This is a genomic window from Nostoc sp., from assembly GCF_036916975.1.
GTDB lineage: Bacteria > Cyanobacteriota > Cyanobacteriia > Cyanobacteriales > Nostocaceae > Nostoc.
This window is the reverse complement of the sequence record NZ_JBALFF010000014.1, coordinates 1-115343: the sequence shown is the minus strand read 5'-3', so window position 1 is coordinate 115343 and position 115343 is coordinate 1. Positions and strand designations below refer to the sequence as shown.

The following is a 115343-nucleotide window of genomic DNA, read 5'->3' as shown; positions in this document are numbered from 1 at the left end:
TGGATGGGTGGGGCAACTATGCTGGCTTTTGGCTTGGGAACTCTACCCACGATGCTAGGTGTGGGCGTTTCCACATCGTTGGTAAGTAAAGACAAGCGCAGTCAGTTGTTTCGATTAGGCGGTTGGGTGACACTGATTATTGGCGTGATTACCTTATTGCGGACTGGTGACACAATGGTAGATTACACCGGACACGCCGCCTTAATCTGCTTAATCTTGGCTTTAATTGCGCGTCCTATTAGTGGCTTGTGGGCATCACCACTGCGTTACCGCCGGGGCTTGGGGGTAGGATCTTTTGTGCTTTCTGTGGTTCACACCGCCCACATGATAGAACACTCATTGCAATGGAATTTTGCCGCCTTTTCTTTCATGCCGCTAGAATTTCAATGGGGTATGGCTGCGGGTGCTGTAGCATTGATATTAATGTCCCCCGCCGCTTTAACGAGTTGGGAATCGTTGCAGAAATCTTTGGGCAAGCGTTGGCGACAGATTCATCTATTGGGTGTGCCAGCCTTGCTCTTGAGTGCCATTCATACTGTGTTGATTGGTTCCCATTACCTGGGTTCCTTGCAATCAACTTGGGGAAATAAATTAGCGGTAGTACTGATGGTAATTATTACCCTCGGTGTCTTGCTAGTGCGTTCGCGCTTTTTTTGGTCAAAGTTAGCCGTAGAAAAGTTTTATGTTCCCCCAACAAAATCACGGTAAATCATCTTTGTTCTCTAGCTCCACAACGAGTCAAAAACAGAGGCTTTACCCGCTCAAAGGCATTTCTTGGAATCAAGGAACAATAAAGTATTTATTATTCCTGAGTTGCTTAGTTATACCAATAACTAATATTTACCCTGCTTTTGCTCATAAAGTGGAAGTAGCTGGAGATGTCGGTGGCACCCTCCACATTGAACCAAATGATAATCCTCGGGCTGGAGAATCAAGCCAAGCCTGGTTTGCACTTACCCGCAGAGGTGGAAGGGTGATTCCCTTGTCACAGTGTAATTGTCAGTTGGCTGTTTATGCCGAACCCTATGCCGAAGGAGAGCCACCACTGTTAGAGCCACAGTTACAACCTGTGGCAGCTGAACGTTATCAAGGTATTCCAGGTGCGGAAGTTGTCTTTCCTAAGCCAGGTATTTATCAGTTGCAACTGAATGGTAAACCAGCCTCTGGAGCAAGATTCAAACCCTTTAAGTTCAAATTTGAAGTTACTGTGGCAGGCGGTTCTACACAAGACACACAAAACACGCGAGATGTCAATGGTAATTTAGTAGAGGGTGAATCTCAGCAATTACCAATTTGGGCGATCGCGCTTCCAATAGTAGGATTTACCGCCATCTTATTTGTTGTACTGCGAAGTATGAGAGGGAATGGGGAGTAGGGAGATATTTTTTTTGTGTCTCCCTTTCTGTGAGTCAGTTCACCAGATCGTTTGCACATGAGGGTAGTTGAGAATTTTCGCATCACAAGTTAGCAAAGGAATTCTATATCGCCTGGCGATCGCAACTAGAATTCTGTCTGCCGGATCTTTATGAAAATTATCCGGTAGCTGTGTACTGGCGATCGCATCTAGAGGATTTAAATGCTCTATGACAATGCCTGAGTGTGTTTGCGCCAACGCATACTATTCATTAATCGGCAAGGGTAACGTTAGTTTTCCAATGCTGAACTTGATTGCAATCTCCCATGCTGAAATAGCAGACACCAGCAAGCCACTTTGTGATTCTTCTGAATCAATTGCGGCTTGCGCCTGACTTGATAGCTGACTTGGATCATGCAGTAACCAAAGCCAAACATGAGTATCTAACAAAATCATTCGCCCAAGGTTTCCCAAAGTTCCGGCATAGGTTCGTCAAAATCTTCTGCAATCACAATCGGCATTCCCCGCAATGGGTAGTCATCGGTAGAAGTTCGTTTTGCTTGCCAAGGCACAATGCGAGCAACTGGAATGCCATCACGAGTAACCACAACTTCAGTTTGAGTCGCTGCCACCTCATCAAGTAGCGCTGTGAGGGTAGTGTCTGTATCTTGAATATTGAGGTACTTCATCCCGCAAATTTGGTGCGATCGCTTTTACGTCTTAATTCTAGGCGATTCTTGGTGAAACTGCCTTGAGACATTTTCCTGTCTACCCTTTCTGCCTGCCTTGTAATCTGGTTAATAATATACAAGTGTTGGTGGCAGCAATTCCCCCAACACTTGTAGTTTTTTACTTTTAATTTCTTTTATTTGTGTCGCTTTTGATGCCACTGCCACGCATGAGCAACAATATCTTTGATGGATGGATATTGAGGTTGCCAGCCTAAAATTGTTCTGGCTTTCTCGCTAGCGCCAATCAGAATTGGAGGATCGCCAGGACGGCGATCGCGTTCTTCTACTGGTATAGAAATTCCTGTCACCTCTTCGGTAGCTGCAATTACTTCTCTGACAGAGAAACCGCTACCATTACCTAAATTAAAAACTTCGCTATCGTTACCTTTTAATAAATATTCCAATCCCAAAATATGGGCATCTGCTAAATCGTTAACATGAATATAATCACGAATACAAGTACCATCGGGCGTAGGGTAATCAGTGCCGAAAATTGAGATAGATTCTCGTTTGCCTAAAGCTGTCATCAACACCAAGGGAATCAAATGGGTTTCTGGGTTGTGATCCTCGCCAAGTAAGCCACTGGGATTAGCTCCAGCAGCATTAAAATAGCGGAAACGCACTGATTTAAAACCGTAAGCAACATCAAAATCAGAAAGAATCCGCTCTACCATCAGCTTTGTAGCGCCATAAGGATTAATCGGATTTTGGGGATGGTTTTCTGGAATGGGTATAAATTCTGGTACCCCATAGGTGGCACAGGTAGAAGAAAAGACAAATTTCTTCACAGATGCCGTCAGCATTGCTTCTAAGAGGGTCAAAGTACCAACAACGTTATTGCGGTAATATTTAGCTGGGTCAGTCACCGATTCTCCGACGTAGGCATAAGCAGAAAAGTGCATTACAGCAGCAATATCGTGGGTTTTAAATAGCTGATCTAGCAAGGCGCGATCGCCTGTATCCCCTACTATCAGTTCTACCTCTAAAACCTTTTCTACCAGGTCACGATGCCCATAAACCAGATTATCAAGTATGACAACGTTATAACCCGCTTGCTTCAGAGCAAGCACCGCATGAGAACCAATATATCCAGCTCCCCCCGTTACCAAAATGCTAGGCTTTCCAGACGACATAGTTTTTCCTTTTGAGTGGATTATTTAATTAATTTAGTTTACCGGTACTATATTACTCTTCTGGAAAAATATAAATAATAGACGCAGTGTTAAAAAATTGCACTAAAATCACTACGACGGTAGTCTTTGGGTGTGAGGTTTGAGGTATTTTAAGTCAAACAGTGCGATTACAATTTGGCAATAAAATAAATTCATTTCCCGAAACCTCTAGGTTGACCCTTACAAGTGACGCTCGTAGCGTCGCTACTAAGAAGTCGCTAGTTGTTTTATGCAGGGAAACCATGCACGACAGTTCCTCTTGGGGAGCCAGTTTTTCTCCTGTTCAGAAGAAGTGGCGTAAAAATCCCAAGCAAGGCAGACTGTCTTACCACCACATTGGCTCACTGCACCAGAAAATTTGAGAGTTAATCTATGTTTCTATTGTTAAGCCGAGTACTGCTGTGGCTGCTGATTGGCACTATCGTATATTCTCTGTTCCAGCGATTTTATCCTTCTGGAAGTTTTGTCGGGCGATTAATCCTGGTTGTTATCTTGATAGTTGTAGCCCTATCATTTCTTAACCCCAGTGAACCAGCTGTAGCCTCCTTGTGGAAAGTGCTGTCTTTTCCACTCAGACCTCTAGGAGCCTCTGTTTTACTGATGATTTTTGCAGCTCAGAGAATCAAAGGAGGCGGAATAGAGAAACCAGGAGGATACATGATAGGTTGGGCGCTGACAATTTTGCTGTTGGCAAGTACACCAGCAGTCGCCTATTTCCTTTATCGGGCACCTCTAGCTATGACAGGTAAAACCTACGTAGCAACTGCTACACCAATATCTGGCACACTGGTGGCATTAGGGCAACAAACCATCCCCCAGAACATCTCAGATGTGCCGGGGGATGGCATTCTTTCTTATAATTTGAGAGTGCCTCCCTACCTATTACAAGGAAATCCCCAAGATATTCGCGCACGCGGTTTACGACTTGAAGACTTTGTACCGAATGCGGAAACGTTGCAATTGACAACAAGAATTTGGGAAAGTTATCTCGCTGAAGTTTACAGGTTCATGCGTGTTCAGCGGTAATAAAGTAAAAAAATAAATACTAAAAAGACCGCAATGCCACGCTTTAGTAACGCTGCCCGGAGGAATTACGAATTTGCAAGGGTTTCATTGAATTAAAGACTCGGGATTGGGAAAATTTAAATAGGGATTCAGACCCCATTCTTTCCCAGTCCCCAATCCCCAGCCCCCAATGCTCTACATAGCTGTCTTCTTGGACTAGCAGTTAATCTAAGATGATAAAGTTGCAAAATTGCTTTAATGGCAAAATCCCGACGAATCGCTAAACTCATTGCTTACCTACGTCCCCATTGGCGGGAGGCGTCTTTAGGCATTCTCGCTTTGTTGTCTGTTAATGCACTGGGCGTTTATATCCCCTTGTTGATTCGCGCTGGTGTTGACAAACTCTCCACAAGCTTCGTCTTGAACCAAATAGTACATGATGTAGTAATTATTTTCTTACTCAGTTCCGCGATGTGGCTAATGCGGATGGCATCCCGTATTTGGCTATTTGGGGTGGGGCGGCAGGTGGAATTTGACCTGAAACAACGGATTTTTGAACACTTACTCAAGCTGGAGCCGGCTTATTTTGCTAGTAATACTGCTGGCGATTTGATTAATCGGGCTACCAGTGATGTAGATAATATCAAGCGGTTATTGGGTTTTGCAGTTTTGAGTTTGGCAAATACTGTGTTTGCCTACGCCCTGACACTGCCAGTAATGCTGGCGATTAGTGTTGATATCACAGTAGCTTCACTGGCAGTGTACCCTTTTATGCTGTTCTTAGTGAGTCTGTTTAGCGATCGCTTACGCAAACAACAAGCAGCAGTTCAAGAGCAACTCTCTGACATCAGCGAACTCATCCAAGAAGATATCAGTGGCATTGCCTTAATTAAAATCTATGCCCAAGAAGCAAACGAGCGTCGAGCCTTCGCCAACAAAAATCAGCAGCTATTGACTGCTAACTTGGAACTGGCAAAACTCCGAAATACACTGTTTCCGCTAATTGGCGGGCTAGCTAATGTCAGTTCGCTAGTAATCATCTGGCTAGGGGCAGCGCGGATGTCTTCTGGGACGCTTCAGGTTGGCGATTTTTTAGCACTGTTAATTTATGTAGAGCGTCTAGTTTTCCCCACAGCCCTTTTAGGATTCACAATTACGGCCTACCAACGGGGTGAAGTTAGTATCGATAGGCTTGAATCTATTCTCTCTGTCACACCAAAAATTCAAGACACAGCCGATGCCATACATTTAACAGTGGCTGAACTTAAAGGAGAAGTGACAGCTAAAAATCTTACCTATACTTACCCTGGTTCCACTACTCCAGCTCTAAAAAATGTTAACTTTACCATTGCCCCCGGAGAAACGGTATCCATTGTTGGGGCAATTGGTTCGGGAAAATCCACTCTGGCCAATGCTTTGCCGCGCTTATTAGATATTGAATCAGGACAATTGTTTTTAGATGGGGTGGATATTACTAAGATAGCGTTGGCAGATTTACGAGGTGCGATCGCCTACGTTCCTCAAGATAGTTTTCTATTTAGCACTACAATCAAAAATAATATCCGCTACGGCGATCCACTTAGCGAACAAGAAGAGATCGAATCTGTCGCTAAACTTGCCCAAATTCAATCAGAAATTAACAATTTTCCCCAGCAATATGAAACTATTGTTGGTGAACGCGGTATAACTCTTTCTGGCGGTCAACGACAACGTACTGCCTTAGCTAGGGCTATGCTGGTCAATGCTCCAGTGTTAATTTTGGATGATGCCCTCTCTAGTGTAGATAATCAAACAGCCACGCAAATCCTCAAAAATCTCTCTGGTGGTACTGTACGCAAAACAGTAATTTTCATTACGCATCAATTATCGGCGGCGGCGGCGGCTGACCGAATTTTTGTCATGGAAAAAGGAATAATTGTTCAGACAGGCAATCACTTACAACTGTTGCAACAAGAGGGTTTATACAGAACTTTGTGGAGCCAGCATCAGGTTGAGGAATTACTGCACTAGTACAACATTTAATATTAAAGACAATTCCTTATCCAGCCTGTATAATTTTTGATTAAAATATCTGACAAATAACCTCTGTTCAAAATTTTTTTAACGAATCAAGATTTTCAACCCGCGCAGGCGGGTAAAGCCTCGTGTAGCCGCGACTTCTAGTCGCCTGGTGCAACATTCCAGCAGATTTTAAGGAAAGTGAAGTACACAACGATTCGTCTGTTACAAAGCGTGTTTTAGGGGCTGATATCATGTCCGCATAATTAGTTATGATTCCCACAGTCATTGCACCCCACCCCTTAATCCCCTCCCCGCAAGCGGGGAGGGGAGACAAAGCGTAGCTTTGGCGGGGTGGGGTTCTTCGGATTTAGTAAGTAATCAAGCGGACATGATATGACAAGAAATAAATTACTCAAATAAACGAACCACTCCAGACACAGAGAACACAGAGAAATAAGGAGGAGAGAGTTTTTTGGATAGTTTTTATTTGTCAGTCCCTTACTCCTTAATTCTGCTATATAAGTTGTGCGGACGACGGCGCGAGAAGCGTCATAAATAAACTAAATGTAAAAATTAGGATATTATCTTATGGAATCTTTCGGTCTTTATACACTTGCAAATGATGCCGTTTACGATCAGTTAGTAGCATTATTGAATAGTATTGAGGTGAATGTTAGCCCAGATATTCCTGTTTGTATTATTCCTTATGATCAGAGATTAAACTTAGTTGAAAAAGAAGTAAAGTCTAGAAAAAACGTCAGCATTTTTGATAATTGGGAAGCAATACAGTCTTGGGAAGACTTTGCTCACCAAGTTTGGGCAGTTCATCCAGGTACTAAAAGTTCCAAAATCTCACGTAATTGGTGGTCATCAGGTCACTTGCAAAGAAAAATGTGTGTTTTTGACGGACATTTTGATAGGTTTATATTTTGTGATGCTGACAGCCTTCTAATGAAGCCAGTTGATGATATTTTGGAAAAATTAAACGCATACGATTTTGTGTTTGATGACTGGATACACACTAAAGAACGCACTAAAGTACCATTAAATATTCCCCTTTTAGAAAAAGCCAAGATTGTTTCTGAAAAAGACATACGTCCTAGACTTCATTGCTCTGATTTTTTTGGTTCAAAATTAGGGTTATTTCCCAAAAAAGATTTAGATTTATATAAAAAATTATTAATTGAAGATAGAGAGGTTGAATGGCTAACTGCATGGTGGGATGATGCACATTTATTTAATTATTTGACATGGAAATCAAATCTGCCTTTATTTAATTTTACCCTCAGTCCTAATGGTCAAGACAGAACAGGTAACTGTGCTAACTCAGACTCCTTTGTAAATATTGATAATGTCCTGTACAACCAAGATGAATTAAAACCAATTCATCGCATTCACTATATGAATTATTCTTATAGTGATTTCGCCCGTTTATGTCAAGGTGAAGATGTCAAAATCTGTTACAGAGATGAGTTTTTATACTATCGTTTTCTTAAGGAACCGCAGAAAAGACCGCAACAGCTAAAACAGCCGAGTATTGTGACCAAAAGTAATCGATTAATTCAAAAAGCAGTGAAAAAACTTCAAATAGCTTTTACTTAACTCAAAACTGAAATAGTTGTGGTCAGTGAAGCTGGGAGCATCCCAATTTTGGCTTAAATCTTTTCCCTCACCCCCAGCCCCTCTCCCAAACATGGGAGAGGGGAGACATAATTCTAGTTCCCCGAATCTCGTCATATGGGATTCGGGATTTAGGGTGAGGGCGAAAACTACGGTTCTCAACTTAGATAAGGTTTAACTCGAAACTGAAATGGTTGCGATGGGTGGAACTACCCTCTTCAGGTTAGTTTTTTTAGCTATGTGGGTAGTATAAATTACCGAAAAAACTAATTTGGCAGATAGTAATGTTCAAAACTAAATTATCAAAATCCCATGCTTTGGGGGAATTTTCCACCTTGAGTTTAATTCAGCCCCATATTGGAGCGATCGCAGTTCTAATTTTAATTAGCTTACTGAGTTCATTGAGTGGAACACCTGTTGAGCATACCATCTCTAACTGCTGGGAAGGCTTTATCTGGGGATTGGCAGATCCAGTACTTGGCTTGAATTGTTTAGTTGGTATTATTGCTATTGGCTTACTCTCATCTGTATTTGTTCGTGGCGCTGCGATCGCTGGATGTTTTGTCATAGCATCAATCTTGGGGATTATAATTCATTTATTTCAGCTAAATTTACCAGGTACAGAAATAGCGATGCCAACGGCGGGCGCAGCCATCGCCATTTCTACCATCGTTTTTGGTACCATGCTGATGATGCCAAATCAACCAAACTTTATCGTACTTGCTCTGGTGGGCGTCAGCGCTGGTTTATTTCAGGGTTACGCTGATGCTGAATCTATCATCGGGGCAGGAATGATGCCATTGATTGCCTATATACTAGGCATGACCTTAACTCTGTTTGCAGTTGCCATGAGTGCCAGAGAAATTGGTAGTGCGATGGGTATGGGAGAAATAAACCGAATTTTACCTTGGAAAATTAGCATTGCTGGCTTCGCTTTCTGTGCGATCGGTATTGTGTTTTTGAGCAATTCGATAATCTAATAAAATATTTCAAGTCAGTCGAATACATTCATTTGTGGGGGCGTACAGCTAAGTGTACGCCCCCACTATGTCTTCAGACTGAAAATTGTCCAGCAAGCAAGTAGCACAGGGCTTTAGTGAATAAGCTGATGCACCTCTGCGCTAATCTAGAGGCTATATCTCAAAAAAAGCTTATGACACCTGAAGAAATTGCGGGTACGCTAACAGAATTATTTGGCACATCGGCTGTTGGTATGAGCGCTCCTGGATCCTGGCAAGTAGACACTTTAGCTTTCCGGCTGTTGGTGCTGCTTTCCGAAGATAATACTTGGTTGCGAGTTTTACTACCTATTGTGCCTATCCAAGAAGCCCAACCATTTTTAGAACACTTCCTAGAAGCTAACTTTGATGACACTCAAGAAGTACGTTACGCTTTGTATGAAGGGGTGATTTGGGGAGTATTTCAACATAACAGTAGCACTTTAGTGGGTGCAGATTTGTCTAATGCAATTAATCGACTTGTATCTCTCCATCAGGCTAGATTAGATAATGTCTTTAATCAACTAATTGAAAGCCGTATCCGGCAAATTATTCAAGCAGCAAAACAGCAAGGACAATCTCTTCAAGCTACTATGCAAACCTTGGAACGCTTTTATGCTGAAGGATTGATGGGTGAAATCAATCAAAGCTCAGAGGCGCGAGAAGAAGTTATAGCTGCTTGGCGGCGTCAGTTAGAACGTTTATGGAATGAGAGTTGATTTCAATTTTTCATAACGATTTATATCCGCGCCACGTTTCCATATAACCAATTTACACATATATTTATTTATCATGGATATCATTGAAATCCTCAAAGAAGACTATCAAAGGTTCCCAGTAAATCAAACTTACAGCATTTACGCTCCAGACGTTTATTTTCAAGATCCGCTAAATAAATTTCGTGGCGTTAAACGTTACAAACAGATGATTAATTTCATCGAGACTGCATTTTTAAATCCTAAAATGGACTTACATAACATTCAACGTTTAGGAGACACCATAAAAACTGAGTGGACACTCAGTTGGAATACTCCTCTTCCCTGGAAGCCACGAATCTCTATTCCTGGTTGGAGTGAATTAGGTATTAACTCTGATGGTTTGATTGTCTCCCATATCGATTATTGGAATTGTTCACGCTTAGACGTGGTGAAGCAGCATTTTTTTGCTGCAAAAATCTAAACAATTAAGGGGTGTTGTTCAAGTATAGACCTCTTGCAAAAGTCCCTAACACCCCACCCCCACCCCCAACCCCTCTCCTTAGTAAGGGGAGGGGAGCGTTTGCGCCAGCAAATGCGGGGTGAGGTTCTTTATTTTTGATTTATGCAAGAGGTCTTAAGAATCTGGATGTAGAGACGTAGCACTTCCATCAGAAGCCATGATGATGAATATCGCAACATTCATCATCAACATCACGATATTCATCATCAACATCACGATATTCATCATCAACATCGCAACATTCATCATCAACATCGTGACATTCATCATCAACATCACGATATTCATCATCAACATCGTGATATTCATCATCAACATCACGATATTCATCATTAACGTTAAAGCAATCGTCCAAAAAACCAGGTGCAATATCGTAATTAAGAGAAATTACTTATATTTAAATAAGTAGATAAGCATAATTAAATATAAGAAAAAACCTCACCCTCAATCCCTCTCCTTACTAAGGAGAGGGAAGCCGGAGGCAGGGTGAGGTTTTATATTTAATTTGATCCACTTAAGTAGTAATTTTATAAAAAATAAAATAATTCACGAATTTTACTGAACCAGAAAACAGCTTTACTAAGTCAAACTAGCTCTAGAACCCTCTGTAACGAATATATATATGTCCCGTCCAAAACGTACATCCCGTATTCTAGAAAAAGCTGAATTGAGATCCACTGGACTTAAAGCAATAGATTCAAAGATGGATTTTGGCGATAATTGCGATTTGCAAAATATGACTAAATCAATTGAGCAGTTACGCACTATGCTTGATGCTTATAACATTGCTTTAGCTATGATTGACTCTTCCAAAACTAAAATTGATGATATGGAAAAAACCTTGAGCAATCTTACAGATAAGATGGTGAGGGGCGTTGCTTTTAAGTATGGCAAAAACAGCAGCGAATATGAAATGGCGGGTGGTATTCGTGATAGCGAACGTGTCCGCAAAAGCAGGTTAACCCGCCTGAAAGCTGTTGCAGGACAAGTATCAGATGAGAATGCTAAAACCGCCTAGTACCGCAAGGCGGAAATCACGCATTCACGCATTCAAAAAGCTTTAATTTTGGGCTTTCTGGCTGTTTGGAATGGTAGGTTTATTTCCGCACACTACGGCGCAACGCAAAAAGCAGAGGCGAAGTAAATTTTTAGCAAGGGAAATGGAGATAGAACTTACGCTACTTGTTCATTAAAACCATTTCTTGTTGACTGCTGCAATACAATGATCAATGACCAATGACCAATGACCAATGACTAATTTTTCCCATTCGGACGCTGAATAATCGTCTCCACCACCCGCCGTTTAGCGTTTGGATCAATACCTACCAAGCGCACGTACTCACCGCTATATTCTGTCAGTGTTGATTCCAAATTTGAGATTGCATCAGACTCTGCATCGATGTGGCTATGAACACAAGTTTGCCAAGCACCTGTGCGGAAGCGACGTTCATCTACGTGTTCAATGCTAATTTTGTAACCTTGAGATAATAATTCCCTAATTTGAGCTTGTGTATCTAGGGTTAAATGGGTACTTGATGCTTGCTGTTTCTGGAATCCATTAATTTTTGCTTCTTGAGTTCCACCATTGCTTGATGGCTGATTGATTGGTGTTACAGCAGGTGGTGCAGATTGAGAATTTCTACCTCGATTGAGTCGGTTGTAATCATCAACCAAATGGGAATTTTCCACCCGTTTTTGTTCACCAACGAGGAAGTTACCAGACTCGATTAAGTGAGACAGCCTGAAATCTGGCTTTTTAAATTCTGGTGGGCCTCCAACGCTGTTAACCACATTCAAGGATACCTGCTCAAAACCTACTTGATGGATGTAGTTGCGGATTTGTTCATCATAAATGCGCGATCGCAAAGCGCTAAAAAAGTCAATGGACTGATTGACAAAAGTATCAACTAGCTGTTCAACTTCCTTCTGTGAAAGTCCATCCGCTTCAAAAATCCCCTTGATAATTCCCACCTTATCGTCTCTGTCTGGTTCCCAGTAAAATTTCTCCATCCGCCCATCCCGAATTAACGGTGCATAGAGAGTGGAAAAATCATTACCTGTAACAATAATCGGCACACGATGTAAAGGTGTGGAATCATAGCTTCCAGGCAACTGCACATCTGTGGGATTATCAGCAATATTCATCAGTGTGGCATTCACCAACTGCGTATTTACAGTATATTGAGTGCCTTCATCAAAGCGTCCAGCACCGGCATCTAAATCGTTAATCATCAGTACGCACATTTTGCCGCGTACTTTGATGAGTTCTGCTGTTTCCCGATAGCGCAGCCGAATCAACCGCGCTGGATCTCCTGCATCTGGACTTTCCAATTCGCCGCCAGATATGTTAGTCACTTCGATACCCATTTTCTCGAAGACTAATTGACATTGAAATGTTTTGCCTTCTCCTTTGCGTCCGTGAATACCTAAAATCACTGGGACTCGGACGCCAGGAAGCTTTAGAAAGTTTTTGGTGATGTGGACAGCCAGTTTGTCCAGAAAGCGGGGAGCGATGTAGTAACCCATAAAATTATTTTTGCCTAGCAGTGCTTAAAGTAATGTTAAGTTTTTTTGGCGATCGCTGTTTATTTATCTTTTGGTAGAAAAGCAAGGCTAGCTACCACACACGTCTTATTGGATATGCATCAAAAATTTTATCGGCACTCAGTATAGGTATATTTTCCACTACCGATTGTGCAATTAAAATTCGGTCGAATGGGTCACGATGATGTAAGGGTAGTGTGGCAACAACAGTAACATGGCTAATTTTGATATCGAGTAACCTAAAATCGTTCAGATTGAGTTGCTGTGTGATGAATATCTCAAATGGCTGATTGAAACTAAGCTTGCCTAAATTCTGCTTAATAGCTATTTCCCATAGACTAGCGATACTTAGTAAAATTTCATTATTCTCATCATTGATTAATTCTACTACTTGATTACTAAATCTTGAATTATCCGTCACATACCAAATAAAAGTATGTGTATCCAGCAGTAATCTCATTCCATATATTCCTTAAACTCTTCGAGTGGTGCATCAAAGTCATCAGATATTGTAATTAAACCCTTTGCGCTTCCAGGTTGACGGCGGTGTTTAAGTGGCGACACAGGAGTTAACTTCACCAAAGGTTGATTATCTTTGATGATGATAATTTCCTCACCTTTGAGTGCTGCTTCAATTAAGTCAGGTAAGTTTTGAGATGCTTCAGCTAAAGTAATTTGTTGCATAATTACCACCTTTGGATATAAAAATTAGGTGCTACCACTATCCTAACTTTGAATCCTCGCTCAAGTCAGAAAAAACCAATTTAACCAAGCGTCCCAATTTTCCACTATTTGAGCAAATTCTGCATAACCACCTGCTCTAGGATGAACACCATCATTAGCTCTTGCTTCATCTTTCCAGATATTTGATTTTTCTAATATTGGAAAAACGTCTAAATAAGGTACATTTAATTCTTTACAAATCAAAGCATATTGGTTGGATAAATCTATAGTTCTCTGCTTTCTTTGACTATCTTCTTGTTCTGCATAGGGTGCAGGGCCAATCATCAAAACAGGATATAACTTTTGAGCTTTACTTAAAATTTCACGGGCGTTTTTGATAGAATCTGCAAAGTCTACACGAGTTTTACCATTTTCTAATGTTGTATCATTCAATCCAAAAGAAAACACAACTCTGCCATCATATTCTTTGAGCGATCGCAGTGATACTTCCTGAAACCAACGCTTTGCTATATCACTACTCGTATCACGCCTAATCCCTAAATTATAGTAAGTAATTTCATAACCTTTTTTATTAGCATTAGCACATATTCTCCCTGTCCAACCAAGACATTCTGAGTCGCCAGTACCATTAACAAAAGAGTCACCAACAAAGCAAATTCTTACTTCCGGCAGATGCTTTAATTTCATGTATTAATCTCTTAAAAAACGCAAAGGCACGCTAAGGAAAGCGCAGAGTAACGCAGAGAATAACTCCGCGCCCCTTTGCGTTTTCCTTTGCGTCCCTCTGCGTTTCAAAACAAATCTACTAAATAGGAGAGGCAGATAATTCTACCTCTCCTATGCAGATAAACTAATTACTTAGAGCAACGCTTGCTTTAGTATCTGTTAGTGTTACCTTTGTTGGGTTTGTGAACAAGAAAGCTGAGAATTTGGCACTGCTTGATGTTGTCAAAACCCACAACACGGATATAGCTGGTGCTGAATTGAGAACGGCATCCTTGAACTTCGCTCAATACTTCTTGAGTGGATTTAGCACCAAACAAAGGCAGCTTCCACATTGTCCAATATAATTCTGTTGGCTCAGAAGTTTCGTTAAACTCGATCGCTGGAATGTAACCTTGATTCAAAATGTACTGAATCTGCTTGGCAATTTGAGCGTCAGTCAGGGGTGGCAGATAAGAAAGGGTTTCGTAACGACGCTCTTTTGGTAAAGTTTGCATATCTTTTGATAATGGGTTGCGATTTTTGACTACTAGGTTGACCGAACTAATTAGATAAGTTATCCAAATTCGGATCTGAAGTTGCTTGCTGTTCTGGTTGCAGACTGGGGTTAGATGTGTCTATTCGTGTGATGCGTTCTAAATGCTGACGACGCTGTTCCATATTGGCTTGCTGAATGCCAGTGCGAACCATTTCCGGTAAAAATTCTGCGATTTCTTCGGCAATGTGTTCTCTGACAGTCATAATTCGCAAAGCCAAATCTGGTTTTTCTCGCAACAGTTGATCAATGTATGATTCACCATTCTGAATTTTGCCAGACGAAAAGTTATGCAACCAAAGTTCTAATGGAGGATTCGTTTCGCCTAGCTGTGCCAATACTGTCCTTAGAGCCTGATAAGTCAGGTAACTTTGGAGAGTTTTGGCTGTGTCCTTGGCAATTTGCTTAAGATTCATGCTTGACCCCAGCCGTCAACAGTTATGAGTTATGAGTTATGAGTTATGAGTTATGAATTAATGTAACTCTTAACTCCTAACTTCTAACTCTTAACTTTTGATCAGACGGTATCCATTGCTTCAAACTCGAACTTGATTTCTTTCCATAGTTCGCAAGCAACAGCCAGTTCAGGAGACCATTTGGCAGCTTCGCGGATGATATCGTTACCTTCACGAGCCAAGTTACGGCCTTCGTTACGAGCTTGAACAACGGCTTCCAAGGCGACGCGGTTAGCGGTTGCACCAGGAGCGTTACCCCAAGGATGTCCTAGAGTACCACCACCGAATTGTAGTACGGAGTCATCACCAAAGATTTCTACCAGGGCGGGCATGTGCCATACGTGGATACCACCAGAAGCAACTGCCATTACACCAGGTAGAGAAGCCCAGTCTTGGGTAAAGTAAATACCACGAGACTTGTCTTGCTCAATGTAGTTTTCACGCAACAGGTCAACGAAGCCCATTGTGATGCCGCGCTCACCTTCCAACTTACCAACTACGGTGCCGGTGTGGATGTGGTCGCCACCAGACAAACGTAGAGCTTTAGCCAATACACGGAAGTGGATACCGTGGTTCTTTTGACGGTCGATTACAGCGTGCATAGCACGGTGAATGTGCAAGAGGATACCGTTATCACGGCACCAACGAGACAATGTGGTGTTGGCGGTGAAACCTGCGGTGAGGTAGTCATGCATGATGATGGGCATTTTGAGTTCTTTAGCGTACTCAGCCCGCTTCAGCATTTCTTCACAGGTAGGAGCGGTGACGTTTAGGTAGTGACCTTTAATTTCACCGGTTTCTGCTTGAGCTTTGTTGATCGCTTCAGCTACGAACAAGAAGCGATCGCGCCATCTTTGGAATGGTGCGGAGTTGATGTTTTCGTCGTCTTTGGTGAAGTCCAAACCACCGCGTAAGCACTCGTATACAGCGCGTCCGTAGTTCTTAGCAGAAAGACCCAATTTAGGCTTAATGGTACAACCCAGCAAAGGACGACCGTATTTGTTTAACTTGTCGCGCTCAACTTGGATACCGTGAGGAGGCCCTTGGAAGGTCTTGATGTAAGCTACTGGAAAGCGAATATCTTCTAGACGCAGCGCCCGTAAAGCTTTGAAACCAAATACGTTACCTACAATTGAGGTCAACACGTTGGTTACAGAACCTTCTTCAAACAAGTCTAGAGGATAGGCAACGTAGCAAATATACTGGTTGTCTTCACCCGGAACTGGTTCGATATCGTAGCAACGACCTTTGTAGCGATCGAGGTCGGTGAGCAAGTCTGTCCATACAGTTGTCCAAGTACCTGTGGAAGACTCAGCCGCTACAGCCGCACCTGCTTCTTCGGGAGGAACACCAGGCTGGGGTGTCATGCGGAACGCAGCAAGAAGATCGGTATCTTTTGGTGTGTAATCGGGTGTGTAATAAGTTAGTCTGTAATCTTTAACCCCGGCTTGATACCCAGACTTGCTCTGAGTCTTCGTTTGAGCGTAAGACATATTTTATCCTTCCCTGAAATCACTCTTGTTAATTATCAAATCACGTTTTGTGCAACTTCCCCTCACCCGATTTTTTCCCCCTTCATCGGGGAAAAGAACGGTAAAAATTTTTGTTAAGGGTTGTTTTTGGTAAAAAGTAGCAGTTTTTTTGCGGCTGACACTTTGGTAGCGGTGGTAGCCCTCCTCACCAGTGTTATCCCCTTCTAGGGGTACACGACCTAGCGCTTCTACTGTTTCCTCTTCCTACGAATCAAAATTCTTTTTTACCTCTTTTTCGCACCTAACTAAACCTTCTCAATTTGACCAAACTTCCGCTTTTGCGGCTTGATTTAGATAATTTCCCTACAAATCGGGGTATTCAGGGGATTGGGCTGGCTGGCACACATTCCCGCCTCTACACTCCCTATATCTTCTCCGTTGATGGAAAAGATACCAGAAAAGAATTTACTTGACAGAGATTTAGCAGAGTCGTGAGCGTAAAGATAAAAAATTGCACACCACGTAATTTGTAACTTATTCCACAATATATCAATAATTCGATAAGTTATTCTTTGAAAGTTTTTAACTTATATATTTAATTTTGTTATTACATAAATATTTAACATTTTGTTACAGATGCTTTACAAGGTGTCATCAATAACTGTAAAGAAGCTATTTGGGAGTGGGGAGTTAGGAGTTAGGAGTTAGGAGTTAGGAGTTAGGAGTTAGGAGTTAGGAGTTGGGAATTTGGAGTTTGGAGTTATAAGAATTTAGGACTTACGCTTTCAAGGCACTGAAAGCCTTGATTTGTCGTAGGGGCAATTCATGAATTGCCCCTACATTTCGTACTTGATGCGTAAGTCCTAGAATTATTTCCCCAATGCCCAATTCCATTAAAATTGAGGAAAATTCCAGATGACGTTTAAAAAATCCCGGCTAGGGGAACACTGGAACTAACCCAAAGCCAGTTTAGGTAACGGCTATTGGGTACTGTCTCCAAAGGAAATGTCACCGTGGTATTGTTTTGCAAGCGTACTAGTTTATTGATTACTTCTATGTTGCTGGGGTTGATAGTGCCAAGTATAGGATGGGCGCAAAAAACCCCTGATATTAATTCATCTGATGTAACCCCTGCTTATCCACCTTCTGCACCGCCACCGCGAGTAAAACCTTTGCCCGATGAGCGGGGAGTGCAAGAAAATTCGCCAGAAACTGATTATCGGGTGGGTAACTTACTGGGAGATGTTACTGGCAATCTTTGGGTAGGTTCTTGGCGGGGACTATCGCAGATTGATCCTAAAACCGGCAAGATTATTTCTCGTGTTAGTTTACCGAATGTTGCCATTGGTGCTTTAGCCCAAGACAAAGTAGGACGTTTGTGGGTAGGAAGTTATGATGGACTGTTCCGAGTTGACCCCCGTACTAGCGAAATCACCGCGCAGAATTTATTTTTGCCTTCTAAACGGGTGTTGTCATTGTTAGTTGACAAACGCGGTTATTTATGGACTGGAACTGATAGCGGTTTAGCCCTAATTAGTCCTGACCAAGGCTTGATTATGACAACATTAAAAAATCTGCCTGGTGTCAGCGCTAACACCCTGACTTTAGATGCTGAAGGTCAACTGTGGGTTGGTACACTTGATGGATTGGTGCGGGTAAATACTGCTAGTGCTGCGGTTATGAAGCGGATAGCCGATTTACCAGGGACGACTGTCCAAGCTTTAGCTATTAGTCCAGAAGGATTAATTTGGGCAGGAATGCCAAATAATTTGCTAGTTATTAACCCAAAAACTGGTGCAGTGTTACGGTCTGTAACTCGTCTGCGTGGGCGTGATGTGACGGCGGTACGTTTTGCTAAAGATCGTAGTGTCTGGATCGGGACTAACAATGGTTTGTTACGATTAAATCCAAATACAGGAGCTCTGTTAGATGCAGAAGTTGCTGGACTTCCTTCTAGTCGGGTTCTTGCCCTTGCACCTGACATCGCCAATAAATTATGGATAGGCACTAGTGAAGGTCTAGCTTGGTTAATGCCCAAAACTGACAGTGCAAAATCCCATATTGCTTTCAGTCGCGCCGTTAAATGAAAAGTTAGGAGTTAGGAGTTAGAAGTTATAAGTTAAAGAATTTTTTAAATTCCCAACTCCTCACTCCCAACTCCCAACTCCAAACTCCAAACTCCCAACTCCTCACTCCCAACTCCCAACTCCTCACTCCCAACTCCCAACTCCTCACTCCCAACTCCCAACTCCCAACTCCAAACTCCAAACTCCAAACTCCAAACTCCAAACTCCAAACTCCAAACTCCAAACTCCCAACTCCAAACTCCAAACTCCTAACTCCTAACTCCTAACTCCTAACTCCTAACTCCTCACTCCTAACTCCTAACTCCTAACCCCTAACTCCAAACTCCTAACTCCCCACCTAAAAAAATGGCAATCACTACCCAGCAATTAATTCAATGGAAACAACAGGGACGTTCAATTGTGGCGTTGACTGCCTGGGATTATGCGATCGCTCAACTCATTGATGCAGCTGGTGTAGACTTAATCCTGGTGGGCGACTCTATGGCAGTAGTTCTAGGGTATGAAACAACACTGCCGATAACTTTAGATGAGATGATATACCACGCCAAATCTGTGCGCCGAGGAGTTAAACGGGCTTTGGTGGTGGTAGATTTACCATTTTTGACGTATCAAGAAAGTCTCCAGCAAGCGATGCACTCAGCTGGGCGGGTACTGAAGGAAACGGGCGCTCAAGCGGTAAAATTGGAAGGTGGCTATCCAGCGATCGCAGAAACTATTGCTCGTTTGGTTGAAGCTGGAATTCCGGTAATGGGTCATGTCGGTTTGACACCGCAATCTGTACATCAACTCGGTTTGCGACAACAAGGAAAAACCCAAGAAGCGAGTGAGAGAATTTTACTTGAAGCGATCGCTCTGGAACAAGCTGGTGTATTTTCTCTAGTGTTAGAGCATATCCCCGCAGATTTGGCAATGCAGATTACACAAAAATTGAGCATTCCGACAATCGGTATCGGTGCAGGAACTCACTGTGATGGACAAGTTTTAGTTACCTCAGATATCCTCGGACTTGCCGAAAAGCATCCACCATTCGCCAAAGTTTATACAAACTTGCGAGAAACGATTACCAAAGCCGTGCAAGATTATGCCGTGGAAGTGCGCGATCGGAAATTTCCATAATAGTAGAATCTGAGTTGAGTCAAAATTTCTATGGCCACTAAACCCCATACTTGGAGGTGCAGCAATGGTACAACAAGTTACACCAGAAACCACCATCGAAGTCATCTACCCAGAAAGCGACGGACAGCCAATGGCGGATAATACAGAACAATTTACATGGATTGTCAAAATTAAAGAAAATTTAGAAATCCTATTTCCATCGCCAGCTGATGTATTTATCGCCGGAGATTTGTTTTGGTATCCAGTTAAAGGAAGCCCGAATATTAAACAAGCGCCGGATACAATGGTGGTCTTTGGCAGACCAAAAGGAAAACGGGGTTCGTATTTACAATGGCATGAAGATAATATCCCCCCACAGGTAGTATTTGAAATTCTATCGCCAGGTAACACCCTCAAAGAAATGACCAAAAAATTGCAGTTTTACCAGCGTTACGGCGTGGAAGAATATTATATTTACGATCCAGACAAGAATGATTTAAATGGCTTGCTCCGTTCTGGAGATAGTTTTGAAGTTATCGAAGAGATGAATGATTGGGTAAGTCCGCGTTTGGGAATCCGGTTTACATTAACACCGGAGACTCTAGAAATTTTTTCTCCCACTGGACAAAAGTTTTTGACACCCGTAGAAATTGACCAGTTACGGGAACAAGAACGCCAACGTGCAGAACGGGAATGTCAAGCAAAGGAAGCGGCTTTAGAAGAATTAGAAAAAGAGCGCGATCGCTATCAAGAATTGTTAGCTAAACTCAAAGAAAAGGGAATTGATACAGATAATTTATAATTCAGGACTTACATAAAAAGGCAGTGAAACCCCTGATTGACCGTAGGGGCAATTCATGAATTGCCCCTACATTTCGTACCTAATGCGTAAGTCCTATAATTGTTGACTCCAAATCAGTTATTTTTTGAAATTTACAGAAAATACAGGCATAGCAGAGATTATCTGGTGTTCTTGCTGCACCATGTTTTACCGCTGATTATATAGTCAGCATGACTTTTTATTTAACGAGTTACCTGGGTTTAAGTCCCCCGGTTCAAAAATCGGCAAGTAATGCGATTGGGGTTAAATCGCACGTTGTAATGCGAGTCGGAAACCGTCCCCACAACAGCACTCTTCATTACAAAACAAAATTGACGAACGCACAAAGCGTGCCGGAGGCTCTATTACGAATTACGAATTACGAATTACGAATTACGAATTACGAATTAATTTGACTTCTGTGATGCTGATGGATACTTATAATATAGGAACTAAAAATATAACTATGGAACAACAACCGATACAAGTAATTGGAGGTGGACTAGCTGGGACAGAAGCAGCTTGGCAAATAGCCCAAGCTGGAGTGCCGGTAATTCTCCATGAAATGCGTCCAAAACGCTTCAGCCCTGCTCATCATACAGAACATTTGGCAGAATTAGTGTGTAGTAATTCCTTTGGGGCAATGGCAAGCGATCGCGCAGCTGGATTATTGCACGAAGAACTACGCCAACTGGGTTCTATCGTCATTTCTAAAGCTGATGAACACGCCGTACCTGCGGGTGGGGCGCTAGCGGTAGATAGGGGACAATTTGGGCAAGATTTAACTCAAACTTTAGCCAGCCATCCTTTAATTGAATTTCGCCGGGGTGAAGTGTCTGCAATTCCCGAAGGAATTGTGGTTTTGGCAACTGGCCCTTTAACCAGTCCCGACTTAGCCGAAGATTTGCGCCGCTTTACCGGGATGGAATATCTCAGCTTTTTTGATGCCGCTAGTCCGATTATTGTGGGAGAATCGATTAACCGTGACGTTGCCTTTATGGCATCACGTTATGACAAAGGTGAAGCCGCTTATCTCAACTGCCCAATGAATAAAGAGCAGTATTTAAGGTTTCGAGAAGAACTTTGTCAAGCAGAACAAACAGAACTCAAGGGTTTTGAACGGGAAACGGCGAAATTTTTTGAAGCTTGTTTACCCATTGAAGAACTAGCACAGCGCGGGGAAGATACCATGCGCTACGGCCCCCTAAAGCCAGTGGGATTGTCAGATACTCGCACAGGGGAACGGTGTTATGCTGTGGTGCAGTTACGACAAGAAGATAAAGCCGGTCAGCTGTGGAATATGGTAGGATTCCAAACTAACCTACGCTGGGGTGAGCAAAAGCGAATATTTCAGCTAATTCCCAGTTTGGAAAAGGCAGAGTTTGTCCGGCTGGGAGTGATGCACCGCAACACTTTTATTAATGCTCCTCAACTAATGCATCCGACTCTGCAATTTAAAGAGCGTCCCACATTGTTAGCTGCTGGACAGTTGATTGGTACTGAAGGCTATACTGCGGCGGCTGCGGGTGGCTGTTTGGCGGGAATTAATGCAGCACGGCTAGCTTTGGGTAAAGAAGCTTTGGTTTTACCCCCAACAACAATGATGGGTGCGTTATTGGAATTTATTAGTTCCGCTTCGCCGAAGCATTTCCAGCCAATGCCGCCCAACTTTGGGATTTTTCCCGAACTGGGTGCGAAAATCAAAAGTAAGCAGGAGCGTTATGGACGTTACCGCGATCGCTCCTTAACTGATTTAGCAAACTGGAAGGCTAATCATAATTAATCAGCATTGGACAAACAGGAGAGCATCCCGTCAGGTGCCATTCCCTTGATAGCCCCATCCCCTAACCCCGAATCCCATGATTTGGGATTCGGAGAACTAGAATTATGTCTCCCCTCTCCCATTTTTGGGATTCGGAGAACTAGAATTATGTCTCCCCTCTCCCATTTTTGGGAGAGGGGCTGGGGGTGAGGGAAAAGATTTAAGCCAAAATTGCGATGCTCCCGACAAACAGAGCATTGGGCATTATTTATTCAATGCCTGATTTTAAATTTATTTTGTTTAATAAAACTTAAAATAGGTTGATTATCCTTTAAAATCTTTTGCAGAGATTCTAGGTAAGATATATGGCTGATATTGTTGATATTGCTGTTACGGCTGAGTCTTTTAAAACACTGGTGGCAGCTGTACAAGCTGCTGGTTTAGTAGAAACATTAAAAAGTCCTGGCCCGTTCACTGTCTTTGCACCAAATGACGATGCTTTTGCCAAGTTACCACCGGGAACTATCCAAACTCTGTTACAGAATATTCCCCAGCTAACGCGGATTTTAAAATATCATGTCGTTCCAGGAAAGCTGCTAGAGGCTGATTTAGCAGAACTCGGTACGGTTAATTCTGTGGAAGGTTCACCCATTAAAATTAATTCTTCTGATGGTTTTGAAGTTAAAAATGCCACAGTTTTAGCAGCAGATATCGAAGCTGATAATGGTGTGGTACACGTTATCGATACGGTAATTTTACCGGGTTAATTCTACTAGGGTGGAAAATATCCACCCTACTTATCCAAAATCTTTATAATTAACTAACTATTGGGAGTATCAAAACGTAACTCAATAGTTTAAATTATGTTATATTTGCAATGTGATTACTCACTCCGATGTTAATATATATTTAGTTACTTTAAAATACAATAAATTAAATTCCTAAAAAGCTAACACTATCCCAACAAATTAATGCTCGATTTAAACACCTTAGCTGAGTTCTCTCGTGGCAATTGCGTAAGTATTTGTACATTTCTCGTACCAGCAAACTTGCTTGTCACAATTTTAACGATGAGCCTGGTAGCGTTACGTCGCCCATCCTATCAAGTGTGGCAATCTGCTGGAATTGCCAGCTTTTTCGCTTCTGTAATGATACTGCACGTATATACTTGGTTCATGATTGGCGTGGTGATGGCTCCTACTTATATCTTGCTGTGGTTAGCAATCACCTGTTTAGTGACTAATTTGGCAGCAATTATTTTTCAAAGACGCTACAGCAATAATCCTAGTCTTTCTAACAACGCTTGAAATCTACATATAGTCTGCGATCGCACTATTTCTTCAAATCGTTAGTGCGTAGACGGTTCTTCAGTTGTCGTTAGACATCACTCTTTACAATTCTCTGATAGCACCCAATACGGCAATTTTGCCTTCTTTGGGTGGTGTCTGCCAATAATTGTAATGCTGCCACCTGGCACCGTTGCAAGTCTAAATGGCTTCCAGCCGCCATTACTGTGCAACTTGCTTGCTCGGTCGAAGTAAGCGATCGCAAATTCTAGCCGCGACGGAGCAATAGAGATGCTCAGTCGCACCTGCCGAAACCCTTATAAATATATTTACTAAGCAAGTTAGAAAACTCTCCTGCTTAATTTTTTCTTACTTGCACTATTAAGATTGGCTAAATTCTTTGATGAAGGCTTTTGCACCAAGTTCTGTCAATTTTTGGCAGATATCTTCAGCCTGCTGTTTTGATATATTTCTTGTAACTGAATGGGGTAAATATTCAAGCGCATCCTTGCCCCCAAAATTGCTTAGTAAAACAGTATCCAATAGAGTCTATTTTGTTGGCAGTATCTTTAACGGATATACGACAAATACCAATTAAATGCTTTTGGTCTTTTAAAGTCACTGCCAAGGGAAAATGCTGACGGGGTTCTTTCCCCTGCAATGAAATCTCTCTTTGCAAAAAATTTTTGGTATCTTCTTCAGTATTTAGGCCAAAAGTCAAATAACGCACAACTTCACGATCGCTAGCGTATTCATGAACCTCTGGCCAATCTGATTCTACAAAGTCTCGCAATATGAGACGTTGGGTTTCGAGTGGTATCATTTGGGAAATTCTGCACGTAATTGATTAACAACCCGATCTAGTCCCACGGAATGGGCGGCTTTAAACAATAAACGATCGCCTGTTTGCACAAATGTCTTTAACCTAGCCACCAAATCAGCATGAGTTGCAAAGCACTCCGATGGGATACCTTCAGCACTTTGAACGATCGCTTCGGCATCTTGTCCATCTACCAAAACCAACAAGCCGTCTAAATTCAACTTTTTCACTGTTTCTCCCACTCGCTGGTGCAACTGCTGCGATCGCTCTCCCAATTCTTTCATTGCACCCAACACGGCAATTTTACGTTTTCCTGGTGTCTCTGCCAATAATTGCAACGCTGCCATCATAGCTTCTGGTGCAGCATTATAAGTCTCATCTAAGATTACCACATCGTTGGGTAAGGTAAATCGTTGCGATCGCCCTGTGGGCATATCCACCATCACACCTGCTTTGAGAGATGCCCAATCGATCCCCAACACCTTTGCTACCGCTAAAGCTGCCAAGAAATTAGTCGCATTGTGACGACCAGGTAAAGGTAGAGGTAGTTGGATTCCTGCAACTTCCACCTGGTCGTTATCAATTAATTGCCCTTGGATATCCCCACCAGAAAAGCCGTAAGTTAAAACTTCTCCGTGCCAAAATTTTGCTGCTGTGGCCATTAATAAAGGATTGTCGTGGTTGAGAATTGCCACACTATCAGCAGACATTTCGGCTAATAACTCACATTTTGCCTCAGCGATCGCTTCTTCCGAACCGAGTAATTCAATATGTGCCGTCCCCACATTGGTAATCACTCCAATTGTTGGACGCGCTATTTGCGTTAGTTCGGCAATTTGTCCCCTACCCCGCATCGCCATTTCAATCACGGCGTAGTCATCTTCTTTGCCAAGTTCTAGGAGAGTTTTCGGGACACCGATTTCGTTGTTGTAATTTTCATAAGTTTTGTGAACTCGTCCCTTTGTCCCTAAAACTGCTGCAATTAATTCTTTAGTTGTAGTTTTGCCTACAGAACCTGTGACACCAATTACAGGAATGTTAAAGCGATCGCGCCACCATCTGCCAATTTTCTGATAAGCTTTGAGCGTGTCTTTTACTTGTAATATAGGAAGTCCCGGATTTTCGTATTCAAAATCCACAATTGCCACTATTGCACCCTTTGCGATCGCAGTTTGCACAAATTCATGTCCATCAAACTTATCGCCTCGTAAAGCTAGAAATACTTCACCCGGCTTTAGGGTACGGCTATCTGTTTGTATACCGCAAGTTACTTGTGTTAAAGCAGTTTCAGATAAGTTTATCGGATTGGCCAAAAGAACTTCAACCAGTTGGCTTAGGGTGGTAGAGCAACGCATAAGTAATTTAAAATTTAAATTTCAAAATTAGAAACTCGAATTATCACACAATACTGCATTGAACAACAAGATTTACAACTTCTTGAAAAAGGCACAAATCTAAGTCTAGTTACAATAACACCAAAAATAGTGCCAAAGAAGGTTAACTCCTTTGGCACGCTTTGTTTATAAGCTATTTATATAGATTAATTAAGCATATATTTTATCGCCCTATCCCTGGTTTTTAATTAAGATTACTTGCATAATTTGTACTGCTATCTCCCTAGAAACACCTAAAGCTTGATATAAATCATTTAAGAAGTTTTTTTCTTCTTCAGCGACGATACCTTCAGCTAGAACTAGATCGGTAGCTACTGCAAAGGCTGCTTCCCGCAAGTCTTGAGATAGACAATCTTTAGCTGCATTAAATAAATTATTAAAGCCATCCCCTTGGAAAAGTCCCAAGATTTTCTCAAACAGCTTGTTCATCATCTCATGGGGATAACTTTTAAAAAGTTTCATCCGAGACAACACAAAAGTGATAGAATTTGCTTGCTCAACAGAAAGATAACCGTCTGAAGCTGTTGCCGCCAAAACAATAACAGCAAAAGCCTCTGCTGGATTGAGTGCTGTTTGGGTTTGGCTTTCTGTACCCAATACAGCGTCGAATAGACCCATTCTAGTAACTCCTTGGTTAGAGCCTCAATAGCGCTACAGTTACCTGTGTATTTGGTAGATTTACAGCTAAGACTGCAACGCTATAAGACTTTTATGCTTTAGTATTCCCAAGATTTGTTCATGGCGAACACTTGCACCCAATGGTTTTTGGCAAGAAATATACTGCCATTTGTAAACTTAGCGTTCTTCTGCCTTTTCTATTGTTTCAATTACCGCCAAACCTATACCAGAAGCTGCTATTAACAGTACTACTGATATTAAATAAGCGTTTGTCAGCATCCGTAGGGCTTCATCGAAAAAAATGTAGGTGGTCATTGCTTCACCTTTGAAAATTTGTGCTGCTAGTACTTTTTATTTCTCCACACACCGATAGGTGAATTTCGCCGAGAAAATGCTAGCAATTGCATCTTAACAAAACTTTAGCTGTTTCAGAACAACATTCAAACTTTTTATTGCTAAAGATTTGATGAATATTAGAAAGCCTTGGTAAAAGAAATTACTTAGGTTGGTTGAGAGCAAAAGTTGTGTCACCCTAATTTTACCTAAAGCTAGTTGTTAAATTAGTCAACCAACTCACAAATAATCATGACAATAAGTATGCACAAATAGTCATTAGTCATTAGTCATTAGTCATTAGTCATTAGTCATTAGTTCAAGAGATACCACAGCCACTCTTTAACGTGGTTTGAATTAGTCCGATGAAAGACAAAGTTTTTTTGCCTAACCTTCTCTTCTTAGGCTGCGTCAAGGGCATCGCAATGGGCGGAGTATGCACCAATGACCAATACTTCTCTTCTTAGGCTGCGCCAACGGCTACGCTCAGTACAAGTGACCAATGACTAATGACTACTTAATCAATAAGTAGTTAGGCAAGATAAAACCAAACTATGTAACGAAAAGTAAAATCTCTATATTTAGCTCGTAGTTGCGCTTTAGCGCTAAAGCGCAACTACGAGCCAGTGATGATTATTTGCGCCCACTTACTTATCAATAGGATTATTATCATCTCAGTGCATATACGAAAGTCAATCAATTAGGAATTCCGAGGTTTTACCTAAAAAAAAGAAATTACCTAAAGTAAACAATGTTCAATTGTCGCTACAACTGATTGAGAAAGAGAGTCAAAGTCGTAACCACCTTCTAAGCCAAACAAAATTTTACGAGTTATCCCAAGACAATAATCAGTAAATAAAGCGTAGTCTTCTGGCTGCAAATTGATACTTGCCAAAGGATCTGCGGCATTGGCATCATAACCAGCACTGACAATCAGCAAATCTGCTTGAAAGTTAGCTAAAAAGGGTATAACCTGTGTTTCAAATAGTGGCTGATATACTGCAATATCACTACCAGGGGGTACAGGTAAATTTAATACATTATTATGAAAGCCGCGTTCTGTCGATCTTCCAGTACCGGGATAGCAGGGATACTGATGTAGGGAACAGTAGGCGATCGCTGCTTGGGTTTCGACGATCGCTTGAGTACCATTACCGTGATGTACATCCCAATCGAGGATGGCGACGCGGTTAATTCCGGGTTGTTCGAGGGCAAATAAAGCGGCGATCGCAGCATTAGAAAATAGGCAAAAGCCCATCCCCGCATCACTTTCTGCATGATGTCCTGGGGGACGCGCCAGTACAAAAGCTGGATTAGCCGACTTTAATACAGCCTCAACACCATCTAACCATGCACTGACTGCTAACAATGCCACATCATAACTACGTGGAGAAACTGGTGTATCTCCATCCATTGGCCCGCCGCCACTAGAAGCGATTTGCCAAACTTTTTTGATGTAGGCTGGGCTATGTGCTTTAACTAACACAGACATCAGCGATCGCTGTTCTGATGTTGGTGTAGGCGATCGCCAGTCAATTTTATCTGCGAATGTAGCTGCTTTTAGGGCAGTGGCGATCGCACTTAAACGTTCTGGTTTTTCAGGATGGTATTTTCCAGTCTTGTGATCTAAAAATTCGTCAGAATAGATGACTGGCAGCATAGGACGAAAAAGCTTGGCAGCAAGACAATCAATGCTATTGTATCGTTACTAGTACAAATAGTTTTTGGGAGCATCCCGTCAGGTGCAAAAACTTTGTGTTTGCCCTCATCCCCTAACCCCAAATCCCAAGTTGCGATTCAGGTAACTAGAGAAAGAATTTGCTCCCCTCTCCCAAAATTGGGAGAGGGGCTGGGGGTGAGGGAAAAGATTTAAGCACTCAATTGAGATGCTCCCCAGTTTTTCCTTAGTAGTAGTACTCGACCAAGGCAAAAATGAGCGATTAACGCAGCCAGAGGGAGAAAATAATGCCCTCATCCCCTAACTCCGAATCCCAACTTGGGATTCGCGGAACTAGAGAATTTGCTCCCCTCTCCCAATTTTGGGAGAGGGGTTGGGGCTGAGGGTCAAACCTGGAAAGTTCGCCACGCCAAATCTAGCTTATACGTTAAGTTGACACCAATGGGCAGTGTTATGCCCCTACACTTGGCAATATAATCTTGTACGGCATCTGAATGGAAACCGCTATAAATAAAGTAAAAATCTCAGCAGTTAGGGCTGACTCCAACTTTGTACTTTGGTCATCAAATCAACAAATTTGATTGCTCTCTGATGATTGATAGATAAATTAGTAAATTAAGAAAACAAGTTCTGCTATATTGATTTAGATGTGTCTAATTTTACAATTAACTCAATATTTCCCTGTTCAATAGGGTCTGAAGACTTGAGTAAGGCATAGGATTTGCTTTACCTAGTTTTTCCTTTATAGCTACACTTCATAGTTATGTGAGTTGAGCAACATGAACGTGGATAGATTTAACCAGCAGATAGAGAAATTGTACTCACAGATACAGGTACTATTGCAATGCTATGCAACTAAGCCAAACTCACAAGAAGAGATAATAACAGAGACTTTCGAGGAACTCCATACAGCAATGGAAGAACTATTGACAGTCTCCGAAGAGTTACAGGTAACACGAACCGCAGTAGAGAAAGAACGCCAGCGTTACCAAGATTTGTTTGAGTTCGCTCCAGATGGTTACTTGGTAACTAATGCCATAGGGACAATCCAAGAGGCTAACCAAGCAGCAGCAACCTTGCTCGGTGTTCGTCAAAAATATTTAGTAGGTAAACCATTAATTATCTTTATTGATCAACAAGACCGCCACTCCTTTAGTCTTCAAATAAACAATTTCCAGGAGCTACTAAACTGGGAAATTAAGGTACAACCACGGCAAGGAGAGCCTTTCCCTACCATGATTAAGGCGTCGGCGGTGTACGACTTACAGGGGAAGCAACTTGGCTGGCGTTGGCTTTTGTCTAACATCAGTGAACGTAAACAAGCTGAAGAAATGTTGCAGCAATCTTACGAGAAGTTAGAAATACGAGTAACACAACGGACGGCAGAGTTGGTAAAAGCAAATCAGAAATTGCAAACTGAAATTACAGAGCGTAAACGAGTCGAATCACAACTGCTGTACCTGGCGTTTCACGATGCACTGACGGGTTTGCCGAACCGCGCTGCATTTATGAAGCGCGTAAGAGATGCAATCGATTATTCAAAACGGTATTCAGATTATCTATTTGCTGTACTATTTATCGACCTAGATCGATTTAAGCTGATCAATGACAGTCTGGGACACATAAAAGGAGACCAATTTCTGCTTGCTATTGCAAATAAGCTAAAACTATGTGTACGTTCCATAGATATAGCTGCACGGCTTGGGGGAGACGAATTTACAATCCTGCTGGAGGGAATCCAAGATGTGTCAGACGCCATCAAAGCGGTTGAGCGGATTCAACAGGAACTGGGGTTACCCTTTGAGCTTGACGGACAAGAAATGTTTACAACTGCAAGTATTGGTATTGCGTTGAGTTCGACAGTAAACTATGAACACCCAGAAGAACTGTTGAGGGATGCTGATACAGCAATGTACCGAGCCAAGTTGCTGGGCAGAGCGCGTTATGAGCTATTCAACTCAGATATGTATGCTGATGTTCTGGCGAAATTGCAGTTAGAGGCCGAGTTGCGTCGAGCAATTGAACGCAAAGAATTTCGAGTTTATTACCAACCGATGGTTTCCCTCACTAAAGGTTCTATTTTAGGTTTTGAGGCTCTGTTGCGCTGGCAGCATCCAGAGCGTGGTTTGCTTAATCCAGCAGATTTTATTTCCCTAGCAGAAGAAACTGGACTAATTTTTTCTATTGGCAAGCGGGTGTTGCATGAAGCCTGTAGCCAGATGCAAGCTTGGCGGATGTGCCATAATTCCAACTTCCTAGAGAAAATCAGTGTCAATCTCTCCCTCAAGCAATTTTCCCAGGCGGATTTGATTGAGCAGATTGGGCAAATTTTGCACTCAACTGGTCTTGATGCTGCTAATCTAGTGCTAGAGATTACTGAAGCCGTAATTGTGGAAAATGGCGATAAAGCAACTGCCGCAATTTTACAACTTCGAGAGATGGGCATTGATTTATCAATTGATGACTTTGGTACGGGCTACTGCTCATTAGGTCGTCTTTATAAGTTTCCGATTAGTGTGTTGAAGATTGACCGTTCTTTCATTAGTCTGATGTCCACTAATAGTAATTTAGAAATTATTGAGATAATTATCACATTGGCACACAAACTGGGTGTAGATGTGCTAGCCGAAGGAGTCGAGACAAAAGAACAATTAGCACTTCTAAGAAAGTTGAACTGTGAATATGCTCAGGGAAATTTTTTCTCTGTTCCATTAAATAGTTCAGCAGCAGAGGCATTAATTATGACAAATCCTCGGTGGTAACGCTTATTTAAAAATAAATTGGAATTCGTAATAAAAGCAGGGCTATTTGATTCTATTTTTATGGCAGTTTTTACGAATCTTTTTCAGAAAAATAAGAATTTAAACCGAATCTAAGTTTAAAACCGTAGTTTTTGCCCTCACCCTAAATCCCTCTCCCAAATGGTTGAGAGGGACTTTGAAATTCTGGCTCATCTTCTGGCATATATGGGGGATAGGTTGGGGGATGAGGGCAAATCCTTTTGAGATTAACAAGCAATCGGTTTTTCCTTTATCCCTTTTGTTCAATGCCTGTCAACTTTCGCTAAATTGGAAAAAGGTAAACTTAAGGGAATTTTAAATGTCAGCACAATTGTTACTGGTGGATGATGAACCAGGGATACGGGAAGCCGTGAAAGACTATTTGCAAGAGAGCGGTTTCAGCGTTCAAGTCGCCAGTAACGCCCTTGAAGGTTGGGAATGGATGCAGATGAATACACCTGACTTAGTGATTTCTGATGTCATGATGCCTCAGGTGGATGGCTATCAGTTCCTGAAGCAACTCCGAGAAGACCCCCGCTTCCAAGCACTCCCGGTAGTATTTTTAACTGCTAAAGGCATGACAGGGGATCGCATCCAAGGATATCATGCTGGTGTCGATGCCTATCTACCCAAACCCTTCGATCCAGATGAGTTAGTCGCTATAGTCGAAAATTTGCTAGCCCGCCGCGCCGCTAAAGCTTCAACTACCGGAGATGACGTTGAAACCCCCGATCTTGCTGAACTAGCCAATCAGATTGCCCAAATTAAGGCATTGTTAACTCAAAGAAATGCCATTTCTCAATCGCCAGCCCCTTTCAAAATTGATTTGACTCCTAGAGAACAAAGTGTTTTAAACTTGGTCGCTGAAGGGTTGATGAACAAAGAAATCGCCCGTCGCTTGGAAACCAGCGTCCGCAATGTAGAAAAATACGTCAGCCGTTTGTTTAGTAAAACTGGCACCAATAGCCGTACAGAGTTAGTTCGTTTCGCCCTAGAACACGGTCTTGCTAAATAGACAGTTTTTTAATTGGGCATTGGGAATAGGGAATTGAGCATTAATTATTTCTCCCTCATCTCCCTCATCTCCCTCATCCCCCTCATCCCCCAACCCCGAATCCCAGATTTGCGATTCGGGGAATTTCAAACTCCCTCTCCCAGATTTGGGAGAGGGATTTAGGGAGAGGATAAAAACTACGGTTCTTAACTTAGATAAGGTTTAAGCTAATCAGCATTTAAGTTGCATAATCAGGGCGGGCAAATCGCCCCACCCCACAAGATATTGATAAAATTTTGATATGCAAATTAGATGTATTTTAGCTTAGTTAAAGTAAAAAGCTAAAAGGAAAGTTATTTATTTTCACTTTGGCCTTTTAGGTTTTCATGGAATTCGCGCCTGTTGTCCAATTCCCCATCTGTAAAGACACAGAATTTTCTTGTTCCTGCAATGTTTTTATAAAAACTCGGTAAAATGCACCCGGCTGAATTTGCTCTTAGATTCTACCAGTACCCTTTGCTACAAAGTTTTTTATAGAGAAACTGTTCCTGGGACTCTGTGCTGCTAAATAAGACTTTCACAAAGGAGAAATCACAATATTTTATGAATTCTACTTGCTGCTTAGTTTTTATTGCAACCGAACCACGCAATCAACATTTGATTTGATGCCCAATTCATGTTTCTTCCTACTTAAATTACACCTTTAAGTTGGGGGATTTTCAGCAACATTACGCAAGCGCATCAACTGGCGTCGCATTTGAGGTGACGCTTTAAACTCCGACACTTCTTGCGCTTTAACGGACGCTTGCAGTGTCTCTAGAAAGTCGTCAGAACCCTCGGTCAAGGCATCAAGTAATACCTGTAACAGTTGTTCGCGATCGCCCAATAGACTCTTTTCCTCAATCAACCGGAATTTGAGATGGATTTCGCACTCATAAACACCTACTTCGAGATTATTTATCTGGCGTGGTAATGCTTTGGAGTTCATAGCTATTGAGATTCCTTTACTTGGTGGTCATGAGGGTAAGGAGGTAGATGCCCAGCAAAATTCTTTATATCTTCTTTGAATCCAAAGTGCTTGAATTAAGAATTTTTCTTCATCAATCACCTTTGTATTCCATTTCAGTCTCCTGTGTTTTATTTTCAAGCTAAATTTTGATGTGGCTGTGCCAGATATAACTTATGGTAAGCCATAACTATTATTCAGTTTTTAAGATTCTACACAATAAAGTTTCTGTAAGAAGTTGTCGGGTCTTTTTAAAGCTTTTTACCTCAACTTTATGTTAACGTCAATCACAGTTTGACTTGTTACTTGAATTTTGGTGTTTATACGTAAGTAAAATCGCTTAACTTTTGGGAAATTATTAAAGCCAGAGGTCGATCTAGCCCTCTTCAGTAAAATTACTTGATGTACGTTTTTTGCAATAGAAAATTCCCAATAAATTGATCAGCAGAATTATTCAGGTAAAAACTTTTGTTCTCTATAAAAAAATGTACACAGATCAAAATATTCCTGTTGAGTGCCTCACCCCACTAGCTTTTAGGCTTTATGAGTAGGGAAATTTTAGCAGTAGATAAGATTAGCACATCGCTTTGACTTGTTTGTATACGCCAAATAAAAATACTTTCCCCAGTAATTTTTACAAAAAAATAATTGGAGTACTGTCAGTACTAGCTGCTAATTGTGTCTTCAACTCCTAACAGAAGTAGTAAGTTAATCAGTACAGGTGATATTTTTACTTATGCTCATTCAATATACCCTTTTGAAACTGCGTTCAAACCTTGTAAATTGAGAGCATTCAAGCTTGAATATAGCGTTTACAATAATTTCAGTGTAATCCACCCAAATCTTACACCCTTTTATGGATAACCCGATGCTGCTCAAGTCCACAACCCGGCATGTCCGCATTTTTGCAGGCGAAATTGACCGGGATGGCGAACTGATTCCCAGTCAACAGGTCTTAACGTTAGATATTGACCCAGATAACGAATTTAACTGGAATGAAGATGCGCTGCAAAAAGTTTATCGAAAATTTGATGAACTAGTAGAAGCATCTAGTGGCGCAGACCTCACAGACTACAACTTGCGCCGTGTTGGGTCAGACTTAGAGCATTATCTGCGATCGCTCCTGCAAATCGGCGAAATCAGCTATAATCTATCTGCCCGCGTTACCAACTACAGTATGGGAGTCCCCCAAGTCGCAATCGACGACAAAAAATAAGCGAATGAGTTGGCGGCGATCTGGGTGAACTTTTCTGACAATTCAGATTCATCTGGAAAAGCTAACGATTAACCTAACCCCCTAACCCCTTTCCCGACGTGGGAAGGGGGAAGATTTATCTGTGATCCGTTGCGACCTCCCCAAAAAGAACCCGGAAACGAGATTAGCAGATTTTTAGAGCCACTTCATTAGTCAGGTATTTTGAATAGTTCACTTATCTTAATTCTTAATTAAAGTTAATTATTGCTATCCTACTTATAAACTAAATAAATACCTTGATTATCTCCCTCTTGATGATGGGGTAATTCAGCAAAAGCTTGGGGCGCACTTATGCTTGGGTTATGCTTTGGGAACAGGGTTTTTTGTTAGTTGCTTCTTGATGGATCGCAGAGCAATAGAAGCTATGATGAGGCTGTATGGTTGACTTAGGAGCGTATTTTTTGGATAAATAAGTATTAGCACCTGCTGATATCCCCCAGCTAAAATCATCAAATCATCATCTATCTGGGTATGTCAAGTTTAAGAAAGATGAGCGGTCTAGATTGTCCCTAATAATGCTGTTAAAGAAATTGCCAATCGCTTCCCGGTGCGAAAACTATGGAAAATGACGCGGCAACGCTCTACTGTACAAATGAAAGTTGTCAGGCTGCCAACCCCCTGACTCACAAGTTTTGCCTGCGATGTTCCACGCCCCTAACCAAAAATTACCTCTGGGCTGTGGTAGATGGCCCGAGTGTGGGTAGCCCTGGAGAAATATTAGCCGATCGCTATTTAGTTCTTGATAAATTTGTTCTTTTAGATACGAAACCTGGTTTATTAGCGCTAACGCCTGAATTAGATCACTTACAGCCTCTAAAAGCTTATCTGAGACTGATTCCCTACCGTTTACACATACCGCAGGTATATGGAGTGCTTTTTCTCGGTGATGGACCTTCGCATCGAGAAATATTACTTTTAGAAAAACCTCCATTATTAGTAGATGACAAAATCCAACAAGTGCATTTGTGCAGCGAGTTAACCTTGGCTTGGCGTGATGCTACATCAATGCGCCAACTCAATTGGTTATGGCAAATAGCTCATCTGTGGCAACCTCTTGCGAGTGAAGGTGTCGTCTCTAGCTTGCTTGACTCAAATGTATTACGGGTAGAAGGATCGTTAGTGCGTTTGTTAGAATTGCGCTTCGATGCCGCACCATCACCAGAATTGCCCCAACTAGGTCAATTTTGGCAGCAATTAGTTAATAGTGCCAAACCAGCCATAAGTGAATTTGTTGATCAGGTTAGCCTTTCCTTAATTCAGGGAAAAATTAATTCAACCGATCAATTAATCGGAGTTTTAGATAGCGGGCTGGCTGGGTTAGGGCGATCGCAAACACCCTCAATCAAAATTATCACCAAAACCGAGACAGGGCCAAGCCGCCAACGCAACGAAGATTCCTGTAGCCCACCCAGTGGAACTCTAGTGAGCAAACCACCCCAGCCAACTGCCTTAGCAATTGTCTGTGATGGCATCGGTGGGCATGAGGGGGGCAATGTCGCATCAAATTTAGCCATCGAAACGATCCAGCAACAAGTACACCAACTAACAAAAGTTCCTTATGACCACATAGACCCCTCAGTGCTACTTAATGACCTAGAAAAGGCAGTGGCAATTGCTAATGACAAAATTAGTCAGCGCAATGACAATGAAAATCGCCAAGGTCGTCAGAGGATGGGTACGACTTTAGTAATGGCATTGCCTGTTGCTCATGAAATGTACATTACCCACGTCGGTGATAGTCGTGCTTACTGGATTACCCGCCACGGCTGTTATCAAGTTACCCTCGACGATGATGTTGCCTCCCGCGAGGTGCGGCTAGGCTATACCATTTACCGCGAGGCTGTACAACAGAGTGCTGCTGGCTCTCTGGTTCAGGCTTTGGGTATGGGGCCTAGCACTTCATTGCATCCCACATCGACACGGTTTATGCTCGACGAAGATGCTGTTTTTCTGCTCACATCCGATGGTTTGAGTGATTTTGATCGGGTGGAGGAGTACTGGGAAACAGAAATCTTGCCGATTCTAGTTGGGGAAGTCCCCATAGCAAATGTTGCGGATAGATTAGTAGAAATCGCTAATACTAAGAATGGACACGATAATGTCACGATCGCTTTAGTCCATTATCAAGTCCAATACTGGGAACCAGAAATTACGATCAAAGCCGTCATTCCAGAGAGTTATTCTACCAAAACTATTGATTTTACATCCAGGGCGACAGATCCGACACTTTTAGGTAGCCCAAACCATAAAACTCAGGTGATTCCAGACACTGAGCCTGCTAAAAGTTCTCTACCGCTACAGTGGATTGTTCCATTAATATTTGTGGTAGCAGCAGGTGGTTTAGGATTGTTCGTGAAGCAACTGCGATCGCCATTAGTCCCGTTTATTTCATCCACTCCGATCCCAACTTCAAATCCTACCATAGAAGCGACACCCACAGTGCGATCGCTAGCCAACCTTTCTGCTGGGTGGGTAATTAAAACTAACAATCCAATACCCTTGGGAAACAACCAATCGCTTCCCCCTGGAGCTTTTTTACAAGTTATCAACACAAAACCAAATCCTAAACCTGCTTCTGGCAATCTTTCGGTGTCTATGCGAGTCTGTGCCAATAAAAACACACAAACCCCAGCTAACACTAATAATCCCGCCGTAACTCCCTCAGTGCCATCAAATTCAAAAGCTTTGCCAGCAACAGTATTACTGAACTTCTCCGAACTCAAACGCTTTGGTGTCTCTGTTTTACCAGAAGATGCACCAAGTCCATGTACACCTGTCACACAACCGCCAGTTAATCAACCACCCGACGACGACACCAGTCAAACTTAGTGAAATAATCGATAAACTGGTAAAAACCTGGAATAATAACAGGTAACAATCAGTGTAAAAAACTTACAAGGTAAAAAAGTAGAAAGTTTTCACCTTGGAGAATTGTTATTTGAAATTATTTATTTTAGTTTTTATTTTAATGAATCCATGCCATCCCTGAATTTGGCGATCGCCCGTCTCCTTAACACTGGCACTGACAACTTCGCCATTTGGGTGGTCAAAGCTCCCTATCCCAGTGGCTACGTTTTACGTGACTGTGTATGGCCTGATGAACTCAATCACGTCTGGCAAGAATGGCAGCAAATGTTTGCTGGTCATAGTCACTTAAATATTTCCCCAAACTCAACATCCCAAAAGTCCAACCCATTCCCCATAGATTTCATTTCACCCCCTTCAGGTCAACCCATTGGCCCCTACAGCAGTCGTCTGATGCAAAACTTGGGAATGAATTTATGGCGCTGGGTATTTGAGGGGCAAATTCTTGGTAGTCTAGAACGCAGTCGCGGTATTGCTATGGGTCTGGATACACGTTTGCGCTTCCGCCTAGAAATCCGTGACCCGGATTTGATTGCTCTGCCTTGGGAAATTATGCAGCGTGAACCTGGTCAATCAGCTATGTCTCTCTCCCAAGATTTGCTATTTAGTCGCACCAGCAGTGAAGTTGACCCCTTACCACATTTGCGAACTGACCAGGCTTTAAATATCCTGCTGGTTTTAGGTCATGATGACAAGCTGCAACTAGAACAAGAAGCTGCTATTTTACAGCAAACTCTTGCAGATACCATTGTGGGTGGTAATTCCCAAAAATGTGCACCTTGTATAGTGAATCAACTCCTACAACCAACTCCCCAGGAGTTGATTCAAGAATTAGAAACCAGAGCATACAATGTTTTGTTTTACGCTGGACATGGTTTGCCAGGGCCAGACGGGGGGTTACTGTTTTTGCGACCAGACATGCCCCTAAATGGGATAGAATTGGCGCAAGTATTGACCCGTACAGGTGTGAAATTAGCAGTTTTTAACGCCTGTTGGGGCGCACAACCAGCTGCTATCAATCATCAAGCTATCCCTACCAGCAGTTTAGCCGAAGTGTTGATTCGTCATGGTGTGCCTGCGGTTTTGGGGATGCGCGATGAAATCGCCGACCATGAAAGCCACAGTTTTATTCAAGCCTTTACCGAAGCTTTGCGATCGCACAAGCCAATTGATGAAGCCGTAGCCCAAGCTAGGCAAGAGTTGTTAACACTGTATAAATTTAATCAACCTGCTTGGACTTTGCCTGTTCTCTATCTGCATCCAGATTTCAATGGCGAACTGATTAAAAATCTGGATGAAGGTATTACCGAACTACCAGACACAGCCATTCCTGATATCGGTTCCCCGGTTCCTTCTGCTTCGTTGCGATCGCAAAGCCCAAAAGGTAAAATCTGGTCACTGCGTTATGGAGTCACCCGCATCGGCCGCACGAAAGACAATGATATTGTCATCCCCGAACCATCTGTATCCAAACGCCACGCCGAAATCTTTTGCCGCAATACTCTTACTGATGCTACATTGGTGCAAAGTTATTACTTGCAAGATTTTTCCACCTACGGGACAACCTGGTTTTTAGGCCCTAATGGTTGGCAACAAATCCTCCGAGAGGAAGTCCCATTGAAATCGGGAATGCAGTTAAAGTTTGGAAGTGCTAGAGCCGAAACCTGGGAGTTTATTATTGAAGACTGCTAGCAGAGCTATTTTAAAAATAAATTTGAGTCTTTAGCATCAATCTTTAAAATTTGTTTTTTTGTAGAAAAATCCAACTGCTTTTGCGGAAATCTCTTCTGAGGAGTTGTAGCTGTAAATACCACTAAGTAATATGTGAGGTAATGAAAAATGGCTAATAAAATTAACGGCTCAGATACTTTCTCTTCTTTGCCATATAATGTAAATTTAGAATTATTAGAAGCCTTACTCGAACCAGACGATGCTATCTATCCGTGCAATCCAGGTGATGAAGAGTCAGAAGCTTATTTTAACGAATTAGAACAACACTTTGGAATGCAAGATTTGCTTGAGGAAGAACTGACAAAGCGATCGCAAGATTTTTATAGCCATCTAGACACACTTTGGTCTGGCATCTCTCAAGCGTCAGACTCTGATCACAATCCTCAACAAGCATTAGTGCTGAATCTTCAACAAACATTATCTAGTACTTTTGCTGCCTGTGTCCCCCAAGCATTGCTCAACACCATCGCCACCAAAGCTGCTGAAATTCTTGCTGCTCAACAATCAATTAGTGAACAACTGGTTGAGTGTGTTCAGACAGTACTACCAAATTGGGGAACAGAGGATCTTTTAGTTTTGGCTCGTCCTTTTGCTTATGCTATGCGTTGCACCGAATCGCAAAATGCGGCATCTGCACTCAGTAATCTTCAAAATAGCGAGTGGACAGCTTTATCCGAAGTAGAGAAAGCAAAGGTCAGTTTAGCGATCGCTTCTTATGCTTTTAATCAACTCAACAAGTCTGAATATGAAGCATAAGTTGAATCAACTGTCTCTTTTTTCTACTTAAATTTTTGGTGCAGATAGATTTATCTGTTGATATTTATGCTGCAAGTTTAAGCATCCACTAATTTTTACTATTTGTCTATTATCTATAGTGAGCCTAAACTAACCTCACAATAAGCTGATTAAAACATTAGGTCATCTATCCCAAGATATAAATATTCAAAAGTAATTGGGCATTGATTATTAATTCTTCTGCCCCATCTCTTATTTTGGCCCAAGAAATCGGGTAGCAAAATTTTGCGATCGCGTCGGTGATAGCGCCCGGGCCTTGAGAATTGCTGCCATCAAAAAGGCGTAAGATAATACCCCAACAACCACCAACAGCAAGGCATTGATTGATCCTGTAGCATTCCACAAAGCATGGAGCGCCGCAGCACTAAGATAACCAATAGAGAGAATTTGCCAACTTCTACTGGGTTTGAGGACAGCCAACCCAATAAAATAACCCAGATAGCCACTATAAGCCATGTGTCCAGCTACAGAGCCTAAAATTCGCGGAATTAGCAGTTGCAAACCCGCCAGTTGACCAGCAGCGCCTGTACCCACCTGTTGCGTCACATTTTGAGTAATATCTGGCACATATTGTCCGAGAGTTTCCAAAAGAGTGAAGCCCACAGCAGAAGCTGTTCCCAGGAGAATACCATCTAGTGGTTCCCAGATGCCTATGCGTTCCCGCCAAGGTGAAGACAATATTCTCCCGATGGCAAAAGCCCCTAGTACAGGCAATGCCTTGAGTAATTCCTCCATCAAGCCAGCGCCAAAAAACATCCGCACCAGCAACTCTGTAAAGGTGGTAGATTCTTGCGATGAGGGCAAATTTCCAGGTAGGACGGTGCGAAATACGAAGATAAATAAATCCAACAGCGGACTTAGCAAAATCAGCATTGTACCTAGTGCCGCAGCCATTAGTACCCACCAAGGCTTCTGTTTACCGCAAAGTTGGTAAACAAAATAGTAGGCAGCGAAGGCGATGTAAGTAGCTACAATCACTTGATTAGCTTGGGGCTGACCGACTGTAGCAAACATTAACACTACAAAGATTACAGTCAGTACTCCCGGTATAAGGTAAGCTTTACGAGTTAAATCTTTACCAGTGGAAATAATCGGAAAAAGCTGGGTGAAGCTAACAGAATCTGGTTGCTTTAATTGGGTATGGCTGTGGTGATTTGTCGCTGAAGGTAATGGTGTAACTTGGTTAACTGTGGTGGCGGGGGTGAGTGAGGTAAACTCGTACTCAAAAACGTATTGCGGGCCATCAGCACCTAGAGAAATGCGATCGCCTGGGTGCAATTCTTGACATTCATACAAGCGTTGTCCATTCAAATAAGTGCCATTAGCACTATTTAAATCACAAAGCACCCAGCTGAATTTGCTATCTGGCGATAGAGAGAGGGGACGAACCACTGCATGACGACGAGATACCATTCGGTACATCATGGCATCCAACACAACTTGGCAGCTGGGGTCGCGTCCAATTACCATCTCTTTACTGGGGGGCAGGGAATAGCGGGATTCTGATCCAAAAGCTGCCCCATTACCAGACACTAGCCGCAGAAATGCATTATGTCTTGCGTGTTTGCCTGTCATGGATAAGAAGTGCGTTTTTAAACTAATTATTATTCAACATAATTTTGCAGCAGGACTAACCTTAGCCACATTAACAGCAGCATTGCTAAATCCACTATAGCTTCACTTCCTGCTAAGAAATTTAAATTTATAGAAGCAAAATTTCAAATTGTTTTACTTAACGTAAATAAGTATTCCATTTACTCTTGAGTTTATCCTGAAACTGGCTTGTTAGGCGGATAAATCAGATTGTATCGGCTGTGTACTCAAGACATCCTAACTGCAAAACCCACGGCAATTTATTAAAGAATAGTATTTTTTATTGCATTTTGTTCTATTCCAAAAATATATAATTTTCAGTGGTCTTTTATGAGTTAGTACCGCAAGGCAAAAGTCAATGAAGAGGAAAAGGGGCAGTTATTGCTGTTCTTGCTGGGGGAAAACCCCCTAACCCGCAACTCGTCGCTCTAAGGGGGAAAATTCAAAGTGTCTGACGCTACGTGCTTGGTTGTTGGGCAAAGCCCGAAGGGCGAAGTGGCTCCTCGTTAAAGGAAGAGAGAAATAGAAGTGAGGTTTTCTAGATGACCTGAATTGTCAGGCAAGTTAACAAACTTTAATGCACCCTACACATTTGTTGTGTTAATGACTATTGACTAATTAAAGCAGATGGAATTCTGCGATCGCTCTTTTAAAATTTTGATTTTCATGTCCTGGGCGGCTGAGTTTAATCAAGGCAAAACGCTGTAAGGGCGTTAAACCTGCCCAATGTTGCGGTGTCAAGGTTACACCTATTTCTTGAGCTTTTTCCTGGAGGCTAGGTGGTACAGTGGCATCTAGCCATGCGGGATGAGGCTCGATGGGCAATTTTGTAGGTGGTATACCCGTGCGTTGTAAAATTAATTGCTGGATATGCTGGCGGTAAGACTGAATTTCTATTTCTGTAGTGCAAGGTAATTCGACTAAAGCTTGACGCTCGGCTGTAGTCATTTGATTCCAATCAGACAATTTTAGCTTGATGCCACAAGTATCTAATTTGCAACGCACCTGCATGGGGATGCAGCGTAGAGAATCAACAAAGTCTGCTTCAAATTCAAAGAAATCTGTCATAAGAAAGTATTCAAAATTAAAGATTTTTAACCATCAATGGACGGTGCATTACGCAACGCTTTCACACCCTACATATACCTAGATTTTTTCTTTTCATAAATAAAATCGAATTGCTATATATTGGGGAGCATCCCGTCAGGTGCAAAAACTTTGTGTTTGCCCTCATCTCCTAACCCCGAATCCCATTGGAATTTGGGGAACTAGAATTATCTCTCCCCTCTCCCAAAAATGGGAGAGGGGCTGGGGGTGAGGGAAAAGATTTAAGCCAAAATTGGGATGCTCCCATATATTGTCTGCTAAAAGTTGAGACTAATTTAATAAGTAAGTGGGTCAAATTAAATATAAAACCTCACCCTCAATCCCTCTCCTTAGTATTGTCGGGGGAAGCCGGAGGCAGGGTGAGGTTTTTTCTTATTTTTAACTGGCATTTTTGGAATTACTGAGACGAATTATCAAATAACTAATTGACAGGGCGAGAATAGCAATTCCTAAACCAATTATATCAAGACCTCCAACTTTTTCTAAGTCAAGAATAATAATTTTTCTGGCAACAGCAATTAAAGATGTGACAATAACTAATTCAACTTGAAAAACGTGTTTTCGTAAATATGCTGTGATATTTTCTAAAATTTCTAAAGCAATTAAAACATTTAAAAATAGCCCAAAAATTTTATACAATGTTGTGTAAAACTTTGCATAAGGCGCTGTAAATAACTCTTTAAAAATAAATACCCCCAAATCCGCGATCGCTACCAAAATTACGATCACCATAAAAATAGATAGAACCTTAGAAACTAGCACCTCTATGTTTTCAATGATGTGCATGAAGTTCTCATCTTTGGTAGCCCCTACAATTTTCCTCAGTAACTTTTTCATCTGCTGCACCCGATTTTTAAATAAAAGAAAATCCCATAGATAAATCTAGAGGATTAAAATAAGATGATTTGTAATAATGTAGGTAGGCGTAATTAAGCATAACATCAAACCTCACCCTCAATCCCTCTCCAAATCATCGGAGAGGGAAGCCGGAGGCAGGGTGAGGTTTTATATTTAATTTGACCCACTTACTATCTGATGTTGATTCTTTCCCATAACTTAACTCGAAACTAGTAAAACCTCTGCTTACTAGAAATTTAGCCTCTTTAGATATGGTAATTGGTATGGGTTAATAGTAGAGAGCCATAAAAAATTATAATCACTATTGGCTATTAATTATTGACTAAATTACCTATTGGTGATTAGGTTTTAAGCCCAATTTTTTGATAACCTTTATTTTTGGCTGTTTCTACAGGGATTGGTATCATCTGCACAGCACAGGCTTTTAATTCTGGTTGGAGCGAATCGGGGCAAGATTCTGGATGGGTGAGGGCGTTGGCTTCAGCATTATCTGCCCACAGTGAACCCCAGTGCATGGGGACAAAAACTGTACCAGGCGCGATCGCTTTTGTGACTTTAGCAGGAAACTTCGCTTTACCGCGACGCGATCGCACTTCCACACACTGATTATCTACAATACCTAATTTAGCAGCATCACGGGGATGAATTTCGATAAACGGTTCGGGATGCATTTTACAAATTTTTTCAATTCGCCCGGTACGCGTCTGGGTATGCCAGTGTCCGTAAAGTCGTCCGTTAGTTAGCACAAAAGGATAATCTGGGTCTGGTGGTTCTGCCAATCCCTTTGAGTAATATGCCCCAAATCGGGCGCGTCCATCGGGGGTGTGGAAGCGTAAATCAGTGTAAAGGCGTTTGGAGTTTGGAGTTAGAAGTGAGGAGTTAGGAGTTAGAAGTGAGGAGTTAGGAGTTAGAAGTGAGGAGTTAGGAGTTGAAGATTCTAATTCATAACTCCTAACTCTTAACTCATCACTTTTTTCTGGGTGAGGCCATTGAGTCGGGCCTTCTGATTGTAGTTGCGCGTGAGTGATACCCGTCATATCGCAGGGGCGAGTTTTAGTTAGTTTGACAAACTCAGCATAAACTTCAGCAGAGTTAGCAAAGGCAAACTCTTTCTCAAAACCTAATCTCCGTCCTACTTCGGCGAAAATTTCCCAATCGGCTTTCGCTTCTCTTGGCGGTTGGCGAAATTGTGAACATAAAGTTATCACCCGTTCGGAGTTTGTCATCACACCAGTTTTTTCACCCCACTGGGCTGCGGGTAGCAGAACATGAGCATAAGCAGAGGTTTCTGTGGGATAATATGCGTCTTGGTAGATAGTGAAAGGCGATCGCAATAATGCCTTCTTCGTCCGCTCCAAATCTGGCATACTCACAGCTGGGTTGGTAGCCGCAATCCACAGTAACTCTACAGCGCCATCTTCCAAACCAGTAATCATATCCCAAGCAGTCAAACCGGGATTTGGCGAAATCTGTCCTGGCTGAAATCCCCAAAACTCTTCAACTTCTGCTCGGTGCTGAGGATTTTTCACCGTCCGATAACCCGGTAATAAATGGGACAAACCTCCGGCTTCTCGTCCTCCCATTGCGTTTGGTTGACCGGTGAGGGAAAAAGGGCCAGCCCCAGGTTTGCCAATCTGTCCAGTCATCAGGTGCAGGTTAATGATAGTTCTTACCTTAGCCGTCCCTTCTGAGGATTGATTTACACCCATTGACCACAAAGACAATACTCGCTCTGATTTACCCCAATAGCGAGCTGCTGTTTCTAAATCTTCAATGCTGATTCCACATTGACGAGCTACTATTTCTGGGGGATAGTGGCGAATTACTTCAGCATAAGCCGGAAAGTTACTGGTACACTCGTCCATGAACATCGGATCAATATAGTTCCAGCGCATCAACAAGTGAGCGATGCCGTTTAACAAGTCGATATCTGTACCGGGACGAATCGCTAAATGTAAATCAGCTGCTTCTGCGGTTGGCGTGCGCCGGGGATCAACCACAATCATTTTGACTTTGCGGTTCTTTTTGTGATACTTTTCCAGCCGATTGAAAACGATGGGGTGACATTCGGCTGTATTAGTACCAATTAAAAATGCACAGTCAGTTAACTCCAAGTCATCGTAACAACAGGGCGGCCCATCTGAGCCAAAGCTTTGAATGTAGCCAGCCACTGCACTAGACATACATAAGCGAGAGTTGGCATCAAAATTATTACTACCCAGACAGCCTTTCATCAGTTTTTGGGCGATGTAATAATCTTCAGTTTGAAACTGGCCAGAACCATACATACATAAGGCTTCTGTCCCTTGGGCGGAGCGTACTGTTTGAATGCGCTGCGTGATAATATTAAAAGCTTCATCCCAACTAACGCGGTGAAACTCTTGATCTAAAGAGTCTCGCACCATTGGGTAATGTAATCTATTTTTATCTAAAGATTCTGCGATCGTTGCGCCTTTGACACAAACCATTCCTTGACTAGATGGATGGGCTTTATCACCGCGCACCCGCCAAGTTGGATTTCCTTGACTATCTCGATTAGTTGCTTTGCCAAGTTGGGCTGGGGGTGAAACTTCTAAACCACAGCCGACACCACAGTAAGGACAAAGGGTTTTGGTAAATTCACTCATGGCAGTTGTACCATTTTGTTATTTTGATTGTGCAACCTCAGATTTAGCAACTGTTTGAGGGTTTGTAGTAATCACTGAGAGGCTCATATCCCCGACTTCTTCAAGAAGTCGGGGATCTTTTTGTTTAAGTAAGTGGGCGCAAATAATCATCACAAGCTCGTAGTTGCGCTTTAGCGCATCTTTATCCGGATGCGCTAAAGCGCAACTACGAGCCAAATACAGAGATTTTACTTTTCGTTACATAGTTTGGTTTTATTTTGTCTACCTACTTACTGCAAAGATTGCTATAGTGAGTTTCCGATTTCATCGTTGAGTTAATTATTCTTCAGTTAACAAAATAGGTGCTGGGGTTTCTGATGCTTGATTTTCATAAGCGGCGGCAAAGGAACCTTTTGGTTCTTTGAGGAAGAAGGCGCACATGAAAGCACAGACTAAAGCAGCTATTCCCATTGTGGAAAACAGTGTTGGAGCGTCGGTTAAGCTAAAAATTGTTAGGTAAACTACGCCGCCAAAATTACCGTAAGCTCCCACATTACCAGCAATTTGTCCCGTGGCTTCTTTTTTAATTAGAGGTACGATGCTGTAGGTTGCACCGCAGCCAGCTTGGGCAAAGTAGGCAGCCAACATTGTAACTGCGATCGCTAGCGGAATTGGCCAGCTACTATTAATAAAATGTGCAATCAAATAACTAACACCAATGCCGGCACTGATAATTGTCATTGTCCATTTACGTGAGCTAAATTTATCAGAAATTAAGCCACCACTGGGACGAGAAAACAAATTTAAGAATGGATAGCTAGCAGCAATCATCCCAGCTATAACATGCTCTAAAGCAAAAGTTTTTTCAAAGAATGCCGGCAGCATCGAAACAACTGCTAATTCGCTGCCAAAGCTAGTTATGTAAGTGAATTCGAGTAAAGCTACTTGACCAAATTGAAAGCGTTCAGATGGAGCGTAAGTTTTTTTACCAGTTAGAATTTCTCGGTTTACCTGCCAAGCTTTATAACTTTGGAAAGCAAATAATCCTGCTAATACGAACCAAGTCAGATACATTTGGCTCAAAGTCAAAAAGTGAATCTTCTTTTGTTCTAAGCGCCAAGCTAATAAACCTAGAGCGAAAATCAAACCAAAATTCGAGACTATCATCGCCCAGAAGCTTTTAATACTGGTGACTTCTAGAGAACCATTTTTCTTAGGTTTCTTGTAAACTTTGCCTGGGGGCGTATCTTGGACGTTGTTGTAATAAATTACGCCGTAAATAGCTGTAATAATCCCTGTAAGTGCGATCGCAAATCGCCAGTTAGAAGCACCACCAGCCAAAAAGCTAGTACCAACTGCAATCATCGGTAAGGCAAACTCTGCGCCAAAAGCCCCAAAGTTACCCCAACCGCCATAAATACCTTGAGCAATTCCCATCTCCTTGGGCTGAAACCATTCCGCCACCATGCGGATACCCACAACAAACCCAGATCCGACAATTCCCATCAGCAAACGACTGATGACTAGTTGATTAAAATCTTGCGCTAGCGCCGTCGCTAAACAAGGAACTACCGCAAACATCAGCAGCATTGAGTAGGTGATTCTGGGGCCAAAACGATCCAGAAGCATCCCAATAATTAACCGGGCGGGAATTGTCAGAGCAAGGTTACAGATGCCTAAAGTTTTAATTTGCTCTGGTGCTAAATGTAGTTCTCTGCCAATGGTTGTAGCAAAGGGTGCAAAGTTAAACCAACAAACAAAGGTGAGAAAAAAGGCAAACCAAGTCTGATGTAAGATGCGGTAGCGATCGCTAAATGAAAATAAGTTTTTAAGCATTCTAACCTTTCTAATTGAATAAAATACGGAGAAGAGGTACAGCAAGATGAGGCTTTGAACTCGAAAGTTGAGCCTTTAAGATTGAAGTATGAGTTTTGCCCAGTTTAGTTACTAACTAGTAGGGCTTCTTGCTTGAGTTTTGCCCCAAAATGTTTAATGAGCAAATCTTGTAATACTGGCTGCAAGTCTTCGCATGGTATGCCTTTAGTGACGCAAGTTCCTAAATGAGCGTCTTTGCCAACTTTGCCACCCATATATATGTCAACGCCTTCTAAGGTTTTGCCATTTTTGCGAGTTTTGGTTCCCATCAAGCCAATGTCTGCAACTTGAGGCTGTCCGCAAGAGTTGGGGCAACCTGTCCAGTGAATTCGGACTGGATTGGTGAAGGTTAAATCTTCTTCTAAGGCTTTTATCATTGCCAGGGCGCGGTTTTTGGTTTCGATGAGGGCAAAGTTGCAAAATTGTGCGCCTGTGCAGGATACTAGCGATCGCGTCAGCAAACCTGGATCAATAGAAAACCTTTCTAGCAATGGATATGTTAAAAATGTTGCTAAACGCGAGTCAGAAATGTTGGGGATAACGATGTTTTGCTCAACTGTGAAACGGATTTCGCCACTGCCATAAACTTCAGCTAGACAGGCAATTTCAAACATATCTTCGGCATACAGCCGACCGACGGGAATATTTAAGCCTACGTAATTTAATCCTGGCTGTTTTTGTTTATATACCCCGATGTGGTCGCGTTTTTCCCAGTCGATTTCGTCTTTTGCTGCTGCGGGTAATAATGATTTACCCAAACGGCTTTCTACTTCTGCTCGAAACTTTTCTACACCCCATTCATCAATTAGCCACATCAAGCGGGATTTTTGCCGATTAGCACGCGGGCCATGATCACGAAAGACTTCCAAAACCGCTCTACATACAGCTACCACATCTTCAGGAAGTACCCAAGCATTCAGAGGAATCGCCGCTTCACAACGTTTAGCTGAGAAAAAGCCACCGACTAGGATGTTGAAGCCGAAAATTTTAGAGGGGAAATTTTGCTCCTCTGCTCCCCTGCTCCCCTGCTCCCCTGCTTCGTTAAATGCTGGAACAAAAGCTAAATCGTTAATTTCAGCATGAACTGAATTGTCTCTTCCACCTGCGATCGCAATATTAAACTTCCGTGGTAAATTGCTAAACTCTGGGTTCCCTTCGCCTTTGTTGGTGAGCATATCTTGAATTTGCTGTACCAACTCTCGTGTGTCATACAACTCATCTGCATCCAACCCCGCCACCGGATCGCCTGTGATATTGCGAACGTTATCCATCCCTGACTGGATAGTGGTTAAACCAACTGCGTGAAATCTATTAAAGATATCTGGTAAATCTTCAATTCTAATCCCCCGTAATTGGATATTCTGCCTCGTAGTAATATCAGCGCAACCATCATCTCCGTAACGCTGTACCACTTGGGCTAAAACCCGCATTTGACTGCTGCTGAGAATACCGTTAGGCATCCGCAACCGCATCATAAACTTACCTGGGGTAACTGGGCGAAAAAACACACCCACCCATTTAAGTCGATGATCGCGATCGGTTTCGTCCATCGCTTCCCACCCCAAGGCAGCAAATTTCTCTATCTCATCCTTGATAGCCAGTCCATCTTTTTGAGCCTTGAATTTCTCGAATTTGTTGAGGCTAGTAGTGGTAGTTGCTGTGTCTGTCATCAGGCTGACTCTCGTTTAAATTACTGAATATGTTGATAATTGCCTAATATCAATCAACCCGTAGTTCCATCAGGTGTTGTATCTACAAGGGTTAGGGAATAAAAACTTAATATTTGCTTACGGTTGATTATTTTTACTTGAGAGCATTGAAACCGAAACTCCAAATCCGTAATTAGTTAAGGAAAACTTGTTGCCATTTACATCTTGAAAATTTGTCAAGCACGTTTAGATAATGTTCATGTAACAATTTCGATACTTATAACTTAAAGCCAGATTTCTGTTAAAATCGTATAAATGGCTACGGTTTTTTGGTAATATTGCTTAAAACGGATAAAGAATATGCATTTTTTGCATAAAAGGCAGCCAATGTCCCACGCAAACTCCTCAACGATCGGTATTTGAAATGCTCGAAGGGATTTTAGATTGCCATAAATCAATTCTGAATCCAAAATTGAGCGGCAGATGTTAGCTAAAACTTAGATAAGGTTTATCTAAGTTGAGAACCGTAGTTTTCACCCTCTCCTTAAAGCCCTCTCCCAAATGCTTGAGAGGGAGTTTGAAATTCTGGCTTTTCTTGGACTATATCAGGACTTACGCAAAAACTCTCTCAAACTCTTATTCCTCTGTGTCGCGCCAGTTGCTTCTCCCAAGGGGAGACGCTGCGCGAACAAGTCGGGGAACCCGCCCAACGCACTGGCTTCTCTGCGCCTCTGCGGTTCGTTTTTTGGTCATTTTGCGTAAGTCCTATATATATAAAGGATAGGTTGGGGGATGAGGGCAAATCCTTTTGAAAACAGTTGAACTACAGGTTTCAAGATAGACGTGGTTTATTATTTCAGCAGCTATGAAACGTCGTGATTTTATTAATTGGGTAGGTTTGAGTGGGATAGCGAGTTCTCTACCTGTAGCGATCGCAGCTTGTTCTTCTCAAACAACTCCAGTATCTAAGAATTGGGAAACAATAGGTACATCGGCAGAATTAGATAAAACTGGTCAATTGCTGGCGAAAAACTCACCTGCTGGGCCTGTGTTGGTAGTCGGTACATCTAAAGGCGCAAATCTGACAGCTGTTAACCCTACCTGTACTCACGCAGGTTGCACAGTGGGATGGAAAGCTGAGACAAAAAAATTCGTCTGTCCTTGTCATAATTCAGAATTTGGCATTGACGGTAAAGTGCAAAAAGGCCCAGCCACAGAAGCGCTTAAAACTTATGCCGTCAAAATTGAGGGTAATTCAGTTGTAGTCAAGTCAAGCTAAAATAATTCGTAATTCGTAATAGAGCCTCCGGCACGCTGCGCGGTTTTGATGCCCAAAGGGCTGTACGTAATTCGTAATTCGTAGTATGCACTTTAGTGCTTAAATCAGAACTAAAATCCTCACTACGATCTGATAACATTGGTGTAATAATGTACTAAAAAGTAGAGTAATACCAATTCCCTAAAATCCTGATACATATTATAGATTTATATCTATCGTAAGGGCATGGCAAAGACAAGCCCCTACCAGTGTATTTGTATTATTATTAAAGTGAAATAGAACAAGGGCAAAGGAAAACAGGGGAGTATCCCGTCAGGTGCAAAAACCTTGATAGCCCTCATCCCCTAACCCCGAATCCCATCCTTTGAGATTCGGAGAACTAGAATTATCTCTCCCCTCTCCCATTTTTGGGAGAGGGGCTGGGGGTGAGGGAAAACAGCGATTTATTTACGATTTTGTGCTTTCGTTGTATTCATATAATTCACAATTCAGGGTATGGTGAGTAATATCAACCAGCTTTTAGTGGAAGCCCAAAAAGCATACGATGCAGGTGATTGGTCATCACTAATTCAAGATTTACAACAATTAATCTTAGAAACAGATTCGGAACATCCAGAGATAATTAAAAATCGAGAATATCTGCTGAAATTAACACTTTCAATGTTAGAGATGGGAGATTTTCAGCAACGCTGGGAAATCACCAAGGTGTTTACTCGCTTGGGAAATATTGCCATATTTCCACTGATTGAGATATTAGAAGACGAAGATGCAGAGGAAGAATTACGCTGGTATGCAGCACGAACTTTAGGCGAATTTCAGCACCCAGAAGCGATCGCACCCTTAGTTGAATTGTTGAAAACCGATGAGGATGAAGAACTCAAAGCGATCGCAGTTACAGCACTGGGGCAAATGGGTACTGTTGCGATTACTTCACTAACTGAACTTTTAGCAGATGAAGATACACGGCTTTTAGCCGTGCGATCGCTTGACTATATTCGGCAACCAGAAACCATCACACCGCTATTGAGTGTAGTGCAAGATCCACAAGCAGCAATCCGCACGGCTGCAATTGAAGCCCTCAGCAGTTTTCATGACGAACGTGTACCAGCAGTATTGTTAAATGCTTTAAATGATATCGCCGCCACCGTTAGGCGTGCAGCAGTGCTTGGTTTAGGTTTTCGCCCCGACTTACGCGAAGCCTTAGATTTGGTAACGAGACTGCAACCCAAGCTTTACGACTTTAATCTTGATGTTTGTTGTGCAGCCGTAGTTTCCCTTTCTCGGATGGGTTGCGATCGGGCAGCCCAACAATTATTTAAGCTGCTAATATCACCCCATACACCACTACCACTGCAATTAGAAAGCATCCGCGCTTTGGTTTGGGTGGCGACACCATCCAGTTTGGAATATTTGCAAATGGTATTTAATCAAAGCACTTCAGAGACACTTTGGCAAGAAATTGTTACAGTTTTGGGGCGAGTGCAAAAGCCGCAAACTACACAAGCCACAGAAATATTATTGCAAATACTGCGATGCCTTTCCTGCGGAACGCTACGCGAACGCCGAGCTTCTCTACGAGAGGCAACGCCAACGCTCACGCAACATCCAGCCAGAGAAATTACCAGTGTCAATTGTGCGATCGCTTTATCTTTAGGGCAGTTAGGCAAAATGCAAGCTATTGAACCATTGATTTCGCTGCTAGCTGACAAAAATGCATCGGTGAGACTACATGCGATCGCGGCACTAAAAAATTTGGATAGGGAAGCCGCACATCAACAATTGCAGCAATTAGCAAATAACCCCGAACTTACATCAGATTTGCAACAAGGAATAGCGATCGCTTTGGCTGAGTGGTAAATTTTCTTAAAATAGCGCGATTATAGGCTTGTAACAAACCCTACCAAATTGCGATTAAAAATCCCTTAACTTAATGAAACCGATAAATGTAATTCAGGCTACATAAAAATGCGCCTAGAACAGTTACAGGCTTTTCTAACGATCGCACAAACCGGCAGCTTTCAACAAGCAGCGCGAACATCTGGTGTTACCCAATCGACGATTAGTCGCCAAATCCAAGCATTAGAAGCAGATTTGGGTATAGAACTGTTTCACAGAACTAGTCAGGCAAAATTGACACTGGGAGGTGAATGTTTACTACCCCGCGCCCGCAAAATTTGCCAAGAATGGCAGACAGCTACAGAAGAATTAGCTAATTTAATCGTCGGTAAGCAGCCAGAACTTTGCATTGCCGGGATTCACTCAATATGCGGATCTTACTTACCTCCAGTGTTACAAAAATTTTGTCATGATTATCCAGATGTGCAATTGCGGGTGACTTCATTGGGAAGCGATCGCGCCCTGAAAGTCCTCAAAGATGGATTAGTAGATTTAGCAATTGTGATGAATAATCGCTTTTTAACCACAGGTAGAGAAATGGTGGTAGAAGTACTTTATGATGAACCGATAGAAGTTTTAACCGCAGCCAATCATCCCCTAGCCGAATATGAATTCATCCCTTGGTCGGAGCTAATTCGTTATCCTCAAGTGGTTTTTAAAGATGGTTATGGGATGCAACGCTTAATACAAGATAAATTTGAGCAAATGGAAGCCACACTCCAAGCGGCTTTAGAGGTAAATACCCTAGATGCCTTCCGGGGAGTAGTGCGCCAAGGAGAACTGATCGCTTTGCTACCTCAATCAGCATTATTAGAAGCACGTCTTGACCCTACCCTAGCGATTCGTTCCTTAGTCAGCAATAGTACTAGTGGTTTAGCAGATGGTTGCAGTTTGACTCGTCGGGTAGTAATGGTAACAACTCAAGACCGGCTGCAAATTCCCCCCATCAAACACTTTTGGCAACTCGTGCGCGAAAATATCCCACTGCAAATTCAGGACTTAGGCAACTGGCACAACAGGATTTATGCAACTGGAACAATTGAGGGCGCGATGCAACCGCGCAAAGTGCCTAACAACTAAATGACGAACATTAGTAAGCTGTTCCACAAATAAACTTGCATATATTGGGCGGGCTTTCCTGCCCACCCCACAACAGCACTCTTCTCTACGAGACGCTCCGCGAACGTCACAAAACGTAATTACGAATTACGTACAGCCCTTTGGGCATCAAAACCGCGCAGCGTGCCGGAGGCTCTATTACGAATTACGAATTATTTTAATTGCTCTGTACCTTTTTATTTCTGGTCATTACTGCTGCTAGTACAGCGGTATCATGCTTTTGATTCATCTAATACTACGATAATTCGATAGATTTATAGTACAATATTTGCATTTATTTGTACTATAAACCTTCTGCTCATAAAGGAGGCAGGTCTGTTGAACAGAAAACGGAATCTATCATTTATTCAAAAAGTCAAGCAAAAACTTGTTTCACCAACTGCTTGGTTAGCGCTAGTTGTGTTTAGCATCTTGCTGGTTACTGGCACAACGATCGCCAGCAGTTTAGCCCAGAATCCTGCTCCCTTGGCAGGTAATGCAAGTACGCAAGCTTACGCTGGATTTAAAGGCAAAATTGGCAGAACTTTGGCAGAATCAACACCCTCGTGGACTCCACAGCCCCCATCAGTTTTAGCCGACAAATCTCTCACTTCATCCTCCACCACCACAGCACCAAAACAGTCCCCCAACATTCTTGTTTTCCTAATTGACGATCTGGGCTTTTCGGATTTAGGCCCCTACGGTTCAGAAATCAGTACACCAAATATTGATAGATTGGCAGCTAACGGACTACGATTTAGCAACTTCACAACGCATCAGCTTTGTTCTCCCACACGAGCATCTTTATTGACGGGATTAAATGCCCATTCTGCGGGTGTCGGTTGGGTTGCTGAGGGAAACCCTGGTTTTCCCGGTTATGCGGGTGAAATTCAGAGCAATGTCGTAACTCTGGCAGAAATTTTCCGTAGCAATGGCTATTCTACCCTGCTGACCGGTAAGTGGCATTTGACTCAGACTTACGATCGCACCGCCACCGCTTCATTAAATTCCTGGCCGTTACAACGCGGGTTTGAACATTTCTTTGGTTTCTTAGATGGATTGGAACATCCCCAGAAACCCCATATTCTCTACGAAGACAATACACCTATTTCAGTTGATCGCTATCCTGAGAATTTCCTCACTACTGATTACTGGACAGAAAAAGCGATCGCATTGCTCAAAGAAGCAAAAACTAAGTCTCCAAACAAGCCATTTTTCTTGTATTTTGCCAACAATGCTGTTCATTCACCGTTTAATATTCATCCAGCAGACCTTGCCAAATACCAAGGCAAGTATGATGCAGGCTGGGATGTGCTACGCCAGGAACGCTACCAGAAGCAACTTGCATCAAAGCTAATTCCTGCCGACACTCAACTACCACCGCAAAATCCAGGGGTTAAAGCTTGGGCTACACTATCGGCTGAAGATAAAAAGCTATTTGCTCGTTATCAGGAAGCCTATGCAGCCTTCGTTGATAACTTGGATCAAAACTTTGGCAAACTCTATCAATATCTAGAGTCCACTGGGCAACTCAAGAACACAATTATCATTGTTGCTTCAGATAATGGGGGTTCTGGAGAAGGCGGGACAGATGGGACGACGAATGTAGCTCGACATTACTCTGGTTTACCAGACGATAAAGCCCTGGATATCAGTCGGTTCAAGTTGATAGGTAGTCCTCAGACTGCGCCTCACTATCCTATTGGCTGGGCAACCGTTTCTAATACACCCCTGAAGCGGTACAAGTTCTTTACCCTTGGGGGCGGTAGACGGAATCCCTTGATTGTTTCCTATCCAGCAAAAATCAAAGATTTAGGTGCTACCAGGACACAATTTACGCACATCACAGACATTACACCTACCCTTCTAGAATTGACAGGCATCAAGCATCCCGACAGGTTTAATGGCAAACCGACAAAACCTCTAGAAGGTACCAGCTTTGCCTATCTCTTGAATGATGCCAATACGCCCTCTCAAAGAACTGAACAATATTATGAGAATGCAGGCAATAGAGGGTATTACAAAGATGGTTGGTATGCTGTCACCGAACATGAGACGGGGAAACCATTTAGTGACTCCGAGTGGCAGTTGTACAACCTTAACAAAGATTACTCCGAAAGCAACAATGTGGCGAACCACTATCCAGAGAAAGTCAAAGAACTCGCAGCAGCCTTTGATGCTGCGGCATTCAAGTATCAAGTTTATCCCCTGTTAGAATCCCCACAACATGGAGGAGTGCCACCTTATATCAAGGATAAAGTGAAATCGAAGACATTCCATGCAGGTGACTTGGTACTGGAACCGGACATTTTGCCCTTGGTGAGCGATCGCGATTATACCATCCAGGTAAAGGCTCAGTATAAAGCAGGCGATCGCGGCGTGATTCTTGCCCACGGTGGACAGGAAGTTGGTTATATCTTCTATATTGAGGATGGCAAGCTGTTCTACGAACACAATAACTATGGTCAGTCGATTAAATTTCCCGCAGTCTTGCTACAGCCAGGTCAACTTAACATCGATTTGAATTACGATGCACTGGGCAAGCGCCAAGGGTCTGGAACACTCTTTGTCAACGGGCAGCAAGTCGCGGCAGGTAAGCTGGGGCTAACGTTTAGTAGCTTTCCCTATGAAGGATTGGACATCGGTAAAGATGCCCGTAGCCCCGTCTCATGGGATCTCTACAAAAAATATGGGGTCTTTAAATACACTGGTGCGATCGAACAAGTCAAATACGTACCGGGTTCACCCGCACCTGATGCCAAATAGTAGTAGAAAATAGGGAAGAGATAAGTAATCGGACAAAATTAATTACACAAAAATTTGGACTTAAATCCTTGACTGGCAAAGGATTGATAAATAACTAATATGTAATTAATTTTGTCCAGGTACTTATTTTTATTGGGCTATAGAGAACAAAACCTTTAACAAAAACAAGGCACACAAAGATTTGTACGCCCTATTACGGCTACAGTATCGGAGTGTGCCTTCTGCTTTGTTACGCTCATTCCCAGGAATAAACCTGAAGTTCAGACTGTATTGCAGCGAAGTCAGAACCGCTATAGTCATTTTCGGTTATTCACAAAGGACAGTGGACAAATGACAGTGGACAAAGGACAAAGGACAATGGACAAATGACAGTAGACAATTAGACTTTGGACAAATGAGCAATGCATTTCGGGAATTACTGCAAAAAGTAGGTAGCGGAAATCACACAAGCGAGAATTTAACTCGCGCCCAAGCAGCCACCGCCACTAAAATGATGCTGCTGGGTGAAGCTACACCAGCCCAAATCGGAGCGTTTTTGATTGCTCATCGAATCAAACGTCCTACAGGGGAAGAGTTAGCGGGAATGTTGGATGCTTATGATGAACTGGGACCAAAACTGCAACCAATCGTTTCTGGGCGACCAGCGATCGCTCTTGGTATCCCTTATGATGGCAGAACGCGCACAGCACCAATTAGTCCGGTGACAGCTTTACTACTCGCCACAGTTGGACAGCCAGTGGTAATGCATGGTGGCGATCGCCTCCCAACTAAATACGGCTTACCTCTAATAGATATTTGGCAGGGTTTAGGAGTCGATTGGACTGTTTTACCACTAGCAAAAACTCAGCAAGTGTTTGAGCAAACGGGAATCGGCTTTATTTATTTACCTCAGCATTTTCCCTTAACTACAAGTATTTGGGAGTACCGCGACCAACTTGGCAAGCGTCCGCCATTGGCCACAATGGAGCTAATCTGGTGTCCTTATGCTGGGGATGCTCACGTAATTGCTGGGTTTGTGCATCCGCCGACAGAAGGAATGTTTCAGATAGCTTTGGGGCTGCGGGGAGTAACAAAATTTACATTCGTAAAAGGATTAGAAGGTAGTTGTGATTTACCGCGCGATCGCACTGCAATTATCAGCTTGTCTTCATCCGTAGCATCCCAAGAGGTAGAACGACTGCACCTCGTACCGCGTGATTACGGCTTTACTACCAAGAACGTACCCCTTGGAACAACTGAAGAACTAGTGGCGGATATGCAGAAGGTTTTGGCAGGTGAACCAGGTGAACTAATGCAAACAGCCTTGTGGAATGGCGGATTTTACCTATGGCGGAGTGGTATTTGTCCAAATATGCCAGAGGGTTTAGCTAAGGCAGAAGAATTATTAACCAATGGTGCAGTAGCAGCTAAACTCCAAGAACTCAATCAGGTAGTAAATTCACTTGAAATTTAACTCTAATCAGTTTAGTTAAATTTTCGTTACACACTTATAAATTTTCCCGCCGATTTACTTACTTTTCATTGGAATTGCTATTCTAAACTCCGTTCCGATACCTTCTTGAGAATTCACTTCTAATGTGCCATTGTGTTTTTTTACCACAATTTCATGCGCTATTGACAAGCCAAGCCCAGTGCCTTTGCCAATAGTTTTTGTAGTAAATAAAGGCTCAAACAACCGTCGTTTGAGGCGATCAGGAATACCAATTCCATTGTCAGTAATCCTAATTACAACCCAATCTTTAGAATTTATTTCTGTTGCAATTTTAATTTGAGGAATTTGATTGCTGATTTTGCCTTCTGTTATGGCTTCATCAAGGGCATCAATTGCGTTTGCCAAAATGTTCATAAATACTTGATTCAGATGACCTAGATAACAGTTTACTTCTGGCAATACTCCATAAGTCTTAATAACTTCAATAGTGGGACGATCCCCATTACCCTTGAGGCGGTGTTGCAAAATCAACAACGTACTGTCAATTCCATCGTGAATATCTACTGCCTTGTCTTCGGCTTCATTCAATCGTGAGAAATTGCGAAGCGATCGCACAATCTCAAGAATGCGATCAGTTCCGAGCTTCATGGAGTCGAGAACTTTGGGTAAATCTTCTTGCATAAACTCCAAGTCGATTTCGTTCACCCTTGCTTTAATTTGAGATCCTGAGTCAGGATGGTAATTTTGGTAAAGCTGCACAAGTTCCAGCAAATTTTGGCTATTTTCTTGCACATAGTGCAAATTGCCATAAATAAAGTTGACTGGATTATTGATCTCATGAGCAACTCCGGCGATAAGTTGACCTAGACTTGACATTTTCTCAGTTTGAATGAGTTGAAGTTGGGATTGCTGAAGCTGCTTCAAAGCCAAGGAAAGCTCTTTTGTCCGATCAATAACTTTTGTTTCAGAAGAAATCACCAGTGCCAAACCTAAAATAGAAAATGTCACAGCACTAATCAGCGACGAGAGCCAAGTCGTGTTGGGTGCAGTAAACTCCCCAGAAAATGATTCCATTTGACTAAAACAAACCGCAGCCATGCCTGTATAGTGCATCATCGGTACGGCTATCCCCATTAATACTGCTGCACCAATTTTCTGCCACCAAATGACTGTTGCTTGATTATGCAAATAGTTCGTTAACCACAGAGCAACTAGTGATACCATCACTGCAATTGCAGCAGAAAGTGTTACCAATCGAAAATCGTAATGAGCGATCGCTGGTAGTTGCATTGCAGCCATGCCTGTATAGTGCATGGTAGTGATGCCCATCCCCATTCCCAGGCTTGCACCTATCAGGTTAGGAATCTGAAGCATTTTGCGGCTAGCAATCCATAGGGCAAACCCTGACGACAAAATTGCAGGTAACACAGAAACTAAAACAATCAAAAAGTCATAACTGATTGGTACGGTTAGATGAAACGCCAACATACCAACAAAATGCATCGACCAGATACCAATTCCAAAGGAACTTGCACCACCAATCAACCAACCAATCCAAGACCACCCTTTAGCCGTTGCGATTCGTTCTGTTAGATCCACAGCTGTATAAGCGGAGAGAATGGCGATTATAACCGAAAGGGCTACTAGATTTAGATCGTAGGAAACAGGCATAATTGATCAATCTACATTTGCTGCTGAGGTTCAGGCAATCTCTATTCTTTGTTTGTCATTGTCAAATCTTTGACTACAGGTACAGGTTTAGATCGAGAGAAGCTCTTACGTATCCTTATTTTCAGAATATAAGCTTCGTTGGCGTAGCGTCTCGTAGAGAGCATCATTACGAATTGTGAATTATTTGGTCAGCGACTTCTCCAAAATAGATTTTTGTTGTAACCAATCCTGACCTACTTGGATACTGACATCTGAGCCAAGGTTGCCAGTACTTTCGACACGCACTTCGCCAAAACCCAAAGTGTTACGAATTGATTCGGCACTGTCACTATCTCCTTGCTGGGCGACAATATGAGTCACCTCTAGAGGTTCACCCCATGCCTTGGCTACATAAATGTTGCGATATCCAGATTTTTCTAAAGCTCTAATTAACGGTCGGATATTAGAGCGATCGCCACCTGTACTATCTTGAATTGCTACACGCAAAGCGTGCGGGTCAGTAGCAGTTCCCTGCTGTTGCTGTTCTGAGTCCAAACCAAAGTGTTGAGCCATCAGTTTAGCAATACCATCTTTATTGGGCAACCAATAGCTAGCATCAAACTCATTCTTCTCGCTAAAGCGACCTGGCAGCATTAACATTTGCATATTAGAGCGATTTGTTCGCACCCCAAAACCCATTAGCGCCACTAACTCTTCAACCGTCAAGTTGGTATCAATGTGGTCTTTAACTACATCTAGAACTTTAGGTAATTGAGTTACAGTAGCTGGGTTGAGTGTTTGATCCATCAAGGCACGAATGACCATTTGCTGCCGTTGAATCCGACCAATATCTCCGAGTTCGTCATGGCGAAACCGCAGCAATTGCAGAGCCTGATCGCCATTGAGATGCTGCTTACCTGCCTTCAAATTGATGTATAAATGCTGAGAATCATCTTGATACTTCATATTTTTGGGGACATAAACTGTTACGCCACCCAAAGCATCGATTAGCTTGGCAACTCCCAAAACGTTAATTCGGATATAGCGATCAATTCCCGCGCCACCTAAGAGATTACTGACGGTTCTGGCAGTTAAAGCTGGCCCACCGTCAACATTGGCAGCATTAATTTTTTTCACCCCATACCCCTCTATTTCTGTGCGGGTATCTCTGGGAATGGAGAGCATAATTATTTTTTTCGTCTCTGGATCAAATTTGAGCAAGAGCATCACATCCGAGAGACCTTCAAAGGAGTTTAGCTGGGGCTGGTATTTGAGGTTTTTCGTTTCTGGGGGAGGGTTTTGGATATCCGGGGGAAGTACGCTCATCCCCAAAACTAAAAGATTTACTGGGCGGGTTAATTCGGAAAATCGTAGCACACCTCCAGAAATGCGATCGCCATCAAAGGCCGCCTCATCCTGTGGACTTAGCTGGGATTGTTGCAAAGGCGTACTGGTTAAGGACACCGCCAAAAGCGCCCCTGCGGTTGCTGATACCATTGCAATCCCACTCATCCCTACCCAAAACCATAGCCAACGCCCGGATTTCGAGTTATGGGAGGGAATTCTTTTACTGGACTTTGAGGCTTTTCCCGACTGGTTTTCTTCCGCCGAACTTCTTTGAATGGTCACAGACTTCCTCACACTTACTCAATAATCAAATTCGATAAATTTGCAAACTAAAAACATCTAAACAAATCAACCCATAATAACTAACTCTTAATTATCAGTGCTAATTTTTTTAATGTAGTGTCAACCACAACACTTATAGCAGCATTTTTCCTTCTTTTGGGCCAACCTAGAGATGTTTTACTGAAGTATGGCAATAATAAACTGGATTTGACTAGATATATAGATAAATCAACAGTAATTTTTTAGCAAATAGGTAAAACTACTGAAAATTTATCACCTGAAAAAATTAAGATAAGTACTTTCCAACTACTCGTTCGGCTAAGGTAGTAAACCCTGGCAAACGCCCAGATTTTCCCTGTATTAGACGCAAAATCAACCAGAAACTTACTAAAAAGTAACCCGACGTGAGAAAGCTATTCAGGATAAAAAGACGTAGCCAAAAAAAATCTGAAGTTGCTGCTCCGGTAGATAATAATAGATATCCCAACAGCCAAGTAAGCGCCAAAGTAATAGACATACGGCTAATTACAAGTTGTTCCCGGCTCCCTTTGCCCCGATAGAGAGTCCACAACGACGGAAAAAAGCCGATGATTGGAATCAAATGTAAAAGCAACTGTGTTTTGGGTACTGGGCATGGGGCATGGGTTATTCTTGTCCCCTCATCCCCCTCATTCCCGCACTCCCCATTCTCTTTCGGTTCAAAATTTTCCATTTGGGTTAGCCTAACTCCTAAACTAGAAGGATGAATAAGACTCATATAGTTAGAGATAATAATCTGTAAAGAAAGATTTTATTTAGTTCTATCCAGCAATCAGCTTAAAATGCAGACACGCAAGCTACTCGACTGGTGGCAAACATTTACACCAATAGCGCGAATCGGCGCGATCGCGTTATTCCTGCCGCTACTAGTTCTTAATGGTTGGGCCCTTTCGGTATTTTTTAATTATTTCCATTCTCTCATAGTCATTTTAGTCGGAGCCTCAGTGCTAGCATTTCTGCTCAACTACCCCGTGAGTTGGATGGAGCATCATGGTGCTAGGCGAGAGCAAGTCGCTATTTTAGTATTTCTCTTGGCTTTATCGATTTTATTAGCCTTGGGTGTGACACTTTTTCCGTTGGCCCTTACCCAAGCTCAACAACTGGTGGCTCGTTTACCAGAGTTGATTGACTCTGGACGCTCTCAGTTAATGATATTAAACGAAAAAGCTGAGACTTATGGTTTACCGATTAACCTTGATGCTCTGGTAGTGCAAATCAACGATCGCGTCAAGGGACAATTACAAGCGATCGCTGGACAAGTTTTAAATCTGGCGGTAGTTACAGTTACTAGTCTGCTAGATATTCTTTTGACGATGGTTTTGACTTTCTACCTTTTACAGCATGGAGGTGAACTCTGGGAAAGTTTAGTAGAATGGTTACCCTCTAAATTTCGCGATCCTTTTTCTAAAACAGTCCGCCTGAGCTTCCAAAATTTCTTTATCACCCAGCTAATTTTATCTACCTGTATGGCATCAGCCCTGATTCCTACCTTTTTGTGGCTGAAAGTGCCATTTGGTCTACTATTTGGCCTAACTATTGGTTTGATGGCTCTCGTCCCCTTTGGCGGTTCTGTAGGTATCGCCCTGACTACACTATTGGTAGCGCTGCAAGATTTTTCAATGGGTGTGAGAGTCTTGATAGCGGCAGTAATTGTACAGCAAATTCTCGAAAACTTAATTGCCCCCCGAATTTTAGGCAGCTTTACTGGTTTAAATCCAGTTTGGATTTTAATTTCAGTCTTGACAGGGGCAAGGATTGGCGGACTGTTGGGTGTAATTGTGGCAGTACCTACAGCTGTTGTGATTAAGACTGCTTTAAGCGCCCTCCGTCCTGGGAGCCTAAACAGCGAGACACACGACAACACCACTGGGGAAATACAGCAGATTGCAGCAAACCAGTCCCCGAAACCTGACCCTAAAAGCACTCTGAGTATTTCTGAAGCGACATTACCCTAGAATTCAATTCAAAATCACCGTTTGCGTAGCGGCGGCCATAGGAGTAGGACTTACGTATTGACAGAAAACACCAAATCTATTGTAGGGGTTTAGCATTGCTAAACCCTACAACTCGGATCTATTTCCCATCAAAGTAATAATGAATCAAAGCCTGAAACGACCTATTTTGGTAAAAAATCATGGTTAATTTGTAAAGTGCCTAAGAGGATGAATGAACAAGTTTTGGGCGAATATAATTCGCTACTACACTAGCATTGTCCGCCTCCGCAGACTAAAACAAAATCAAGGTTTGAAACCCACCTCCGTGGGTTTTGTCTGTGTAGCCGCGATTTCTAATCGCCTGGGCGAGTAATAAATTAGACTTGTTGATTCAACCTCTAAGTCCTAAAGAGAAGTTCAAAGCAGAGGAAGCCGCCGCTGCGATTTTTCTCAAAATTCAAAATGAAAAAATTTTAAATTTTTTACTGTGGGTCAATGATAGAACCCATAAACAAAACCCTTCCTGTCTGATTATCCCTAATGGCGCAGAAGAAGGGACGATCAACTATCATTTGGAATGGTTCTGGTTCTTCTCTCAAAGCTGTTGCGACTATTCCCACTGAAGTAACCGCAGCCGCTTCGGTTCCTTCTTCGTTTACTTCAACAAAAGTTTTATGCTTAACTTCGCTGATGCTAAGATTTTTACCCATGCCAGAAAAATTGGCTTTGCTGCTAAAAGCCTCTTCCATGCCTAAAGTTTTTAAAGCATCATTGAGAGTAACATCATACTCACTTTTAAAGCGAGGTAAACGAATAAACCCTTTTTGTTTGCTGAACTGAGTCATCCATTTATCCCAGTTATCAAGATTCAAGTTTTGATAAAAAGCTTTCAGGTTAGAGTTCTGTTTTGGCAGGAAAATATAAAAGCTGAATTTACCATCTTTGCCGTAAGGTAAACTAACTGCCTGAAACTGTTTGCTTTCATAATATCTATAGTCACCATTTTGTGACATCATCAGCTGTTGTTTTGGATTGCCAGGTGTAGTATAAAAAGGGTATTGAGCAGTTTGACTTTTATCAAATTCTTTGCTCCATTTTCCTTTGAAATATATGGCATTAATTAAAAACAACACCTGACTTGGTTCAATTTTTCCAATTATCTGATCGATTTTGCCATTAGTATTATCTTTTACCCAGTTATTGATAATACTAGGCGCTGCCGGATCTTGAAAATTTAAATTGCTGACCTTTGCTTGATAGAAATCCTGCGTTCTCTGGATAAAGTCTGGCTTAAAGGTAAAATTTTGATTTGCCCAAAGTGAGTTAGCAATCTTCAGTTGCACTTTTGGATCAGAATTGTCTAAAAGCTGCTTTAATGCCGCCTTGTAAGAGGAGTTAATTTCTGGTAGAGTCAGCCCTTGTAATTCGAGAGTTTTTGCGATCGCTAGTTGAGTCGTGCCGCTAGCGCCGTTGTAGGTCATAGCTAAAGCGATCGCCACACTCGAAGGTGAGATAAAAACATTGTTCTGACCATTATCCTTTTTCAGAACTTCTGAAAACAGTTTGAAGCCAAACTTATTGCTAGAGTCAACAATTTTGGTATCAGTCTTGAGTGTTTTTTTTTGCAATGGAGTTTCTGGCTGAGGTAAACCAGATTGGGCAAGAGCGCTTTTATTACTATCGATTTGAGAATAGCCTAATACACTGCATAGAACAACACTTGCGGCTGCCATAGCATAGCGTCTGCCCAGACTAACACCGTAACGTCTTTGCATGAAATTTTCTCTCATACTATTATATTTCTGCGGATTCATCTTACCACCTCACTTGCCAAAGATTCCCGAACTGTGATTATGGTTGACGCAGACACTGTGTCAATGATTAACTATTGCATTTGCTCCAATAGAAAAAGGTGACTGTTACAGTTTCTGTAACAGCAAGTTAGTAGCTCAGAGGAATTAAACACAAATTAAGCCACTTCTATCTTGAAACCTATAGTTCTTCCATGATGAAAAGGATTTGCCCTTATCCCCCAACCCCGAATCCCAGATTTGGGATTCGCAAAGCCAGAATTTCAAACTCCCTCTCCCAAATTTGGGAGAGGGATTTAGGGAGAGGGTGAAAACTACGGTTCTCAAATTAGATAAGGTTTATTAGAGTTGCTAATTCCTAATTGGGGCGGACATACAGACGAATTCTAAAAATTTTTTTTAAGAATTTTACTATTTATGTATAAAAGTATTGTAAACTACCTAATCACAAAATAACCAGCGCTCTTGGTTTTTAAAGATAAAATCACGCTTTTTAGTTGACGAAATACCAAGCTTTTGTAGGGACACACGGCTGTGCTACCCCTGACGGGGAGTGTGGTGATAAATCCGGGGTAAGTTGACACAGATAACAGTTGTGCTAAGTAGGTAGGCAATATAAAACCAAACTATGTAACGAAAAGTAAAATCTCTGTATTTTGCTCGTAGTTGCGCTTTAGCGCTAAAGCACAACTACGAGCCAGTGATGATTATTTGCGCCCACTTACTTACCTTATTTTAATTGATAGGTACAGTCCACCAAGCTAAACTATAGGGTTGAGTCATTTCATTTAACTTTTGACTAAACTGGACGCGGATTTTGTAATTGCCAGCCGCCGCAACGGGGCAGAAAATATGTTGTACACTATCGATTTGGCTGATTGAGGAGCAAACGACACCAGGATCGGAATTTTGAGCATTAGCTTTTACTAAGTATAGGTCGAGATTATTCAAACCGCGATCGCGGAAGCTTTCGCCTACATCATATTGCTGGTTTTTATTTTTATCGTTGAGTTCTACCAATCGATCCCAACTCAGAGTAATAGCAACAAAACTCCCCTCCTTTAAGGGTTTTGCTAATATATAATCAACAGACGCTCCAGCATTGACTGTGCGATAATCCCAACCAATAGCAGGTACAGCCGTTGATGGCTGCCATTGACCACTACTAAATTGTTGATAAGCGCGAAATACATTTAAATGACCCGCTCCCATTTGGGCATCCAAGGGAATTTTTGGATCTTTATAAGCATCAGAATCTAGCCAGCTTTGATTTTGTTTATCAATTAATGTCCGGCTCATTCCCAACAGCAAGCCATCACCCCTATCTTGGATTTTGTCTGCTGAATTGAGCAATACAGCTTTCATTACTTGATGATGGCGAGCATCAATGCTCCAGTGTGGTTGTTTTGTCCGTATCTGTCGGTCAGCAAATTCTTGCAACAGAGCAACACTAGCAGTAACTTGAGGCGCTGCAAAACTGGTACCTGTAACCTTGTTCACGGTGCCATCTGGATTGAGCAAAGGAATGTTATTTCCAGGAGCAACTAAACCGATAGCACGACGCTCACCAAGATTAAATTCCTTTCCAGCTAGCCTTCCGCTCACTCCTTGGTTAGCACCCGCCAGATTAGCCACATCTACTTTATTAAAAACTCCCCCTCGGCGGGATGAAAAAGCCACATTTATTCCGTTAAAATTATCTGTAGGAATAGGAATACCCCCCTTACCTTGATTACCTGCGATCGCATACAAAACATCATCAACGCGACTAGACCAGTCAACACATAAAGTTAGTAAAGCATTGCCATCTAAAGTAGCGTCTGGTCTAGGATCGCGGCTCAAAGGTTCACCAAAGCTAAAGTTAATAGCCCGGACATCCCCACCATTTTGTCGGGCTATGTGCTGGGCAGATAAGCACTCTTCTGACTGACCCATATTTTTAGTAGAACCCACCGCAGACGAATACAGTCGCGCTCCGGGAGCAACTCCGGGCAAAGCTTTGTCTTGACTCACCATCATCCCAGCGACATTGTAAGCGTGGGGGTCAACACCACTATTTGATTTAGCTGGCCCATTGCGTAAGAACACCCCAGCTAAAGATATAGCGCGATTTTTAGACACCGCCTTATCCCACCCAAACATTCCCGGTCTGCCAATTTCCACTTGACCAATAGCAATCTTGCGACCGATTAAATTATAAGGAGCTTTGTGTAGCCTCAGAGCATCAATGCCATTAGTTCCTAAAGGAGATTCTAAAACCGAAGCAATTACCGGCACACTCAGACAAGAAGCACTTAATCCCCAAATTATCCAGGTTACTTTTTTAGTCATTTGTTATTTGTCAAGAGTTATTTGTCAAGAGTTAGGAGTTATTTGTCAAGAGTTAGGAGTTATTTGTCAAGAGTTAGGAGTTAGGAGTTAGGAGTTTGGAGTTTGGAGTTTGGAGTTTGGAGTTTGGAGTTTGGAGTTTGGAGTTTGAAGTTGGGAGTTATTATTCTCCCCAATCTCCCTCATCTCCCTCATCTCCCCCATCTCCCCCACTCCCCACTTCCCCATTCCCAAAAAAGCCGGGATCAAAATTATGAGTCTTGCTCAATGTTTTGTTACAATGCTTACAGACGAGGACGCTTAAAAACCCACTAGCCATGACCCAAAAACTATCTCAAAAACCCATTGTCATTTCTCCATCTATCCTATCAGCCGATTTTAGTCGTCTGGGTGATGAAATTCGCGCGGTAGACGCGGCTGGAGCCGATTGGATTCATGTTGATGTCATGGACGGTCGTTTTGTACCTAATATTACAATAGGCCCTCTGATTGTGGAGGCGATTCGTCCGATTACGACCAAGCCACTGGATGTCCACTTGATGATTGTGGAACCAGAAAAATATGTAGAGGGATTTGCTAAGGCAGGTGCTGATATTATTTCTGTACACTGCGAACATAATGCTTCCCCACACCTGCACCGCACCTTGGGACAAATTAAAGAGCTTGGTAAGAAAGCTGGAGTTGTACTTAATCCTGGTAGCCCTCTAGAGCTAATTGAATACGTTCTAGATTTGTGCGATTTAGTACTAATTATGAGCGTCAACCCTGGTTTTGGTGGTCAAAGCTTTATCCCTGGTGTATTACCTAAAATCCGCAAGCTGCGTCAAATGTGTGATGAACGCGGTCTTGACCCTTGGATTGAAGTCGATGGAGGACTCAAGGCAAATAATACCTGGCAAGTTTTGGAAGCAGGAGCTAATGCAATTGTCGCCGGTTCAGCTGTATTTAATGCTAAGGATTATGCTGAGGCTATTACATCAATTCGTAACAGCAAGAGTGCTACTCCAGAATTAGCTAAGGTTTAATTCATTTTTGGATTAATTATTCTCTACAAAAAGTAGGGTGGGCAAATTGTCCACCCTATTTTTATTTACATATAAAAAAACTGGAAGCTATTCAAATTTGGAACTTCCAGTTGTTGCTATATAAATTGAAATTTTAGAAAGCAGAGATAATCCAGCTTGGGAGGACTAGGATTACAATAGTCGAAAGAGAAGCGTATGACCTATTAGTTCTACCAGCCACGACAACGATTTTACCGTAACTTTTCTGTTTCTGTTCTTGTTATTGGTGTTAAGCGTTTGCAATATTTAACTAATGCAACACCAACCACAGGATAGAAAGTTTTATTAGCATTGCTCCCATCGTCTGTAGTCGATGAAAGCTGTGTAAAATTTGGATTGGGGGAATCCACCTCCCCAAATTCTCTTTGCTGAAACTTCCTCAGAAAAAGAACCACCAGTAGCAACGGTTGTATCGTTGGTCTTGGTATAGGAGTTATTTACTCCATCAAATGCTGACTATTTTTGTAATCAGTTTGATTGATTTCATAGTCAGAACTAATCATTGATTTTATTTATTAAAATTAACCTGTTTGCCGCCAATCACCTCTATTTTTGTTTAAGTTGTAGTTGTTATTAGTTTATCAATAGCGTCAGTATATATTTGCCATTTTGGCAGATTTTTGCAAAAAAATATCAAATTAACTAGTTCCCTGGGTTTAAGTCCCCCGGTTCTAAAACCGGTAAGTAATGCGATTGGGGTTAAATCGCACGTTGTAATGCGAGTCGGAAACCGTCCCCACAACAGCACTCTTCATTACAAAACAAAATTGACGAATTACGAATTACGAATTACGAATTACGAATTATTTTAATCACTGCTATAGAAAACCTACCATGCTAAAAATTTTCAATTAGCATAGTAGGCTCTCAAACACTCAATCAACTCTAGGGCAGAATCTCTGGATTCCAAATTGTTTTTAATTCACTCCACAGCGTTTCAAGGAAATATCTTGGCTACCTTCTGCTTTTAATGGCGCTTTTCTTGATTGATGTTCGTTAATTGGCTGTCCCAATCTCTGGTCTAAACTACCACCACGGATTTCTGTTTTTTACTTTCCAACCACTTCAAGATAAGCAGGTCTTGAATCTTTCAGCATTTTTAGATTTTCACTTTGCTGTTGTTTGGTTCTGTTGGCTTGATTTTCTTTGAGCAATCGATTGTAGGTACGGTACGGAATGTAATGGAGAGGATTATAACCAGCAAAACGTAGCATTAAAACACATGCCCAGGAGTACTTTCCAGCAATAATTGCTTCAACTACTTTGTCAAATTGTTGAGCCTTGACTGTTGTATCTAAGTTACTACTAATACCAGCAATGTCTTGATTCATCATAGTGTTTAGTTATCTTGGATGAAGTAAACTAGTTCAATTTCTGCGATTGTTGATGTTTCAATTGAGGGTTACAAATCGCTTTCAGGTAATTATCAGCAATTTGGTGGTATTGGATGTTGACGAGGGATAAAAATGTATCAATCAACAGACGCTTACATAATTTTCCCAAACTCTGATTGTCTCTCGTAGCTTTAAATGGTAAAGATACAGGCTGAAACTTCTCTGCTGTTTAAGCTTTACCTTGGCGCTATTGAGCATTTTAGTAATTTTGGCTGATAACTCCCTAGTAAACTAGTTGTGGCAAGAGCTAGCTTGTAGTAGGGATACAAATTATATAGATTCATTTTTGAACTGTCCCCTTGGCTTGAGGTTTCGACTGCATTTGACCTGATGATTTTTTTCATGAACTAACGTTTGATTAAAAACAATCAAGTTTTTAATCAAGTTTGTTGGTTGCTCGGTTCTAACTATCCAGATTCCCTCCGATGAATTGAGGAAACTGTGCTTATAACTTGTTAGTAAGTCAAAGGTAAAAATTTATCTTTTGTCTTCTCATTTTACTGGTAAGACAAAAGTCTCGGCGTAGCACTTGGTAGATGCAGTTTTGTCCTCTGAAACTTTCTCAACTCCTAATTCAATAAACTTTCTCTGTTAAAACGCCTGTATTTCTTACTACTGCTTAATTAAGCATTTTCCGGCAAGTTTCCATATTTTTTTGAGTAGGAGTAAAAATTTATTTATCTTTGAGCTTTAACAACGCCATTCGTATTTATACTATTTTTTGTCGTTAATGTCATCTACTAAATTAGTAGATTTTTAAGCTAAATTTACTGAATGTATTTCGATACGTACTTGCGGATTGTGCAACTTTGAATTTTGTCCTCCTTTGCTAATTCATGAGGGGTCTGACCCCCCATACAATCTCAATTTAAAGCCTTTATTATTGTCGAGTCACTAGAAAATACTACCATTAACTATGAAGTAAAACAACTTAGAAAAATAGTAAAATTTAAATAATAAAAAACGTTCGCTGCTATGGCAGCCAACATAGTTTCTTAATAAGTTAAATTAGAGAATTATATTTATTATCCTTATATTTCTTGATTAACAAGAAATAATACTTTAGCTTATCTAAATAAAATCACTGTAAACCGATCGTGAATTATTTCATGATTATCAGCTAGTAAGGGAACTCCAAGAGATAAATTATCCAAAAATAATTGAATATTTTTTTATTTTTCAGTTCCTAATGATAGATAGCCTAGTTAAAAAAATACTTCTTAGCGATAATAAAAATAGCTATAGCAGTCCTAAGTAGGTAGGCAAGATAAAACCAAACTATGTAACGATAAGTAAAATCTCTGTATTTGGCTCGTAATTGAGCTGTTTTGCGCTAAAGCGCAACTACGAGCCAGTGATGATTATTTGCGCCTACTTACTTAAATCATTCGTGAAAATTATATCTCTCTTTCTTCTTTCTTTAGCGGTTCGTTTCCTAATCTATATTTTTCACAACTTAAATAGGATTACTATACTTTTAATTATCAGCACTTAAATAAAATCCCTGTAGTAAGATACTTTTATTAAAAAATATGTAGCAGATTAAGTAGGTAGAATATTAGGAAGTTTAGTGAGAGAGATAAAGTTAACTAACATATAATGTTGTTAAGTTTATTCAGCAGGAATTTTTATAAAAATCATAAATTGTTTTTGCACAAAAGTAGTCTTGTAGGGTGTGTTAACGGAGCGTAACGCACCATTATAATATTTTGGTGCGTTGCGCGATCGCTAACACACCCTACGTGGATTTTAACAATAAAATCGCAGTCTTATATGTGTCTTAATCTTTAAAAGTTTTATAAAGTTGAGATTACGGATGCTGTGGCAGTTGGGCTAAATGCTAGTAAAAACTACCAATTTTATGAGTTGGCAATCAGTACCTTGCTCAACAAGGATACTTTGGTTTAAAACAAAGATATAAATCGGCATAGAGTAGTCTTGAATTCTCAATGCTTCAACTCTTACCATTACTGAAATTTTCCTTCGCTTCCGGAAACACTCGGAAAATACAATCACAAATCTAAACTCTGCTTTCTCAGATAAAGATTAATCCGCTTGGGTTAAGGTTAATACTGTTTGTCAAAGTCAATTTTTTTAACGAACCTTTCTAGGCGCAGAGGACACAGAGAGAATGCTTAACCTAAGCGTATTGCTATAAGTAGGTAAGCTTAATTAAATACAAGGGACTGACAAATAAAAAAATACCCCACAAGATTGGGTAATTTATTTGTTGGAAGTCCCTAAGATAAAACCTCACCCTCAATCCCTCTCCGATATTTTGGAGAGGGAGGCGAGAGGGAGGCGAGAGGGAGGTTTTATATTTAATTTGACCGACTTACTTAAAAGCTTGTTCTAGATTGGCTTTCACGTTGAGTTGACACGCATGATAGCTGTGCGCCTCTACGTTTGTTGCATCAAAATGAGAACCGCTTTGATGGTAAATTAATTAATAACTAAATAAATTCCCCAAATTGCCATTGCTCGTAAGTATGTGCTAGCGCGGAAAGTACCAGCTGCGGTGATAGCTTCAGGGGTACGAAATTGCAGACCGTTGTCATAAATTTGCTGGACTACAGCTTGCGTCAACTTAAACGCTTCATCTTTCATTCCCATTTGCACAAGAAAAGCCGCTAACCCAAAGTTTATCCCTGTCCAAACTTCTAGGGGATGAGTAGCTTTGGGGTTTTCTGGTGAACCGTCAGGACGAACACCATTAGCAGCACCAAACTCACCATTGCAGAATTTCAAAAAGCAGGCATCATAAACAGTTTTTAGGGCAGAGAGAGCGCGATCGCTTGGTACAATATCTGGTAAGTCGAGCAGACGAGCATAAAACTGTCCGCACAATTGATCTGCCATTACCACATCAGAACCACTTTCACTGTCAAGTTTGTAATATTGCCCATTCCAAAGTTTTTCTTGGTAGATAGGAAGAGATTGTTGTAACCAAGTTTCATAAGTGGATTTTTGCGCCGCCAATGCTGTGTTACCTGTCTGGTAAGTTAATAAAATATCGCTAATTGCGATCGCAGCCTCCAGGGCCGCTAACCATAACCCCCCACAATAGGCGCTGACACCCTGTAACCGCCAATCATCAAAGGTTTGGTCAGGCGCACCAGAATTTTCGGGAATCCCATCGCCATCAAGGTCAAAAGTTTTCAGGTAGTCGAGGGTTTGAACGATCGCATTCCAACAATCTGCTAAGAATTCTACATCGTCAGCACCTGTGAGCAGAAAATCACGGTATACTTGCAAGACAAAATCACTACTCAAATCTTTCCACAAATTGCAGTCTTGATAGCTGGTGTAGTTGGTTTTCTGCCAAACGTGTTCATTTGGTGCGCCTAAATCGTGGGGTGTTGCACCTGCAACTTTGCGAACTGCGATCGGGCTTTCTGCTTTAATTGTCATGTAATAGCCAATTATCCGGGGTGTATCATCACCTTGAGGAATCGCCCTGGCAAATGCCCTCATTACCGATTTTTCTAATTCTGGAAACAGCATCAGTAGGGCAAAAGAGCCGTATAACCGCACATCTAGACTTTCATACCAACGGTAATCTAAGCACTCTAGCACCGCAAACTGACCGATGGGGTCAAGTTCTGATGCTGCACTCCAGAGAGTACCGCCGCTAGTGAGGTCGTAAAGCTCATTAAATAGAGCCATTTTAAACCAGTTGGGTAAATCTTCCCGGTCGAGAATCGGTTTTTGCCAACTTTGAATTTGCGATCGCCAGCTTTGGTATTCTTGTAGTGCAGTCGATGCGATCGCCCAAGCGTTGTTTCCACTTTTACTAAAAAAGTCTGTATATCTGCGGTAATAATTAACCCCGGCGGCAAATTCTGTAATCGGCAAATCCCAAGCGAGGACAAAGGGGATTTCGAGAGTTTCGCCTGGTTGGAGAGTGAAACGGAGTGCCATCGCAGCCCCTAATTGTGTATTCTCTGTTGCTGTGGTATCTAGATAATTAGGTAAAGAACCATCTTTAGCAAAGCTTTGCCACACCTCATCACCCGTACCTTCAGGATTCCATCGCGTGTGGTGAAATACTTCCACCTGGGGATGTTTTAGCGTCGCAATACACCAAGTTCCGTCACCTTCTTGCACATCACTACCAACCCGACCTAAAACACAGCCAAACTGTTGTGTATTTTCAACTATTTGGTTGTAGTTTCCTTGACTTTCGCCCCAGCGTGGTTGGTATTCGTAAACCGGACTACCATCATCGCGCACCCGCACTTCGGGAGATTTTAGAGCGTTTCTAAACCAGCCCACCATATTTTGCCAAGTCAGCATAATGCCCAGAGTAATCGCTGCATCTGTTGGGTTGTGGGCATTCCAGAGGAATATTGCCACAGGGTAGCTAGTTTCTTGGTAATTACCTGCCCAAACTGGGGAAAACTGCTCACAAGTCAACTGTGCTTGAAATACATTTTCATACACAAACCAGCTACGTGGGTATAGCGCGTGATAATTTCCCGTCCCTTGTGTACCGGGAGTTGTTGGATACCATTGCCAAGCTTTGAGAGTGCCATCATCGGGCGCTTGCGTAGATAAAGCGTAGGCTTGGGAAGATGTGCTATTGGATTCAAACACACTGAATTGACAAGCGGGAACATTTTTGAAGGTATGTTCACCGCCATCGATGTGCCACAGGTTAAAGTCTCCCCGTGAAGAACGACCGATGCAACCTGCACCAAAGCCACCCAAAGGCATACCATGCCAAGGGCCATCATCGATATTACTTGCGTAGCGGACGGTATAAGGTTTGTCCCAGCCTAAGCCGATGGGACGGCTCCAAGTGCAAGAGGGAATTTTCAAAGAGAGTTGATTTGTCATCGCCTAATGTTACATTGTGCGGTTACGTCAATGAAGACTAGCGCGATGTGTGATTTTTCTCAAGTCGTTTGTTTGTAATTAGCAGCCCAGGAAGTATAAAATATATATAACAACATAAAATTAGGGATTAAAATATTGATTTTTTTATATAAATATTTAGCTTTGAGGTAGTAATTCTGTTTGATAAACTTTAAGTTTTTCTGATAATTTTAAAATATCACATTTTGCTATAGATTGAACAAGATTTATTTCTCTGTCTTTTAAGTAATGATAACATTGTGGCGGTCGAAAATCTGACCATTCTTCTCTTAACTGTTTAAGTTTAATTGGTGAATCAAAACTGAATGGTTTTCTAAAGAAAATAGCAAAACCAGTTGGGGAATTTTCGTAGTATTTTTGAAAGCATTTGGAATTGGCATCTCCTAAACGCATTATAGTTTCCAGATACTTGGAATCTGGGCTAATTTCTTGAATACTAAATAAAGACTCCCCTTTTACCATATAAGTAACCTTTCTAAATTTCAGGATACGCTTAATTTTTCTATAGTAATCCTATTTTATTTTTGAAAAATCAAGTTGATAGAAAGTTTGCCAGATAAGGTTTTGCTTATCAGTATACTTACCAAATTTAAGTGGTATTACTATATTATATTTTTTACTATTTTCCATAAAATACGGAGGTAATTATAGCTTAATCTAGTGTTTTTACTTAAAAAACCCAAATGTTTGTAATAATTATTTTTTTAATTCTACAAATTGCGAGGGTATAACTTCCTTAATTATGCTAAGTGAAGCGCGATCGCTTACCCTGAGAACTCGGTACTTTAAACTCAGAACAGCAATATCTAAGATCCCAAGGTAAATTATGGTAAATAAAAAGCGATCGCTTACCCTGAGAACTCGGATGTTCTAAACTGGAACTACATTTAAAAATTAGATAGGAGGTAAACAACAATGCTACGAACCATTGAAGGAATTTATAAAAACGGCAAAATTGAACTAGCCCAAACACCACAAGGTATTACTGAAAGCAGAGTCTTTGTTACTTTCTTAGAAACAAAACCCATGACTTGGCCAGAAACGATTATGCAACATCAAGGTGTAGTAGAAAGTATTATTTTTGAGTCCTACCGAGACGAACTGCTACCACCTAACGAAATCCAGTTGTAATGATGGGGTATTTACTCGATACCTGCGTAATTAGTGATTTTGTCAAGGGAGAAAAAAATACTCTCAATCTATTAAAGTCTGCTACTCCCATAGATATTTTTATTTCCTCCTTAACAGTAATGGAGATAAAGTATGGATTAGCAATCAATCCCCAACGTGCCTTTAAAATTAAATCATTGATTGAAGCATTATTAGGTTCGATTACAATTTTACCTTTTGGTGTGGAAGAAGCAGAACTTGCTGCCAAAATTAGAAGTATTTTGAAAACAGCAGGTACTCCTATCGGTTCTTATGATGTATTGATTGCAGCAACAGCACTAACTCACAATCATATTGTTGTAACATCTAATGTTCGAGAATTTCAAAGAGTACCTAGCTTACAAATAGAGAATTGGCGTTCTTCTTAAATTACTTATTAATGTATTGGAAATGGGGCTTTAGACTATTAGTTGTATTCTTGGGACTGTGGCTAATCCTGGATCTGGGTTCCCGCCTGGGAGCAGAGATTTTTTGGTTTCAGGAAGTCGGCTATCTCCAAGTATTTTTGTTGAGGCTAGTGACTCGTGGTGTTTTGTGGATAGTGGTGGCTGGGGTAACTGCTGCCTATCTACTGTTAAATCTGGGTTTAGCACAACGGCTAAAATATTCCCAGTCTGTGAAGATTGAGTCAGCAGAACTCACTAGTGAATTAACAAATTTTCTCAGTCCTCATTATCCAAGACGCAACGAAACCCAGATACTTGCACCGCAACGCTTAAAAAAAATGAGATTGCGCGGGTTATTACCCCTAACTCTAGTACTGAGTTTGTTGATCGGGTTAATGCTGGCTCACTATGGTCAAATTGCTGTTTCTTACTGGCATTCTCCAGTTAACCAAGGTATTCTACCAATTCCCGCCTTATTCCGACCGGAGACAATCTGGCAATTTTTGAGGCAGATTTTCTCTCAAGTTTGGTATCTCGGTTTAATTGTGGGAGTAGCGATCGCAATCTTAATCTATCCCCAATTTTTACTAACTGCGATCGCAATTCTCTTCAGTCCCATTTTTGCGTTGATCGTATTCCAACACTGGCCAAAGGTGCTGCAATATTTCCACCCCACCCTTTTCAACAGCACTGATCCTTTATTTGGTAAAGATATCAGCTTTTACGTATTTTCTTTACCCGTTTGGGAACTACTAGAACTCTGGCTGATGGGATTATGTTTGTATGGCTTTGTCGCCGTTACTCTCACTTATCTCCTCTCAGGTGACAGTTTGAGTCAGGGAATTTTCCCTGGTTTTTCGCCCCAGCAACAGCGTCATTTATTCGGTATGGGTGGCTTGTTGATGCTGGTAGTAGCTCTGAGTTATTGGCAAAGTCGCTATGAACTGGTGTATTCTAGCCGGGGAGTAAGTTATGGTGCCAGCTATACCGATGTGACAGCCCAGTTGCCAGCTTACACCCTCTTGTGCATCCTAGCAGTAGCGATCGCCTTTTACCTACTTTGGCGAACGTTTTTTTGGAAACCCAAATCTCAGTATCGTCACTTGGTGTTTTATGGGTTAGGGATTTATCTAATATTAGTTGTCGCTGCTGAGGTTGTTCTACCTACAGTAGTGCAATATTTAATTGTTCAACCTAATGAGTTGCAACGAGAGCAACCCTACATTCAGCGTACTATTGCCTTGACTCGCCAAGCATTTGATTTAGATGCGATCGATACCAGAACCTTTAACCCGCAAGGAACACTAACTGAAGCCGATATTCAAAAAAATGACTTGACAATTCGCAATATTCGCCTGTGGGATGAGCGCCCACTGTTAGAAACTAACCGTCAATTGCAACAAATTCGACCGTATTATCGGTTCCCCAATGCTGATATTGATCGATATACTCTAGTAACAGATGTAAGTTCACCCCAACCCGCTACCCCGGAAAAACCACCAGTTGAGTCAACAGAACGGCGACAGGTACTGATTGCCGCACGAGAATTAGACTATAGTGCTGTACCACAGGAAGCTCAAACATGGGTTAACCGCCATTTAATTTATACCCACGGTTTCGGGTTTACTGTTAGCCCAGTTAATATAGTTGGGCCTGGTGGGCTACCAGAATATTTTGTCAAAGATATTAGCGGTAATAGTAGCGCCCTCACAACTTCCAAAGAAGTCATCCGTGACAGTATTCCCATTGGGCAACCCCGGATTTATTACGGAGAAATAACCAATACCTACGTAATGACTGACACAAGAGTTAGAGAGCTAGACTACCCCAGTGGTAGCGATAATGTTTACAATTCTTACGATGGTCTGGGCGGCGTTAAAATCGCTTCAGCATGGCGACGCGGGCTGTTTGCCATGTATTTGAAAGATTGGCAGATGATGCTGACGCGGGACTTTTTACCAGAGACAAAGGTGTTACTGCGGCGAAATGTCAAGCAAAGAATTCAAGCGATCGCACCTTTCCTAAAATTTGACAGCGACCCTTATTTAGTGGCTGCTACTGCTTATCAAGATTTCCCCAGTAATCCCAGTTATCTTTACTGGATTGTTGATGCTTATACCACAAGCGATCGCTATCCCTACTCAGACACTGGTAGGGATGGGATCAATTACATTCGCAATTCTATCAAGGTCGTAATTGATGCCTATCACGGTACTGTTAACTTTTATATAGCCGATCCCAGCGATCCGATAATTGCCACTTGGTCAGCGATATTTCCCAACATGTTCAAACCGCTCAGTACAATGCCAGTTAATCTCCGCAGTCATACGCGGTATCCGGTGGACTTTTTCAAAATTCAATCTGAGCGGTTGATGACCTACCACATGACCGATCCCCAGGTATTTTACAATCGGGAAGACCAGTGGCAAATCCCCAACGAAATCTATGGCAGTGAACCCCGTCCAGTAGAGCCGTACTATTTGATTACTAGTCTACCCACCGTACCTTTTGAAGAATTTATCCTGCTTTTGCCCTATACTCCCAAACAACGGACTAATTTAATCGCTTGGTTAGCGGCGCGATCGGATGGCGAAAACTACGGTAAGTTATTGTTATATACTTTTCCCAAAGAAAGGCTGATCTACGGCCCAGAGCAAATCGAAGCGCGGATCAACCAAGACCCAGTAATTTCTCAGCAAATTTCCCTGTGGAATCGCCAGGGTTCGAGAGCCATTCAGGGCAATTTATTAGTCATTCCCATTGAGCAATCGCTGCTGTATGTCGAGCCAATCTATCTAGAAGCCACACAGAATAGCTTGCCAACTTTGGTGCGGGTAGTCGTGGCTTACGAAAACCGGATTATTATGGCACAAACATTAGAACAAGCCTTGCAGGGAATTTTTAAACCAGAAGTTACACCAGCCCCACCGATTATCCGTCCCTTTGAAGAACTAGCCCCACGAGGTTAAAACAATTCGCTTTTTCGCCCATTCGCAATTCGCGGCAGCATCACAATGAGTGCTTAAATCTTTTCCCTCACCCCCAGCCCCTCTCCCATGTTTGGGAGAGGGGAGACATAATTTCTAGTTCCCCTTCTCCCAAACTTGTGAGAGGGGAGACATAATTTCTAGTTCCCCTTCTCCCAAACTTGTGAGAGGTGAGACATAATTTCTAGTTCCCCTTCTCCCAAACTTGTGAGAGGTGAGACATAATTCTAGTTCCCCTTCTCCCAAACTTGGGAGAGGTGAGACATAATTCTAGTTCCCCTTCTCCCAAACATGGGAGAGGTGAGACATAATTCTAGTTCCCCTTCTCCCAAACTTGGGAGAAGGGGTTAGGGGATGAGGGCTATCAGGGTTTTTGCACTAAATCAAACGCGAAATGCTGATTTTTTCGTTGGTTCTTAACGTTCGTTATGATCAAGAGTAATTTAGATGCGTTTGCCCTGCAAAATCAAGGGTTCCAAACCCACGGAGGTGGGTAAAGTCTCGTATAGCCGCGACTTCTAGTCGCCAGGGCTAGTATGAATTAAGACTTTACAAACATCCTCTAAGCGATTTTAAGATTAAATAATTACATCGCAGCTGAGAGTGAGCGATTGCCATTAACAAAATTTATTGCAACAGACATAGTTTAATAGTTCAACATAATGTAATAGACACTAAAAGTTAATGAACATGGTGCAAAGTAACCAACTAGAGATCCGCCACATTAGTCCTAAAGTGAGGCAGTTGATTCAAATGTACGCCGATGTTAATAACTGTACGCAACCTGAGATGTTAGAGCGCATTGTTTTGGAGTGGAACGCCCAACAAAGCGAGAGCGAACGGCCGCCAGGAGACGAAGATGAATAGTTTTTTGCTACCATCCTTAGTCCGCTTTGAGCCAAAGGCTTTCGTTAATTTGGCTCTTTAGTTGTAGAAAAATTTTCTCGAAATGGGGTCTTGTTTGAGGGATTGAATAAAATCTCTCAAACTCATCATATTGCCTGTTAAAGTGAATTTAGGAGTGCCATTTTGAGCAACGATTCTCACTTCACCATCTTGGATCTGAATTTTATTTTTAATACTATCCCAGAGAGTATCGAAGCTTTGATCATCCTTGCAACCATTGGCTTCAAGGAATCTTTGGTGTACTTCTGTTTTTAGTGCTAGTGCTTCTGCTGCTTGAGTTCGCGCCTCAAAGTGCTTAATTACATCTTCGTAAGCACTCTCTTTTAGAGTTTTGTTTTCAGCCTGAACTTGCTCTAGCTGAATTTTTATGGCTTGCAGTTGGGATGCTAAAGCGGTTGATTTCTGATATTCAAGTTTTAAGGCTTGCTTTGCATTCGCTAACAAGGCTTTATAATCTAGCTGATCTTGATCTTGATTTTTTTCGGATTGCATTTTTATCTCTCGATCAACAGATTTTCTGTGAAAAACTCTCGTCAGTTATATAACCAAAACTGGCGAGAGCTTAGTAAATATTCTCTGTGTTATCTATCTAATGTATTAGTTATTTCACCAATAATGGTGATTCAGAGCTAGGATTTTCTTGAATACTAATCAGACTAGAACTAATGTGAGAGCGGATAGCCCGTTCATAAACACTAGTCTGCTGAGTGCGTACCCCTATAGCTTGATATATTAAGTTAACTTCTGGAAATTCAGACCAATACATCAAAAAAACGTCTTTAGCTGGAGTAATAATTTCATAATTATTCTCTTGTCTTTTCTTTCTAAGCTTACAATTATTTAGTTGCAATTTTTGTCTGAATAGTTTTTCAAATTCTGGAATTAAATCTGAAGTAGTTTTCATGTTTTATCCACGTTAAAACGTGTTAATTATGCAAAGACTATCTGCTGATATTACTAATGTATGACACTTCAGATACCTCTTACAATATAGTGTATCAGTTATCCGCTATTTGAGCAGGCGATTTCAGCGCCGGGTAACTTGTTGGCGCAGCCTAAGAAGAGAAGAGGCTTGCCATCAGATATCGCTTGTGATGATTGTGTCAGTCTAACTAGTAGTCTGTCCCAAAAGTTTTCAGAGGTTCGTGGTGTTCAGAACCCCGACTTCTTCAACAAGTCGGGGTTCTCGCTAGCCCCGCAAAATTAATCAGACAGACTACTACTTAGCAGAGACACCCTGTATAATTACACCACTAAATCATCTTCGGGGTAAGTAAGTCGGCGAGAAAAAACCAAACTATGTAACGAAAAGTAAAATGTCTGTATTTGGCTCGTAGTTGCGCTGTCTTCGCTAAAGCGCAACTACAAACGAGTGATAATTATTTGCGCTGACTTACTTAGAAGCCCTGGGGATTCAGTACCTACAGGCTACAGCCTGGCACTTCAAGACCCTCTGCAAAGCTGATTAATTCCAAGTACTCTGGATTTTCTAGCAACTTTTTGGCTGCTAGCAATCCAGCAATGCTCCAAGTTTGATAAATTCTGGCTTCTTTACCAATCAAACGGCCATTGTTGCCATCGTAGTATTCTGGGAATTTATCCTTAAATAAACGCCTTTCGGCAATGGCTACAGCTGCTTGGGCAAGTTCTGTTCGACCTGCTTTGAGTGCAGCGGCGGTAAATAACCACAGTAAAACAGGCCAGTTACCGCCGTTGTGATAAGACCAAGCCCTGTTTTTAGAATCACATCCTGTAACAATTCTCCACTCTAAACCATCCATTGCTGGAAAGCAGATTTTAACAGGCATATAGCCGATCAAGTCTTGCCAACGTTGGGCAAATAAATTCATAATGCTTTGAGATTCTTTTTCGCTTGCTAAGGAAGCTAAGATTGCCATCAAATTTCCCAGAGCAAAAAAGCGAAAATCTATCCGTCCGGGCCCCAGATTTCCCGCTAAATACCCTCCAGTTTCGGGTAACCATTCGGTCAACCAAGTGGGGATTGATTCTGAGTTGATGTTGAATTTATTAACAATTTCTTTACCAAATTCGTTATCCTTGTAACGATAGATTTCCCCCAATCGCTTTAGGTCTAGCCAGTAATAGTTGCGGATATGATATTTCAAAGATCCCAATCGCCTGTTGACTTTGCCGAGGTAAGTATCGCCGCCATCCTCATCTGGTATAAGCAATTCACTAGCAGCCCTGAGGGACGCATAGAATAAAACCTGAATTTCTAGAGGATGTTCGTAGACTCCCATGCGACGGTCAATCATAAACGCGCCATCGGGAACTAACATTGTTGGGTACATGGAAAAGCGATGTACCAAGCAAAGATCCAAAATTAATTTGATTCCTGCTTGAAAATCTGGCTGACGCGCTAGGGTTAAATCGCCTGTAGCTTTTTCATAAGCGCGTAGCAGGAGAATCCACCACATACAAGAATCAATTGGAGGAACACGAGCGATCGCCAATTCACCAAAATCAGCGACCAAAAATTCCTCATTTCCATTAGAATGTACTTTGAAACTTGCAGGCATTAATCCCGCTCCCGGTTCAAAGCAGTCTATCTGCTTTTCATGACTTTGTAATTTCAGTGTTTCTACTAAGAAGTTACGCACAATCTCTGCTTTGCCGTGCATGAGAAACACCAAGGCAGAAGGGACAAAATCGCGGAGGAAGCACTGGTCATAATTGAGTGCATCTGACTGCGGATCGTGGGCGGCCACAGTACCAATGGGTTTTCCCTGGTAATAAATTACCGACTCTTCCAACAATTCCCAGGCTTCTGCTTCCAGCAGACTGTTTTTATCGATCGCGCTAGTCATGGGCGTTTAATTCCACTAATGGTATGTATCGGCTCAATTGTGGAAAGTACGCAAGCCTTACCTCTTTTCAAGCTGACCAGCTTTTTTTGAAGTCAGCATAGAGAGTCAATCCACCATCTACGAATAGGGCTTGTCCGGTCAGGTAGGCGGCTTCATCCGAAGCTAAAAAAGCTACTGTGCCAGCATTGTTAACTAGAATATCTAAATACTGCCACTTTCAGGGGATGAGCGGTAATTGATAGCGATGTTGCACCCTTCTTGAGCGAGTCTGATAGCCATCGGATCAATACCTAAAGTTGCACCTGTAATTAAAGCATTCTTTCCTTTTAACCCTATCATATTTCTTGCCTAAGCTGCCCTTGCTTGAATTTGCACTCAGTTAAACTATTTGGGATTTTAGATTATTCTGCAATTTATTTAAAATTGTTACTGTCAACCCCCAATGGAGGTAATATTTTAGAAAATCTGACTCAATAAATAAAACGTCTTCCGTGAGTGGGATTTCTAGTAATCTAGAGAATGATTGACTAATAGTAGGTAATTATGCTTTGTTTTATCAAATAGCTAGAGACAGCGATCGCCTAAAACTTCAGATTAAGTAAGAGTGTACAGATGTGCGCCCTTACTTAATAATAAATTTTTTTTACCCTTACTCTTTTAATACCTGCTACTGGGAAAAAGTAAAATATCTATCAATTTGTCTATCACCAAACCTAATATTGCTACGACCGTTAAATAATTCGTAATAGAGCCTCCGGCACGCTCCGCGGTTTTCATGCCCAAAGGGCTGTACGTAATTCGTAATTCGTAATAGAGCCTCCGGCACGCTCCTCGGTTTTCATGGACTTTTGGGCTGTACGTAAATTTTGTTTTGTAATGAAGAGTGCTGTTGTGGGGACGGTTTCCGACTCGCATTACAACGTGGGATTTAACCCCAATCGCATTACTTGCTTATTTTTAGAACCGGGGGACTTAAACCCACGGAACTAGTTAAAAGCCAAAATGAATCTAGTACATCTAGCGCCCAAATAAACATACTAAGTAGGTAAGCGTAATTAAATATAAGATAAAACCTCACCCTCAATCCCTCTCCAAAGTATCGGAGAGGGAAGCCGGAGGCAGGGTGAGGTTTTATTTAATTTGACCCACTTACTTCAGGACTTACGCAAAAACTCTCTCAAACTCTTATTACTTCGTGTCCTTTGCGACGGCAGTCGCTACAAACTCCTCCACCCCCGCAACGCGCTGCCTCTCCTTTGCGGTTCGTTTTTTCATAATTTTGCGTAAGTCCTATACTTATTTCAAATGGCGTAAGAAGCTCGAAATACAATTATTCGTGAATGTGTGAATGCGTGACTTCCACCTTGCGGTACTAGCGATATATAAGTAGATTGATTTTGATTCTCAGCTATTTGCCATGAAATTTCATCAAGGGTAGTTACAATTCACAGTGTACAACTTTGATAACTGTCCACAATAGAGTTGCATGTCTCAAGCTCATGGTAATATTATTTTACTGTTAGGAGAGATTATTTTATACATCAAGTTGTAAAGATGCTAGAACAGGTAATTAGGTGCGCTACCTCCAAAAAACAAAAATTATTTAACCCACCAGGTAAATCCCCAAAAGCGGCAACGTGCAAGGCACAGAGCTTTTGAAATTCTGCTTATATAAGGTATTAAATAGCTCACAAAGTCCTCTTTTAAGAATCATTAAAGCTAGCTAATAAGGGATAAAACCCTCTGAAAGCGGCAAAAAATTAGACAAGAATAAATAGAAAATTTTTGAGAGTAAGTCAGTTGTTTTTCGTGTATCTAACAATATCGAAAAGCCAAATTTGTCTTGTCAATAAGAGATTAACATTGTGTGTTTTATTTAGATATTGATTTTTTGTGGTTAGTTACGTATATAAAAGCCCTATTTCATTGCTGAAAACTTAAGCTACCTCGACCAAATCAGGCAAACACTTAAATTTACAAATGATTTAGGACTGCTAGATCAATCTTGATTTAGTAACAACTCGATTATTAACAACTTTAGCTACTTAACAGGAAAAACATGAATATCATTGTTCGTTTGTTTGGAGCGATCGCTCTCCAAATATCTGCGATCGCTGCGATGTGTACTATGGCAATGTCTAATGACAAACCCCTACCTGTCTATACCCAAGAGACTCCTGCTGCTTCTCAACAGAAAACAACGCAAAAGATTTGCTCTTTAGATCCCATTGAGGATTTATTGCCTCCAGTACAAACAAAGGCAAGTAATTCTTTACTTTCTTACCTTGCTGAACAGGGTTTTATACAGAATCAAGAGGGTTCTTGGGTCTGTTATGCGAACGATCCTAAAAAACAAGGGCGTTACTTTACCCTATTTAAGGTTAAACAAATTGATGACAGGCTCATAGCAAGTTCTTTCCTAGATGAGGGCAATCTGATTCAGGGACAGGAAAATCGTAGTGTGGACTTCTTTATGATGCTGATTAAGCATCATACAAATACTAGTCCAGAGAACCGTCAAGGTATACGTAGGTATTTAGAAGCCTTTGTCTCGTTAGTAAAAGAAGGGAAGATCAAACCCACACCTCGTGGGTTTCTTTTCGACCAACCAAACCGGGCATTGGTCTTATATCACACACTCTCATCAGGAAATCTCAAAGGTACCGGAATCACGATCAACATTTCTTTAGCTAAGAGTTGAATGAACTGGGGAGTAGATAGTGGGGAGTGAAATGAGTATAGACGGCATTCAAACCTCACTCAACTTGTATAGGACTTACACAGCAAGTACGAAATGTAGGGGTAATTCATGAATTGCCTCTACGGTAAATCAAGGCTTTCAGTGCTTTTTGCGTAAGTCCTATTGAATTTTTAAAGCTATTAATATCGACCCTACGGACCCAAAGAGGGACGTGAACAACCAATGAAATTGCTGTCATTTAGTGGAGGTGCATCTTGCCTAAATCAATCGTTCAAAGAATTGCAATGTCATTCCCAAAGCGTCTCGTAGAGAAAGCGGTTCGGTTTGCGACTATCGGATTCTCATCAGTTGCAGTAGTACTTACTACATATCAGTCGGCTTTTGCACAGCTTAATATTGGCCGCTATGGTATCCAACAAGGACTGGAGTCTGAGTATCTCCAGTACCAAATCAATAACCAGAATCTGAGCCAGATGCGAGTCATTCCTGGATGTGATGTGGGATTTGGTCTGACCTGCAATAAAACTGGATCGGTAATCCAGCGATTACTGGATTTAAACGACGGGACTAGCTATCAAGACCTGCTAATCCGAGCAGCTGGTGGGGAGAAAAACTTCCAGAATTTCGCTAGCTTTTACGATAACAATCCCAATCTCTCTGCGGTGCCTTACGCCTCATTTTGGAGAAACCAATCCCCCGCAATCATGGATAGTTCTCAATACCTTCTTGGAGAACCTGTTAGCCGCAATCCAGTAGAAGGACTCGGACTTGTAACCAAGCAGTTTTACTGGTCACCATACTCAGGAACCAATAACTCCCTTAGTCTCCGTAATGGATTACTAGACTTGAAGTTGTCATACGGACGACTACTCTTTGAGCAAGCCTCAAAAATTCCCAACATTAAGGAGCAGATTCAGTCTTTAGGTTTGTCGCCAGAGATGACGAATTTCTACTTCAATAAAATCTCTACAGGCTTGAATGCGTTGAGTTCTGGAAATCCAAACCAACTCCAACAGAGGATTTTTGAAGTACTATCTTTTCCATACTCCGAAGATGGTGGGGAACTCGGACGTCCCAATAACGCGATTCCACAGGAATTTAGTCAGATATTGGGAGAAGATATCCCAGGAGATATATTGCTGAGTGATAATCCAGTAGCGTTGGATGGAGAAGTAATGGGCTTTGATACTTCCCCTGCCTTTATAGGAGATGTTTTAGTACAAGACAGTCCTGGTTCCTTTCCACTGTGGCCAATATTCGGAATTGGGGGTCTTGCTTTAATTCTGCTTCTACTACTGAATGGTGATAGTTCTTCAGCCCAAGCATCTGTTGCAGCTGTTTCTTCAGGAAATGCACCTTTGTCTCTCACCAGCGCAGGCGAATGCGATCTGACTCCTAGTGGTAATGGTTCCGATCACACACAGATCATTGAGATACCGTGTAATGTTACTCCTAAAACCCCTACGGAAGTGAAAAAGGTAGTGGAGCCATCAATGATCAAAGCGCTTATATTGCTAATTGTTTTACTATGCATAGTCCGTTATAAACACCGCTCTTTAAAAATCCGTAATTCATAATTCTTATCAGAGAGATGGGTCTAAAAGCCCGTCTTAACAATTCAAAATTCACGCATTCAAAATCAAAGACATCAGGGCTTACGCTTTCAAGGCAGTGAAAGCCCTGATTTCCCGTAGGGGCAATTCATGAATTGCCCCTACATTTCGTACCTAATGCGTAAGTCCTAAAAGTATTTTTTTAGAAATATTAACATAAAAATCTCTAGTTATAAGTCCCTAATCTAATTTCTCCCCTTGGGTATATAACTTAGAAATATAAGCAAAACTCTTGACAGATATAGCTGAAGTTTTATTTTGCTAAACCTATAATTAAACCCTTGTAAACATTAAAAGAGCTACTGAAAAATGTTATGTAGTGATTTTTTAAGTAGGTAGACGGAATTAAACATATAATAAACCTCACCCTCAATCCCTCTCCTTATAAAGGAGAGGGAAGCCGGAGGGAGGGTGAGGTTTTATATTTAATTTGACCCACTTACTTAATTAAAAAACAGAACAATAAACATAAACCCCAAATATCGTTATTGGCAAATTTTTTTTGATATCTAAATCGTTTGTCATGATTTATGTAAACTCAAGTCTTGTTTATAAAATTTTGCTGAAGTTTCTTCCTGAAAAAACGTCTATATATTCCTAAGGAAACAGTGTTGCCAACCTAATTACGATGACAGAATAATAATTAGGATATTTTTCCAAATAACTAGTTAGTTAACCAGCTAAGTAGGTAGGCAAGATAAAACCAAACTATGTAACGAAAAGTAAAATGTCTGTATTTGGCTCGTAGTTGCGCTTTAGCGCTAAAGCGCAACTACGAGCAAGTGATGATTATTTGCGCCCACTTACTTACCAAAAATTAAAGGATTAAATAAATATAGTAGAAGGTAAATAATATGTATCATCCTCAAATGTTGCCAAAAACTGTAGCAGTTAATAGTAATTTACATCAAGTAATCGTGAGTGAAGCAACAAAAAATAAAGCACAAACACATGAATTAACTATTACTGATATAGCGATATTTTTATCCCCTGTTGGCTTTGTAATTAGTGGGATGTTTTTTTTGTTAATATTGCGAAAAATTCGGGCGATTTTAGATTATAAAATGGTGTTTTATGCCAAAGGTTTAGATAAACTACCTTGTAAAAACTGTAGCTTTTATTCCAATAATCATTATCTAAAATGTGCAGTTAACCCTTCTATTGTTCTCACCGAAGAAGCGATGAATTGCTCTGAATACTCACCCAGCAAGAAAGATTCTTCCTCCAAAAATCCCTTTGACTAGAAATAATAATTATTAAGATGATCGCCGATCGGAGGCGATCGCCAAACCCAAACTTTTGAAAAACTGTGCTGTAATGGTCAAACCGAGAATCAGCAACCAATTCTGGTAATACCTCAATGGCGTGTTCCTGGCGTTGGAGGTGTGCAGATCCTTAAGAAGAAGTTTGAGGCAAGCCTCAGCTATTGATAAATTGAGCCATCAGGCATAATTGCCCCTGCTAAGTTAGTACCAACTAATTTAACCAGAAGGCGCTCACCAGAGCGAATCCGCGCTCCAGTTAAGTCGGCTCCTCGTAAGTCGGCCCCACTGAGATCCGCTCCAATCAAATTAGCAGCGCGTAAATTTGCCTCTCTGAGATCCGCTAAAAGTAGATTTGCCCGAAATAAATTTGCTTCAGATAAATTCGCCCCTCTGAGGTTGACTTTGTGCATAAAAGTATCGCTGAGATTAGCACCGCTCAAATTCGCATAACTCAAATTTCTGCCAGATAAGTCTTTATTGCTCAAATTTGCCCGACTGTAATCTTTGCCACTCAAGTCTGAGTTTTGCTTTGGTGGTTTCTGGATTGTTTGAGATGGTTTTTCCTCTTGAGGTGGCGGTGAGTGATGTATAGTTTGATGTTTGGTTTTTAGAGAGCGCAATTTTTCACGAGCTTCATTTATGGCTTTGAGCTTGTCTTGTGCTTTCTGCTGTAAACGGAGATTGTCTTTGGGAATGCGATCGGGATGCCAAACAAAGACTAAATCTTTGTAAGCCTGGTTCACTTCTTCAAGTGTAGCCCCAGGCTCTAATTCCAAAACTCTATAGTAGTGCTCCAGATCGCTCATACGATATTTTGGTGGACAATCAACTTAATTATGAGTGATGGAGCAATCTATTGGCTGCATCATTTGTTATGGGTTATGGGGAATTGGGGAATTGGGCATCCCTTCGGCTTACCTCGGCTCCGCTCGGCACGAGTTGCTCAGGGCAAGTGGGCATTGGTTATTAATTCTTATCCCTCACTCCCTCACTCCCTTACCTCCCCATCTCCCCATTTCTCCATCGGGCGATCGCTCTCAAATATGCTGTAACTGGAATCTGATAAATTTCAATCACAATCCAAACAATAATTGATAAATGTGATAAGAAAGTTAATATCGTCCAAATATATGGCGTCCAGGTAATGGGTTCTTTGAGATTAGCAGGAAAATAGTAAGCTACTATGCCAATTAGAGTAGTGGGAAGAATTACAAAAACTGCTGCTGCTAGTCCATAACCCCAACCTAATTCCACACCTTCCAACTGGCCTTCTGTCCAACTAAACCCATTCCAACGCCAAATTAAGGGGGGTTGTCTAGAAGGCATCTTGATTTGCTCTAGTTCTAAGTTGACTGTAAAAATCTCTTGGCAAAACTCACAAGCCATAGCTTCCATCAATGGCATGTGAGAAATCTTACCTATCCGACAGACTGGGCAGGGGTAAACTCCATAGTAGTCGAAAGATTGGGCTAAGATTTTGGAACTGGGCATAATGAAACTGAATGATCCTAAAAAGTTGATCTGGTCAATGAGAACTTAGGTAAGAATAATGGATGGCGATCGTGAATTATCTGCAATAAACTTTCGCAAGGTGAGATGACAACTCAGGAGAATTATATATTTTAACTTCTCAACGAAGAGGCGGTTCTTGAAGGGGGCTAAAAGCTTTGGGTAAATGACCTTTAGAGGCAGGGGAGCAGGGAGCAGCTTTCAAGGGAAAAGATTCTAGGTTCCGCTTGCCACAGGCGTTTGAGAGCAACTAAATTTATTTATGGCTTTTGGTCTTTACTCGCACATTTGTACTGAGTCTATCGCTTTTTTAGGGTTTGTGGGGGTCTTGACACAGCTTACTCTTCCTGTTAATGTTACTTTACATAGACGTATTTATTAAGTTTTCCAGCGAAAGCCCCACAAATGCTTCAGACAAATTCCTACTTTTATTTTTGGTATAGGGTGGTTCACCGGGGGTGAATTGAGTTTCCTAACGGAAACCACCCGGTGAACCGCAGAGCGAACTCTGCGGTTTTTGTTGTTTTAAGGAGAATTTCATCGTTATGACTTATTTCAGTAGCTGGTTTTATGGCTTTTACTTCTGGCCCAGACTAAGTTCCGGGTAAATAGCGTCATGTCGATGATTCAGAACGCGCCCGGAACTCTTCAAAGGTTCCGGGCTTTTTTGTTATCGCAAAATAGTGTCCAATATTTAATTTTTAGGAGAATAGAATCATGATTAACGCCAAACTTGCCGCACAATCTCATCCAAACCACCAAACAATCGTTAAAATTTCCGAAAAAGTCGCTTTCGGGGGCAAAGAACTAGTAATTATCGGCGGGCCTTGCACTGTTGAAAGTTTAGAACAAATGGAGATAGTCGCCCAAAAGCTATCTACTGCATCCGTTCAGGGGTTGCGTGGCGGTGTCTACAAACCCCGCACATCTCCCTACGCTTTCCAGGGTATGGGTGAAGATGGATTGGAAATTTTGGCAAGGGTGCGATCGCATTACAATATGCCAGTTGTCACCGAAGTTATGTCAATTTCTCAAATTGAAGTAGTCGCCGCCCACGCTGATATGCTTCAAGTTGGTAGCCGCAATATGCAAAACTTTGACTTGCTTAAAGCTTTGGGACAAGCTGGTAAACCAATATTACTTAAGCGTGGGTTAGCAGCGACAATTGAAGAATTCGTCATGGCTGCTGAATATATCCTCAGCCACGGGAATCCTGATGTGGTGTTGTGCGAAAGAGGTATCCGCAGTTTCGATGATTACACCCGCAACGTTTTAGATTTAGGGGCAGTGGCAGCACTCAAGCAAATAACTCACCTGCCTGTGATTGTAGATCCTTCCCATGCTGTTGGGAAACGAGAGTTGGTTGCACCTGTGGCTAGGGCTGCGATCGCTTGCGGTGCTGATGGATTAATTATTGAATGTCACCCAGAACCAGAAAAATCTGTTTCTGATGCCCGTCAAGCACTTTCTTTAGAAGATATGGTGCATTTAGTTGATAGTTTAAAGCCTGTAGCTACAGCCGTTGGGCGCAGTATATCAGAAGCAATCGGGGCGGGTTTGAAATCTGCCCCGATTTTTTGTGCTGCTTAAATTTTAATCATTTGTCATGCTCAGGCGCTGGTAGTGGTAGATGAACCTGCGAGCGATCCATCAACTCCAGCGTCGGGGCTGGTGGACTTAATGCTGGCATAATTTTAATCGAACTGCTACTTAAACTTTATCTAAGTTGAGAACCGTAGTTTTCGCCCTCTCCCTAAATCCCTCTCCCAAATCTGGGAGAGGGAGTTTGAAATTCTCGCTTCCCGAATTCCAGATTTGGGATTCGGGGTTCTTATCTAAGTTGAAAACCGTAGTTTTCACCCTCTCCCTAAATCCCTCTCCCAAATCTGGGAGAGGGACTTTGAAATTCTCGCTTCCCGAATTCCAGATTTGGGAGAGGGCAAATCCTTTTCATCATGGAAGAACTATAGGTTTCAAGATAGACGTGGTTTAAATGCTACTCAATTTAGAGGGATATAAATATCTTGAGAATTAGGATTAAGGTATGGACGCTGCAAGTCGATTGTATGGCGGGCAAAGTGTTCGTCAATTGTCTTCATCCGTTCTTCCATCGCATTTTTACCTTTTTGCCAAGCTTCAAATAAAGCATTAGCGACTATTTGGCAACGGTTCATCCCAAAACTTTCTTGTGCTGCAAATTTTTGGGTTGGTTCTTCGGCTAAACCTAACCCTGGTGCTAAAAATTTTGTAAACAAGGGAATTTCTGGCTGGAAATGGGATTGATTTTCTAAATAAACAGCCTGAAGGATTGTGCGAATTGCTGGATAGTCGGGGAGTTCAAAGTAGAGTAGCCCCGAATCATAGCGTCCGTATGCACTGGGATTGTGAAGAACCTGAAAGCTAAAGGGAATCGAGGCTGCATTCAATTGCAGTGTCAGGCAATACATGAGAGCGATCGCACCAGATGGCGTAAAGTTAAAATAAATTCGCCCTGCTCCTAAATCAGCATCGGGGTTACTTTGCCGTTCCTGTCCGATATTGCTAACTGCCAAATAACAGCCATTTTGCAGTCGATTTTTGGGCATCCAGATTGCTACCATATCACCCACTTTGGTAGATTTCTTGCTGGATTTTAGATGGCAGTCTGGCTCAACATAAAGTGTTAAACCGCCTTTAGTCACCGCCATAGTACCATCAGGTTCTTTACGCAACACCTGCCATCGGGGGTCAAAGTAACCTATGCCGTGATTACTGGTGTGCAATTGCTCGTAAAAATTCCAATCAATTTCCAAAATGGAATTATCTGCTAAATTCTGCTTTGGCGTATCACTATTGACTGCTAAAGTACTTTGTAGAGAGCCATTGTAATAGATTCCATAAAGAAAGTTTCGCAGCAATAAAGTGAGATATTTATGTTGTAAATCTACAGAATTGTGCTGAAATCTTTCGGCTATTTTAGTCGGCAGAGCAAAGGGTTGATAATTAGGATGATAAATACAAAAATTTGACTCAATCTGAATATTTTTAGCAATGTCGAATAGAGAATTTAGCGGTTGATTGATAGAGTTATTTAGCATTAATCAATTTAAAATTTAAAGTTTAAAATCAAAAATTAGGAAACCCCTCTGGGGCAAAAATCCTGGAAAAATTAGAATAGGGCAATACGCAGAACAATTTAAAACTTCGCAAAAATCCAGGATAGAGAAAGAGTCTAGTATATTCATTTCTGAAATTTTATACTGATTTTTTAACTATTCTGACTCCTGAATTCTTATTTAACTAGTTCCGTGGGTTTAAGTCCCCCGGTTCTAAAACCGATAAGTAATGCGATTAGGGTTAAATCGCACGTTGTAATGCGAGTCGGAAACCGTCCCCACAAAAGCACTCTTCATTACAAAACAAAATTTACGAATTACGAATTACGAATTACGAATTACGAATTACGAATTATTTTAAATTGTTCTGCTCCCTGCCATTAACAACCGCGAAGCCGAGTTTTTTCGTAATAAATGCGAAGTAACTGTGCCTCTTTTATAGGTTGAGGAAGTTTATGAATTTTTGCTACAGGATTCAGAATTTCTGACTCTGAGATCCCAAAAATTGTCAATACAGCTTGCTGCGGCATAGTGAGTAAACTTTTAGCCACTTGGAGCATACAAATGTCAGCATTGTTAAAAGATTTTTGGCAGGTAATCATATCCTGAATTTGATGAATCAGTGCTAGCCCCGCAAACTGGATAACTCGCACAATAAAATCATTGCGGTATTCCAAAATCATCGGGAAAGCATTTAGATAAGCCCTAATTAGGGCAATGATTGAAGGTTGTAAACTCTCCAATGGTGTCAATGGTAAAAGTAGAGATTCTTCTAACTCAATGGTGGGATCTACTACGAGACTCTTGAGCCAAATTCCTAAATAGCTTGCTAGTAAAGTACCTAAATCAAAAGCTGGATCTCCCCAAGAACAAGCTTCCCAATCAATTAGTCGTATTAGGCAATTGTCTAGTTTATCCCATTTGGAATGAACCAAAATGTTGTTCAATTTCAGGTCGTTGTGAGTCAAGCAGCAAGGATTCCAGTCGTATGCCAAATCTGCGATCGCAGATTCCAAACTCTCCGACTGCTGGTATAGTAGATAGAATTTCAGCGCATCCGTGGGAACTGTCCCAAAAATCTCCGGCCCAATTGACTCTAACCCTTGCGCCGGATTGTAAAAGCCATAGCGAAACTCTCCTTGGGGAGCAGTTGCCATAAAATCCTTATATTCTCGGCGGTTATAGGTTGCGCGATGGAGTCCTGCTAAAGTAGTGCCGATCGCTGTGGCAATTTCTTGCGGAAAAATATCATTGTTGTGGTATAATGTCGCAAAGTCCAGATATTCACTTAAGTAGTTGCGGACAAGGATAGAATTTTCTTCGTCAAAATGCACTACCAACGGTGCAATCGCGGAAATATTGCCAAGAACTGGAAACTGCTGGAGCAACTGATGAAATAGCCACTCCTGAAACAATTCATGGGGCGCGGCGTGTTTGTTGTTAACGTTACGTTCTTGTTTAATGAGCAGTTGACGATTATCTCCTAGAGTCACTAGTAAATCGAAATTGTTTTTACTACTTCCTGGCAACTCAGATTTATCTGATGCGTCATCTTCTGAGCTACACAGCCCCGCTTCTTGCAGATACTGGATAACGTTATGAGAAGACAGTGATAATACCATGTATTATTTCCTACTTCATGAAATTACTTAAACTTGTACTTAGCAGTTGTTGGTAGATAGTGAATAACAATAGAGATTTGTACAATCTACTAATATCGCATATTTGGGAGAAAAACCTGCCAAAATGGCACCAAGTCTTTTACAATTGGTTTAAAATTCGCTCCTAGATAGCGTGGCATCTTTACACTTGATCGGCATAGTTACTTAGATACATCTAGAGCAAGTTTTGTGGTAGAACCTTTTGATAAGAGGCAGGGGGCAGATATTGTTTGATGTTCAGTAGTCATCCTGAAAGCAGCGAAGAATTTCAGTAATCCTTCGTGGTAGGAAGCATGACATTCAACGCTATTATTTTTATTTATCATCCCAAAGCTAAATAAACCGGAATTTTTAAGCAATTAGTAATTATTTTTTTCTTTAATTTTCAGAATTTATGTCTGGAAGGCTTGTTATTAGGTCATTTGTCTTACTTACGTATTGTAGATGGCTATAGGCGATCGCAGATAACGGCTACATGAGTGCATCTTATGGAAGTGTACTTTTGTCAAGGATGAAAAGACCTCTCAGAAGGTTTTACGTAGTAAAACTGTCCCTCTCCGAGGCGGAGAGGGGAAGAGTTAAGACATGGTTTCGATATCGTATAAATTGCAGAGGGTGAGGAGTTTTTGTTTGAGGCGATCGCGCACATTTTTAGGTAATATAACTACACAATCTGGCGCATACTGCATCACTTCGCGGATAAACCAAAATGTACTAGATACTCGCCTGACAACTCGCCGAACTCGCGCTTTATCTGGTAGCCACTCATTAATATTGTCTTCAAGTTTAGCTTGATAGGCAAAAGCCAAGCCAGCAAATAGATGCATTTCCACTTCTATTTCATCCAAGTTAGTACGCCACTCACCAGAAATTGGCATGACAGCAGCTTCTGTAATCCTGTCTAAACGTAAACTCCAGTTGTTAAGCAGTTCTGGTATATCAAAGTTTCCTTCTGTCTCTTCGCACCAGCAATCAAGATATTGCCGCTTTTCGTGGGGTGTAACTTTGGCGTGACGAACCGTAAAGTTTAATAAACGTCCAGTTGCATCTTGATAGGAAAGCTGAAAGGGTTGTTCACGCAAGATATAGCGGTCTATTTCTAAGCGCCAAGCCGGGGGCAAATTCTCTAAGAAACGTTCGATTTCGCCTCGCAACGGTAATGATAGTTCGCTGCGTTCGAGAAGTAAGTTTGCAATAATTTTGGCTTGTTCAATTTGCCCGATGTCTGTCAAAGCATTGATACATCTATGTAATGCTTTGATGCGTGGTTCTTTCCAATCGTTATTGTTACCGATGAGTAACTTACGTTGAGCGATCGCTTTAATTAACTTAGAGATGTTAGGCTCCTCTCCCCACATCATACCGAATTCACCAGCGATCGCTTCTAGCTCGACTTTATCCCGTTCTGATATCGACAGTGTAATAGATTGACCTTTTCGACTCATTAAAATGTCCGTGTACTTTATACGTATTTTCTCTTGTCAACTTCTATTTTGCGTGGCATTATAGTTTTTAACAACCAGTTACGGACACTATTTAAGTGTATGTCCGAAAATTACAGAATTACTCTCAAGCCTGTTTACTCGCAAACTGTCCCCACACCTGACGGGGTAAAATTACCTAAAGATTGGTCGCTTTCTTGGCATCAAGCCGCAACTTTAGAAGCGTTGCGCGATCCAAATATTGATGTCGTGTTCAACACTGCGATGACTGGCGATGGTAAAAGTCTCGCCGGATACCTGGATATTTTGCAAAGACACTCTCCTGTTTTAGGGCTATATCCTACAAACGAACTCGCTAGAGATCAAGAAAAGCAAATTAAAGGATATATTGAGCAATTTCAGCCTGAACATAAACCGCGCGTTAATAGATTAAGTGGACAAGAATTAGAAATTTATGCTGAAGAAGAAAATTTGAAAAAAGGCGCAGCCTTAGAAACTCGAACTGCACAATCGGATATTTTGCTTACCAATCCTGATATTTTTCACTATCTACATTATGGTGCATATTTATTGTTCAAAGATAATCCTGATAAACTTTGGAATCGAATTGACAAGAGGTTTAATCTCATTATTTTTGATGAATTCCACGTATTCCAAGCACCACAAATCGCCAGTGTAATCAACACAATGCTATTGATTCGTCACACCAACAGGCGTAAAAAGTTTTTATTTCTTTCTGCTACACCAAATCCGCAATTAATTGAGAGACTTAAATTAGTAGGTTTTCGCTGTCACCCCGTCAACCCAATAGAAGAAAAAGACCCAAAGTATCAATTTCCTGATACCATTGCTGAGTCTCAGCAGCTAGAAACCCAAGGTTGGCGAAAAGTTACGTGGGAAATATCATTGCAATTTATCGATTTAGAATCTACATCCAAAGCATCTGAAACTTGGTTAAAAAATAATTCAGAATTGATTTTAAGTCATTTGCAAAAGCATCCAGGTAGCAAAGGTGCAATTATTCTTAACTCCATTGCTGCTGTGAAGCGGTTAACTGATTTTTTCAAAACTTTTCTCCAGCCGTATAATTTCACAGTTGAAGAAAACACTGGTTTATCTGGTAAAAAAACCAAAGAAGAATCCTTTCATGCTGACTTAGTTTTAGGAACTAGCACTATTGATGTGGGTGTTGATTTCAAAATCAATTTCTTGTTTTTTGAATCAGCAGACGCGGGTAATTTTATCCAGCGTTTAGGCAGACTGGGACGACATGATCGTTATGAATGTAACGGACAGCAGATTAATTTTACTAACTTTACTGCTTATGCACTTGTTCCTAAATTTTTGGTGAAAAGGCTTTTTGAAAAAGATGAGAAGGATAAAGCACCACTATTGAAGTCAGGCGAAGTTTATGAACGTCCTTTTTTTCATGATCAAATTAGGGATAAATACCGCAAAATTAATGATTTTACAGGTTATTACTTTAAATGGGGTGTTGTTCAATCTATGCGACTGGTTCGACAATTGGGACATCCTAATATTAAACAGCAATATGCAGCAGGTAGTCAGGAAGCACTAAAGAAAGATTGTGAGATAGTTTTCAGCACTGACAAAAGAAAAGCCAATCTTAAAGCAGCCTTTGTCCGTAGCAAAGAATGGGAAGAAAAATGGCACAAACTTTCAGGAACAGATAAGGGAAATCCTATTTTAGAGGAGGCTGTGAGTTTTCGGGGTAAAAGTCCTTTGCTGTGTGGAATTTACGACACTACAGAGCAAAATGAGGCTGATAAGTTCAAAACCTACGATTTACCAGGAATTCTCAGCAACTTGGAAATTGAACCGATGAAGGGGACAGAATTTGAACGATTGCGACAAGCGACAGCAGAACGCACAGACACAATTATTCCCAAAGGCAGATTTAAAAACTGTCTAGGATTTATGAAATTACTTCGCTATCGAGAAGAAAGACTAGATTGGAAATTTACTTATCCTGGGGACTTGAAACCCTTTGCTGATACTTGGGATGTGCAGGTGTTGTTAGGTATTCAGGTTTGGCAACCTGCAAACTATTGGATTAGTGAAATTAACAAGCAATTGAAGAAACAGGCATTAGTTAGTTATCTGCTGCCTTTTCCCTTAGAGAGATTACGTCAGCAAGGAAGATTGCCAATGCACTTTCAGATTTACCCAATTAGTGACCAATATAGTGTTTTAGATAATACACCACCATACTGCATTGCCTTTGGTCAGTCTGCACTATTGCTAGATACCTTGAGAGATTGGTTTAAGAGTAAAGGGGATGAAATATGGATAACCCCATGAGATCCCTAATAGGGATTAAACTGCTTTTTTAGCAGTGTAGAGTCAGCATCAGTGAATGATGAATCTGTGTTTCAATCCCTGAGAAGGGATTATTTTAAGACCCTACAAGCCAAGGATAGCACGAAAGAGGCATTCACACAGTCTGGTTTTTTAATGGTTACAGAATCATAATTCACTGATAAAGTTTAATTAAGCATTTTTCGACTTAAATCGCTGGTCTAACTAAAAACCAGTATGTATGCTAGGCTCTAAGGTAATCGTTTAAACCAGGAAAAGCTTAGATGCAAAGCCAAAACTCTGACTCGTTAGACCAACTCCGTTATGTGATCAATGATCTGATTGATCGCATTAAAGCGCAGCAGCAGCACAATCTTATTCAAGATAATCGACTCTCAGACCACGACAATCGAATTCAAGAAAACGAGGAATCAATCGAATTTTTATTCAGAAAAGTTAGTCAATTTGAGTATCTAATTGGCAGAAATCAGGAACTAGAAGAGAACAAGGACTTTGACTTGCGAGATTGAAATATTGTCATTATGAGTAATTCCATTTCTGACGATTACATACATCTACTTATGGAAGTACAACAACGGATTCGTTCAGCCCAGTATGAAGCATTAAAGGCAGTTAATCGGGAAATGATTAGCCTGTATTGGGATATTGGGCAGATGATTGTTATCAAACAACAGGATGCTAGTTGGGGTAAATCAGTAGTAGAAAAGCTAGCAAAAGACTTACAAGCAGAGTTTCCTGGTATTAGTGGGTTTTCCGCACGAAATATCTGGAATATGCGGAACTTTTACGTCACATATAGCCAAAAAGAAAAACTGCAACCATTGGTTGCAGAAATTGGATGGACTCACAATTTGGTCATTTTAGAAAAATGTAAAGATGACTTAGAACGAGAGTTTTACATTAGAATGACTCGGAAGTTTGGCTGGACAAAAAACGTTTTAATTCACCAAATTGAAAATCAAACTTATGAAAAAACTCTGCTTAATCAAACTAATTTTGATCAAAGTATTTCGGCAGATATCCGTAACCAATTAAAACTAGCAGTTAAAGATGAATATACTTTTAATTTTTTAGAATTAGCAGATGAACACAGCGAACGACAGCTAGAAGAGTCAATTTTAGCAAAAGTTCAACCGTTCTTACAAGAAATGGGTGGAATATTTGCCTTTATTGGTAGCCAATACCGTTTAGAAGTTGATGATGAAGAATATTTTATAGATATCCTATTATATCATCGCCGTTTAAAATGTCTGGTGGCAATAGAATTAAAAATTGGTAAGTTTTTACCTGAATATGTTGGGAAAATGCAGTTTTATTTAGCTGTTTTAGATAACACGGTAAAGCTACCAGAAGAAAATCCTTCTATTGGCATTATTCTTTGTAAATCAAAACAGAGAACTATTGTTGAATATGCACTAAAAGAATCTAATAAACCAATTGGTGTTGCAACTTACCAAATAGTTTCCAAGGTACCGCAAGAATTAAAAAACCAACTTCCAGATCCAGAACAAGTTGCTAGATTGCTAGAAGGATTTCAATGAATGTTGACGATTATTCATAATGCTGTATAACTTATTGAGTAAATAAAATGGCTAAAAAAAGTAAGAAATCAGATGAATATCAACAACTATCGCTCTTAGAAGCAGAAACAGAAAATGATTCAACCTCCGAACTATTAGATGATGATTGGATGTCTGGAGATGATTCTGACTTTCAAGAAACATCTAATCTAAAAGTCGAAACACAATCAGCAGAACTCTTAACCCTCAAATTACTGCAAGATGCAATTAAATCAGAAAATGACAATGATTTAATTATGCAGGAATTTAGTGATTACGTTTTACCCAATCTTTTACGGGTAGCAGTTGGAGTTACAGCTAAAGGTGGAAAATTTTTTGATTATCTTGATAAAAAGAGAGAAAAGGATATAGAGAATTTCCACCAAAATAATTTAGGAAAAAGTCACAAAATAAAAGAGCCGAAAAAACTTGATCGAAGAAATGCGGGTGATCAATCTTTAAATACTCATTTACTGAATGGTTTACTACCAGCTAATTTAATAGAACGTTGTCTAAATAAACTTGATACTACTGCAAAAAGGGTAATTCAACAACAAGAAAGACGCTTATTAATTGCTGGGTTTATTTTACATGATTTTGAAAAGTTTGATTATCGGCTATTTCCTAAAATGCCAGATAATTATAAAGCGATTGGACAAGATAAAGAACAAGACATTCGCAAGTTATCTGTAGATGCCCACCGCGAAATTATAGATGTTATAGTCTGTGAATTAGCTCTTGATAAATTTGTTAGTCCTGATGAACCAACAGCATGGCAAGAATATCGAGATGATTTGTTATTTATTGCCTACAATGCCCAGCGTCGAAATGATACAAATCTCAATGTTTCTGAGCATGGTTTACAGCCAATAATTGATGATTACATCCTGATATGTCTTGCTGATTTAACTTATTTAGCTGATTTACTTTCCTCAGTTATTAAACATCCTCAAGATGCAGAACACCAAGCATTAAATGGAATTCTCCACAGCCTCAGTGATGGGCAATTAAAATTTACTTATCACAGCATTGCTGAGAATCGTGGTGTTTTAACTAATGTGGTGAATAATGCTTTAATTGAGGCTCATAAAAGTCTCAATACCGATGAGCATCCCTACTATAAACCTTTGTTATATCTGCCAACAGGCGTGATTTACTTGGCTTCGCGCAATGCTCCAGTTATCTCGCCGTCAGATTTACCAGACCGTGTAGTTAACAGTATTAAATCACTTTGTGCTGGTCAATTACGCCTCAGACAAACAGGATTTGGTAGAGATGGTAAAGGCATGAAATATGCCGAATATTACAACTTATTTTTTGATGATATAGGCTTGATGAAAGTAGCCTTAGATGCTACATTACGCATCTTAAACCCTAACAAAGGCTCTGTCGCTAAAAGTCGCAGTGAAAATCTGAATAAGTTTCAGCAACAAAATGTTTTATCTGCTGATTATAACTTCAAATTTGAAGACGATATCCGCATTGACCAAATAGCAGAATTTGGTGATTTGGTTAGCCGGAAGATTTGGGAAGAGACAGTTAATCGCGTTGATTCTGCTCGGAAGAAAGATAAAAAGCTGCCAGCAGTTCCCGATTTTGATTTAACTCACAAAGTTGCAGAATTTTGGAATTTAGCAGAGTGTTTACCCCAAATTAGAGAAATTCAACGCATTAATGAAAGTCTCAAAGAAAATAAGTTAAAAGGAAATACGGGAGGAGTACCTTATGAATGGTATTATCTGGCGGCTAAATATTTAGAACATCATCCAGGAATTGAAGATGTACGCGAAACTTGTCAGCAAGTTATTGAGTATTTGGCAACCTTAATTTCCCCGATAATTTCTCAGTATGAATTACCTGATGGTTGGGATGATTTAAGGCTCTGGGTAAAACGAGTTGTGATGTTACCAGGCATTAATCAAGAGTCATCTGTTAAAACTCAAGTTCAAACATTCCTAGATGAGTTAGGTAATTACAATGCTGCGAAAAAAGCAGGGAGAGGGAAACAATTAATTTGCTCAATTTCTCATTCGGCTTACACGGTTACTGAGCAAATGGAATCAGCAGTTTTATTTACGCCACAAGTTTATACAAACAAGCAAATGTTAGGAGGTTCTAACGCTAAACGCAATATCTCCAGTATTGCAGGTGTGGAGATGATGCTGAGACAAATATTGATGAATCAAACTCAAGCTGTAGGGAAGCGATTTGAAGATGGGAAATATCGCTATCTCTACTTTTATCCTACTTATTATTTTACCCCAGAGACTAACAAGTTTTTGCAGAAAGCTTACAACGGTATTGCTCAAACTCGCTTTGATACGAGTGTTCGTAACCATTTTATCAGTAAAGATTTACAGGCGGATTTGGGGCCCGATCGCTATCAAAGTGTAGATAGTTTCTTAATAGATGAAAACCTCCAGCGTGACAAGGATCGCACCTTTAAGCTTTCCTATCCTAAAGACCAACCTTTAACATTTTACTTCATGGCGCTCCCGCCAGGAAGAGACAGCACCGATACAGAATCTTGGGTAATGCCAACTTGGTTAGCGTTTGCTTTCCCGATGATTTTAGATGTTAAAACTGTGGTTTCTGAGTCACCGATTCCACCCTTTAATGATGGGGCTGAATTTGAGGAAAGCGTTTTTCTTGATAGTGCGCCTCATGCTTTCCGTGCTCTAGTAAGGCGCGATCGCTTCCGTCTTGACTACATCCTCGAAGGTTGGAACGAAAACGGCATCCAATACCCAGCACCTTTAAATGTCCTTACCGCCGCTTATGCCATTCATTTAGATGTGAATGCTAGGCAGGGTAAGTCTGGTTACGATGCCAACTGGGGGAGATTTACAGAACTGGCTAAAGATTTTGAAACCAGTCCATTGTACGTCTTTTCTTATCTCAATCGCTGGGTACGTAACCAGGGAATCGAAACAGCGCGAATTGAGAAAATCCGGCTTTATACCTATCATTTTTATCCTTGTTTTGACCCTTATGTGAAATATGACACTAATATGGAGCAATTAATTGTGGGAGAAGTATCAAGTCTGAATCATCCTAAGAAATTAACAGATTTATATCGCAGATTTTACCGAGCTAATAAACGTTATAATCCTAAGTCTAATGCTGTGTTGAAACCAGTTGATATTGCGGCTGAAACTATACTCAAAGCTGAGTCAAGTGTGTTTCAGGGAGAAACATTAGTTGCGGCTGTTGCAGCAGAAGTTTTTAAACTCATGGATCGCGTTCATTCTTCTACTGCTGAAGGACGCTGGATTATGAGCAAACGAGAGGAAGAACGGCAAGCTGTTCTAGATTTTGCCAAGTATTTTGTAGTGGAGGTATTTGATAAATCATTTGCAGGCGATCGCGCTCGTTTAGCAGGTCGTCAACTCAACTTAATTCGAGATACCTGTGAATTTCTTTATCGTCTTGAAGATGATAAAGAAAATGCAGGAAAATCTAAAGCTGAACCTGAAAATGATGAAAATGAATAATCAAATTAGAGCCTGGGCGACTAGAAGTCGCGGCTACACAAACAAAGTCCGCCTACGCGGACTAATAAAAAATGGGTGTTTTTAACCCACGCAGGTGGGTTTCGCCTGTGTAGATGCGGTTTCTAACCGCCGATTTAACTAATAAAAAAATGGGTGCTTTTAACCCATGCAGGTGGGTTTCACCTGTGTAGATGCGGTTTTTTACCGCCGATTTAACTTAATTAACCTTATTTTGGAGATAAATCATGGCAATTCTAAAAACTGTTGAATCTAAATTTTTTCAATCTGAGATTCCTTACAAACCAATGGGTAAATATGTTCATTTTTTGACCATTCGGATTACTGAATCTTATCCTCTATTCCAGACAGATGCAGAACTGAATAAAGCACGGGTAAGAGCAGGAGTTAAAGACAAAACCACAATTAGCCGTTTGTCAATGTTCAAGCGCAAACAGTCTACACCAGAGCGTTTAGTCGGTCGGGAATTGCTGCGTAATTATGGCTTGATGACGGCTGAAGAATGCGAATACAACGTGAATTTTGCAATGGATAATCCTGATTGCATCATTTATGGTTTTGCTATTGGTGACTCTGGCTCAGAAAAATCAAAAGTTGTGGTAGATACGGCATTTTCAATTACAGCTTTTGATGAATCACACGAAACATTTACCCTCAACGCTCCTTATGAAAATGGCACGATGGCTTCTAAGGGTGAAAATGGTTCTAAACCTGGTGAAGTTACCAGTCGAATTAATCAACAAGACCACATTAAACCGCAAGTTTTCTTCCCTAGTATTGTCACCTTGAAAGACCCCACTGAGGCTAGTTTTCTTTACGTTTTTAATAATATTCTGCGAACTCGTCATTATGGAGCGCAAACCACCCGTACAGGTCGGGTTAGAAATGAGTTAATCGGTGTTGTCTTTGCTGATGGAGAAATTACTAGTAACCTGCGTTGGACTCAGGCAATATATGACCAAATGAAATCTAATAATACTCTGAATGCTCCCGATCCGCTAGATGAAGATGATGTAATTACTGCTGCGAAAAATGCGATTGAGGGGTTAATGGCTGATGAGTTTATTGTTCATACAGATTTTATTGGTGATGCTTTTGTATCCCTAATTAATGAAGTCAAGACTTTAACAGGAAGCGAGAAAGGAATTCAGACAATTTTGCAAAAAGCTGATGCAGAAGCTAAAGATTATGCCAAGAAGCATATCAGCAAGAAGAAAACTGCTGCTAAAGCGGGGAAAGATTAATGGTATTTATTTACCGTGGTCAAATAGAACTACACGACAGCCTCTATTTTGCAACTCGTGAAATCGGGCGATTGTATGAAACAGAAGCCCTAATTCATAATTACGCCCTCTGTTATGCACTGGGTTTAGTTGATAGCCAAATCTACTCAACTACCGTTGCTGAAGAACATTCATATCGCTACTTTTGCCCCGAACAAGTGCCAAAATATGAGGAGCATCTAACGCCACTCAATGAACAGGGAATTTATGTAACTCCGGCGCGATCGCTCAATCATTCTTCTATCCTTAATACCTGGAAATATGCTAACAACAACTACCACGTTGAAATGGAGAAAACACAGAAAAATATCCCTAGTTTTGGGAGAGCGAAAGAAATAGCAGCAGAGAGTAGATTTGAGTTTTTTGTCATATCTCAAAAACAACTTCAACTACCTAAATGGATTCGCTTGGGTAAATGGATGAGCAAGGCTGAAGTGACGGTTGAACAATTACCGAAACATAAAATTTCTGAAGGTATATTCACTTGTACACATCCATTAAATCCTTTAGATGTGATGTTCACTAATCAAGTGATTAGCTATGATGTTGTGAATATGCCTCCAGTTAGCTTAATTCAGAATGTCCAAATGCGAGGTCAATACTATCAATTTGATGGCATTCAAAACTTGAAAATTCCAGTTCTGATAGAATATCGCTTTCGGGGTTAATTACTTCCCAAAACCTTTACTAGGCTTTTTATTTTTGCGCGGCTCCATCGTCATTAACTCTGCTTTAAAACCTCTGGAATCTTGCAACATTAACTTACGAATTCGCTGGCGTTGATAAGCTTGCACTTCAGCAGCTAGAGGATGATTAGGATCAATTTTTAGGTGAGTAATAGAAGAAACATATTTTTCTTCAGTTTCGGGATTATTTGGCTCTTTTAGTCCGCACATAATCCCACCTTCATCTCCTGAATAGCCAACGAAATCAATTTCAAATTCTCTGTCTGGATCGGCGTTTTTACCTTTTTGCTTTAATGTCTTCAAAAACTCCTTCCCGGCTCGTGCTTTAATGGGTAAGTTCTCTTTAAGTTTTTCAGTTAGTGCCTTTACTGTATTGTAATCATCAATTCTCATTGGTCTTTCTCCTTATGTAGTTTTTCTCACTTAAAAGAATACTACTATCATCACTCGACAGTCTTTAAAATTTTAGATACCACATTTAGCGATCGCTCCTCTATCCACAGTGAAACACTATCAACAACAACCCAACGCCTTCCCCAGCGATTACCTCAACAACTTGTGGGGAGAAATCCAAGCTTGTCCTTACTTTGCTATCAACAACCTCAACCGCGATTTTGTCGCCACTAAAGGATTTTCTGTCGTATTTCAGCGTTCTGGATTACCACAAGTAGAGCAGCAGTTCCCCTACTTCAAACCTTATCTAGATTTAGCTCTCCAGCCAAATTGTAACGCTTTTTACCTCAATCCTTTACAGCTAAAAGAAGGCTCCCGCGTCGATCCGCATATCGATCGCTCCTTACGTTCCTATTCCAAAACCATTGAACCACCTGCGATTGTCAGCGTTCTCTATGTGCGAGTACCTGGGGATATGGAAGGGGGAGAACTGGTATTGCGATCGCACAAACGCCAACTTGGGCAAATTAAGCCCCAATTCAATACTTTAGTTTATTTTCAAGGTGATTTAACCCATTCGGTTAACGCTGTCAAAACCCCTGGGAATCGTCTAAGTTTAGTTTGTGAACAGTATAGTTTGAGTGAAGCTGAACTCCAGGAAATCCCTGAGTTTACTGTAGAGTCAAGAATCACTCAGTCTACAACCAAAAAAAGAAAATATGCCTCATAGTTTAGTGTTAAATTTGCTACCTCAATCGCCTATCCCCCCACAATTCTTAACAGGTAGACATCTCCACGCCCTATTTTTAACCCTCGTTAGTTCTGTAGATACCATATTAGGCGATCGCTTGCACGATTCCACCGCCGATAAAGCCTTCACCCTCTCCCCTCTACAAATTAGTAATACAAACTCTCCCCTTTTGAAGGGAGGTAAGGGCGGATCTAAATTGCAATACTCACATCAACAAGCCATTCCCGCCGGAACTCCTTGTTGGTGGCGCATCTCTTTATTAGATGACACTCTATTTGGCAAACTTACCCAACTCTGGCTAAATCTTAATCCCAATCGCCCTTGGCATCTTGGCCCGGCTGACTTATATATTACCAGCATTCAAGGCACACCCCAATCTATTCAACCTTGGGCAAATGCCAGTACTTACGCTCAATTATACGAAGAAGCTAGCGATTTCAATTCTTCCATTAACCTTACCTTCTCCACACCTACCGCGTTCCGTCAAGGACAGTATGATACTACCCTTCCTACCAGAGAATCTGTGTTTAATTCCCTACTTTCGCGCTGGAATAAGTACAGTGGCATAGAATTTACTCAGATTGCGATTGAATCCATTTTCCCTTCTTTCGTTAACATTCACACAGAAATATTAGCCGACTCTCGCAGCAAATTTATTGGCATTATTGGCGAAGTTACCTATAAGATTTTGGGAGAAATTGAACCAATACAAATTAAGCAAATTAACGCCTTAGCTGACTTTGCTTTATATAGTGGTGTCGGCAGAAAAACAACAATGGGTATGGGAATGACGCGGCGAATGTATTCCCCCTAATCGCACAGTAGCTATAAACCGAATCTTACCATTTAAAGCCTTCAGAATAAGACTATAACTATTTTTAGTCCATTTTAATGGACTTGGGCTATGAGCCTCTGAAATTTATTTCTGGGCGGGCTATGGCGCTAGTCGATAATAGTTCACAAATTTAATTTGCGACAGATAATAAATTTTCACAATCATTATAAACTAATGACAAATAACATCGAATATATTTCTATTGCGGCATTGAATCAATATGCCTATTGTCCGCATCGCTGTTGGCGGATGTTTTGTGCAGGTGAATTTACTGATAATCAATACACAATTGAAGGCACTACATTACACGATCGCGTCCACACTACAAGCGATGTACAACGCGGAGAAACTTGGCAGATTCGGGCAATTTGGCTGAAGTCTGAGCAATATAAACTCATCGGCAAATCTGATTTAATTGAAGCCGAATCTGGTCAAGTTTATCCAGTGGAATACAAACGGGGACGCAAAGGCGAATGGGATAACGATGAGTTGCAAGTTTGCGCCCAAGCCTTATGTTTAGAAGAGATGACAGGAGAACCTGTTAACACTGGATATATCTATTATGCCCACTCTCATCAACGGCAATTAGTAGAGATTAATCAAGAGTTACGAAACAGTGCGATTACTACTATTCAATCTGTCACAAGTCTTCTAGAAACAGGAGCAATGCCAAAACCAGTTTACAGCAAACGTTGCCAAGGATGCAGCCTTTATTCGCAATGTTTGCCCAAAGCAACTGATAAAGTCAAAAGTTATCAAGAAGTAAATTAAATCATCCCCTGGCGAATAGAATTCGCGGCTACACAGACAAAACCCACCTCCGTGGGTTAGAAAATACCTTGATTATTAGTCCACGGAGGTGGACGAGAGCTTGTGTAGTAGCGAATTATATTCGCCTAAGACTTGTCAAACATCTTCTTAGCTTCAGCCCTAATTATTACTAGGAATCATCAAAAATGGGAACACTTTACGTAACACAAGCCGATGCTTTTATCGGGAAAGTTGACGAACGTCTTACCGTCAAAGCTGAACAAAAAACAATATTGGATATCCCTTTAATTAAAATAGAAGGAATTGTAGTACTAGGACGGGCGACTATTTCTCCCGCCGTTGTCAGTGAACTTTTAGAACGTCACATTTGTTTAACTTTTCTCACACAAAACGGACGATATTTAGGGCGTTTAGAACCCGAAGTTACCAAAAATATCTTTGTTCGTAAAGCCCAATGGCAAGCTGTGGGAGAATCAGAACCAGCAATACATTTAGTCAGAGGATTTGTGCGGGGTAAATTGAAAAATTACCGCCATAGCTTACTTCGCACTCAGCGAGAACATCCTGATGTTGATCTGAATAATAACATCACTCGATTGGAAAACGCGATCGCACCAATTGAAAAGACTAACAATATTGATTCCCTCAGAGGCTTAGAAGGTGCTGGTAGTGCAGCCTATTTTGGTTGTTTTCAACAGCTAATCAAAACCCCAGAATTTCGCTTTGAAGCCAGACGTCGCCGCCCACCAACTGACCCAGTTAACGCCTTATTGAGTTTTGGCTATTCCTTACTACGTCATGACGTGCAAAGTGCTTTAAATATTGTCGGCTTCGACCCTTATCTAGGATACTTACATGTCGAGCGTTATGGTAGACCTTCCCTAGCCTTGGACTTGATGGAAGAATTTCGCCCTTTAATAGTGGATGCTGTAGTGTTGTCGCTGATTAACAAGCGATCGCTAACCTTAACTGACTTTACCATCGAACCGCTCAGTGGTGCTGTGAATTTAACCAAAGAAGGATTGCATACATTTCTTCGCGCCTACCAACAAAAGAAACTATCGAATTTCAAACATCCAGTCATGGGAAACAAATGTACCTACCAAGAATCATTTGAAATTCAAGCGAGGTTATTAAGTAAATACCTCATGAACCAAATCGATAAATATCCCCCTTTAATTCTCAAATAATTAGTTATTCTCCCCCATCTCCCCCATGTATATTGTTGTCAGCTACGACATTCCCGAAGATAAGCGTCGGACAAAAATCCATTCGGTTCTCAAGTCTTACGGACAATGGATGCAACTGAGTGTGTTTGAATGCGATATCACTCCCACTCAGTATGCTAAACTGCGATCGCGTTTATCTAAATTGATTAAACCCGATACCGATAGCGTGCGCTTTTATTTTCTCTGTGGCTGTTGTCAGCGAAAAGTCGAACGCATTGGCGGAGAACAGCCACGAGATGAAACAATTTTCTTTGCTGAGTCTTCTTCTAGCTAAGTTTCTGCATCTCAAATGCGCGGAAGGGTAGGTGTACAAATTCCACAGCCCCAAAAAAATGCTTCTATCCCAACTCCAGCAAGGCTTTCAACCTATTAGTCACCTAATCCTCATCCGCGCAACCTCTGAAATGCTTATCAAAATTCAATTTCAGCCTTTAAATTTTCCTGGCGCTCTTTCCAAACGAATTTTCTAATGCTATGATTGCCCTTGAATCGCGCAACCGCACCTTGAAAACTAAATATAGCTTGGGTTTCAGGCTCCCGCCATTGCAATTCATCAAAATCCCTATTAGGGATTGAAACTGCGATCGGGCGGCTGAGTTCATAACTACCTCTAATTGCAATTCATCAAAATCCCTATTAGGGATTGAAACAGACTGACCGGGAGTCAATTAATTTCCAATAATGAATTGCAATTCATCAAAATCCCTATTAGGGATTGAAACTTAATTATTACTAAGTATCATCACCATCATTCAAGATTGCAATTCATCAAAATCCCTATTAGGGATTGAAACAACTTGTTACTAGTCTTCAAGGACGCGGCGATGGCAATTGCAATTCATCAAAATCCCTATTAGGGATTGAAACAACAATTATTAGGTGATCAAAATTTTCAACTACTGGTATTGCAATTCATCAAAATCCCTATTAGGGATTGAAACTCAATCGTCCATTTCACTGTGCTAATTTTGCGCTGTATTGCAATTCATCAAAATCCCTATTAGGGATTGAAACGAAGGATTTACTCGATTAGCTAGCGCGACTCGCAATAGTATTGCAATTCATCAAAATCCCTATTAGGGATTGAAACAGAGCAAGAGCTAACAAGGATTCTAACTAATGGATTGCAATTCATCAAAATCCCTATTAGGGATTGAAACCAAACTAAGGATTTTGCAAATTTAACTAAGTGGAAGGCGGCATTGCAATTCATCAAAATCCCTATTAGGGATTGAAACAAAAATCGCATGGCTAAATATTATTCAACAGGCACCAAAATTGCAATTCATCAAAATCCCTATTAGGGATTGAAACGGCGCGTTCTGTGCGCTCTATTAATTGCTTTTGTTGAATTGCAATTCATCAAAATCCCTATTAGGGATTGAAACCAGGCTGAATGGCACACATTACCTCATGCAGTTGTATTGCAATTCATCAAAATCCCTATTAGGGATTGAAACCTTGAATAGTCTGACTATAACCCTAGTATGCAATCATATTGCAATTCATCAAAATCCCTATTAGGGATTGAAACGTGAAATCGATAAAGCCTTCCCTAATGGTATTCCATTGCAATTCATCAAAATCCCTATTAGGGATTGAAACTTTCTTAATACTACAAAAATCATATTTTGTATAATAATTACATTAGAAAATGACTACTCACGCACCTTGTTTTGTATCTGCCATCTAAGAGGTTTTGGTTCATGAAACGGTTGTTTGCTTTTATTACAATTGCTTTCCTATGCTTTGATTTTGCTCATCTTGTCAACGCATCTGGGTCAATCTCAACACATTCAGATAATAATTGTACTTTAAGGGTGTTGAAAAAAGGAGAGGGTTGTTTCCTTTATAAGGTTGAATCTGGCAATTTCTCTATCCCTGTTTACTACTACCTACCTAATCAATTGGAGGCAAATACTAAAGTGGTATTCGCCATGCATGGCGAACAACGGAATGCTGAAGATTATAGAAATGACTGGAGAAATATCTACAATCGCTTGGGGAGCGACAATCCAAATTTTATCCTGCTTGCTCCCCAGTTTAAGCAAAATCGCTATCCATTAGCTACAGGATATAATCTTGGTAACATGTTTACAGAAGATTTAAAGATTCTAAATCCTCGAAACCAATGGGCGTTTACTCAAATTGAAAATATTTTTGACTTCGTGAAAAAAAGCACCAAAGTCAACGCAACCAATTACTATCTCTATGGTCACTCTGCTGGCGCACAGTTCGTACATCGAATGGTGATCTTTATGCCCCATGCACATATCAAAAAGGCGATCGCCGCAGAGGCTGGGTCGTACATAATACCCGATGAGCATAGGGACTATCCCTGCGGTTTCAATAAAGAAACCGGAGATCAATTGCCATCTGTGGACTTGAAACCCACATTCCGCTCACCAATGACAATAATTTTAGGCACAAAAGATAACAAACCTTTATCGGATAAGCATGATACCTATAAGTGCGATGCACAACAAGGTTCTAATCGTTTGACTCGTGGCGAATATTTTTACACTCAAGTAAAAAGCATTGCTAATAATAAGAAAGAAGATTTTCAATGGACTCTCAAAAAAGTTACTGCTGCTCACATTGTTGCAAAAACGAATCCCCCTATTGAAGATCCGATGTTAGTGTCTTGTGCCGCAAAGGAGTTTTTCCCGGAATTAACGGCGGTTAACTGCAAATAGGGGATTTAACCCCAACTCAAAATGATGCTACATGTAGATGTAGGGGTCTTAAACCAGTGATTTTACGATAAAGTATATCAAAAATTGAACTTAATATTTTACGTGAAAGTTTCGCTTTTTATCTAGATAAGCATACTTTTCTGTACCCAATTAATAAGCTTTTTTAGTATTAGTAGATATTGATTTATCTAGAAAGAAGCTAATTCATATTCTGACTTTTTTTTGATTTTTTTATTTATAATCATAGCAATTTTTAAGATTACTTATATCATTTTGACATTTTTTTTAGTTTTTATTAGTAAAAAAGATGCGTTCACCCTGCCCAATACCCCATTCAAAATTCCACAATTACCGGCGTATGGTCGCTGGGTTGGGTTAATTTTCTGGGCGCGACATCTATAATGCAACTTGTAGCACGCTCATATAAAATAGGTGTGAGATAGTGATGGTCAATCCGCCAACCTAAGTTGCGACGGAAAGCGGCGGCGCGATAATCCCACCAGCTATAATTTCCGCCTTCTGTGGTGAATTTGCGAAAAGCATCAGCAAATCCCAATTTCAGGATATCCCTTAAGGCTTGGCGCTCTGCTTCTGTTGCCATAATGTGATTTTCTGTACTCACTTGCTCGTGAATATCCTTATCTTCAAGAGCAATATTGAAGTCACCGCACACACAAATTGCAGGTTCTGACAGCACCAACAATCGTAAATACTCGTGTAGCGCTGTCAACCAGCGCATTTTGTATTCATATTTCTCAGTTCCGACTGCTGCACCATTGGGAACATATAAGTTAACAATCCGAATACCATCAATTACACCTGTCATCACCCGCTTTTGCTCATCCCATTCGTGGTGTAAATCTGGCAAAATCGCCCTAAACCCAGTACTTACGTCTACGAGTGGCTGGCGGCTAATTATGGCTACGCCGTTATAAGATTTTTGTCCTGATATATAAAGGTTATAGCCTAACTGCTCAAAAGGCGATCGCGGAAACTCGGCATCCACAACTTTGGTTTCTTGCAAGCAGAGAACATCAACTGGATTGGCAGTTAACCAATCGTTAACCTGTTCTAAACGAGTGCGAATTGAGTTGACATTCCAAGTAGCGATTTTCATTAGTTATCAGGATTTTTTGTAAATTAATAATTACAAATTATGTAATTATTGTACAGTTACTTAATATTTATAATTTCTGTTGCATTTACCAATTACATTTAAACCAAGCTTTAATGGCTTGATCCCATGATAGATTTTAGTAGTTTTAGCTACAAAATATTCCTTTTTGTAAGTTAGGTTACAAAATATTCTACCTCTTTATGATCCCCAAGGCAGATGCAATAAGTAATTGATTTACTTTAAGTTAGAAATATAGCTCAGGGTTGGGTTTTGCCAATAGTTCATGAGATTTGTCGGTAAAAAGTTTACAGCAACGTTAACCATTATTGCGCTTTTCGTAGCCTGTTAGGTTAATTTAAATGTCAAAAGAGTAAGTACAAATGCTCTTTCCTCATAAAATAATCATGCAACTCATTATATTGAGGACAATTTCATAGACTGAACCAAAAAAACTTATGAAAATCGCTCAAGTTGCCCCCTTATGGGAAAGGGTTCCACCTCCTAATTATGGAGGAATAGAACTGGTAGTAAGTCGCTTGACTGATGAACTTGTTCGTCGCGGTCATGAGGTAACCTTATTTGCCTCTGGCGATTCTCAAACTTTGGCTAATTTAGAAGCAGTTTATCCACGGGCATTGCGCTTAGATCCAAATGTCAAAGAGTATGCAGTGTACGAAATGCTAGAACTAAGCCAAGTTTACCAGAGTGCTGCCCAATTCGATATTATCCATTCTCATGTAGGGATTTCGGCATTAGCTTTAGCGAGTTTGATAACAGCAACTTCTACAGTGCATACCCTGCACAATGATTTTACAACGGATAACCGTCACGCATTTAGCTACCCCAAAAAGCAACCTTATGTCAGCATTAGTAACTCGCAGCGTCAAATCGATCTAAATTATATTGACACGGTTTATAACGGAATCGAGCTAGCAAATTATCCATTCGTAGCCCAACCGTCAGAATCTTCGTATTTGGCATTTTTAGGTCGTTTCTCGCCAGAGGAAGGCCCCCAACATGCGATCGCTATTGCTAAACAGAGTGGTTGGCGCTTAAAGATGGCAGGAAAGCTTGATGTCCAAGACTCTAAGTTTTTTGAACAAGAGATTGCCCCCCTTATAGATGGTCAGCAAATTGAATATCTAGGCGAAATGAACCACGCCCAAAAAACTGAACTTCTGGGCAATGCTGCCATAACTCTTTTCCCGATTAGCTGGCAAGAACCTTTTGGGTTAGTAATGATTGAATCAATGGCAACTGGTACACCAGTCATTGCCATGAATTTCGGCTCTATACCTGAAGTGATTGCCCACGGTAAAACAGGTTTTATCTGCAATAGCTATGCAGAAATGGCGGCAATGATTCCACTAGCTTTGGAACTCAATCGTCAAACCTGTCGAAAACATGTAGGAAAAAACTTTAGTGTTAGCCAAATGGTTAACGGATATGAAGGTGTTTACAGACAAATTATTAAAGACCGCATAGAATCGAATGGTCGGATTTATGCAGCTAAGATCCACTTTTAATCAACTGCTTTTTTATCCAACTTAAACAATAATTTTTTTTAGGAGGACATTAGTATGAGTACGAGAGCCAACACCTGCCCATGCTGCGGTGGTTCCCTCCTGCGCCATGCCCGACATGGTGAACTATATTGGTTTTGCCTGTCGTGCCGACAAGAAGTACCGCTATTAACTGCTACTCGCTTGCCTAATGTGGAAACCCGGAACACCGGAGTAGTTCCTCAGCCAGTAGTGAATTCCTAGTTTGACGGAATTTTAGATTAATAAAAACCTAGGGCTATTTCATTCTATTTTTACGGCAGTTTTTAGGAATCTTTTTCAGAAAAATAAGAATTTAAACGCGATTTAAGTTGAGAACCGTAGTTTTT

General features: G+C 41.2%; 94 protein-coding genes, 3 pseudogenes and 1 CRISPR repeat array (1 of these 98 running past the window's edge). Of the genes and pseudogenes, 52 read left to right on the top strand and 45 right to left on the bottom strand.

Annotation, left to right across the window (positions count from 1 at the left end; genetic code table 11):
- Positions 1-708: the 3' portion of an urease accessory protein UreH domain-containing protein gene (locus tag V7K73_RS03335; RefSeq protein WP_334877118.1), read on the top strand. It extends 564 nt beyond the left edge of the window; only the last 708 of its 1272 coding nucleotides appear in the window; the start codon falls outside the window, past its left edge; it ends in the stop codon at positions 706-708.
- Positions 683-1375 carry a hypothetical protein gene (locus V7K73_RS03330; RefSeq protein ID WP_334877116.1) on the top strand — a complete coding sequence of 231 codons (693 nt, stop codon included), beginning with the start codon at positions 683-685 and terminating at the stop codon, positions 1373-1375. Before V7K73_RS03335 ends, V7K73_RS03330 begins: the two co-directional genes overlap by 26 nt.
- 39 nt (positions 1376-1414) lie before the next feature.
- Here V7K73_RS03330 and V7K73_RS03325 read toward each other — a convergent pair.
- The 3 genes and pseudogenes from V7K73_RS03325 to galE all read right to left on the bottom strand — a co-directional run bounded on the left by V7K73_RS03325 (position 1415) and on the right by galE (position 3218).
- Positions 1415-1810 (bottom strand): annotated as a pseudogene (locus V7K73_RS03325) (type II toxin-antitoxin system VapC family toxin).
- Positions 1807-2043 carry a type II toxin-antitoxin system Phd/YefM family antitoxin gene (locus V7K73_RS03320; RefSeq protein WP_334877114.1) on the bottom strand — a complete coding sequence of 79 codons (237 nt, stop codon included), beginning with the start codon at positions 2041-2043 and terminating at the stop codon, positions 1807-1809. Before V7K73_RS03320 ends, V7K73_RS03325 begins: the two are co-directional and overlap by 4 nt.
- 176 nt (positions 2044-2219) lie before the next feature.
- Complete coding sequence (gene galE, locus V7K73_RS03315; RefSeq protein ID WP_334877112.1) at positions 2220-3218, bottom strand: UDP-glucose 4-epimerase GalE; 999 nt, start codon at positions 3216-3218, stop codon at positions 2220-2222.
- 411 nt (positions 3219-3629) lie between these two features.
- On the opposite strand from galE, the gene V7K73_RS03310 reads away from it, so the two are divergent.
- The 6 genes from V7K73_RS03310 to V7K73_RS03285 all read left to right on the top strand — a co-directional run bounded on the left by V7K73_RS03310 (position 3630) and on the right by V7K73_RS03285 (position 10060).
- The gene (locus V7K73_RS03310) at positions 3630-4283 is read left to right on the top strand and encodes a hypothetical protein (protein WP_334877110.1); all 654 of its coding nucleotides are present in this window, start codon (positions 3630-3632) and stop codon (positions 4281-4283) included.
- 237 nt (positions 4284-4520) lie between these two features.
- Positions 4521-6272, top strand: a complete 1752-nt coding sequence (locus V7K73_RS03305) for an ABC transporter ATP-binding protein (protein ID WP_334877108.1) — start codon at positions 4521-4523, stop codon at positions 6270-6272.
- Between the two features lie 579 nt (positions 6273-6851).
- The gene (locus V7K73_RS03300; protein ID WP_334877106.1) at positions 6852-7865 is read left to right on the top strand and encodes an Npun_R2821/Npun_R2822 family protein; all 1014 of its coding nucleotides are present in this window, start codon (positions 6852-6854) and stop codon (positions 7863-7865) included.
- A gap of 302 nt (positions 7866-8167) precedes the next feature.
- On the top strand, positions 8168-8863 hold the full coding sequence (locus V7K73_RS03295; protein WP_334877104.1) for a HupE/UreJ family protein: 696 nt from the start codon (positions 8168-8170) through the stop codon (positions 8861-8863).
- A gap of 173 nt (positions 8864-9036) precedes the next feature.
- A complete protein-coding gene (locus tag V7K73_RS03290; RefSeq protein WP_334877102.1) occupies positions 9037-9600 on the top strand; it encodes a leucine zipper domain-containing protein in 564 nt (187 codons plus the stop codon).
- Between the two features lie 73 nt (positions 9601-9673).
- Entirely contained in the window at positions 9674-10060 is a 387-nt protein-coding gene (locus V7K73_RS03285; RefSeq protein ID WP_334877100.1) for a DUF2358 domain-containing protein, read from the top strand.
- A gap of 153 nt (positions 10061-10213) precedes the next feature.
- Here the strand turns inward: V7K73_RS03285 and V7K73_RS03280 are convergent, their stop codons facing one another.
- Complete coding sequence (locus V7K73_RS03280) at positions 10214-10432, bottom strand: hypothetical protein (protein ID WP_334877098.1); 219 nt, start codon at positions 10430-10432, stop codon at positions 10214-10216.
- Positions 10433-10721: 289 nt separating this feature from the next.
- Here V7K73_RS03280 and V7K73_RS03275 point away from each other — a divergent pair, with 289 nt between their 5' ends.
- On the top strand, positions 10722-11117 hold the full coding sequence (locus tag V7K73_RS03275; RefSeq protein WP_334877097.1) for a hypothetical protein: 396 nt from the start codon (positions 10722-10724) through the stop codon (positions 11115-11117).
- Positions 11118-11353: 236 nt separating this feature from the next.
- On the opposite strand, the gene V7K73_RS03270 is transcribed toward V7K73_RS03275, so the two are convergent.
- From V7K73_RS03270 to V7K73_RS03240, 7 genes are all read right to left on the bottom strand, one after another.
- The gene (locus V7K73_RS03270; protein ID WP_334877095.1) at positions 11354-12625 is read right to left on the bottom strand and encodes a ribulose bisphosphate carboxylase small subunit; all 1272 of its coding nucleotides are present in this window, start codon (positions 12623-12625) and stop codon (positions 11354-11356) included.
- Positions 12626-12716: 91 nt separating this feature from the next.
- Positions 12717-13103 carry a type II toxin-antitoxin system VapC family toxin gene (locus tag V7K73_RS03265; protein WP_334877093.1) on the bottom strand — a complete coding sequence of 129 codons (387 nt, stop codon included), beginning with the start codon at positions 13101-13103 and terminating at the stop codon, positions 12717-12719.
- The gene (locus tag V7K73_RS03260; protein WP_334877092.1) at positions 13100-13327 is read right to left on the bottom strand and encodes a type II toxin-antitoxin system Phd/YefM family antitoxin; all 228 of its coding nucleotides are present in this window, start codon (positions 13325-13327) and stop codon (positions 13100-13102) included. Before V7K73_RS03260 ends, V7K73_RS03265 begins: the two co-directional genes overlap by 4 nt.
- 60 nt (positions 13328-13387) lie before the next feature.
- Complete coding sequence (locus V7K73_RS03255) at positions 13388-14014, bottom strand: GDSL-type esterase/lipase family protein (RefSeq protein WP_334877090.1); 627 nt, start codon at positions 14012-14014, stop codon at positions 13388-13390.
- 188 nt (positions 14015-14202) lie between these two features.
- Complete coding sequence (locus tag V7K73_RS03250; RefSeq protein ID WP_334877088.1) at positions 14203-14547, bottom strand: ribulose bisphosphate carboxylase small subunit; 345 nt, start codon at positions 14545-14547, stop codon at positions 14203-14205.
- 46 nt (positions 14548-14593) lie between these two features.
- Positions 14594-15001, bottom strand: a complete 408-nt coding sequence (rcbX, locus tag V7K73_RS03245) for a RuBisCO chaperone RbcX (RefSeq protein ID WP_334800765.1) — start codon at positions 14999-15001, stop codon at positions 14594-14596.
- A 101-nt stretch (positions 15002-15102) separates the two neighbouring features.
- Complete coding sequence (locus tag V7K73_RS03240) at positions 15103-16533, bottom strand: form I ribulose bisphosphate carboxylase large subunit (protein WP_334836511.1); 1431 nt, start codon at positions 16531-16533, stop codon at positions 15103-15105.
- Positions 16534-16832: 299 nt separating this feature from the next.
- Between V7K73_RS03240 and V7K73_RS03235 the strand changes: the two genes are divergently transcribed.
- The 7 genes from V7K73_RS03235 to V7K73_RS03205 all read left to right on the top strand — a co-directional run bounded on the left by V7K73_RS03235 (position 16833) and on the right by V7K73_RS03205 (position 23583).
- Positions 16833-16985, top strand: a complete 153-nt coding sequence (locus tag V7K73_RS03235) for a hypothetical protein (RefSeq protein ID WP_334877087.1) — start codon at positions 16833-16835, stop codon at positions 16983-16985.
- Between the two features lie 510 nt (positions 16986-17495).
- The gene (locus V7K73_RS03230) at positions 17496-18599 is read left to right on the top strand and encodes a ligand-binding sensor domain-containing protein (protein WP_442936727.1); all 1104 of its coding nucleotides are present in this window, start codon (positions 17496-17498) and stop codon (positions 18597-18599) included.
- Positions 18600-18944: 345 nt separating this feature from the next.
- Positions 18945-19715, top strand: coding sequence for a 3-methyl-2-oxobutanoate hydroxymethyltransferase (gene panB / locus V7K73_RS03225; protein ID WP_334877083.1), 771 nt, complete (start codon positions 18945-18947; stop codon positions 19713-19715).
- A gap of 64 nt (positions 19716-19779) precedes the next feature.
- A complete protein-coding gene (locus V7K73_RS03220; protein WP_334877081.1) occupies positions 19780-20496 on the top strand; it encodes a Uma2 family endonuclease in 717 nt (238 codons plus the stop codon).
- 484 nt (positions 20497-20980) lie between these two features.
- A complete protein-coding gene (gene trmFO, locus V7K73_RS03215; protein WP_334877080.1) occupies positions 20981-22297 on the top strand; it encodes an FADH(2)-oxidizing methylenetetrahydrofolate--tRNA-(uracil(54)-C(5))-methyltransferase TrmFO in 1317 nt (438 codons plus the stop codon).
- Between the two features lie 344 nt (positions 22298-22641).
- Entirely contained in the window at positions 22642-23043 is a 402-nt protein-coding gene (locus V7K73_RS03210; protein ID WP_334877078.1) for a fasciclin domain-containing protein, read from the top strand.
- 204 nt (positions 23044-23247) lie between these two features.
- A complete protein-coding gene (locus V7K73_RS03205) occupies positions 23248-23583 on the top strand; it encodes a hypothetical protein (protein ID WP_334877076.1) in 336 nt (111 codons plus the stop codon).
- A gap of 77 nt (positions 23584-23660) precedes the next feature.
- On the opposite strand, the gene V7K73_RS03200 is transcribed toward V7K73_RS03205, so the two are convergent.
- The 7 genes from V7K73_RS03200 to V7K73_RS03175 all read right to left on the bottom strand — a co-directional run bounded on the left by V7K73_RS03200 (position 23661) and on the right by V7K73_RS03175 (position 28387).
- On the bottom strand, positions 23661-23867 hold the full coding sequence (locus tag V7K73_RS03200; RefSeq protein ID WP_334877074.1) for a hypothetical protein: 207 nt from the start codon (positions 23865-23867) through the stop codon (positions 23661-23663).
- A 76-nt stretch (positions 23868-23943) separates the two neighbouring features.
- Complete coding sequence (locus tag V7K73_RS29770) at positions 23944-24105, bottom strand: ribosomal protein L7/L12 (RefSeq protein WP_442936726.1); 162 nt, start codon at positions 24103-24105, stop codon at positions 23944-23946.
- On the bottom strand, positions 24059-24385 hold the full coding sequence (locus V7K73_RS03195; protein WP_334877072.1) for a GNAT family N-acetyltransferase: 327 nt from the start codon (positions 24383-24385) through the stop codon (positions 24059-24061). Before V7K73_RS03195 ends, V7K73_RS29770 begins: the two co-directional genes overlap by 47 nt.
- The gene (locus tag V7K73_RS03190) at positions 24382-25737 is read right to left on the bottom strand and encodes a UDP-N-acetylmuramoyl-tripeptide--D-alanyl-D-alanine ligase (RefSeq protein ID WP_334877070.1); all 1356 of its coding nucleotides are present in this window, start codon (positions 25735-25737) and stop codon (positions 24382-24384) included. Before V7K73_RS03190 ends, V7K73_RS03195 begins: the two co-directional genes overlap by 4 nt.
- Before the next feature lie 210 nt (positions 25738-25947).
- Positions 25948-26394: a tellurite resistance TerB family protein gene (locus V7K73_RS03185; protein WP_334877068.1), complete on the bottom strand. Its 447-nt coding sequence runs from the start codon at positions 26392-26394 to the stop codon at positions 25948-25950.
- Positions 26395-26571: 177 nt separating this feature from the next.
- On the bottom strand, positions 26572-26709 hold the full coding sequence (locus tag V7K73_RS03180) for a hypothetical protein (RefSeq protein WP_229471698.1): 138 nt from the start codon (positions 26707-26709) through the stop codon (positions 26572-26574).
- A 757-nt stretch (positions 26710-27466) separates the two neighbouring features.
- Entirely contained in the window at positions 27467-28387 is a 921-nt protein-coding gene (locus tag V7K73_RS03175; RefSeq protein ID WP_334877064.1) for a histone deacetylase family protein, read from the bottom strand.
- Positions 28388-29184: 797 nt separating this feature from the next.
- Here V7K73_RS03175 and V7K73_RS03170 point away from each other — a divergent pair.
- Both V7K73_RS03170 and V7K73_RS03165 read left to right on the top strand, forming a co-directional pair.
- Positions 29185-31167: a putative bifunctional diguanylate cyclase/phosphodiesterase gene (locus tag V7K73_RS03170; RefSeq protein ID WP_334877062.1), complete on the top strand. Its 1983-nt coding sequence runs from the start codon at positions 29185-29187 to the stop codon at positions 31165-31167.
- A gap of 337 nt (positions 31168-31504) precedes the next feature.
- Positions 31505-32200, top strand: a complete 696-nt coding sequence (locus V7K73_RS03165; protein ID WP_334877060.1) for a response regulator transcription factor — start codon at positions 31505-31507, stop codon at positions 32198-32200.
- Between the two features lie 682 nt (positions 32201-32882).
- Here V7K73_RS03165 and V7K73_RS03160 read toward each other — a convergent pair.
- Positions 32883-33167: an Npun_R1517 family heterocyst differentiation transcriptional regulator gene (locus tag V7K73_RS03160; protein ID WP_334877058.1), complete on the bottom strand. Its 285-nt coding sequence runs from the start codon at positions 33165-33167 to the stop codon at positions 32883-32885.
- Positions 33168-34041: 874 nt separating this feature from the next.
- Here V7K73_RS03160 and V7K73_RS03155 point away from each other — a divergent pair.
- The 4 genes from V7K73_RS03155 (at position 34042) to V7K73_RS03140 (ending at position 39792) form a co-directional block, all read left to right on the top strand.
- Positions 34042-34401 carry an NAD(P)H-quinone oxidoreductase subunit M gene (locus V7K73_RS03155; protein ID WP_334877056.1) on the top strand — a complete coding sequence of 120 codons (360 nt, stop codon included), beginning with the start codon at positions 34042-34044 and terminating at the stop codon, positions 34399-34401.
- Between the two features lie 597 nt (positions 34402-34998).
- Positions 34999-37269: a PP2C family protein-serine/threonine phosphatase gene (locus tag V7K73_RS03150; RefSeq protein WP_334877054.1), complete on the top strand. Its 2271-nt coding sequence runs from the start codon at positions 34999-35001 to the stop codon at positions 37267-37269.
- 147 nt (positions 37270-37416) lie between these two features.
- Complete coding sequence (locus V7K73_RS03145) at positions 37417-38997, top strand: CHAT domain-containing protein (RefSeq protein WP_334877053.1); 1581 nt, start codon at positions 37417-37419, stop codon at positions 38995-38997.
- Positions 38998-39144: 147 nt separating this feature from the next.
- On the top strand, positions 39145-39792 hold the full coding sequence (locus V7K73_RS03140; protein WP_334877051.1) for a hypothetical protein: 648 nt from the start codon (positions 39145-39147) through the stop codon (positions 39790-39792).
- A 231-nt stretch (positions 39793-40023) separates the two neighbouring features.
- Here the strand turns inward: V7K73_RS03140 and V7K73_RS03135 are convergent, their stop codons facing one another.
- From V7K73_RS03135 to V7K73_RS03110, 6 genes are all read right to left on the bottom strand, one after another.
- Complete coding sequence (locus tag V7K73_RS03135; protein ID WP_334877049.1) at positions 40024-41406, bottom strand: PrsW family glutamic-type intramembrane protease; 1383 nt, start codon at positions 41404-41406, stop codon at positions 40024-40026.
- Between the two features lie 636 nt (positions 41407-42042).
- A complete protein-coding gene (locus tag V7K73_RS03130; RefSeq protein ID WP_334877047.1) occupies positions 42043-42492 on the bottom strand; it encodes a nitrate reductase associated protein in 450 nt (149 codons plus the stop codon).
- 417 nt (positions 42493-42909) lie between these two features.
- On the bottom strand, positions 42910-43368 hold the full coding sequence (locus tag V7K73_RS03125; RefSeq protein ID WP_334877045.1) for a phosphate-starvation-inducible PsiE family protein: 459 nt from the start codon (positions 43366-43368) through the stop codon (positions 42910-42912).
- 362 nt (positions 43369-43730) lie between these two features.
- On the bottom strand, positions 43731-46016 hold the full coding sequence (locus tag V7K73_RS03120; protein WP_334877043.1) for a molybdopterin oxidoreductase family protein: 2286 nt from the start codon (positions 46014-46016) through the stop codon (positions 43731-43733).
- Positions 46017-46334: 318 nt separating this feature from the next.
- Positions 46335-47831 carry a NarK family nitrate/nitrite MFS transporter gene (locus V7K73_RS03115; RefSeq protein ID WP_334877041.1) on the bottom strand — a complete coding sequence of 499 codons (1497 nt, stop codon included), beginning with the start codon at positions 47829-47831 and terminating at the stop codon, positions 46335-46337.
- A gap of 104 nt (positions 47832-47935) precedes the next feature.
- Entirely contained in the window at positions 47936-49540 is a 1605-nt protein-coding gene (locus V7K73_RS03110; protein ID WP_334877039.1) for a ferredoxin--nitrite reductase, read from the bottom strand.
- An 844-nt stretch (positions 49541-50384) separates the two neighbouring features.
- Here V7K73_RS03110 and V7K73_RS03105 point away from each other — a divergent pair.
- The 5 genes from V7K73_RS03105 (at position 50385) to V7K73_RS03085 (ending at position 58011) form a co-directional block, all read left to right on the top strand.
- Positions 50385-50798 (top strand): QcrA and Rieske domain-containing protein, encoded by a 414-nt coding sequence (locus V7K73_RS03105; protein WP_334877037.1) that lies wholly within the window; start codon positions 50385-50387, stop codon positions 50796-50798.
- 495 nt (positions 50799-51293) lie between these two features.
- On the top strand, positions 51294-52655 hold the full coding sequence (locus V7K73_RS03100; RefSeq protein WP_334877035.1) for a HEAT repeat domain-containing protein: 1362 nt from the start codon (positions 51294-51296) through the stop codon (positions 52653-52655).
- 108 nt (positions 52656-52763) lie between these two features.
- The gene (locus V7K73_RS03095) at positions 52764-53774 is read left to right on the top strand and encodes a LysR family transcriptional regulator (protein WP_334877033.1); all 1011 of its coding nucleotides are present in this window, start codon (positions 52764-52766) and stop codon (positions 53772-53774) included.
- A gap of 357 nt (positions 53775-54131) precedes the next feature.
- The gene (locus tag V7K73_RS03090; RefSeq protein ID WP_334877031.1) at positions 54132-56558 is read left to right on the top strand and encodes an arylsulfatase; all 2427 of its coding nucleotides are present in this window, start codon (positions 54132-54134) and stop codon (positions 56556-56558) included.
- Positions 56559-56952: 394 nt separating this feature from the next.
- On the top strand, positions 56953-58011 hold the full coding sequence (locus tag V7K73_RS03085; RefSeq protein WP_334877029.1) for an anthranilate phosphoribosyltransferase family protein: 1059 nt from the start codon (positions 56953-56955) through the stop codon (positions 58009-58011).
- A gap of 54 nt (positions 58012-58065) precedes the next feature.
- On the opposite strand, the gene V7K73_RS03080 is transcribed toward V7K73_RS03085, so the two are convergent.
- From V7K73_RS03080 to V7K73_RS03070, 3 genes are all read right to left on the bottom strand, one after another.
- Positions 58066-59661: an MHYT domain-containing protein gene (locus V7K73_RS03080; protein ID WP_334877027.1), complete on the bottom strand. Its 1596-nt coding sequence runs from the start codon at positions 59659-59661 to the stop codon at positions 58066-58068.
- A 180-nt stretch (positions 59662-59841) separates the two neighbouring features.
- Positions 59842-61269, bottom strand: coding sequence for an LCP family protein (locus tag V7K73_RS03075; RefSeq protein ID WP_334877025.1), 1428 nt, complete (start codon positions 61267-61269; stop codon positions 59842-59844).
- A 286-nt stretch (positions 61270-61555) separates the two neighbouring features.
- Positions 61556-61981: a hypothetical protein gene (locus tag V7K73_RS03070; RefSeq protein WP_442936729.1), complete on the bottom strand. Its 426-nt coding sequence runs from the start codon at positions 61979-61981 to the stop codon at positions 61556-61558.
- Between the two features lie 109 nt (positions 61982-62090).
- On the opposite strand from V7K73_RS03070, the gene V7K73_RS03065 reads away from it, so the two are divergent.
- Positions 62091-63263 carry an AI-2E family transporter gene (locus tag V7K73_RS03065; RefSeq protein WP_334877021.1) on the top strand — a complete coding sequence of 391 codons (1173 nt, stop codon included), beginning with the start codon at positions 62091-62093 and terminating at the stop codon, positions 63261-63263.
- A gap of 211 nt (positions 63264-63474) precedes the next feature.
- A complete protein-coding gene (locus tag V7K73_RS03060) occupies positions 63475-63615 on the top strand; it encodes a hypothetical protein (RefSeq protein ID WP_334877019.1) in 141 nt (46 codons plus the stop codon).
- A 109-nt stretch (positions 63616-63724) separates the two neighbouring features.
- Here V7K73_RS03060 and V7K73_RS03055 read toward each other — a convergent pair whose 3' ends face one another.
- Together V7K73_RS03055 and V7K73_RS03050 are read right to left on the bottom strand one after the other, a co-directional pair.
- Entirely contained in the window at positions 63725-65056 is a 1332-nt protein-coding gene (locus tag V7K73_RS03055) for a serpin family protein (RefSeq protein ID WP_334877017.1), read from the bottom strand.
- Between the two features lie 732 nt (positions 65057-65788).
- A complete protein-coding gene (locus tag V7K73_RS03050) occupies positions 65789-67384 on the bottom strand; it encodes a S8 family serine peptidase (protein WP_334877015.1) in 1596 nt (531 codons plus the stop codon).
- Between the two features lie 314 nt (positions 67385-67698).
- Here V7K73_RS03050 and rpe point away from each other — a divergent pair, with 314 nt between their 5' ends.
- Positions 67699-68406, top strand: coding sequence for a ribulose-phosphate 3-epimerase (gene rpe, locus V7K73_RS03045; RefSeq protein WP_334877013.1), 708 nt, complete (start codon positions 67699-67701; stop codon positions 68404-68406).
- Between the two features lie 956 nt (positions 68407-69362).
- Here the strand turns inward: rpe and V7K73_RS03040 are convergent.
- The 3 genes and pseudogenes from V7K73_RS03040 to V7K73_RS03030 all read right to left on the bottom strand — a co-directional run bounded on the left by V7K73_RS03040 (position 69363) and on the right by V7K73_RS03030 (position 75179).
- Positions 69363-69776 (bottom strand): annotated as a pseudogene (locus V7K73_RS03040) (HetP family heterocyst commitment protein).
- A gap of 2505 nt (positions 69777-72281) precedes the next feature.
- Complete coding sequence (locus V7K73_RS03035; protein WP_334877009.1) at positions 72282-74678, bottom strand: GH116 family glycosyl hydrolase; 2397 nt, start codon at positions 74676-74678, stop codon at positions 72282-72284.
- Positions 74679-74834: 156 nt separating this feature from the next.
- Positions 74835-75179, bottom strand: a complete 345-nt coding sequence (locus V7K73_RS03030) for a hypothetical protein (RefSeq protein WP_334877007.1) — start codon at positions 75177-75179, stop codon at positions 74835-74837.
- A gap of 453 nt (positions 75180-75632) precedes the next feature.
- On the opposite strand from V7K73_RS03030, the gene V7K73_RS03025 reads away from it, so the two are divergent.
- The 4 genes from V7K73_RS03025 (at position 75633) to V7K73_RS03010 (ending at position 80127) form a co-directional block, all read left to right on the top strand.
- On the top strand, positions 75633-75848 hold the full coding sequence (locus tag V7K73_RS03025; protein ID WP_334877005.1) for a hypothetical protein: 216 nt from the start codon (positions 75633-75635) through the stop codon (positions 75846-75848).
- The gene (locus tag V7K73_RS03020) at positions 75848-76255 is read left to right on the top strand and encodes a type II toxin-antitoxin system VapC family toxin (RefSeq protein ID WP_334877003.1); all 408 of its coding nucleotides are present in this window, start codon (positions 75848-75850) and stop codon (positions 76253-76255) included. The genes V7K73_RS03025 and V7K73_RS03020 overlap by 1 nt, the downstream gene beginning before the upstream one ends.
- An 11-nt stretch (positions 76256-76266) precedes the next feature.
- On the top strand, positions 76267-79242 hold the full coding sequence (locus V7K73_RS03015; protein ID WP_334877001.1) for a UPF0182 family protein: 2976 nt from the start codon (positions 76267-76269) through the stop codon (positions 79240-79242).
- A gap of 702 nt (positions 79243-79944) precedes the next feature.
- Positions 79945-80127, top strand: a complete 183-nt coding sequence (locus tag V7K73_RS03010) for a hypothetical protein (protein WP_190893081.1) — start codon at positions 79945-79947, stop codon at positions 80125-80127.
- Positions 80128-80184: 57 nt separating this feature from the next.
- Here V7K73_RS03010 and V7K73_RS03005 read toward each other — a convergent pair whose 3' ends face one another.
- From V7K73_RS03005 to V7K73_RS29760, 5 genes and pseudogenes are all read right to left on the bottom strand, one after another.
- Positions 80185-80658 (bottom strand): hypothetical protein, encoded by a 474-nt coding sequence (locus tag V7K73_RS03005; RefSeq protein WP_334876998.1) that lies wholly within the window; start codon positions 80656-80658, stop codon positions 80185-80187.
- 109 nt (positions 80659-80767) lie between these two features.
- Positions 80768-81070: a hypothetical protein gene (locus V7K73_RS03000; protein WP_334876997.1), complete on the bottom strand. Its 303-nt coding sequence runs from the start codon at positions 81068-81070 to the stop codon at positions 80768-80770.
- Between the two features lie 517 nt (positions 81071-81587).
- The gene (locus V7K73_RS02995; RefSeq protein WP_334876996.1) at positions 81588-82994 is read right to left on the bottom strand and encodes a glycoside hydrolase 100 family protein; all 1407 of its coding nucleotides are present in this window, start codon (positions 82992-82994) and stop codon (positions 81588-81590) included.
- A gap of 67 nt (positions 82995-83061) precedes the next feature.
- Positions 83062-83193: an SDR family oxidoreductase gene (locus V7K73_RS29765; protein WP_442936728.1), complete on the bottom strand. Its 132-nt coding sequence runs from the start codon at positions 83191-83193 to the stop codon at positions 83062-83064.
- Between the two features lie 17 nt (positions 83194-83210).
- Positions 83211-83333, bottom strand: a pseudogene (locus tag V7K73_RS29760) (sugar dehydrogenase); the annotation flags it as partial.
- A 1720-nt stretch (positions 83334-85053) separates the two neighbouring features.
- Between V7K73_RS29760 and V7K73_RS02985 the strand changes: the two are divergent.
- The 3 genes from V7K73_RS02985 to V7K73_RS02975 all read left to right on the top strand — a co-directional run bounded on the left by V7K73_RS02985 (position 85054) and on the right by V7K73_RS02975 (position 88552).
- Positions 85054-85695 (top strand): hypothetical protein, encoded by a 642-nt coding sequence (locus tag V7K73_RS02985; protein ID WP_334876995.1) that lies wholly within the window; start codon positions 85054-85056, stop codon positions 85693-85695.
- Between the two features lie 284 nt (positions 85696-85979).
- A complete protein-coding gene (locus V7K73_RS02980; protein WP_334876993.1) occupies positions 85980-87272 on the top strand; it encodes a hypothetical protein in 1293 nt (430 codons plus the stop codon).
- 890 nt (positions 87273-88162) lie between these two features.
- Positions 88163-88552, top strand: coding sequence for a hypothetical protein (locus V7K73_RS02975; RefSeq protein ID WP_334876991.1), 390 nt, complete (start codon positions 88163-88165; stop codon positions 88550-88552).
- Between the two features lie 179 nt (positions 88553-88731).
- Here V7K73_RS02975 and V7K73_RS02970 read toward each other — a convergent pair whose 3' ends face one another.
- Together V7K73_RS02970 and V7K73_RS02965 are read right to left on the bottom strand one after the other, a co-directional pair.
- Positions 88732-89379 carry a pentapeptide repeat-containing protein gene (locus V7K73_RS02970; RefSeq protein ID WP_334876990.1) on the bottom strand — a complete coding sequence of 216 codons (648 nt, stop codon included), beginning with the start codon at positions 89377-89379 and terminating at the stop codon, positions 88732-88734.
- A gap of 190 nt (positions 89380-89569) precedes the next feature.
- A complete protein-coding gene (locus tag V7K73_RS02965) occupies positions 89570-90064 on the bottom strand; it encodes a hypothetical protein (protein ID WP_334876988.1) in 495 nt (164 codons plus the stop codon).
- Between the two features lie 735 nt (positions 90065-90799).
- Between V7K73_RS02965 and aroF the strand changes: the two genes are divergently transcribed.
- Positions 90800-91672, top strand: a complete 873-nt coding sequence (aroF, locus tag V7K73_RS02960) for a 3-deoxy-7-phosphoheptulonate synthase (protein ID WP_334876986.1) — start codon at positions 90800-90802, stop codon at positions 91670-91672.
- A 410-nt stretch (positions 91673-92082) separates the two neighbouring features.
- Here the strand turns inward: aroF and V7K73_RS02955 are convergent, their stop codons facing one another.
- From V7K73_RS02955 to V7K73_RS02945, 3 genes are all read right to left on the bottom strand, one after another.
- Positions 92083-93159 carry a T3SS effector HopA1 family protein gene (locus V7K73_RS02955; RefSeq protein ID WP_334876984.1) on the bottom strand — a complete coding sequence of 359 codons (1077 nt, stop codon included), beginning with the start codon at positions 93157-93159 and terminating at the stop codon, positions 92083-92085.
- 398 nt (positions 93160-93557) lie between these two features.
- Positions 93558-94799: a phosphotransferase family protein gene (locus V7K73_RS02950; protein WP_334876982.1), complete on the bottom strand. Its 1242-nt coding sequence runs from the start codon at positions 94797-94799 to the stop codon at positions 93558-93560.
- 617 nt (positions 94800-95416) lie between these two features.
- Positions 95417-96283: a WYL domain-containing protein gene (locus V7K73_RS02945; protein ID WP_334876980.1), complete on the bottom strand. Its 867-nt coding sequence runs from the start codon at positions 96281-96283 to the stop codon at positions 95417-95419.
- 99 nt (positions 96284-96382) lie between these two features.
- Between V7K73_RS02945 and cas3 the strand changes: the two genes are divergently transcribed.
- The 6 genes from cas3 to cas5d all read left to right on the top strand — a co-directional run bounded on the left by cas3 (position 96383) and on the right by cas5d (position 105642).
- Positions 96383-98602: a type I-D CRISPR-associated helicase Cas3' gene (cas3, locus tag V7K73_RS02940; RefSeq protein WP_334876978.1), complete on the top strand. Its 2220-nt coding sequence runs from the start codon at positions 96383-96385 to the stop codon at positions 98600-98602.
- A 281-nt stretch (positions 98603-98883) separates the two neighbouring features.
- Entirely contained in the window at positions 98884-99129 is a 246-nt protein-coding gene (locus V7K73_RS02935) for a hypothetical protein (RefSeq protein WP_334876976.1), read from the top strand.
- Between the two features lie 12 nt (positions 99130-99141).
- On the top strand, positions 99142-100161 hold the full coding sequence (locus V7K73_RS02930; RefSeq protein WP_334876975.1) for a PDDEXK nuclease domain-containing protein: 1020 nt from the start codon (positions 99142-99144) through the stop codon (positions 100159-100161).
- Positions 100162-100208: 47 nt separating this feature from the next.
- A complete protein-coding gene (gene cas10d / locus V7K73_RS02925) occupies positions 100209-103673 on the top strand; it encodes a type I-D CRISPR-associated protein Cas10d/Csc3 (RefSeq protein ID WP_334876973.1) in 3465 nt (1154 codons plus the stop codon).
- A 245-nt stretch (positions 103674-103918) separates the two neighbouring features.
- Positions 103919-104935 carry a type I-D CRISPR-associated protein Cas7/Csc2 gene (cas7d, locus tag V7K73_RS02920; protein ID WP_334876971.1) on the top strand — a complete coding sequence of 339 codons (1017 nt, stop codon included), beginning with the start codon at positions 103919-103921 and terminating at the stop codon, positions 104933-104935.
- On the top strand, positions 104935-105642 hold the full coding sequence (gene cas5d, locus V7K73_RS02915) for a type I-D CRISPR-associated protein Cas5/Csc1 (RefSeq protein WP_334876969.1): 708 nt from the start codon (positions 104935-104937) through the stop codon (positions 105640-105642). The genes cas7d and cas5d overlap by 1 nt, the downstream gene beginning before the upstream one ends.
- Here cas5d and V7K73_RS02910 read toward each other — a convergent pair whose 3' ends face one another.
- The gene (locus tag V7K73_RS02910; RefSeq protein WP_334876967.1) at positions 105643-106053 is read right to left on the bottom strand and encodes a hypothetical protein; all 411 of its coding nucleotides are present in this window, start codon (positions 106051-106053) and stop codon (positions 105643-105645) included.
- A gap of 109 nt (positions 106054-106162) precedes the next feature.
- Here V7K73_RS02910 and V7K73_RS02905 point away from each other — a divergent pair, with 109 nt between their 5' ends.
- From V7K73_RS02905 to V7K73_RS02880, 6 genes are all read left to right on the top strand, one after another.
- Complete coding sequence (locus tag V7K73_RS02905; RefSeq protein ID WP_334876965.1) at positions 106163-106783, top strand: 2OG-Fe(II) oxygenase; 621 nt, start codon at positions 106163-106165, stop codon at positions 106781-106783.
- Complete coding sequence (gene cas6, locus V7K73_RS02900) at positions 106773-107618, top strand: CRISPR-associated endoribonuclease Cas6 (RefSeq protein WP_334876963.1); 846 nt, start codon at positions 106773-106775, stop codon at positions 107616-107618. Before V7K73_RS02905 ends, cas6 begins: the two co-directional genes overlap by 11 nt.
- A 195-nt stretch (positions 107619-107813) precedes the next feature.
- Positions 107814-108410, top strand: a complete 597-nt coding sequence (cas4, locus tag V7K73_RS02895; RefSeq protein WP_334876961.1) for a CRISPR-associated protein Cas4 — start codon at positions 107814-107816, stop codon at positions 108408-108410.
- Between the two features lie 185 nt (positions 108411-108595).
- Complete coding sequence (gene cas1d / locus V7K73_RS02890) at positions 108596-109600, top strand: type I-D CRISPR-associated endonuclease Cas1d (protein ID WP_334876959.1); 1005 nt, start codon at positions 108596-108598, stop codon at positions 109598-109600.
- 25 nt (positions 109601-109625) lie between these two features.
- Positions 109626-109913, top strand: coding sequence for a CRISPR-associated endonuclease Cas2 (gene cas2 / locus V7K73_RS02885; RefSeq protein ID WP_334876957.1), 288 nt, complete (start codon positions 109626-109628; stop codon positions 109911-109913).
- A gap of 268 nt (positions 109914-110181) precedes the next feature.
- A CRISPR array of direct repeats spans positions 110182-111244; the repeat unit is 37 nt; unit sequence ATTGCAATTCATCAAAATCCCTATTAGGGATTGAAAC.
- Between the two features lie 101 nt (positions 111245-111345).
- Positions 111346-112335, top strand: a complete 990-nt coding sequence (locus V7K73_RS02880) for a hypothetical protein (protein WP_334876955.1) — start codon at positions 111346-111348, stop codon at positions 112333-112335.
- A 334-nt stretch (positions 112336-112669) separates the two neighbouring features.
- On the opposite strand, the gene xth is transcribed toward V7K73_RS02880, so the two are convergent.
- Positions 112670-113452 (bottom strand): exodeoxyribonuclease III, encoded by a 783-nt coding sequence (xth, locus tag V7K73_RS02875; RefSeq protein WP_334876953.1) that lies wholly within the window; start codon positions 113450-113452, stop codon positions 112670-112672.
- Between the two features lie 455 nt (positions 113453-113907).
- Here xth and V7K73_RS02870 point away from each other — a divergent pair, with 455 nt between their 5' ends.
- Together V7K73_RS02870 and V7K73_RS02865 are read left to right on the top strand one after the other, a co-directional pair.
- A complete protein-coding gene (locus V7K73_RS02870; protein WP_334876951.1) occupies positions 113908-114978 on the top strand; it encodes a glycosyltransferase family 4 protein in 1071 nt (356 codons plus the stop codon).
- 54 nt (positions 114979-115032) lie between these two features.
- On the top strand, positions 115033-115218 hold the full coding sequence (locus V7K73_RS02865; protein ID WP_334876949.1) for a hypothetical protein: 186 nt from the start codon (positions 115033-115035) through the stop codon (positions 115216-115218).
- Positions 115219-115343: the final 125 nt, after the last annotated feature.

What these genes read in the sequence shown, in the direction of transcription:
- V7K73_RS03330 (WP_334877116.1), top strand. Translation starts at nt 683, where the DNA reads ATGTTCCCCCAACAAAATCACGGTAAATCATCTTTGTTCTCTAGCTCC.
- V7K73_RS03320 (WP_334877114.1), bottom strand. Translation starts at nt 2,043, where the DNA reads ATGAAGTACCTCAATATTCAAGATACAGACACTACCCTCACAGCGCTA.
- galE (WP_334877112.1), bottom strand. Translation starts at nt 3,218, where the DNA reads ATGTCGTCTGGAAAGCCTAGCATTTTGGTAACGGGGGGAGCTGGATAT.
- V7K73_RS03310 (WP_334877110.1), top strand. Translation starts at nt 3,630, where the DNA reads ATGTTTCTATTGTTAAGCCGAGTACTGCTGTGGCTGCTGATTGGCACT.
- V7K73_RS03305 (WP_334877108.1), top strand. Translation starts at nt 4,521, where the DNA reads ATGGCAAAATCCCGACGAATCGCTAAACTCATTGCTTACCTACGTCCC.
- V7K73_RS03300 (WP_334877106.1), top strand. Translation starts at nt 6,852, where the DNA reads ATGGAATCTTTCGGTCTTTATACACTTGCAAATGATGCCGTTTACGAT.
- V7K73_RS03295 (WP_334877104.1), top strand. Translation starts at nt 8,168, where the DNA reads ATGTTCAAAACTAAATTATCAAAATCCCATGCTTTGGGGGAATTTTCC.
- V7K73_RS03290 (WP_334877102.1), top strand. Translation starts at nt 9,037, where the DNA reads ATGACACCTGAAGAAATTGCGGGTACGCTAACAGAATTATTTGGCACA.
- V7K73_RS03285 (WP_334877100.1), top strand. Translation starts at nt 9,674, where the DNA reads ATGGATATCATTGAAATCCTCAAAGAAGACTATCAAAGGTTCCCAGTA.
- V7K73_RS03280 (WP_334877098.1), bottom strand. Translation starts at nt 10,432, where the DNA reads ATGATGAATATCGTGATGTTGATGATGAATATCACGATGTTGATGATG.
- V7K73_RS03275 (WP_334877097.1), top strand. Translation starts at nt 10,722, where the DNA reads ATGTCCCGTCCAAAACGTACATCCCGTATTCTAGAAAAAGCTGAATTG.
- V7K73_RS03270 (WP_334877095.1), bottom strand. Translation starts at nt 12,625, where the DNA reads ATGGGTTACTACATCGCTCCCCGCTTTCTGGACAAACTGGCTGTCCAC.
- V7K73_RS03265 (WP_334877093.1), bottom strand. Translation starts at nt 13,103, where the DNA reads ATGAGATTACTGCTGGATACACATACTTTTATTTGGTATGTGACGGAT.
- V7K73_RS03260 (WP_334877092.1), bottom strand. Translation starts at nt 13,327, where the DNA reads ATGCAACAAATTACTTTAGCTGAAGCATCTCAAAACTTACCTGACTTA.
- V7K73_RS03255 (WP_334877090.1), bottom strand. Translation starts at nt 14,014, where the DNA reads ATGAAATTAAAGCATCTGCCGGAAGTAAGAATTTGCTTTGTTGGTGAC.
- V7K73_RS03250 (WP_334877088.1), bottom strand. Translation starts at nt 14,547, where the DNA reads ATGCAAACTTTACCAAAAGAGCGTCGTTACGAAACCCTTTCTTATCTG.
- rcbX (WP_334800765.1), bottom strand. Translation starts at nt 15,001, where the DNA reads ATGAATCTTAAGCAAATTGCCAAGGACACAGCCAAAACTCTCCAAAGT.
- V7K73_RS03240 (WP_334836511.1), bottom strand. Translation starts at nt 16,533, where the DNA reads ATGTCTTACGCTCAAACGAAGACTCAGAGCAAGTCTGGGTATCAAGCC.
- panB (WP_334877083.1), top strand. Translation starts at nt 18,945, where the DNA reads ATGGCAATCACTACCCAGCAATTAATTCAATGGAAACAACAGGGACGT.
- V7K73_RS03220 (WP_334877081.1), top strand. Translation starts at nt 19,780, where the DNA reads ATGGTACAACAAGTTACACCAGAAACCACCATCGAAGTCATCTACCCA.
- trmFO (WP_334877080.1), top strand. Translation starts at nt 20,981, where the DNA reads ATGGAACAACAACCGATACAAGTAATTGGAGGTGGACTAGCTGGGACA.
- V7K73_RS03210 (WP_334877078.1), top strand. Translation starts at nt 22,642, where the DNA reads ATGGCTGATATTGTTGATATTGCTGTTACGGCTGAGTCTTTTAAAACA.
- V7K73_RS03205 (WP_334877076.1), top strand. Translation starts at nt 23,248, where the DNA reads ATGCTCGATTTAAACACCTTAGCTGAGTTCTCTCGTGGCAATTGCGTA.
- V7K73_RS03195 (WP_334877072.1), bottom strand. Translation starts at nt 24,385, where the DNA reads ATGATACCACTCGAAACCCAACGTCTCATATTGCGAGACTTTGTAGAA.
- V7K73_RS03190 (WP_334877070.1), bottom strand. Translation starts at nt 25,737, where the DNA reads ATGCGTTGCTCTACCACCCTAAGCCAACTGGTTGAAGTTCTTTTGGCC.
- V7K73_RS03185 (WP_334877068.1), bottom strand. Translation starts at nt 26,394, where the DNA reads ATGGGTCTATTCGACGCTGTATTGGGTACAGAAAGCCAAACCCAAACA.
- V7K73_RS03180 (WP_229471698.1), bottom strand. Translation starts at nt 26,709, where the DNA reads ATGACCACCTACATTTTTTTCGATGAAGCCCTACGGATGCTGACAAAC.
- V7K73_RS03175 (WP_334877064.1), bottom strand. Translation starts at nt 28,387, where the DNA reads ATGCTGCCAGTCATCTATTCTGACGAATTTTTAGATCACAAGACTGGA.
- V7K73_RS03170 (WP_334877062.1), top strand. Translation starts at nt 29,185, where the DNA reads ATGAACGTGGATAGATTTAACCAGCAGATAGAGAAATTGTACTCACAG.
- V7K73_RS03165 (WP_334877060.1), top strand. Translation starts at nt 31,505, where the DNA reads ATGTCAGCACAATTGTTACTGGTGGATGATGAACCAGGGATACGGGAA.
- V7K73_RS03160 (WP_334877058.1), bottom strand. Translation starts at nt 33,167, where the DNA reads ATGAACTCCAAAGCATTACCACGCCAGATAAATAATCTCGAAGTAGGT.
- V7K73_RS03155 (WP_334877056.1), top strand. Translation starts at nt 34,042, where the DNA reads ATGGATAACCCGATGCTGCTCAAGTCCACAACCCGGCATGTCCGCATT.
- V7K73_RS03150 (WP_334877054.1), top strand. Translation starts at nt 34,999, where the DNA reads ATGGAAAATGACGCGGCAACGCTCTACTGTACAAATGAAAGTTGTCAG.
- V7K73_RS03145 (WP_334877053.1), top strand. Translation starts at nt 37,417, where the DNA reads ATGCCATCCCTGAATTTGGCGATCGCCCGTCTCCTTAACACTGGCACT.
- V7K73_RS03140 (WP_334877051.1), top strand. Translation starts at nt 39,145, where the DNA reads ATGGCTAATAAAATTAACGGCTCAGATACTTTCTCTTCTTTGCCATAT.
- V7K73_RS03135 (WP_334877049.1), bottom strand. Translation starts at nt 41,406, where the DNA reads ATGACAGGCAAACACGCAAGACATAATGCATTTCTGCGGCTAGTGTCT.
- V7K73_RS03130 (WP_334877047.1), bottom strand. Translation starts at nt 42,492, where the DNA reads ATGACAGATTTCTTTGAATTTGAAGCAGACTTTGTTGATTCTCTACGC.
- V7K73_RS03125 (WP_334877045.1), bottom strand. Translation starts at nt 43,368, where the DNA reads ATGAAAAAGTTACTGAGGAAAATTGTAGGGGCTACCAAAGATGAGAAC.
- V7K73_RS03120 (WP_334877043.1), bottom strand. Translation starts at nt 46,016, where the DNA reads ATGAGTGAATTTACCAAAACCCTTTGTCCTTACTGTGGTGTCGGCTGT.
- V7K73_RS03115 (WP_334877041.1), bottom strand. Translation starts at nt 47,831, where the DNA reads ATGCTTAAAAACTTATTTTCATTTAGCGATCGCTACCGCATCTTACAT.
- V7K73_RS03110 (WP_334877039.1), bottom strand. Translation starts at nt 49,540, where the DNA reads ATGACAGACACAGCAACTACCACTACTAGCCTCAACAAATTCGAGAAA.
- V7K73_RS03105 (WP_334877037.1), top strand. Translation starts at nt 50,385, where the DNA reads ATGAAACGTCGTGATTTTATTAATTGGGTAGGTTTGAGTGGGATAGCG.
- V7K73_RS03100 (WP_334877035.1), top strand. Translation starts at nt 51,294, where the DNA reads ATGGTGAGTAATATCAACCAGCTTTTAGTGGAAGCCCAAAAAGCATAC.
- V7K73_RS03095 (WP_334877033.1), top strand. Translation starts at nt 52,764, where the DNA reads ATGCGCCTAGAACAGTTACAGGCTTTTCTAACGATCGCACAAACCGGC.
- V7K73_RS03085 (WP_334877029.1), top strand. Translation starts at nt 56,953, where the DNA reads ATGAGCAATGCATTTCGGGAATTACTGCAAAAAGTAGGTAGCGGAAAT.
- V7K73_RS03080 (WP_334877027.1), bottom strand. Translation starts at nt 59,661, where the DNA reads ATGCCTGTTTCCTACGATCTAAATCTAGTAGCCCTTTCGGTTATAATC.
- V7K73_RS03070 (WP_442936729.1), bottom strand. Translation starts at nt 61,981, where the DNA reads ATGGAAAATTTTGAACCGAAAGAGAATGGGGAGTGCGGGAATGAGGGG.
- V7K73_RS03065 (WP_334877021.1), top strand. Translation starts at nt 62,091, where the DNA reads ATGCAGACACGCAAGCTACTCGACTGGTGGCAAACATTTACACCAATA.
- V7K73_RS03060 (WP_334877019.1), top strand. Translation starts at nt 63,475, where the DNA reads ATGAACAAGTTTTGGGCGAATATAATTCGCTACTACACTAGCATTGTC.
- V7K73_RS03055 (WP_334877017.1), bottom strand. Translation starts at nt 65,056, where the DNA reads ATGAATCCGCAGAAATATAATAGTATGAGAGAAAATTTCATGCAAAGA.
- V7K73_RS03050 (WP_334877015.1), bottom strand. Translation starts at nt 67,384, where the DNA reads ATGACTAAAAAAGTAACCTGGATAATTTGGGGATTAAGTGCTTCTTGT.
- rpe (WP_334877013.1), top strand. Translation starts at nt 67,699, where the DNA reads ATGACCCAAAAACTATCTCAAAAACCCATTGTCATTTCTCCATCTATC.
- V7K73_RS03035 (WP_334877009.1), bottom strand. Translation starts at nt 74,678, where the DNA reads ATGACAAATCAACTCTCTTTGAAAATTCCCTCTTGCACTTGGAGCCGT.
- V7K73_RS03030 (WP_334877007.1), bottom strand. Translation starts at nt 75,179, where the DNA reads ATGGTAAAAGGGGAGTCTTTATTTAGTATTCAAGAAATTAGCCCAGAT.
- V7K73_RS03025 (WP_334877005.1), top strand. Translation starts at nt 75,633, where the DNA reads ATGCTACGAACCATTGAAGGAATTTATAAAAACGGCAAAATTGAACTA.
- V7K73_RS03020 (WP_334877003.1), top strand. Translation starts at nt 75,848, where the DNA reads ATGATGGGGTATTTACTCGATACCTGCGTAATTAGTGATTTTGTCAAG.
- V7K73_RS03015 (WP_334877001.1), top strand. Translation starts at nt 76,267, where the DNA reads ATGTATTGGAAATGGGGCTTTAGACTATTAGTTGTATTCTTGGGACTG.
- V7K73_RS03010 (WP_190893081.1), top strand. Translation starts at nt 79,945, where the DNA reads ATGAACATGGTGCAAAGTAACCAACTAGAGATCCGCCACATTAGTCCT.
- V7K73_RS03005 (WP_334876998.1), bottom strand. Translation starts at nt 80,658, where the DNA reads ATGCAATCCGAAAAAAATCAAGATCAAGATCAGCTAGATTATAAAGCC.
- V7K73_RS03000 (WP_334876997.1), bottom strand. Translation starts at nt 81,070, where the DNA reads ATGAAAACTACTTCAGATTTAATTCCAGAATTTGAAAAACTATTCAGA.
- V7K73_RS02995 (WP_334876996.1), bottom strand. Translation starts at nt 82,994, where the DNA reads ATGACTAGCGCGATCGATAAAAACAGTCTGCTGGAAGCAGAAGCCTGG.
- V7K73_RS02985 (WP_334876995.1), top strand. Translation starts at nt 85,054, where the DNA reads ATGAATATCATTGTTCGTTTGTTTGGAGCGATCGCTCTCCAAATATCT.
- V7K73_RS02980 (WP_334876993.1), top strand. Translation starts at nt 85,980, where the DNA reads ATGTCATTCCCAAAGCGTCTCGTAGAGAAAGCGGTTCGGTTTGCGACT.
- V7K73_RS02975 (WP_334876991.1), top strand. Translation starts at nt 88,163, where the DNA reads ATGTATCATCCTCAAATGTTGCCAAAAACTGTAGCAGTTAATAGTAAT.
- V7K73_RS02970 (WP_334876990.1), bottom strand. Translation starts at nt 89,379, where the DNA reads ATGAGCGATCTGGAGCACTACTATAGAGTTTTGGAATTAGAGCCTGGG.
- V7K73_RS02965 (WP_334876988.1), bottom strand. Translation starts at nt 90,064, where the DNA reads ATGCCCAGTTCCAAAATCTTAGCCCAATCTTTCGACTACTATGGAGTT.
- aroF (WP_334876986.1), top strand. Translation starts at nt 90,800, where the DNA reads ATGATTAACGCCAAACTTGCCGCACAATCTCATCCAAACCACCAAACA.
- V7K73_RS02955 (WP_334876984.1), bottom strand. Translation starts at nt 93,159, where the DNA reads ATGCTAAATAACTCTATCAATCAACCGCTAAATTCTCTATTCGACATT.
- V7K73_RS02950 (WP_334876982.1), bottom strand. Translation starts at nt 94,799, where the DNA reads ATGGTATTATCACTGTCTTCTCATAACGTTATCCAGTATCTGCAAGAA.
- V7K73_RS02945 (WP_334876980.1), bottom strand. Translation starts at nt 96,283, where the DNA reads ATGAGTCGAAAAGGTCAATCTATTACACTGTCGATATCAGAACGGGAT.
- cas3 (WP_334876978.1), top strand. Translation starts at nt 96,383, where the DNA reads ATGTCCGAAAATTACAGAATTACTCTCAAGCCTGTTTACTCGCAAACT.
- V7K73_RS02935 (WP_334876976.1), top strand. Translation starts at nt 98,884, where the DNA reads ATGCAAAGCCAAAACTCTGACTCGTTAGACCAACTCCGTTATGTGATC.
- V7K73_RS02930 (WP_334876975.1), top strand. Translation starts at nt 99,142, where the DNA reads ATGAGTAATTCCATTTCTGACGATTACATACATCTACTTATGGAAGTA.
- cas10d (WP_334876973.1), top strand. Translation starts at nt 100,209, where the DNA reads ATGGCTAAAAAAAGTAAGAAATCAGATGAATATCAACAACTATCGCTC.
- cas7d (WP_334876971.1), top strand. Translation starts at nt 103,919, where the DNA reads ATGGCAATTCTAAAAACTGTTGAATCTAAATTTTTTCAATCTGAGATT.
- cas5d (WP_334876969.1), top strand. Translation starts at nt 104,935, where the DNA reads ATGGTATTTATTTACCGTGGTCAAATAGAACTACACGACAGCCTCTAT.
- V7K73_RS02910 (WP_334876967.1), bottom strand. Translation starts at nt 106,053, where the DNA reads ATGAGAATTGATGATTACAATACAGTAAAGGCACTAACTGAAAAACTT.
- cas6 (WP_334876963.1), top strand. Translation starts at nt 106,773, where the DNA reads ATGCCTCATAGTTTAGTGTTAAATTTGCTACCTCAATCGCCTATCCCC.
- cas4 (WP_334876961.1), top strand. Translation starts at nt 107,814, where the DNA reads ATGACAAATAACATCGAATATATTTCTATTGCGGCATTGAATCAATAT.
- cas1d (WP_334876959.1), top strand. Translation starts at nt 108,596, where the DNA reads ATGGGAACACTTTACGTAACACAAGCCGATGCTTTTATCGGGAAAGTT.
- cas2 (WP_334876957.1), top strand. Translation starts at nt 109,626, where the DNA reads ATGTATATTGTTGTCAGCTACGACATTCCCGAAGATAAGCGTCGGACA.
- V7K73_RS02880 (WP_334876955.1), top strand. Translation starts at nt 111,346, where the DNA reads ATGAAACGGTTGTTTGCTTTTATTACAATTGCTTTCCTATGCTTTGAT.
- xth (WP_334876953.1), bottom strand. Translation starts at nt 113,452, where the DNA reads ATGAAAATCGCTACTTGGAATGTCAACTCAATTCGCACTCGTTTAGAA.
- V7K73_RS02870 (WP_334876951.1), top strand. Translation starts at nt 113,908, where the DNA reads ATGAAAATCGCTCAAGTTGCCCCCTTATGGGAAAGGGTTCCACCTCCT.
- V7K73_RS02865 (WP_334876949.1), top strand. Translation starts at nt 115,033, where the DNA reads ATGAGTACGAGAGCCAACACCTGCCCATGCTGCGGTGGTTCCCTCCTG.